The organism is Streptomyces rhizoryzae (assembly GCF_023155275.1).
Classification (GTDB): domain Bacteria; phylum Actinomycetota; class Actinomycetes; order Streptomycetales; family Streptomycetaceae; genus Streptomyces; species Streptomyces rhizoryzae.
Map to the genome: position 1 here is coordinate 1 of NZ_JALMUV010000040.1, position 83,329 is coordinate 83,329.

The 83,329-nt window shown below is 73.9% G+C and carries 70 protein-coding genes, 1 pseudogene and 2 riboswitches; of the genes and pseudogenes, 25 read left to right on the forward strand and 46 right to left on the reverse strand.

Annotated features, from left to right (window positions below; all coding sequences use genetic code 11):
• The first annotated feature begins 43 nt into the window (after nucleotides 1-43).
• Entirely contained in the window at nucleotides 44-1,222 is a 1,179-nt protein-coding gene (locus tag MUU72_RS26615; protein ID WP_248015950.1) for a PQQ-dependent sugar dehydrogenase, read from the forward strand.
• Between the two features lie 76 nt (nucleotides 1,223-1,298).
• Complete coding sequence (locus MUU72_RS26620) at nucleotides 1,299-1,496, forward strand: DUF6191 domain-containing protein (RefSeq protein ID WP_248015951.1); 198 nt, start codon at nucleotides 1,299-1,301, stop codon at nucleotides 1,494-1,496.
• Between the two features lie 9 nt (nucleotides 1,497-1,505).
• On the opposite strand, the gene MUU72_RS26625 is transcribed toward MUU72_RS26620, so the two are convergent.
• The 5 genes from MUU72_RS26625 to MUU72_RS26645 form a co-directional block, all read right to left on the reverse strand.
• Nucleotides 1,506-4,592 carry a helix-turn-helix transcriptional regulator gene (locus MUU72_RS26625; protein WP_248016015.1) on the reverse strand — a complete coding sequence of 1,029 codons (3,087 nt, stop codon included), beginning with the start codon at nucleotides 4,590-4,592 and terminating at the stop codon, nucleotides 1,506-1,508.
• 95 nt (nucleotides 4,593-4,687) lie between these two features.
• Nucleotides 4,688-4,876, reverse strand: coding sequence for a hypothetical protein (locus MUU72_RS26630; protein ID WP_248015952.1), 189 nt, complete (start codon nucleotides 4,874-4,876; stop codon nucleotides 4,688-4,690).
• Between the two features lie 264 nt (nucleotides 4,877-5,140).
• Entirely contained in the window at nucleotides 5,141-5,827 is a 687-nt protein-coding gene (locus tag MUU72_RS26635) for a hypothetical protein (RefSeq protein ID WP_248015953.1), read from the reverse strand.
• 54 nt (nucleotides 5,828-5,881) lie between these two features.
• The gene (locus MUU72_RS26640) at nucleotides 5,882-8,092 is read right to left on the reverse strand and encodes an MMPL family transporter (RefSeq protein ID WP_248015954.1); all 2,211 of its coding nucleotides are present in this window, start codon (nucleotides 8,090-8,092) and stop codon (nucleotides 5,882-5,884) included.
• 315 nt (nucleotides 8,093-8,407) lie between these two features.
• Entirely contained in the window at nucleotides 8,408-10,525 is a 2,118-nt protein-coding gene (locus MUU72_RS26645; protein ID WP_248015955.1) for a phosphocholine-specific phospholipase C, read from the reverse strand.
• A gap of 302 nt (nucleotides 10,526-10,827) precedes the next feature.
• Between MUU72_RS26645 and MUU72_RS26650 the strand changes: the two genes are divergently transcribed.
• From MUU72_RS26650 to MUU72_RS26660, 3 genes are read left to right on the forward strand one after another with little or no spacing between them, the layout of a single operon-like run.
• Nucleotides 10,828-11,055 carry a hypothetical protein gene (locus MUU72_RS26650; protein ID WP_248015956.1) on the forward strand — a complete coding sequence of 76 codons (228 nt, stop codon included), beginning with the start codon at nucleotides 10,828-10,830 and terminating at the stop codon, nucleotides 11,053-11,055.
• Nucleotides 11,052-11,294 (forward strand): DUF397 domain-containing protein, encoded by a 243-nt coding sequence (locus MUU72_RS26655; protein WP_248015957.1) that lies wholly within the window; start codon nucleotides 11,052-11,054, stop codon nucleotides 11,292-11,294. The genes MUU72_RS26650 and MUU72_RS26655 overlap by 4 nt, the downstream gene beginning before the upstream one ends.
• Complete coding sequence (locus tag MUU72_RS26660; protein ID WP_248015958.1) at nucleotides 11,291-12,295, forward strand: aldo/keto reductase; 1,005 nt, start codon at nucleotides 11,291-11,293, stop codon at nucleotides 12,293-12,295. The genes MUU72_RS26655 and MUU72_RS26660 overlap by 4 nt, the downstream gene beginning before the upstream one ends.
• A gap of 96 nt (nucleotides 12,296-12,391) precedes the next feature.
• Here MUU72_RS26660 and MUU72_RS26665 read toward each other — a convergent pair whose 3' ends face one another.
• From MUU72_RS26665 to mnmA, 15 genes are all read right to left on the reverse strand, one after another.
• Entirely contained in the window at nucleotides 12,392-13,318 is a 927-nt protein-coding gene (locus MUU72_RS26665; protein ID WP_248015959.1) for an LLM class F420-dependent oxidoreductase, read from the reverse strand.
• A gap of 283 nt (nucleotides 13,319-13,601) precedes the next feature.
• Nucleotides 13,602-15,110, reverse strand: a complete 1,509-nt coding sequence (gene gatB, locus MUU72_RS26670; RefSeq protein ID WP_248015960.1) for an Asp-tRNA(Asn)/Glu-tRNA(Gln) amidotransferase subunit GatB — start codon at nucleotides 15,108-15,110, stop codon at nucleotides 13,602-13,604.
• Between the two features lie 31 nt (nucleotides 15,111-15,141).
• Complete coding sequence (locus MUU72_RS26675) at nucleotides 15,142-15,384, reverse strand: hypothetical protein (RefSeq protein WP_066982835.1); 243 nt, start codon at nucleotides 15,382-15,384, stop codon at nucleotides 15,142-15,144.
• Nucleotides 15,385-15,421: 37 nt separating this feature from the next.
• Nucleotides 15,422-16,915: an Asp-tRNA(Asn)/Glu-tRNA(Gln) amidotransferase subunit GatA gene (gene gatA, locus MUU72_RS26680; RefSeq protein ID WP_282504689.1), complete on the reverse strand. Its 1,494-nt coding sequence runs from the start codon at nucleotides 16,913-16,915 to the stop codon at nucleotides 15,422-15,424.
• 5 nt (nucleotides 16,916-16,920) lie between these two features.
• Complete coding sequence (gene gatC, locus MUU72_RS26685) at nucleotides 16,921-17,217, reverse strand: Asp-tRNA(Asn)/Glu-tRNA(Gln) amidotransferase subunit GatC (RefSeq protein WP_016573597.1); 297 nt, start codon at nucleotides 17,215-17,217, stop codon at nucleotides 16,921-16,923.
• Between the two features lie 620 nt (nucleotides 17,218-17,837).
• A complete protein-coding gene (locus tag MUU72_RS26690) occupies nucleotides 17,838-19,946 on the reverse strand; it encodes a putative bifunctional diguanylate cyclase/phosphodiesterase (protein ID WP_248015962.1) in 2,109 nt (702 codons plus the stop codon).
• A gap of 156 nt (nucleotides 19,947-20,102) precedes the next feature.
• On the reverse strand, nucleotides 20,103-22,319 hold the full coding sequence (gene ligA, locus MUU72_RS26695; protein ID WP_248015963.1) for an NAD-dependent DNA ligase LigA: 2,217 nt from the start codon (nucleotides 22,317-22,319) through the stop codon (nucleotides 20,103-20,105).
• Between the two features lie 31 nt (nucleotides 22,320-22,350).
• Entirely contained in the window at nucleotides 22,351-23,364 is a 1,014-nt protein-coding gene (locus tag MUU72_RS26700; protein WP_248015964.1) for a methionine synthase, read from the reverse strand.
• A 79-nt stretch (nucleotides 23,365-23,443) separates the two neighbouring features.
• Entirely contained in the window at nucleotides 23,444-24,844 is a 1,401-nt protein-coding gene (locus MUU72_RS26705; protein WP_248015965.1) for an MFS transporter, read from the reverse strand.
• A 123-nt stretch (nucleotides 24,845-24,967) separates the two neighbouring features.
• A complete protein-coding gene (locus MUU72_RS26710) occupies nucleotides 24,968-25,426 on the reverse strand; it encodes a MarR family winged helix-turn-helix transcriptional regulator (protein WP_248015966.1) in 459 nt (152 codons plus the stop codon).
• A gap of 69 nt (nucleotides 25,427-25,495) precedes the next feature.
• Nucleotides 25,496-26,185: an SDR family oxidoreductase gene (locus MUU72_RS26715; protein WP_248015967.1), complete on the reverse strand. Its 690-nt coding sequence runs from the start codon at nucleotides 26,183-26,185 to the stop codon at nucleotides 25,496-25,498.
• Nucleotides 26,186-26,221: 36 nt separating this feature from the next.
• Nucleotides 26,222-26,764 (reverse strand): LOG family protein, encoded by a 543-nt coding sequence (locus MUU72_RS26720; protein ID WP_248015968.1) that lies wholly within the window; start codon nucleotides 26,762-26,764, stop codon nucleotides 26,222-26,224.
• Between the two features lie 58 nt (nucleotides 26,765-26,822).
• Nucleotides 26,823-28,199, reverse strand: a complete 1,377-nt coding sequence (gene gdhA / locus MUU72_RS26725; RefSeq protein WP_248015969.1) for an NADP-specific glutamate dehydrogenase — start codon at nucleotides 28,197-28,199, stop codon at nucleotides 26,823-26,825.
• A gap of 189 nt (nucleotides 28,200-28,388) precedes the next feature.
• Nucleotides 28,389-29,138: a VC0807 family protein gene (locus MUU72_RS26730; RefSeq protein WP_248015970.1), complete on the reverse strand. Its 750-nt coding sequence runs from the start codon at nucleotides 29,136-29,138 to the stop codon at nucleotides 28,389-28,391.
• Between the two features lie 150 nt (nucleotides 29,139-29,288).
• A complete protein-coding gene (gene mnmA, locus MUU72_RS26735) occupies nucleotides 29,289-30,440 on the reverse strand; it encodes a tRNA 2-thiouridine(34) synthase MnmA (RefSeq protein WP_248015971.1) in 1,152 nt (383 codons plus the stop codon).
• A gap of 54 nt (nucleotides 30,441-30,494) precedes the next feature.
• Here mnmA and MUU72_RS26740 point away from each other — a divergent pair, with 54 nt between their 5' ends.
• Nucleotides 30,495-31,325, forward strand: a complete 831-nt coding sequence (locus MUU72_RS26740; RefSeq protein ID WP_248015972.1) for an N-acetylmuramoyl-L-alanine amidase — start codon at nucleotides 30,495-30,497, stop codon at nucleotides 31,323-31,325.
• On the opposite strand, the gene MUU72_RS26745 is transcribed toward MUU72_RS26740, so the two are convergent.
• On the reverse strand, nucleotides 31,322-32,491 hold the full coding sequence (locus MUU72_RS26745; RefSeq protein WP_248015973.1) for a cysteine desulfurase family protein: 1,170 nt from the start codon (nucleotides 32,489-32,491) through the stop codon (nucleotides 31,322-31,324). The genes MUU72_RS26740 and MUU72_RS26745 overlap by 4 nt on opposite strands.
• Nucleotides 32,492-32,798: 307 nt before the next feature.
• On the reverse strand, nucleotides 32,799-33,662 hold the full coding sequence (locus MUU72_RS26750) for a thioesterase family protein (RefSeq protein WP_248015974.1): 864 nt from the start codon (nucleotides 33,660-33,662) through the stop codon (nucleotides 32,799-32,801).
• A gap of 127 nt (nucleotides 33,663-33,789) precedes the next feature.
• Between MUU72_RS26750 and MUU72_RS26755 the strand changes: the two genes are divergently transcribed.
• Nucleotides 33,790-34,425, forward strand: a complete 636-nt coding sequence (locus MUU72_RS26755; protein ID WP_248015975.1) for a trimeric intracellular cation channel family protein — start codon at nucleotides 33,790-33,792, stop codon at nucleotides 34,423-34,425.
• 20 nt (nucleotides 34,426-34,445) lie between these two features.
• Here MUU72_RS26755 and MUU72_RS26760 read toward each other — a convergent pair whose 3' ends face one another.
• The 9 genes from MUU72_RS26760 to MUU72_RS26800 all read right to left on the reverse strand — a co-directional run bounded on the left by MUU72_RS26760 (nucleotide 34,446) and on the right by MUU72_RS26800 (nucleotide 45,066).
• Nucleotides 34,446-35,855, reverse strand: coding sequence for a M1 family metallopeptidase (locus MUU72_RS26760; protein WP_248015976.1), 1,410 nt, complete (start codon nucleotides 35,853-35,855; stop codon nucleotides 34,446-34,448).
• A 98-nt stretch (nucleotides 35,856-35,953) separates the two neighbouring features.
• Nucleotides 35,954-37,030 (reverse strand): ABC transporter ATP-binding protein, encoded by a 1,077-nt coding sequence (locus MUU72_RS26765; RefSeq protein ID WP_248015977.1) that lies wholly within the window; start codon nucleotides 37,028-37,030, stop codon nucleotides 35,954-35,956.
• A 14-nt stretch (nucleotides 37,031-37,044) separates the two neighbouring features.
• Entirely contained in the window at nucleotides 37,045-38,154 is a 1,110-nt protein-coding gene (locus tag MUU72_RS26770) for an ABC transporter ATP-binding protein (protein ID WP_248015978.1), read from the reverse strand.
• Entirely contained in the window at nucleotides 38,151-39,161 is a 1,011-nt protein-coding gene (locus MUU72_RS26775) for an ABC transporter permease (protein WP_248015979.1), read from the reverse strand. Before MUU72_RS26775 ends, MUU72_RS26770 begins: the two co-directional genes overlap by 4 nt.
• A gap of 78 nt (nucleotides 39,162-39,239) precedes the next feature.
• Nucleotides 39,240-40,988: an ABC transporter substrate-binding protein gene (locus MUU72_RS26780; RefSeq protein WP_248015980.1), complete on the reverse strand. Its 1,749-nt coding sequence runs from the start codon at nucleotides 40,986-40,988 to the stop codon at nucleotides 39,240-39,242.
• An 88-nt stretch (nucleotides 40,989-41,076) separates the two neighbouring features.
• The gene (locus MUU72_RS26785) at nucleotides 41,077-42,075 is read right to left on the reverse strand and encodes an ABC transporter permease (protein ID WP_248015981.1); all 999 of its coding nucleotides are present in this window, start codon (nucleotides 42,073-42,075) and stop codon (nucleotides 41,077-41,079) included.
• 451 nt (nucleotides 42,076-42,526) lie between these two features.
• The gene (locus tag MUU72_RS26790; protein WP_248015982.1) at nucleotides 42,527-43,315 is read right to left on the reverse strand and encodes an enhanced serine sensitivity protein SseB C-terminal domain-containing protein; all 789 of its coding nucleotides are present in this window, start codon (nucleotides 43,313-43,315) and stop codon (nucleotides 42,527-42,529) included.
• A 52-nt stretch (nucleotides 43,316-43,367) separates the two neighbouring features.
• Complete coding sequence (locus MUU72_RS26795; protein ID WP_248015983.1) at nucleotides 43,368-44,210, reverse strand: enhanced serine sensitivity protein SseB; 843 nt, start codon at nucleotides 44,208-44,210, stop codon at nucleotides 43,368-43,370.
• A 145-nt stretch (nucleotides 44,211-44,355) separates the two neighbouring features.
• Nucleotides 44,356-45,066, reverse strand: a complete 711-nt coding sequence (locus MUU72_RS26800) for an AAA family ATPase (RefSeq protein ID WP_248015984.1) — start codon at nucleotides 45,064-45,066, stop codon at nucleotides 44,356-44,358.
• A gap of 259 nt (nucleotides 45,067-45,325) precedes the next feature.
• A riboswitch (glycine riboswitch) is annotated at nucleotides 45,326-45,421 on the forward strand.
• A riboswitch (glycine riboswitch) is annotated at nucleotides 45,422-45,537 on the forward strand.
• Between the two features lie 33 nt (nucleotides 45,538-45,570).
• Here MUU72_RS26800 and gcvT point away from each other — a divergent pair.
• The 4 genes from gcvT to MUU72_RS26820 all read left to right on the forward strand — a co-directional run bounded on the left by gcvT (nucleotide 45,571) and on the right by MUU72_RS26820 (nucleotide 50,205).
• Nucleotides 45,571-46,689: a glycine cleavage system aminomethyltransferase GcvT gene (gcvT, locus tag MUU72_RS26805; RefSeq protein WP_248015985.1), complete on the forward strand. Its 1,119-nt coding sequence runs from the start codon at nucleotides 45,571-45,573 to the stop codon at nucleotides 46,687-46,689.
• Nucleotides 46,690-46,810: 121 nt separating this feature from the next.
• Nucleotides 46,811-47,188 carry a glycine cleavage system protein GcvH gene (gene gcvH / locus MUU72_RS26810; RefSeq protein WP_248015986.1) on the forward strand — a complete coding sequence of 126 codons (378 nt, stop codon included), beginning with the start codon at nucleotides 46,811-46,813 and terminating at the stop codon, nucleotides 47,186-47,188.
• 97 nt (nucleotides 47,189-47,285) lie between these two features.
• The gene (gene glyA, locus MUU72_RS26815) at nucleotides 47,286-48,545 is read left to right on the forward strand and encodes a serine hydroxymethyltransferase (protein ID WP_248015987.1); all 1,260 of its coding nucleotides are present in this window, start codon (nucleotides 47,286-47,288) and stop codon (nucleotides 48,543-48,545) included.
• A 277-nt stretch (nucleotides 48,546-48,822) separates the two neighbouring features.
• Nucleotides 48,823-50,205 carry an L-serine ammonia-lyase gene (locus MUU72_RS26820; protein ID WP_248015988.1) on the forward strand — a complete coding sequence of 461 codons (1,383 nt, stop codon included), beginning with the start codon at nucleotides 48,823-48,825 and terminating at the stop codon, nucleotides 50,203-50,205.
• Between the two features lie 88 nt (nucleotides 50,206-50,293).
• Here MUU72_RS26820 and MUU72_RS26825 read toward each other — a convergent pair whose 3' ends face one another.
• From MUU72_RS26825 to MUU72_RS26840, 4 genes are all read right to left on the reverse strand, one after another.
• Nucleotides 50,294-50,593, reverse strand: coding sequence for a hypothetical protein (locus MUU72_RS26825; protein ID WP_248015989.1), 300 nt, complete (start codon nucleotides 50,591-50,593; stop codon nucleotides 50,294-50,296).
• A gap of 191 nt (nucleotides 50,594-50,784) precedes the next feature.
• A complete protein-coding gene (locus MUU72_RS26830; protein WP_248015990.1) occupies nucleotides 50,785-51,543 on the reverse strand; it encodes a phosphatase PAP2 family protein in 759 nt (252 codons plus the stop codon).
• Nucleotides 51,540-52,196 (reverse strand): phosphatase PAP2 family protein, encoded by a 657-nt coding sequence (locus MUU72_RS26835; RefSeq protein WP_248015991.1) that lies wholly within the window; start codon nucleotides 52,194-52,196, stop codon nucleotides 51,540-51,542. The genes MUU72_RS26830 and MUU72_RS26835 overlap by 4 nt, the downstream gene beginning before the upstream one ends.
• Before the next feature lie 106 nt (nucleotides 52,197-52,302).
• The gene (locus MUU72_RS26840; RefSeq protein WP_248015992.1) at nucleotides 52,303-53,028 is read right to left on the reverse strand and encodes a DedA family protein; all 726 of its coding nucleotides are present in this window, start codon (nucleotides 53,026-53,028) and stop codon (nucleotides 52,303-52,305) included.
• 113 nt (nucleotides 53,029-53,141) lie between these two features.
• On the opposite strand from MUU72_RS26840, the gene MUU72_RS26845 reads away from it, so the two are divergent.
• The 5 genes from MUU72_RS26845 to MUU72_RS26865 all read left to right on the forward strand — a co-directional run bounded on the left by MUU72_RS26845 (nucleotide 53,142) and on the right by MUU72_RS26865 (nucleotide 56,864).
• Nucleotides 53,142-53,549, forward strand: coding sequence for a BlaI/MecI/CopY family transcriptional regulator (locus tag MUU72_RS26845; protein ID WP_248015993.1), 408 nt, complete (start codon nucleotides 53,142-53,144; stop codon nucleotides 53,547-53,549).
• Nucleotides 53,546-54,505, forward strand: a complete 960-nt coding sequence (locus MUU72_RS26850; protein WP_248015994.1) for a M56 family metallopeptidase — start codon at nucleotides 53,546-53,548, stop codon at nucleotides 54,503-54,505. Before MUU72_RS26845 ends, MUU72_RS26850 begins: the two co-directional genes overlap by 4 nt.
• 314 nt (nucleotides 54,506-54,819) lie before the next feature.
• Nucleotides 54,820-55,374 carry a glycoside hydrolase family 25 protein gene (locus MUU72_RS26855; RefSeq protein WP_248015995.1) on the forward strand — a complete coding sequence of 185 codons (555 nt, stop codon included), beginning with the start codon at nucleotides 54,820-54,822 and terminating at the stop codon, nucleotides 55,372-55,374.
• A 96-nt stretch (nucleotides 55,375-55,470) separates the two neighbouring features.
• On the forward strand, nucleotides 55,471-56,301 hold the full coding sequence (gene nadE, locus MUU72_RS26860; RefSeq protein WP_248015996.1) for an NAD(+) synthase: 831 nt from the start codon (nucleotides 55,471-55,473) through the stop codon (nucleotides 56,299-56,301).
• A 200-nt stretch (nucleotides 56,302-56,501) separates the two neighbouring features.
• Nucleotides 56,502-56,864, forward strand: a complete 363-nt coding sequence (locus MUU72_RS26865; RefSeq protein WP_248015997.1) for a hypothetical protein — start codon at nucleotides 56,502-56,504, stop codon at nucleotides 56,862-56,864.
• A 24-nt stretch (nucleotides 56,865-56,888) separates the two neighbouring features.
• Here MUU72_RS26865 and MUU72_RS26870 read toward each other — a convergent pair whose 3' ends face one another.
• From MUU72_RS26870 to MUU72_RS26900, 7 genes are all read right to left on the reverse strand, one after another.
• On the reverse strand, nucleotides 56,889-57,794 hold the full coding sequence (locus MUU72_RS26870) for a cytochrome c biogenesis CcdA family protein (RefSeq protein WP_248015998.1): 906 nt from the start codon (nucleotides 57,792-57,794) through the stop codon (nucleotides 56,889-56,891).
• On the reverse strand, nucleotides 57,791-58,564 hold the full coding sequence (locus MUU72_RS26875) for a DsbA family protein (RefSeq protein ID WP_248015999.1): 774 nt from the start codon (nucleotides 58,562-58,564) through the stop codon (nucleotides 57,791-57,793). The genes MUU72_RS26870 and MUU72_RS26875 overlap by 4 nt, the downstream gene beginning before the upstream one ends.
• Nucleotides 58,565-58,623: 59 nt before the next feature.
• Nucleotides 58,624-59,052 carry a hypothetical protein gene (locus MUU72_RS26880; RefSeq protein ID WP_248016000.1) on the reverse strand — a complete coding sequence of 143 codons (429 nt, stop codon included), beginning with the start codon at nucleotides 59,050-59,052 and terminating at the stop codon, nucleotides 58,624-58,626.
• A gap of 344 nt (nucleotides 59,053-59,396) precedes the next feature.
• On the reverse strand, nucleotides 59,397-59,924 hold the full coding sequence (locus MUU72_RS26885) for an ATP-binding protein (protein ID WP_248016001.1): 528 nt from the start codon (nucleotides 59,922-59,924) through the stop codon (nucleotides 59,397-59,399).
• A gap of 273 nt (nucleotides 59,925-60,197) precedes the next feature.
• A complete protein-coding gene (locus tag MUU72_RS26890; protein WP_248016002.1) occupies nucleotides 60,198-60,965 on the reverse strand; it encodes an enoyl-CoA hydratase/isomerase family protein in 768 nt (255 codons plus the stop codon).
• A 68-nt stretch (nucleotides 60,966-61,033) separates the two neighbouring features.
• Entirely contained in the window at nucleotides 61,034-62,254 is a 1,221-nt protein-coding gene (locus tag MUU72_RS26895) for a L,D-transpeptidase (RefSeq protein ID WP_372503263.1), read from the reverse strand.
• A gap of 233 nt (nucleotides 62,255-62,487) precedes the next feature.
• Nucleotides 62,488-63,762 carry a L,D-transpeptidase gene (locus MUU72_RS26900; RefSeq protein ID WP_248016003.1) on the reverse strand — a complete coding sequence of 425 codons (1,275 nt, stop codon included), beginning with the start codon at nucleotides 63,760-63,762 and terminating at the stop codon, nucleotides 62,488-62,490.
• Between the two features lie 300 nt (nucleotides 63,763-64,062).
• Here MUU72_RS26900 and glgX point away from each other — a divergent pair, with 300 nt between their 5' ends.
• The 7 genes from glgX to glgB all read left to right on the forward strand — a co-directional run bounded on the left by glgX (nucleotide 64,063) and on the right by glgB (nucleotide 79,534).
• Complete coding sequence (gene glgX, locus MUU72_RS26905; RefSeq protein WP_248016004.1) at nucleotides 64,063-66,348, forward strand: glycogen debranching protein GlgX; 2,286 nt, start codon at nucleotides 64,063-64,065, stop codon at nucleotides 66,346-66,348.
• A 327-nt stretch (nucleotides 66,349-66,675) separates the two neighbouring features.
• Nucleotides 66,676-68,973: a M4 family metallopeptidase gene (locus tag MUU72_RS26910; protein ID WP_248016005.1), complete on the forward strand. Its 2,298-nt coding sequence runs from the start codon at nucleotides 66,676-66,678 to the stop codon at nucleotides 68,971-68,973.
• Nucleotides 68,974-69,269: 296 nt separating this feature from the next.
• Nucleotides 69,270-70,904, forward strand: a complete 1,635-nt coding sequence (locus MUU72_RS26915) for a M4 family metallopeptidase (RefSeq protein ID WP_248016006.1) — start codon at nucleotides 69,270-69,272, stop codon at nucleotides 70,902-70,904.
• A 679-nt stretch (nucleotides 70,905-71,583) separates the two neighbouring features.
• On the forward strand, nucleotides 71,584-73,587 hold the full coding sequence (locus MUU72_RS26920) for an alpha-1,4-glucan--maltose-1-phosphate maltosyltransferase (protein WP_248016007.1): 2,004 nt from the start codon (nucleotides 71,584-71,586) through the stop codon (nucleotides 73,585-73,587).
• Nucleotides 73,584-75,302, forward strand: coding sequence for a maltose alpha-D-glucosyltransferase (gene treS, locus MUU72_RS26925; protein ID WP_248016008.1), 1,719 nt, complete (start codon nucleotides 73,584-73,586; stop codon nucleotides 75,300-75,302). The genes MUU72_RS26920 and treS overlap by 4 nt, the downstream gene beginning before the upstream one ends.
• Nucleotides 75,303-75,612: 310 nt before the next feature.
• Nucleotides 75,613-77,070 carry a maltokinase N-terminal cap-like domain-containing protein gene (locus tag MUU72_RS26930; protein ID WP_248016009.1) on the forward strand — a complete coding sequence of 486 codons (1,458 nt, stop codon included), beginning with the start codon at nucleotides 75,613-75,615 and terminating at the stop codon, nucleotides 77,068-77,070.
• Nucleotides 77,071-77,341: 271 nt separating this feature from the next.
• Nucleotides 77,342-79,534, forward strand: coding sequence for a 1,4-alpha-glucan branching enzyme (glgB, locus tag MUU72_RS26935; RefSeq protein ID WP_248016017.1), 2,193 nt, complete (start codon nucleotides 77,342-77,344; stop codon nucleotides 79,532-79,534).
• A gap of 183 nt (nucleotides 79,535-79,717) precedes the next feature.
• On the opposite strand, the pseudogene MUU72_RS26940 reads toward glgB, so the two are convergent.
• From MUU72_RS26940 to MUU72_RS26955, 4 genes and pseudogenes are all read right to left on the reverse strand, one after another.
• Nucleotides 79,718-80,386 (reverse strand): annotated as a pseudogene (locus MUU72_RS26940) (MvdC/MvdD family ATP grasp protein); the annotation flags it as partial.
• On the reverse strand, nucleotides 80,383-80,694 hold the full coding sequence (gene tgmA, locus MUU72_RS26945) for a putative ATP-grasp-modified RiPP (protein WP_248016010.1): 312 nt from the start codon (nucleotides 80,692-80,694) through the stop codon (nucleotides 80,383-80,385). The pseudogene MUU72_RS26940 and the gene tgmA, both read right to left, overlap by 4 nt.
• 53 nt (nucleotides 80,695-80,747) lie before the next feature.
• Nucleotides 80,748-80,966 carry a hypothetical protein gene (locus MUU72_RS26950; protein ID WP_248016011.1) on the reverse strand — a complete coding sequence of 73 codons (219 nt, stop codon included), beginning with the start codon at nucleotides 80,964-80,966 and terminating at the stop codon, nucleotides 80,748-80,750.
• A complete protein-coding gene (locus MUU72_RS26955) occupies nucleotides 80,963-81,223 on the reverse strand; it encodes a hypothetical protein (RefSeq protein ID WP_248016012.1) in 261 nt (86 codons plus the stop codon). Before MUU72_RS26955 ends, MUU72_RS26950 begins: the two co-directional genes overlap by 4 nt.
• A gap of 247 nt (nucleotides 81,224-81,470) precedes the next feature.
• Between MUU72_RS26955 and MUU72_RS26960 the strand changes: the two genes are divergently transcribed.
• Nucleotides 81,471-82,727, forward strand: coding sequence for a helix-turn-helix domain-containing protein (locus MUU72_RS26960; RefSeq protein WP_248016013.1), 1,257 nt, complete (start codon nucleotides 81,471-81,473; stop codon nucleotides 82,725-82,727).
• Nucleotides 82,699-83,220 (forward strand): NUDIX domain-containing protein, encoded by a 522-nt coding sequence (locus tag MUU72_RS26965; protein ID WP_248016014.1) that lies wholly within the window; start codon nucleotides 82,699-82,701, stop codon nucleotides 83,218-83,220. The genes MUU72_RS26960 and MUU72_RS26965 overlap by 29 nt, the downstream gene beginning before the upstream one ends.
• The last annotated feature ends 109 nt before the right edge of the window (nucleotides 83,221-83,329 follow it).

Here is an 83,329-nt window from a genome sequence, read left to right on the forward strand (position 1 = left end):
GGTGTGGTGTGCTTGGGGGCTCGTCTAGGAGAGGACTGGGGCTGTGCAACGGCGTTTCCGGGGTGCTGTGTTGGCCGTCGCGTCGGTGGTCGTGGTGGCGGGGTGCTCGTCGGGGGGCGGGGTGGCGGCGGGGGATGCGGGGGCCGGGGGGCCGGGTCGGGGGGCCGGGGGGCGGTCGCCCGGCCCGGCCGCGTCGGTCGCGGTGCCGCCCGCCAAGGGGACCGTACGGGTCACCGGGACGCTGGCCACGGGGTTGCGGACGCCGTGGGGTGTGGCGGTGCTGCCGGGTGGGGACCTGCTGGTCGGGGAGCGGGACACCGGGCGGATCGTGCGGGTCGCCGCGCACGGGGGCAAGGTCACGCAGGCGGGATCGGTGCCGGGGGTGGCCGCCGGGGGCGAGGGCGGGCTGCTGGGGCTCGCGGTCTCCTCGTCGTTCGCCGCCGACCACCAGGTGTACGCGTACTTCACCACCGCGTCCGACAACCGCATCGCGCGGCTGATCTACGACGAGCGGCGCGACCCCGGCAACCAGCTGGGCGCGCCCGACACGATCTTCAAGGGGATCCCCAAGGGGCGGTTCCACAACGGTGGGCGGCTGGCGTTCGGGCCGGACAGGATGCTCTACGCCACCACCGGGGAGACCGGCGACAAGGCGCTCGCCCAGGACAAGGCGTCGCCGGCCGGCAAGATCCTGCGGATGACCCCGGACGGCGAGCCGGCGCACGGCAATCCGGAGCCGGACTCGGTGGTGTACGACTACGGGCACCGCAACGTCGAGGGGCTCGCCTGGGATTCCGGCAAGCGGCTGTGGGCGTCGGAGCTCGGGCAGGACACCTGGGACGAGCTCAATCTCGTCGAGCCGGGGCGGAACTACGGCTGGCCGCAGGTCGAGGGGAAGCGGCGGGGCGGCGCCCCGGTGCCGCCGGGGTACGCCGACCCGGTCCTGGTGTGGAAGCCCGCGGACGCCTCGCCGAGCGGACTGGCGTACGCCGGCGGCTCGTTGTGGATGGCCTCGCTGCGCGGCGAGCGGCTGTGGCGGATCCCGCTGGACGGGACGCGGCCGGCGGCCGCACCGCAGGCGTTCCTCCAGGGCCGCTACGGGCGGCTGCGGACCGTCGTACCGGCCGGGGACGGGGCGTTGTGGCTGGTCACCAGCAACACCGACGGCCGCGGCACCCCGCACGAGGGAGATGACCGGATTCTCCGCCTGGAGATCAGCTGATCCCCTTTCCTGGCGGTCTGCTTACACTCGGTGCGGGGGACGGGTGGATCCACCGGATCGCACCGAAGGGGGCACCGTGTTCAACGTCGTGGAAGAACTGTTCGCGCCCGGCCGCAAGCACACCGAGGAGGAGCGGCAGCGGATGTCGCTCGTGCTGGACGAGGTGGGCCGGGGCGGCCGGGGCGAGGGGCCGATAGACCTCGCCTCCGGCGTCGTGGTCGTCCGGGCCCGGCCGCAGCGGCCCGCACCGGAGGAGCCCGGCACGGGCGGCTGACGGGCCGCTTCAGGGGCGCGTGGCCGGTTCGGCGAAGAGGCGCAGGCGGTGGGCCACCGCGCCGGCCTCGCCGCGCCCGGAGACGCCCAGCTTGGCGAGGATGTTGGAGACGTGGACGCTGGCGGTCTTCGGGGAGATGAAGAGGGCGTCGGCGATCTGGCGGTTGCTGCGGCCGTCGGCCACCAGGCGCAGCACGTCCCGTTCCCGGGGCGTCAGGCCCAGCGACTCGGCCGGGGCGGCGGGCGGCGGGGCGGCGGCCGCGGTGCGGGCCGGGCCGGGCCCGGCGGCGCCGGGGAGGGGTATCCGGGCGCGCTGGGCTAGGAGTTCGAGCTCGCCGGTCAGCGGCCCGGCACCCATCCCGGTCGCGGCCGTGTGCGCCTGGCCGAGCAGCAGGACGGCGGCCTCCCGCGGGGTGCGGCCGGCCAGCCCGGCGGTGGCCCGCTCGGTGCCGTGCAGCAGCGACTCCGCCCAGCGGCAGCAGCACCAGGCCAGTTCGTGCGGCCGCTCCAGCGGCTCGAAGGCGGCGACCGCCGCGGCCCAGGCGTCCGGTGACTCCCGACCCTCGGCGCGGCGGAGTTCGGCCTCGACGGCGGTGCCGTAGGCGTCCCATACCGGGGAGAGCCGGGACAGCCGCTTGGCGGCCTCCCGGATGCGGGCGAGGATCGCCGGCCGGCCGGGCTCGGCGGCGGGCAGGCCGCGGGCGTCGGCCTCGACGGTGGTGGCCGCCCACAGCAGCGGCCAGGCGTAGCGGTGCAGGCCGGGTGCGAAGCCGGCGGGCGGGACGGCCTGGTCGAGGATGGCGCGGGCGTCCAGCACCCGGCCCTGGCGGGCGGCCAGCCGCAGGGCGTGCCGGGCCATGGGCAGGGCGTGCTGCGGCTGCGGGTCGTGGGTGCCGTAGTGCTCCTGGGCGACGGCCAGTTCGCGCTCGGCGGCGGCGAGGTCGCCGGCGTCCAGGGCGAGGGCGGTGAGGCGGCTGGCGGCCAGCGCGATGGCGCGGGGGTTCTGGGCCAGCCGGCGGGCGTCGGCGGCGGCCCGGCCGGCCTCCGCCCAGCGGCCCAGGGACTGGAGTGATTCGGCGCGGTTGCTCAGCACCCAGCTGGTGGTGTCCTTCAGGCCGTAGCGGGTGGTCAGCTCCACGCCCTGCTCGGTGACCGCCACCGCCTCGCGGGAGCGGCCGACGCCTTCGAGGGTGCCGGGGAAGTTGATGTGGCCGCGGCCGATGACGGCGAAGTAGCCGCGGGCCGCCGCGCGGTCCAGGACGGTACGGAACTCCGCGAGCCCCTCCTCGACCTCGCCGGCGTCCACCCGCAGGCCCGCCAGCGTCACCCGGGAATTGAGCTCCGCCTGCTCGTCGCCCACCAACCGGGCCAGTTCCACCGCCCGTTCGGCGGTGGCGAAGGCGCCGGGGCCCGGTTCGTGCAGCATCTGCCAGTTGGCGACCGCGGCGGTGACGGTGGCGTGCACGGACGACGGCGGCAGGCCGCGCATCAGCTCCTGGGCCGTGCCCAGGTCCTCCCAGCCGTTGCCGCGGCCGGTGCCCTGGCACAGCCGGGAGCGCTGCACCAGGAACCACGCGGTGCGCAGCGGGTCCCCCTCCTCGCGCAGGGAGCGCAGGGCGCGCTTGGTGATGGTGAAGGCCCGCTCGCTGTCGCCGGAGAGCCGGGCGGCGACCGCGATCTCGGCGAGCAGGTCGATGAAGCGCAGCGCGTCGCCGCGGCCGCCGCCGCAGGGCGGGTACGCCTCGGCGTAGTCGACCGGGCGGACGGCCTGGCGGACCTCGGGCGGCGCGTCGTCCCACAGCTCCAGGGCGCGGTCCAGCAGCCGGAGCTGCTCGGCGTAGGCGTGCCGGCGGCGGGCCTGGACGGAGGCGGCGAGGACGGCGGGCAGCGCCTTGGCGGCGTCGTGGGCCTTGTACCAGTAGCTGGCCAGCCGGGTGGCGCAGACCTCGGAGCGGACCAGGGAGCGGTCGGCCTCCAGGGCCTGGGCGTAGCGGCGGTTGAGGCGGGTGCGCTCACCGGGCAGCAGGTCGTCGACGACGGCCTCGCGGACCAGGGCGTGCCGGAAGCGGTAGCCGGTGCCGTCCTGGGTGGGCAGGAGGGTGTTGCTGCCGACGGCGGCGCGGAGCGCCTCGATGAGGTCGTCCTCGGGCATCTCGCAGACCGCGGCGAGGAGTTCGTACTCGACGGTGGAGCCGCCCTCGGCGGCGATCCGCACCACCCGCTGGGCGTCCTCGGGCAGCGCCTCGACGCGCACCAGCAGCAGGTCGCGCAGCGGGTCGCTGAGGCCGTAGGCGCAGCCGTCGGCCATCCCGCGGGCCAGCTCCTCGACGAAGAAGGCGTTGCCCTCGGAGCGCTTGAAGACGCGGTCGACGGTGTCCTCGCCGGGCTCGCTGCCCTGGATGCCGGCGATCTGGGAGCGGACCTCGTCGCGGTTGAAGCGGTCCAGCTCGACGCGGCGGACGGTGCGCATCCGGTCGATCTCGGCGAGGAACGGGCGCAGCGGGTGGCGGCGGTGGATGTCGTCGGAGCGGTAGGTGGCGACCAGCAGGATGGCGGCGTCGTGCAGGGCGCGCAGGAGGTAGGCGAGCAGCTCGCGGGTGGAGCGGTCGGCCCAGTGGAGGTCCTCGATGACGATGACGAGGGTGCGGTGGGCGGCGAGCCGCTCCAGGAGGCGGGCGGTCAGCTCGAAGAGCCGGGCCCGGCCGATCTCCGCGCCCTGGGCCTCGCCGGCGGTCTCCCCCAGCTCCGGGAGGATCCGGGCCAGTTCGCCCTCCTGGCCGGCGACGGCGGCGGCCAGCTCCTCGCGCAGGCGGGCGTTGAGGGTGTGCAGGATGGAGGAGAACGGGGCGAACGGCAGGCCCTCGGAGCCGATCTCGATGCAGCCGCCGAGGGCGACCAGCGCGCCCTGGGCGCGGGCGGTCTCGCCGAACTCCTCGATCAGGCGGGTCTTGCCGACCCCGGCCTCGCCGCCGATCAGCAGCGCCTGGGGCTCGCCGGACGCCGAGGCCCGCGCCAGCGCGTCGCCCAGCTCGGCGAGTTCGGCCGCGCGGCCGACGAAAACGGGACTGATGGGTCTGCTCTCCACGGTGCCGAGCATCGCACAGGGGTCCGACAGTCCGGCAGTGGTTTCCGGCACACCCGGAGGTCCCCCGGGCCGCACCGCCGGGCCGTCCGCCGCGTCCTGAGGGGCGGTCAGGCGGTGGCGCGCCGGATCCACCCGCGCCGTACCCGGCCGCCCCTCACCCGCCCTTCGGCATCGTGGCGTCCGGAACCGGCGGCGTCCCGGGCGCCTTCGGTGGCCTCGCGCACCAGGCGGCGGCGGTCGGCCTCGCGGCGCAGTTCCTCGTAGCGGACGCGGATTTCGAGTTCGGAGGCGTACACGGGGTCTCCTCGGGTCGGGGCGGAGGGGCGTCCGGCCGGTTCGCCGGGCGCCGATGGCCTCCACTCTCGTCGCCGAGGAGGGTCCGCCGCATCGGGAGAGTGCCTGATCTCGGGGACGCCTACGGGCCGTGGAAAGCGGTGTGGAGGACGGCCGGGGGCTTAGAAACCGGCCCCCGGCCGCCGCGGGGACTCAGAAACACCGCCCCGGGGCGGCCGGCCGCCCCGTACCGGGCCGCTTTCCCGGCCCCGCCGCCCTCAGGGGCCTCAGGCGCCGCCGCCGGGTGCCTTAGGGAGGCTGGGCAGGCTCGCGAACAGGTCGAGGTACATACCCGCCGACACCAGCAGGCCGAGCAGGCCGAGCACCAGGCCGCCCCAGGCGACGGCGCGCACCCAGGTGGGGCGGCGGCCGGTCAGCACGACCGCGGCGACGAGCAGGGCGAGCACCGCGAAGGCGCCGTTGACCAGGGCGGTGGTGTGCCAGGGGGCGCCGTAGACGGTGGCGATCTGGTCGGTCGCCCTGCCGGTCTGGAGCTTGATCTGGCCCAGCAGGGTCTGCCGCTCGGCCAGCAGGGTGCCGAGCCAGGTGCCGGTGAGCGAGGCCAGGCCGAGCCCGGCGGCGACGACCGCCCCGGCGCCCGCCCCCGCACCGGACCGGGACGCCGCGCCGTCGGCGGGGTGGTCGGTGTCGTCGGCCGGGTCGGTGTCGTCGGCGGGTGCGGTCGCGTCGGCGGGGGTTTCACCGCCGGGTGTTGCGTCGCCGGGGCTCCCGGGGGCGGCGGTGGTGCCGGCGGCCTCCGCGGACTTCCCGGCCGGCTCCTCGGCGGCCCGCCCGGCGGCCCTGTCCCCCGTCCCGGAGGTCACTTCGGCGGTCCCGCCCCCTACGGTCCCGCCCTCGGTCGTCGTCTCCTCGGTCGTCGCGTCATCGGTTCGCTTGTCGGTCGTCGTTCCCATGGGCGCGACCGTAGGGGCCGCGTCTGAGAGTCCGATGAGAGCCCCGGGCGCGCCCTACGCGGCCGGCCCCCGGACCCCGGCCGGCGGCCGGTCGCCGGTGTGCGGCGCGGGCGCGGCGGGTTCCGGCGGCGGTTCGATGCTCAGCTTGGGCAGCCGCCGGTCCAGCCAGGCCGGCAGCCACCAGTTGGCGCCGCCCAGCAGGTGCATCAGGGCCGGGACCAGCAGCGTGCGCAGGACGAACGCGTCCAGGGCGACGGCCGCGGCCAGGCCGATGCCGAACATGGCGATGATCCGGTCGCCGCTCAGCACGAAGGCCCCGAACACCGCGATCATGATCAGCGCGGCCGAGTTGATCACCCGGCTGGTCTCGGCGAGCCCGGTCCGCACCGCCCGCCGGTTGTCGCCGGTCAGCCGCCACTCCTCGTACATCCGGCTGACCAGGAAGACCTGGTAGTCCATGGAGAGGCCGAAGAGCACCGAGACCATGATCACCGGCAGGAACGGTTCGACGGGGCCGGCCCGGCCCAGTCCCAGCGCCTCGCTCCCCCACCCCCACTGGAAGACCGCCACGACGATCCCCAGGGACGCGGCGACCGCGGCGAGGTTCATCAGCGCGGCCTTCAGCGGGATGCCGATGCTGCGGAAGGCGAGCAGCAGCAGGACGGAGCCGAGGCCGATGACGGCGCCCAGGAAGAGCGGGAGTTTGCCGACGATCACGGCCGCGAAGTCGTCGTAGCCGGCGGTCACCCCGCCGACCCGGACCCGCAGCGTGGTGCCGTCCGCGGCGGCCGGCAGCACCTGGGCGCGCAGCCGGGTCACCAGGTCCGAGGTCTGCCGGGACTGCGGTGCGCCGTCCGGGACGACGGTGATCACGCCGGTGGTGCGGCCGCCGTCGAACTCCGGCCCGCTGACCCGGGCGACGCCGGGCGTCGCGCGCAGCGTGCCGGGCAGCTTGTCGAAGGCGATCCGGTCGCCGGCGCCGTCGAGCGAACCGACCAGCGTCAGCGGCCCGTTGGAGCCGGGCCCGAACCCGTCCGCCAGCAGGTCGTACGCCTTGCGGGTGGTGGCGGTGGCCGGGTCGTTGCCCTGGTCGGAGGTGCCCAGGCGCAGGCCGAGGGCGGGCAGGGCGAGGGCGAGCATCACGGCGGCCGCGAGGACGCCGAGGAGCCGGTGGTGGCGTTCGACGAAGCCGGCCCAGCGGGCGGCCGGCCCGTTCGCGGCGGTGGGCCGGGGCCCGTCGGCGGCCAGCCGGCGCCGCTCCCGGCGGCCCAGCGCCCGGGTGCCGATGAGCCCGAGCAGGGCGGGCAGCAGGGTGACGGACGCGGCGACGGTGAGGACGACGGTCAGCGAGGCGGCCAGCGCGACGCCGTTGAGGAAGCCCAGCCGCAGGGTGAGCATGCCCAGCAGCGCGATGCAGACGGTGACCCCGGCGAAGACCACCGCGCGCCCGGAGACCGCGACCGCGCGGGTGGCGGCCTCCTGGACGGACAGGCCGGCGCGCAACCCCTTGCGGTGCCGGGTGACGATGAAGAGCGCGTAGTCGATGCCCACCCCGAGGCCGATGAGCACGCCCAGCATCGGCGCGAAGTCGGCGAGCGTCATGACGTGGCCGAGCAGGGTGATCCCGGCGGCGGCGGTGCCGACGGCGGCCAGGGCGGTGACGATCGGCAGCAGGGTCGCGGCGAGCGAGCCGAAGGCGAGGAAGAGCACCACGGCCGCCGCGCACAGCCCGATGATCTCCGGGAGGCGGTCGTGCGGGGCCTGGGTCAGGGCGATCCCGGAGCCGCCCAGCTCGACCTGGAGTCCGTTCCCGGCCGCCGCCCGGGCGGTCCGCACGACCGCGCCGACCTGGGCCGCGGGCAGGTCGTCGGGCGAGCTGCGGAAGGCGAGCCGGGCGTAGGCGGTGCGGCCGTCGCGGCTGATCTGCTGCCCGCCGCCGGGCCCGTAGGGGCTCTGGACGGACGCGACGCCGGGGAGGCGGGCGACCTTTCCGAGGGTGTGCTCCATGGTGGCGCGGACGGCGGTGGCGCGCACCGAACCGGCCGCGGTGTGCCACACGAGGGTGTCGGTGTCGCCCGCCTGGTCCGGGAACGCCTTGGCCAGGAGGGCGCCGGCCTGTCCGGACTCGGTGCCGGGGACCGCGTAGTCGGTGGAGTACGCCGAACCGGCCAGTCCCGCGGCGACGGTGGTCCCGGCGAAGGCCGCGAGCCAGAGGAGGAGCACCACGAGGCGGCGCCTGAGGCACCAGCGAGCCAGAGCGGTCACGGGCTGCTTCCCGGGTTGTGCGCCGATAACTCCCGGGAGCGGGTGGTGCCGAACGCGGACGGACAGGGCGGGGCGGGGGACGGGCGGCGGGCCGCCGGTGCCGGAACCGGTGCGGCGGACCCGCTTCCGAGGGCAGCGTGTCAGCCCGTAAAGATCCTTTGTCCTGTTTGTGGACTTCCCCACAAAGAGAGCGGAAGAGGCAACCGCGGCCGCTTATCGGGCGGTTAGGCCCACCAAAAGCCACTTAACCGGACTTTCCACCCCATCGACCTCCCGGGGCGCCCCGCCCGCCAGGCGCCCCCGGGCCGCCCCGGGTCACCCGGTGACCGACTCCCTCCCGTCCTCCACGTGCCCCATCAGCCGGCGGTGGAAGGAGCCGTCCTCGGCGACGGTCAGCTCCAGGTCGTACCAGCCGTGCGCGCCCGCGGCGGCGTGCGCGACGGTGCGGGTGCCCCCGGCCTTGACCGTCAGCGTGCGCGGCGCGGTGTCCGCGTAGGCCAGCGGTGTCAGGGTCACGGTCAGGTCGGTGGCGCCCGGGTTGACGAGGGTGAGGTGCAGCTCCCGCCGGGCCGCGTCGATCCGGGTGCCGATCCGGACGGCCGCGGCGGCGCCCGCCGCGGTGCCGGCGAACTCGCGCCGGAAGCCGTTGGGCCCGGTCACCGTGAAGCGGTAGCCGCCGCCCTTGACCGGCACCGCCCACTCCGCCGCCCGGTGCACGTCCCGGTGCTGCGGGACGTCGTACTCCTTTGCGTACGGGTAGAGCGCCAGGTGCGCCGAGGCGGCCCCGGTGTTGCGGACCGCCAGCCGGAACAGCCCCGCCCGCGGGTCGAAGCCGCCGTCGGCGTCGGGCTGGTAGGGCAGCGGCCGGGCCGGGCGGTGGCCGTACTCCTGCCGGGGCATCTCCTGGTGGACCGGCGGCTGCGGCCGCCAGCGGCCGCTGAACGGCGGCACCGGGCCGGGCCGGTGCACCGCCGGCTGCTTCCGGCGCCGGGAGAAGTCGAAGGCGGCGGTCAGGTCGCCGCAGACGGTCCGCCGCCAGGCGCTGATGTTGGGCTCCCGGACCCCGGTCCAGCGCTCCAGGAAGCGGGTGATCGAGGTGTGGTCGAACACCTGCGAGCAGGCGTACCCGCCCACCGTCCAGGGCGAGATGACCAGCATCGGCACCCGTATGCCGAGCCCGACCGGCTTGCCGTCCCAGAACTCCGCCTCCGTCCCGGCCGGCGGCACCGGCGGCGGCACGTGATCGAAGAACCCGTCGTTCTCGTCGTAGGTCAGGAAGAGCGCGGTGTGCCGCCAGACCTCCGGGTGGCTGCCGAGCGCGTCGAGGATCTTGTAGACCAGGGTGGCGCTCTCGATGGGCGAGGACGAGCCCGGGTGCTCGGAGTCGGCCGCGGACGGCACGATGTAGGACACCTCGGGCAGCGTGCCGCTCGCCACGTCGGCGGCGAACGCGGCGGCCGTGGAGTGCGGGTCGCCGCGCCGCAGCGCCCGCTCGAACAGGCTCCGCTCGGCCCGGCCCAGCGCCGCGACCCCCTCCTCCAGGAGGCCGGCCAGCCGGGTGCGCTCGGCATCGGACGCACCGGCCAGCTTCCCGTAGTAGGCGGTCATGGTCCGCACCCCGGCCACCTTGGCCAGCGCCTTGCGCGCGACCGCCTTGAAGGTCGCGTAGAACTCCAGGTTGTTGTCGGTGAAGTTGTCCCACTCCTGGTAGACCCGCCAGCTGCGGCCGGCCTGCTCCAGGCGCTCGGCGTACGTCGTCCAGGTATAGCCGGGGTGGGTGTCCTCCTCGTAGGCGTCGTTGCCCACCGCCCGCCCGCCGCCGCCCGGCTCGAAGCCGGTCCAGCCGCTGACCAGGTGGTTGCGGTTCGGGCTGGTGGAGGAGTGGATCGAGGAGTGGTACGCGTCGCAGACGGTGAAGGTGTCGGCGAGTTCGTAGTGCAGCGGGACGTCCTGGCGGTCGTAGTGCGCCATCGTGGCGGAGGTCTTGGCGGCGACCCAGTTGTTCATCCAGCCGCCGTTCCAGGCTCGGTGGCCACCCGCCCAGCTGTGGTCGAGGTCGCCGATGTACTGGAGGTCCTTCTTCTGGGCGGCGGCCGCCTCGCGCACCGGGAACGGCAGGACGTGGCGGACGCCGAGCGGGCCCGGCTGCTCGAAGACGGTGCCGCCGCCGGGGAGTTCGACGGCGTTGCGGTCGCCGAAGCCGCGGACGCCGCGCAGCATCCCGAAGTAGTGGTCGAAGGAACGGTTCTCCTGCATCAGCACCACCACGTGCCGGATATCGCGGAGCCCGCCCCCGCCGGGCGGCGCGGGGCGGCCGGCGTCCTGCGCCAGCGCCTGCTGGAGCGAGGGCGGCAGCAGCGACCCGGCCACCGCCGCGCCGGCCGCCGCGGCGCCAACTCCCAGTACCCGTCTGCGAGATACCTCCGGTGCCACGCCCGACCTCCCTTTCGTCAACCAACGGGTCCCAATGGTCTGCGGTCAGCCCATTGAGACGGTGCGACGGGGACGGTAGTGGACGGCCGTGACAAGCGATAGGTCTCGGAGTGACATCTTTGAGAACACTCCGCGGCGCCGCCCGGGACCGCACCCCCCGGCGGCGGCGCACCGGATGGGCGCCGCCCCTCAGCACCACAGCCGGTGGTCGCGGCCCGGCGGGACCCCGGGCAGCAGCGCGTTGGTGGCCGGTTCGCCGACACGGAGCACGATGTCGTCCGCCGTTCGCCGGGGTGCAGAGCATGGCGACTCATCGAACCGAACATGCGGGGTCGGCCGGGCCGCTCGTGTTGCCGGAAACAGCTGATCACGGCCACCTCGCAGACATCGAAGGCCAACGCGTCAGCTACCTCGTGGACGACCCGGGTGAAGTCGGTCTGCTGCGACAGAAACATGGGATGCTGCGAGCGCAGACACGCACACCGAAGGACAGCAGCAGCCTGCTCGAACAACTGGCGGGAGCGGCATGAGCGATCCGGCCTGGTTCAGGTCCGGCTACAGCAGCGACGAGGGCGGCAACTGCCTCGACGTCGCCCACGACCGGCGCACGTCCCGTCACAGCGCCGGCGAAGGCGGCAACTGCCTGGAGAGGGCCGCCTCTCCCGCCGCCCTTCACATCCAGGACTCCGAGGATCCCCACGGGCCGGTGCTGACCCTGCCCGCCGTGACCTGGGGGGCGTTCCTCGCGGACGTCGTCGGGCGGCCGTGAGGCGGCGTCGGCTGGGGGCCGCCGGGCCGGTCGTCTCCGCGCTCGGCCTCGGCTGCATGGGGATGTCCACCTCGTACGGCGTGCCGGACGACACCGAGTCGGTCCGCGCCCTCGACCGGGCGGGCGAGCTCGGCATCACCCTGCTGGACACCGCGGACGCGTACGGGCGGGGCGCCAACGAGGAGTTCCTCGGGCGCTGGCTGGGCAACCGGCCGGGCTCCGTCCGGGACGGACTGGTCCTGGCGACGAAGTTCGGGCTGCGGCACGACGCGGCCACGGGGCGGGTGAACGCGGTCGACGGCTCCGCCGCCTGGGTGCGGACGGCGTGCCACGCCTCGCTGCGCCGCCTCGGCACGGACCGGATCGACCTCTACTACCTGCACCGGCGCGATCCGGCCGTCCCCATCGAGGAGACCGTCGGCGCCATGGCGGAACTGGTCGCCGAGGGGTCCGTACGCCACCTCGGCCTGAGCGAGGTGAGCGCGCGGACCCTGCGCCGGGCGCACGCCGTGCACCCCATCGCCGCCGTCCAGCTGGAGCACTCCCTCTTCACGCGCGAGGTGCTGGAGGGCGAGATGCTGGCCACCTGCCGGGAGCTGGGCATCGGCATCGTGGCCTACTCACCTCTCGGGCGCGGCATGCTGACCGGTGCACTGACCTCCCGGGCGGACCTCACCCCCGACGACGCCCGGCGCCGCTGGCCGCGCTTCGCGGACGAGAACCTCGCCCGCAATCTCGCGCTGGTCCGGGCCGTGCGCGCCGTCGCTGCCTCCCTCGGCTGCACCCCGGCGCAGGCCGTCCTCGCCTGGCTGCTGGCCCAGGGCGAGGACATCGTCCCGATCCCCGGCACCAAGCGCCGGGCGTACCTGGAGGAGAACGCGGCCGCGGCCGCCCTCGCGCTCGGCCCGGAGCAGGCGGACCGGCTGCGGGCCGCCGTCCCGGACGGCGCGGTCGCCGGGGAGCGCTACCCGGACGCCGCCCTGGCCCGCCTCGGCCTCTGACCGGGCGGGCGGCGCCGGGCCCGGTCGCCCGGCGGCCGAGCCCGGACGTCTGCCGGGCGGGCCCGGCGGCTCCGAGCCAACGCGCTTCCCGTCGTCTCAGTCCGCCAGCAACGCCGGGGCCAGCTCCCGCAGTTGGTCGAAGCCCAGACCGCGGTCGGCCGCGACCGGCTGGAGCGCCACATGGTCCGCGCCCGCGTCGTGGTGCTCCCGCACCCGGCGCCGGATCGCGTCCACATCGCCCCAGGCGACGATCGCGTCCACCAGCCGGTCACTGCCGCCGCCGGTGAAGTCCTCGTCATCGAAGCCCAGCCGCCGCAGGCTGTTCACGTAGTTGGGCAGGGCGAGGTAGAAGCCGAGGTGGTGCGCGCGGATCGCGGCGCGGGCGGTCGCCGGGTCGGTCTCCAGCAGGACGGCCTGCTCGGGGGCGAGCACCGGCGTGGCGCCCAGCGCGGCGCGGGCCCGGGCGGTGTGCTCGGGCGTGACGAAGTACGGGTGCGCGCCCGCCGCCCGCTCGGCGGCCAGCTCCAGCATCCTGGGGCCCAGCGCGGCCAGCACCCGGGCCGGCGGCGCGGCCACCGGGCCGTCGTACGCGGCCTCGTCCATCGCCGCCAGGTAGGAGCGCATCGCGGCGAGCGGCTTGGCGTAGGTGTGGCCGCGGCCCTCGACCTGCGGGGCGTGGCTGGCGCCCAGGCCCAGCAGGAAGCGGCCGCCGTACGCCTCGGCGAGGGTGTGCGCGCCGGCGTTCATCGCGGTGGCGTCGCGGACCCAGATGTTGGCGATGCCGGTGGCGACCGTCAGCCGCTCGGTGGCGGCCAGCAGCAGCCCGGCGTGCGCGAACGCCTCCTTGGTGCCCTGCGCCTCACCGAACCACAGCGCCCCGTACCCCAGCCGCTCGATGCCGGCCGCGAACTCCCGCACCGCCGCGGCCGGCGCCCGGCCCAGCCCGCCGTGCCAGACCCCGACCCGCCCGATCCGCCCGGCGACCTCCCGGCCTCCCGGCGCGGCCCCGTCCTGCTGCGTCATCGCCACTCCTCCGCTCCGGCGGGCCCCTGACCGGCGGCCACCGCTCCGATGATCCTTTACCGGTGACAGCAACGGTCCGGGCCGCGGCATTCCACCGCGGGGGCAGGAAACCGCGGGATCCACCCGGAGGGCGGAACGCCGGACGCCGTCCGGAGGCCGGAACGGCGGGCGCCGGCCGGGCGGTTGGGCAGGCCCTTGGGCAGGCGCCCGCCCGGGCCCGGGTACGGCGCAGCGGCCGCCCCTGGGGAGAGGGACGGCCGCTGCACGCGCCGGTGGCGGGGGCTCAGCCCTCGACGCCCAGCTTCTCCAGGATCAATTCCCGGACCCGGGCCGCGTCGGCCTGCCCGCGGGTGGCCTTCATGACCGCACCGACCAGGGCACCGGCCGCGGCGACCTTGCCGCCGCGGATCTTGTCGGCGATGGCGGCGTTGGCGGCGATCGCCTCGTCCACCGCGGTGCCGAGCGCGCCCTCGTCGGAGACGACCTTCAGGCCGCGCTTCTCCACGACCGTGTCCGGGTCGCCCTCGCCGGCCAGCACGCCCTCGATGACCTGGCGGGCCAGCTTGTCGTTGAGCGAGCCGTCGGCGACCAGCGCGGCGACCCTGGCGACCTGCTCCGGGGTGATCGGCAGGGCGCCGAGCTCCACGCCGTCCTCGTTGGCGCGGCGGGCCAGCTCGCCCATCCACCACTTGCGGGCCGAGGCGGCGTCCGCACCGGCGTCGGTGGTGGCCACGATCAGGTCCACCGCCCCGGCGTTGAGGATCGCCTGCATGTCCAGCTCGGAGACGCCCCACTCCTCGCGGAGGCGGTTGCGGCGGACCCGCGGCAGCTCCGGCAGACCGGCCCGCAGCTCCTCGACCCACTCGCGGGACGGGGCCACCGGCACCAGGTCCGGCTCGGGGAAGTAGCGGTAGTCCTCCGCCTCCTCCTTGATCCGGCCCGGGGTGGTGGAGCCGTCGTCCTCGTGGAAGTGCCGGGTCTCCTGGACGATCTTGCCGCCGGAGGACAGCACCGCGGCGTGCCGCTGGATCTCGAAGCGGGCGGCCCGCTCCACCGAACGCAGTGAGTTGACGTTCTTGGTCTCCGAGCGGGTGCCGAACTCCTCGGTGCCCTTGGGCATCAGCGAGAGGTTCACGTCGCAGCGCATCTGGCCCATCTCCATACGGGCCTCGGAGACGCCCAGCGCCTTGATCAGTTCGCGCAGCTCGGCGACGTACGCCTTGGCGACCTCGGGCGCGCGCTCGCCGGCGCCCACGATCGGCTTGGTGACGATCTCGATGAGCGGGATGCCGGCGCGGTTGTAGTCCAGCAGCGAGTGCCGGGCGCCGTGGATCCGGCCGGTGGCACCGCCGATGTGGGTGGACTTGCCGGTGTCCTCCTCCATGTGCGCGCGCTCGATGTGCACGCGGAAGACCTCGCCGTCCTCCAGCTGCACGTCGAGGTAGCCGTCGAAGGCGATCGGCTCGTCGTACTGGGAGGTCTGGAAGTTCTTCGGCATGTCCGGATAGAAGTAGTTCTTCCGGGCGAACCGGCACCAGTCGGCGATGGTGCAGTTCAGGGCCAGGCCGATCTTGATCGCCGACTCCACGCCGGTCGCGTTGACGACCGGGAGGGAGCCGGGCAGGCCCAGGCAGGTGGGGCAGGTCTGCGCGTTGGGCTCGGCGCCCAGGGTGGTGGCACACCCGCAGAACATCTTGGTCTTGGTGCCCAGTTCGACGTGGACCTCCAGACCCATCACGGGGTCGTAGGCGGCCAGCGCGTCCTCGTACGGCACCAGGTCGGTGACAGTCACGGTGAAACTAACCTCTCAAGTCCGGTGCCGGTCAGCCCGCGAGGACGTCGTCGTCGTTGAGACGGCGCAGTTCGCGGACGAGCAGGGCGACACCGGTGACGATGGCGGCGGCGGAGACGACGGCGTCGACCAGCTGGAGCGTGTCGTGCTCCCCCTTGGCCTGCTTCGCCTGCTTGATGACGCTCACCGCGCCGAACAGCGTGGTGCCGATGGACAGGTAGGTGCCGGGCTTGGACTTCTTGAAGTTCTTGGCCTTGGCCAGCTTGCCGCTCACAGCGTCTCCTTCGGCATGTCCTCGTGGTCTACGGCGTTCACAGGGCCGGCGCCTCGTCCAGCAGCGGGTGGCCCCACTTCTCGGTGAGCGCGGACTCGACCGCGGCACCGACCCGGTAGAGCCGATCGTCGGCCATGGCGGGCGCGATGATCTGGAGACCCACCGGCAGCCCGTCCTCGGGAGCCAGCCCGCAGGGCAGCGACATCGCGGCGTTGCCCGCGAGGTTGGCGGGGATGGTGCACACGTCGGCGAGGTACATCGCCATCGGGTCGTCGGTGCGCTCGCCGATCGGGAACGCGGTGGTCGGCGTCGTCGGCGAGATGATCACGTCGACCTGCTCGAACGCCTTCTCGAAGTCCCGGGTGATCAGCGTGCGGACCTTCTGCGCGCTGCCGTAGTACGCGTCGTAGTAGCCGGAGCTGAGCGCGTACGTGCCGAGCATGATGCGGCGCTTGACCTCGGGGCCGAAGCCGGCCTCGCGGGTCAGCGCGGTGACGTCCTCGGCGGACTTCGTGCCGTCGTCGCCGACCCGCAGGCCGTAGCGCATGGCGTCGAAGCGGGCGAGGTTGGAGGAGCACTCGGACGGCGCGATGAGGTAGTACGCGGCCAGCGCCAGGTCGAAGGACGGGCAGTCCAGCTCGACGATCTCGGCGCCCAGCTGCTGGAGCAGCTCCACCGACTCGTCGAAGCGCTGGAGCACCCCGGCCTGGTAGCCCTCGCCGCGGAACTGCTTGACGACGCCGACGCGCATCCCGTCCACCGAGCCGTTGCGGGCCGCCTCGACGACCGGCGGGACCGGGGCGTCGATGGAGGTGGAGTCGAGCGGGTCGTGGCCGGCGATGGCCTCGTGCAGCAGCGCCGCGTCCAGCACCGTGCGGGCGCAGGGCCCGCCCTGGTCGAGGGACGAGGAGAAGGCGACCATGCCGTAGCGGGAGACGCCGCCGTAGGTGGGCTTGACGCCGACCGTGCCGGTGACGGCGGCGGGCTGGCGGATCGAACCGCCGGTGTCCGTGCCGATGGCGAGCGGGGCCTCGAAGGAGGCGAGCGCGGCGCTGGAGCCGCCGCCCGAACCGCCGGGGATCCTGGTGAGGTCCCAGGGGTTGCCGGTCGGCCCGTAGGCGCTGTTCTCGGTGGAGGACCCCATGGCGAACTCGTCCATGTTGGTCTTGCCGAGGATGACGACGTCGGCGGCCTTGAGCTTCTTGGTGAGCGTCGCGTCGTAGGGCGGGAGCCAGCCCTCCAGGATCTTCGAGCCGACCGTGGTGGGCATGCCCTCGGTGGTGAAGATGTCCTTCAGCGCCACCGGGACGCCGGCCAGCGGGCCGAGCTTCTCGCCGCGGGCGCGCTTCTCGTCGACGGCGCGGGCCTGGGCGAGCGCGCCCTCGCGGTCCACGTGCAGGAAGGCGTGCACCTTCTCGTCGACGGCCTCGATGCGGGCCAGGTGGGCCTCGGTCACCTCGACGGCGGTGACCTCGCCGGACGCGATGCGCGCCGCGATCTCGGCGGCGGTGAGCTTGATCAGGTCTGCCATCTCGGTCACTCCTCCCCCAGGATCTGCGGCACCTTGAAACGCTGCTGCTCCTGGGCCGGGGCGCCGGAGAGCGCCTGCTCGGGGGTGAGCGACGGACGGACCTCGTCCGGCCGCATCACATTGGTCAGGGGCAGCGGGTGGGAGGTCGGCGGGACGTCTTGGCCGGCGACCTCGGAGACGCGGGCGACCGCGCCGATGATGTCGTCGAGCTGTCCGGCGAAGTGGTCGAGCTCTTCGTCCTTCAGCTCCAGACGTGCCAGCCGGGCGAGGTGGGCGACCTCCTCGCGCGTGATGCCAGGCATGCAGCGATCCTCTGGTGTTTTCGGCGGAGTGTTCTGGGCGGAGTGTTCCGGAAGGAGATTTCTGGGCGATTTCTCCGGTGGAGTATTCCGGCCCAATCCTATGGCGTCCCCCTTCGCCCCCGCGAAACGCTTTCCCCGAACGGCCACGGGGCGGCGCGAAACGGCTCCGCCGGGGGCCGGGCGCGGGGCCCGGCCGGGCGGTCCGGCCGGGCGGTCCGGCCGGGCGGTCCGGCCGGGCGGCGCGGGGGTGGCGGTGGCGAGCCGCCGAGGGCAGGACCGGGGTCAGACGCCGTCCGGGGCCTCGGGGCGGGGTGCGGCCGGCGGCTCGCCCCCGGCGACCGGGCCGGGGCCGGGCCCGGTCGGGGGGTCGCCCTCGGGCGGTCCCGCGGCCGGGCGGGCGCGCGGCGCGGCGGGCGCTGCACCGGACCGTTCCGGAAGGGTGGCCTCCGGGGCCGGGCCGGGCTCTGCCGGATCGTTTGCTCGCGGTCCGGACGGCCGGGGTTCCGCCGGTGCCGGGCCGGACGGTTCCGGTGCGGACGAATCCGTCGGTGCGGTCTCTGCGGTCTCTGCGGTCTGCGCGGTGGTGTCGGAGCGGGGAGTTGGGACGGCCGGTGGCCGGGTCAGTTGAGGACCTGTCCCGAAGGGCGCTCAGCTGCCTTCTCCGCCGTGAAGGCGGTCGTCTCCGACGCACGGCGCCAGCCGTGCTCACCGCGGGCCCGCAGCCAGGCCGTGGTCTCGTCCGGTGGCATCGCGGCGGCCACCAGCCAGCCCTGGACGGCGTCGCAGCCCAGGTCCCGCAGGCGCTCCCAGGTCTCGTCGTCCTCGACGCCCTCGGCGACGACCAGGAGGCCCAGCGAATGGGCGAGGTCGAGGGTGCAGCGGACGATCTCGGCGTCCTCGGTGTCCACGGCCAGCCGGGCCACGAAGGAGCGGTCGATCTTCAGCTCGCTGACCGGGAGGCGCCGTAGGTGGACCAGGGAGCTGTAGCCGGTGCCGAAGTCGTCCAGGGACATCTTCACGCCGTGCGCGGTGAGCCCGGCGAGGGTGTCGGCGGCCCGCTGCGGGTCCTCCAGGAGGACGTGCTCGGTTATCTCCAGCTGGAGCGCGCCGGGTGGGACGCGATGTCGGGCGAGCCGGGCGGCGACCGCGCCGGCGAAACCCGGGGAGTGCACATCGCGCGGGGAGACGTTCACCGCGACCGGGACCTCCAGGCCCATCGCGCGCCAGCGCGCCACCTGGGCGAGCGCGGTCTCCAGGACGTACTCGGTCAGCCGCGGCATCAGCCCGGAGGACTCGGCGATGGCGATGAACTCGTCGGGGGGCACCCGGCCGCGGTCCGGGTGGACCCAGCGGACCAGCGCCTCCAGGCCGGCGACATGGCCGTCGAAGCCGACCTTGGGCTGGTAGTGCAGTTCGACGTCGCCGGCGTCCAGGGCCCGCCGCAGATCGCCCAGCAGACCGAGCCGGTCGGGGGTGTTGCCGTCCCGTTTGGCCTCGTACAGCTCGACGCCGCTGCGGTCCCGCTTCGCCTGGTACATCGCCACGTCGGCCCGGCGCAGCAGCCCTTCGGCGTCCAGGGCGTGGTCGGGGAAGACCGCGACCCCCGCGCTGGCTTCGAGCACGAGGGTCAGACCGTCGAGGTCCAGGGGCGAACCGAGGGCCGCGACCAGATTGCGGGCCACCCGCTGGGAGCTGGTGAGCGAGTCCGTGGCCGGCAGCAGCACGGCGAACTCGTCGCCCCCGAGCCGGGCCGCCTCGGCGCCGCGCGGCAGTGCGTGCCGCAGCCGGTCGGCGATCTGGAGCAGCAGGCGGTCGCCGGCGAGGTGCCCGAGGGTGTCGTTGACGGACCGGAAGCGGTCCATGTCGATGAGGACCAGCGCGGCCCGGGTGCCGGCCCGCTCGGCCTCCTCCAGGGCCGTCCAGGTGCGCTCCAGCAGCCACAGGCGGTTGGGCAGGCCGGTGAGCGGGTCGCGCAGCTGCTCCTCGGCGCGCGCCCGGGCTATCCAGAGCGTGGAGTCCAGGGCGATCAGCGGGACCGCGAACAGCGGCAGCAGCAGCGGGGCGTTGACCGCGCAGACCGCGATCAGCGGGGAGATGCCGAGCAGCGCGATACCGACCAGCGCCTGCCGCACCACCGCCGGGCGGGCGATGGCGGGCAGGCCGCCGGCGAGCGGCAGCTTGCCGAGCCACAGCAGGCCGCGGCTGACGAGGAGGTAGCCGCCGGCCATGACCAGGACCTCGGGCACCACGGTGAGGTCCCAGGCGTCCGGCGCCCAGGGCCGGCGGACGCCGGGGTGCACCCCGCAGGCGGCCAGTCCGAGCGCGGCGGCGCCGATGCCCAGGACGTCAACTGCCCCGTGGACCAGCGCCTGTCGCCAGCGCTGCCGCCGGGCGGCGCCCACCAGGGCCACCACGGAGAGGCTGACCAGGACGGCCGGCACCCAGCCGTACAGGAGGAGTACGGCGAGCGCGAGGGCCGCGCCGGAGCCCGTGCCGCCCCACCAGCGGTCCCGGCCCAGGGCGACCAGATGGCCGACGAGGACGCCGGTGAGGACCGCCAGCGACCAGCCGACGGGCCCGGCGGGGAAGAGTGGTTCGGCGCCGCCGAGGGCGTGCAGCACACCCGCGGCGAGGGTGACCCCCGCCGTCATGACGATGGCCGCGGGCAACGCGGGCACCACAAGCCGGCGGAGCCGCGACGCCGGAGCGGCACTGTCGGTCGGTTTCATTCCGATCCCTCTCACAGCCGGCTGTGCCCGCGCCACGGCAGGCGCACACGTCAACAGTAGGCCGCGGAAGGCCGCCACGGGCAGCGATCCGCAGCGGTTGCCCGAATGCGACCCGGCCTCCCGGATCAATCTGGTATGCGCCGATGGGGTGACACCTCACTCCTCCTCAGGCGGAGTGACCGCTACCGCCCGTGCCGCCTCCGGACCCTGCTCCAGCAGCACAGCGAAGCCGTCATCGTCCAGCACGGGGACCTTCAACTGCATCGCCTTGTCGTACTTCGAACCGGGGTTGTCGCCCACCACTACGAATCCGGTCTTCTTGGAAACGGATCCGGTCACCTTCGCTCCGAGAGCCTGCAACGCTTCTTTCGCGCCATCTCTGGTGTGTGAGTGGAGTGTGCCCGTTACCACGACGGTGACGCCTTCCAGGGGGCGCGGGCCCTCGTCACCCGTCTGCGGGTCCTCCATCCGGACGCCCGCGGCCCGCCAGCGCTCGATGATCTCCTGGTGCCAGTCCTCGGCGAACCACTGCTTGAGCGAGGCGGCGATGGTGGCGCCGACGCCGTCCACGGCCGCCAGCTCCTCCTCGCCGGCCTCCCGGATCCGGTCGATGGAGCGGAACTCCCGGGCCAGCGCCTGCGCCGCCACCGGGCCCACGTGGCGGATCGACAGGCCGGTCAGGATCCGGGCCAGCGGGCGCTCCTTGGCGGCCTGGATGTTCTCCAGCATGGCGAGGGTGTTCTTCTTCGGCTCGCCCTTCTGGTTGGCGAAGAAGGTGACGACCTTGTCCTCGCCGGTCTTCGGGTCGCGCTTGGGCAGGCCGGTGTCCGGGTCGAGGACGTAGGACTTGATGGGCAGCAGCTGCTCGACGGAGAGGTCGAAGAGGCCGCCCTCGTCCTTCAGCGGCGGTTCGGCGGGCTCCAGCGGCCGGCTGAGCGCGGTGGCGGCGACGTAGCCGAAGTTCTCGATGTCCAGGCACTTGCGGCCGGCCAGGTAGAAGAGCCGCTCGCGGATCTGGGCGGGGCAGGACCGGGCGTTGGGGCACCGCAGGTCGATGTCGCCCTCCTTGGCGGGCTGTAGCGCCGCACCGCACTCGGGGCACTCGGCCGGCATCACGAACTCCCGCTCGCCGCCGTCGCGCAGGTCCACGACCGGGCCGAGGATCTCCGGGATGACGTCACCCGCCTTGCGGAGCACGACGGTGTCCCCGATGAGCACGCCCTTGGCCTTGACCACGTCCTGGTTGTGCAGGGTGGCGAACTCGACCTCGGAGCCGGCGACGGTGACCGGCTCGACGACCGCGTACGGGGTGACGCGGCCGGTGCGGCCGACGCCGACGCGGATGTCGAGGAGCTTGGTGTTGACCTCCTCCGGGGGGTACTTCCAGGCGATCGCCCAGCGGGGCGCCCGGGAGGTGGCGCCCAGCCGGCCCTGGAGGCGGATCTCGTCCAGCTTGACGACGACGCCGTCGATCTCGTGCGCGACGGCCGTGCGGCGGGTCTCGGGGTCGCCGTAGTGGGCGATGAACTCCCGTACGGCGGCGAGGGAGCCCACGACGCGGTTGTGCGTCGCGGTGGGCAGGCCCCACTCCTCCAGGAGCCCGTACGCCTCCGAGAGGCGGTCGATCTCCAGGCCGTCGCGGGCGCCGAGGCCGTGCACGACCATGTGCAGCGGGCGACTCGCGGTGATCTTGGGGTCCTTCTGGCGCAGCGAACCGGCCGCGGCGTTGCGGGGGTTGGCGAACGGGGGCTTGCCGTCGGCCACCAGGCGCTCGTTGAGCTCCAGGAACTTCTCCATGGGGAAGTACACCTCCCCGCGGACCTCGACGAGGTCGGGCACCCGGTCGCCGGTGAGGCGGTGCGGGATCTCGGCGATGGTGCGGACGTTGGGGGTGATGTCCTCGCCGGTGCGGCCGTCGCCGCGGGTGGCGGCGCGGGTGAGCCGGCCGTGCTCGTAGGTGAGGTTGACCGCGAGGCCGTCCACCTTCAGCTCGCACAGGAAGTGGTAGCCGGCGGCCTTCGGGTCGCCGCCCAGCTCCGTGGCGAGCCGCTCGGCCCAGGCCGACAGCTCCTCGTCGTCGAAGGCGTTGTCCAGCGAGAGCATCCGCTCGCGGTGGGCGACCTCGGTGAACTCCGTGGCGTACGCCCCGGCGACCTTCTGGGTCGGGGAGTCGGGGGTGCGCAGGCCGGGGTGCTCGTCCTCCAGCGCCTCCAGCGAGCGCAGCAGCCGGTCGAACTCCGCGTCGCTGATGACCGGGGCGTCCTTCACGTAATACCGGAAGCGGTGCTCCTCGATCTGCTCAGCGAGCTGCGCGTGCTTCTCCCGTGCCGCGGCGGGCACCTCGGATGCCGTCGCGTGCTGTTCGCCAGCCACCGTATTCGTCCTCCCGTGTCCGTGAGTGCGGTCACTCAGGGTTGTCTGCGAGCGACCTCGCCGCCCGGACGCAGTGGGCGAGCACCGCGCGGGCGTAGGCGGGCGAGGCGCCCGCCAGCCCGCACGCGGGGGTGACCACCACGGACTCGGCGAGAGTCCCCGGGGCCAGCCCCAGCCTGCGCCACAGCGACCTGATACCCATGACGCTACCGGCAGGGTCTGACAACGGGCCGTCCACGCCCGGCACCACGCCCGCGAACAGCGCGGTCCCGCCCTCGACCGCCTCGCCGAGCGCCTCGTCCTCACGCTCGGTGAGCAGTCCTGCGTCGAACGAGACACCGGCGGCGCCGGCCCGCCGCAGCAGTCCGAACGGCACCGCGGGCGCGCAGGAGTGGACCACGACGGGGGCGCCGTCCGCCGCGGCGACCAGGTCGCGCAGCGCGCCCTCGACGACGGCGCGGTCCACCGCCCGGTGGGTGCGGTAGCCGCTGGCGGTCGGCACCCGGCCCTGGAGGACCGAGGTCAGCGCCGGCTCGTCGAACTGGAGCACCACCTCGGCGCCCGGCACCCGCCGCCGCACGTCGGCGAGATGGGCGCGCAGCCCCTCGGCGAGGGAGGCCGCCAGGTCGCGGCAGGCTCCGGCGTCGCCGAGCGCGGCCTCGCCGTTGCGGAGTTCCAGGGTGGCCGCGAGGGTCCAGGGGCCGACCGCGGAGACCTTCAGCGGCCCCGCGTAGCCCTGGGTGAACTCCTCCAGGGCGTCGAGGTCCTCGCCGAGCCAGGAGCGGGCCCGCCGGGTGTCGCGGCCGGGCCGGTCGCTGATCCGCCAGCCGCTGGGCTCCACATGGGCGTAGAGGTCGACGAGCATGCCCAGGGTGCGCCCGGTCATGTCGGCGCCGGGCCCCCGGGCCGGCAGCTCCGGCAGATGGGGGAAGTCCTCCAGCGATCCCGTCACGGTCTTCGCCGCTTCGCGCGCGTCCCCGCCCGGCATCGACCCGATGCCGGTCGCCGCGCCCGCGGCCCACTTGTGCCTGCTGTTCTCACTCACCCGGGAAGGGTATGCGGCGGCGGGCCGCGCGGGCCGTCCCGGCCCCGCCCGTCCGCCGCCCGGCGGCCCCGGTCCGCCGTCAGCGGCCGGTCCGGGTGCCCCGCCAGGCCACCGCCGCCGCGGCCGCCAGGGCCACCGCGGTGAGCCCGAACGCGTACCCGGTGCCCTGGCCGGTGCTGCCGGCGGCGGTGAGCACCGCGCCCGTCCCGGCGATGCCGACGAGCGAGCCGACCTGGCGGTTGGCGTTGAGGGTGGCGCTGCCGAGGTCGGCGTGCTCGCGGCCGGCGGCCTCCATCAGGACGCCGGTCAGGGCCGGGGAGCTGATGCCGCTGCCGAGGTGGGCGACGGCCAGCACCGCCGCGAGGACGCCGTAGGGCAGGTGGGGCGTCAGCAGCGCGAAGAGCAGGAGGTAGCCGGCGGCGGAGAGCGCCAGGGAGGCGGTGAGCGCGGCCCGGTTGCCGGTGCGCGGGGCGATCTTCGTGTACAGGACGTTGCCGAACGGGATGACCAGGACGGCCGGGAGCATCTCCAGGCCCGCGGTCACCGGACCCGCCCCGCGCCCGCTCTGGAGGTAGAGCCCGAGGACGAACAGCACCCCGTAGAAGGCGAGGTTGAACAGGAAGCCGACGGCGTTGGCGGCGGCGAAGCGGCGGTCGGCGAAGAGCGCGGCCGGCAGGACGGGGGTGCGCGCGGTGCGTTCGCGGACGAGGAACGCGGCGGCGGCGAGCACCGCCAGCGCGGCCGCGGCCAGTACGCCGGGCGCGGACCAGCCGGCGGCCGGCCCCTCGATGAGGGCGTAGGCCAGCGCGCCGAGGGCCAGCACGCCCAGGACGTGGCCGGTGCCGCCGAGCGGGCCGCCGCGGCCCGGTACGGCCGCGACCACCCGGCGGGTGAGCAGCAGTCCGGCGAGGCCGACGGGGAGGTTGACCAGGAAGATGCTGCGCCAGCCGAGGGTGCCGACGAGCAGGCCGCCGAGGGTGGGGGCGAAGGCGACGGAGGTGGAGACGATCGCGGACCAGACGCCGAGCACCTTGGCCCGGCGGGCCGGCTCGGGGAAGGCGTGCATCAGCAGCGACAGCGAGCTGGGCATGAAGAGGGCGGCGCCCGCGCCCTGGGCGAGGCGGGCCGCCACCAGGGCGGCGCTGTTCGGCGCGGCGGCGCCCAGCAGGGACGCGGCGGTGAAGACGGCCAGGCCGGCGAGGTAGACCCGGCGGGCGCCGGACCGCTTGGCGAGCGAACCGGCGAGCAGCAGCAGGGCGGCGAAGGCCAGCACGTAGCCGTCCACGACCCAGGTCAGCCCGGACATGGTCAGGCCGAGCCGGGCCCGCAGGTCGTGCGCGGCGACGTTCATGATGCCGGTGTCCAGGCTCGCCATCACGAACCCGAGGGCCAGCACGAGGAGTTGGGCGCCGCCGCGGGGAGCGGCCGGGCGGGGCTGCGGGGTTGCCGTGGCGCGCCGCGGCGCCGTCTCAGTGATCATGCATTTAGTTATAACTGTATCTATCGGCGCGAGTAATGGTTACAGCTATAACTTTACTGAAGTCATACGGAAGCCCCCGGGGCGGTGGGCCCCGGGGGCTTCGTGGCGGGACGGCGGGCGGGGTCAGTCCCCGGCCCGGCCCAGCGCCGTGAGCAGTGCGTCGCGGAGCGCGGCGCGCTCGTCGTGCGCGAGGTGGTCCAGCGGCGAGCGCGTCCCCATCCGCCGCAGCAGGTCCAGCCGCAGCTCGCGGCCGGCGTCGGTGAGCACCAGCTGCTTGGCCCGCCCGTCGGCCGGGTGCGGCCGGCGGACCACCATCCCCTGCTTCTCCAGCTTGGAGATGACGTAGGTGACGTTCGGCGGCTCGCAGCACAGCACCGCGGCCAGCTCCCGCGCGGTCTTCGGCTCGCCCAGCTCCTCCAGCGCCTTGGCCTGGGTCGGCGTCAGGTCCAGCTCCGCGATCCGGCTGCGCTGGTGGGCGTCCAGGCGGCGGCTCAGCTCGGTGACGAGCCCCCGGATCTCCCGGAACCCGCACCCGGCCGCCGCGCTCGTCTTCGCTTCGGTGCTCGCCCTCGACGTGGTCACCCCTGAAGCGTACGTCGCCCCCGCGCGGTGCACGGGGGCGAGGGGCGGACCGGCCGGAGCGGCCCCCGGTCAGCGGCCGGGGCGGACCACCACGTCCTTCAGCTCCGCGTCGCGCGGCAGGTCGATCGCGGTGAGGATCGCGGTGGCCACCGACTCCGGGTCGATCCACCGGGCGGCGTCGTACGCCTTGCCCTCCTGCCGGTGGGTGCTCTCCTGCATGGGCGTGGCGGTGCGCCCCGGGTAGACCGAGGTGACCCGCACGCCGTTGTCGTGCTCCTCGGCGCGCAGCGAGTCGGCCAGCGCCTTCAGGCCGTGCTTGCTCGCGGCGTAGCCGCCCCACTGGGCGTTCGCGGTGAGCCCGGCGCCGGAGTTGACGAAGACCACGTCGCCCTGGGCGACCCGGACCAGCGGCAGCAGCAGCCGGGTCAGCTCGGCGGGCGCGACGAGGTTGACGGCGAGCTGCCGCTGCCACGCCTTGGCGGGCAGGTCGGCGACCGCGCCCAGCTCGATCACGCCGGCGATGTGCTGGAGGGAGTCCAGCCGCTCGGGCAGCCGCTGGTGCCCCAGCGCCCAGTCCAGCTTCTCGGGCGTGGCCAGGTCGCCCACCAGGGTGTGCGCCCCGGGGAAGCGCTCGGCCAGCTCCTTGGCCCGGCCCACGTCGCGGGCCAGCAGCCACAGCTCCTCCCCGCGCTCGGCCAGCCGCCGCGCGACCGCCGCCCCGATGCCCGACCCGGCGCCCGTGATCAAGTGCGTACCCATACCCGCGATCCTACGGCGTGGGGTCCGGGCCACCGGTCAGCCCCCGAGGCCCGCCTGCTCCTCCAGGTAGGCCAGCGCGCCCGCCCCGTCCTCGGCGAAGAACACCAGCTCGGACAGGGGGACGGGCAGGAAGCCCTCGGCGGCCATCCGCTCGAACTGGGTCTTCAGACCGTCGTAGAAACCGGCGGTGTTCAGCAGCACCACCGGCTTGCCGTGCAGCCCGTGCTTGCGCAGCTCCAGGATCTCGGTGGCCTCGTCCAGCGTGCCGGTACCGCCGACCATGATGACGATGGCGTCGGCCCGGGCCAGCATCTGCGCCTTCCGCTCGGCGAGGTCCCGGGTGACGATCATCTCGTCCGCACCGGCCCGCGCCTTGTGCGCCAGGAACTCCACGGACACGCCGAGGAGCTTGCCGCCCGCCTCCTGGACGCCGTCCGCCATGACCTTCATCAGCCCGATGTCCGAACCGCCCCACACCAGGGCGTGGCCGCCCTTGCCGATCAGTTCGGCGAACCGGCGGGCCGGGGTGACGTAGCGGTCGTCGAGGTCGGCGGCGGAACAGAAGACGCAGATGTTCATGCCGTTCACCCTACGGCCCGGGTGCAAAGGCGTTCCGCACCCGGGCCCGGGCGGGCCCTCAGATCAGGCCCTGGTCCAGCATCGCGTCGGCGACCCGCTCGAAGCCGGCGATGTTGGCGCCCGCCACGTAGTCACCGGGCGCGCCGAAGCGCTCGGCGGTCTCGAAGCAGGTGTCGTGGATGTTCCGCATGATCGCGGCCAGTTCACCCTCGGCCCGCTCGAACGACCACGCCTCGCGGGCGGAGTTCTGCTGCATCTCCAGCGCGCTGGTGGCCACCCCGCCGGCGTTGGCGGCCTTGCCCGGGCCGAAGGCGACCCCGGCCTCCTTCAGCAGCGCCACCGCCTCGGGGGTGGTGGGCATGTTGGCGCCCTCGGAGACCGCCTTGACGCCGTTGCGGATCAGGACCCGGGCGGCGTCCGCGGCCAGCTCGTTCTGGGTGGCCGAGGGCAGCGCCACATCGCAGGCGACGTCCCACACGCTGCCGCCGGCGACGTACTTCGCCGAACCGCCGCGCCGCTCCGCGTAGTCGCTGACCCGGCCCCGCTCGACCTCCTTGATCTGCTTCAGCAGCGCGAGGTCGATGCCCTTCTCGTCGACGACGTAGCCGCCGGAGTCCGAGACGGTGAGCACGTTGGCGCCCAGGGCCTGGGCCTTCTCGATGGTGTAGATGGCGACGTTGCCGGAGCCGGAGACCACCACCTGCTGGCCGTCCAGCTCCTCACCGCGCCGCTTGAGCATCTCCTCGGTGAACAGCACGTTGCCGTAACCGGTGGCCTCGGTACGGGCCTTGGAGCCGCCCCAGGCCAGGCCCTTGCCGGTCAGCACGCCGGCCTCCCAGCGGTTGGTGATCCGCCGGTACTGGCCGAAGAGGTAGCCGATCTCCCGGCCGCCGACGCCGATGTCGCCGGCCGGCACGTCGGTGTGCTCGCCGAGGTGGCGGTGCAGCTCGGTCATGAAGGACTGGCAGAAGCGCATGACCTCGGCGTCGGACCTGCCGTGGGGGTCGAAGTCGCTGCCGCCCTTGCCGCCGCCGATGTTCAGGCCGGTCAGCGCGTTCTTGAAGATCTGCTCGAAGCCGAGGAACTTCACGATGCCGAGGTTGACGGACTTGTGGAAGCGCAGACCGCCCTTGTACGGGCCGAGGGCGCTGTTGAACTCCACCCGGAAACCGCGGTTGACCTGGATCCGGCCGGCGTCGTCCTGCCAGGGCACCCGGAACATGATCTGGCGCTCCGGCTCGACGATCCGCTCCAGGATCTTGGCGTCCGCGAACTCGGGGCGGGCCGCCAGCACCGGTGCCAGCGTCTCCAGGACCTCCAGCGCCGCCTGGTGGAACTCCGCCTCACCCGGGTTCCGACGGATCAGCTCGGCGTGCAGGGAAGCCAGCTCGGCGGTCAGACCGCCGTGCTTGACCTCAGATTGAACAGTCGACATGACTTCCGTTCCCTTCGTGGCCGACGAAAGCCGCGTGCCGTCCGGATCGCCGTTGAACCGTCGACGCGGGGCCTTGGATGTCCCGTCGCATCGCGAACCTTATGCTCCGGGCCCCGGCCGATCGAGAGCGGGGGTGCCCGGCTCGCCGATCTGTACGCGATTTCCCCAACTCCCCCGGCGCGCTCCGCCTCAGCGGCCGGCGGCCGCGGTGGCCGCGGCCGGGTGCCGCTCCGCCCCGGCGCCGTTGCCGGCCTCGCTCCCCGCCCGCATCTCCGCCCGGATCTCCGCCTCGACCTCGTCCTTGACCATCCGCTCCATCGGCTCCGCGCAGCTGCCACCGGCGATCAGCATGGCCGCCAGGACCGCCACCAGCGTCAGCACCGTGCCCAGCCAGACCATGACGTGCACCGGCAGGACGTAGACCAGGACGACCCTGACCACGCACTCGGCCAGCAGCGCGCTCCCCCAGATCGCCGTGAACCGCCGCTCCAGGCGCCGGAACCGCCCGCCGCGCCCCCGCAGCCGCTCCCACGCGGCGTCCCCCGCCGCACCGCCCTTCGTCACCCACGGCTTCAGCCCCGCGGTCATCAGCGGGCGCCGCGACCGCAGCGAGACCAGCAGCGCGATACCGGTGACGCTGCTGACGGCGCTGTCCTTGGCCATCATCAGCCGCGCGTCACCGGTCACCGTGCTGGTGGCCAGGCCCACGACGTTGACGACCAGCATCAGCAGCGCGAGGCCGTTGACGGACCGGTCCCGGACCAGGCCCCAGACCGTGCGCACCGCCGGGACGACGCTGCTCCAGGCCAGCGCGGCCACGTCGCCGAGGCCGAAGCCGCTGCTGAGGACGTAGTACGCCGCCATCGGAATGCCGGCGTCGACGACCAGCGGCACCAAGGACTTCGCGAACTGGCCGGCATCGGACTGCTGCTGACTCACCGTGTGCTCCCCCGCGTCGGGCGGAACGGCACCGTGCCGTTCCGGGTGCTCCCAGCCTCGGGCACGGGGGCGGGGGCCCGGCAGCCTCAACTGTCCCGACTTGGCGGTGACATTTGTCAGGGGCGGCCGCCGGGGGCACCGGTGCCGGGGTCAGCCGGCCTGGCGCTCCGGTGCCGCAGCGGCCGTGCGCCGGGTGGTGCCGGCGATCGTCGCCGAGCCGACCACGCGGGTGCCGTCGTAGAGGACGATCGCCTGGCCGGGGGCGACGCCGCGCACCGGCTCGTCGAACGTGACGCGCAGCTCCGCGCCGCCGACCAGCTCGGCGGTGACCTCGGTCTCCCCGCCGTGCGCGCGGAGCTGGGCGGTGTAGCGGGCCGGGCCGGCCTGCGGCGGGCGGCCGCACCAGCGGGGGCGGATCGCGGTGAGCGCGGTGACGTCCAGGGAGGCGGCCGGGCCGACGGTGACGGTGTTGGTCACCGGGGAGATGTCGAGGACGTAGCGGGGCTTGCCGTCCGGGGCCGGGCGGCCGATCCGCAGTCCCTTGCGCTGCCCGATCGTGAAGCCGTAGGCACCGTCGTGGCTGCCCAGCACCTCGCCGGACTCGTCGACGATGTCGCCCTCGGCGGTGCCCAGCCGCTTGGCCAGGAAGCCCTGGGTGTCGCCGTCGGCGATGAAGCAGATGTCGTGGCTGTCGGGCTTCTTCGCGACGAACAGGCCGCGGCGGGCGGCCTCTTCGCGGATCTCGGCCTTGGTGGTGGCGGTGTCGCCGAGCGGGAACATGGCGTGCGCGAGCTGGCGGTCGTCCAGGACGCCGAGGACGTAGGACTGGTCCTTGGCCATGTCCGCGGCGCGGTGCAGTTCGCGGGAGCCGTCCGGGCGCACCAGGACCGTGGCGTAGTGGCCGGTGCACACCGCGTCGAAGCCCAGGGCCAGGGCCTTGTCCAGGAGGGCGGCGAACTTGATCTTCTCGTTGCAGCGCAGGCAGGGGTTCGGGGTGCGGCCGGCCTCGTACTCCGCGATGAAGTCCTCGACCACGTCCTCGCGGAAGCGCTCGGCCAGGTCCCAGACGTAGAACGGGATGCCGATCACGTCGGCGGCACGGCGGGCGTCGTGGGAGTCCTCGATCGTGCAGCAGCCGCGGGCGCCGGTCCGGAAAGATTTCGGGTTCTCGGAGAGGGCGAGGTGGACGCCGGTGACGTCGTGGCCCGCCTCGGCGGCGCGGGCCGCGGCGACGGCGGAGTCCACTCCGCCGGACATGGCGGCGAGGACGCGGAGGCGGCGGGGGGCGGCGGCATCAGTCATAGCCCCTCCAGAGTAGACGGAACCGGAGAGCGGCCGGAAAGCGTTGTGGAAGGCATGGCGGCGACGGAAGAGGCCCGGGACGGGCGACGGCACGGTGCGCGGCGGCCCGCGGACGCGGCGGGGCCCGGTGCGGTCCCCGCCGGGGAGCCCGGTGCGGAGCCGGGTGCCGGGCCCGGCGGGGCGTCCGGCGAGCGGCCCGGGAAGCGCTCCCGGCTCACCCGGCGGCGGGCACTGCTGCTCGGCGGCGGTGCGGTGGTGGCCGCGGGGACGGCGGCGGTCGCGGCCCGCGACGAGCTGGCGTCGTGGTGGTACCGCCTGCCGGGGAACGCCCGCCCGCGCAGGGAGGGCGAGGTGGACTTCGCCGGCGCGCAGTGGTCGGCGGCCTCCCCGGCGAACTACCGCCTGGCCGGCCGCCCGGACGACTACACCGTCGACCGGGTCGTCGTCCACGTCGTCCAGGGCAGCTTCGCCACCGCCCTGAAGGTCTTCCGGGACCCGTTCCACGAGGCGTCGGCGCACTACGTCGTCCGCGGCGACGGGCACATCGCGCAGACCGTACGCGAGCTGGACGTGGCCTTCCACGCCGGCAACCGCGGCTACAACGAGCGCAGCGTGGGCATCGAGCACGCCGGGTTCGTGGACCGCCCGGAGTCGTTCACCCCGGGCATGTACGCCGCCTCGGCCCGGCTGACGGCCGCGATCTGCCGCCGCTACGGCTTCCCCGCCGACCGCGAGCACATCGTCGGCCACGTGGAGGTCCCCGGCACCGACCACACCGACCCCGGCCCGCACTGGGACTGGCCGCACTACCTGGCCCTGGTCCGCGCCGAACTGTCCCGCCCGGCGGCCTCCGCGGCCCGCACGGCGGCTCCCGCGGCCGGTTAGCTCAGCCCCGCGCCCCGCGCCCGTTCGACGGCCGGGCCGATGGCCTCCGCCAGGGCCGCGACGTCCGCCGCGGTGGAGGTGTGGCCCAGCGAGAAGCGCAGCGTGCCGCGGGCCAGGTCCTGGGACATGCCGGTGGCCAGCAGGACGTGGCTGGGCTGGGCGACGCCGGCGGTGCAGGCCGAGCCGGTGGAGCAGGCGATGCCCTGGGCGTCCAGGAGGAGCAGCAGGGAGTCGCCCTCGCAGCCGGGGAAGGTGAAGTGGGCGTTGGCCGGCAGCCGGCCGGCCGGGTCGGGGTCGCCGCCGAGGAGGGCGTCGGGCGCGGCCGCCCGGACCGCCTCGACCAGGTCGTCGCGGAGCGCGCCGATCTCCCGGGCGAACCGCTCCCGGTGCTCGACCGCGTACCGGCCGGCCGCGGCGAACGCGGCGATGGCGGGGGTGTCGAGGGTGCCGGAGCGGACGTGGCGCTCCTGGCCGCCGCCGTGCAGCACCGGTACCGGCGCGTACTCCCGCCCCAGCAGCAGTGCCCCGATGCCGTACGGGCCGCCGATCTTGTGGCCGGAGACGGTCATCGCGGCCAGCCCGGAGGCGGCGAAGTCGACGTCCAGCTGGCCCACCGCCTGCACCGCGTCGGCGTGCAGCGGGATGCCGAACTCCGCTGCCACCGCGGCGAGTTCGCGGATCGGCTGGACGGTGCCGATCTCGTTGTTGGCCCACATGACGGTGGCCAGCGCGACGTCGGCGGGGTTGCGCGCGACGGCCTCGCGCAGCGCCTCGGCGTGCACCCGGCCGTAGCCGTCGACCGGCAGCCAGTCGACGGTGGCGCCCTCCTGCTCGGCGAGCCACTCCACGGCGTCCAGGACGGCGTGGTGCTCGACGCGGCTGACCAGGATCCGGGTACGGGCCGGATCGGCCGCCCGGCGGGACCAGTACAACCCCTTGACCGCGAGGTTGTCGGCCTCGGTGCCGCCCGCGGTGAAGACGACTTCGCTGGGCCGCGCGCCCAGGGAGGCGGCGAGCGATTCGCGCGCCTCCTCGACGGTGCGCCGGGCCCGTCGGCCGGCGGCGTGCAGGGAGGAGGCGTTCCCGGTGACGGTCAGCTGGGCGGTCATCGCCTGCACCGCCTCCGGAAGCATCGGGGTGGTGGCGGCGTGGTCGAGGTAAACCATGGTGCGCTGATTCTACGAGCCGCCACCGGGAGCACACCCCGTGCGGGGGCGCATCCGGGCGGGCGCACACCGCAGCGGCGGACCCCGGGGACGCGCGCGCTCGCCGCGCACCCGGCGCGACAGGCGTCCGTCACGCCCCGGGGCCCGCTCCACCGTCGACAAGCCTGTAAGGAGTCATTAGCTTGATGCTCATGACACAGTGGGTACTGGACCAGGTGTTCCGGAGCGCGTCGGGCGAGGTGCGGTGGACCGTGCTGGGGCACGGCAACGGGGACGGGGGCGACCACCGGGCCCCGGGGCCGGCCGGTCAGCTCCGGTCGGCCAGGATCGTCCGGGCCAGCTGGCGGGACTGGGCGACCAGGCGGTCGGCGGAGTCCCAGACCTCGGCGTCCTCCTCCAGGAAGCCGCCGGCGAGGTTGCGGGTGGTGATGGCGACCCGCAGCGGGCCGGGGGCCGGGCGGTGGCGGACGTGGACGGTCAGTTCGACGGTGGGGACCCAGCCGGTCAGGCCCAGCTCGAAGGCGGTGGGCGGCAGCGCGTCGACGGTGAGCAGGAGGGACAGCGGGTCGGGGTCGCGGCCGTCGGCGAGGCCGAACCAGCCGCGCATCTCGCCCCGCCCGGAGGGCGCGCCCACCGCCCAGCCCACCGTCGCCGGGTCCAGCCGCAGGTCCAGGCGGCCGGCGATCGCGGTGCTGCCGGGGATGGCCGGGCGGCCGCCGGGGGCGCTGTCCGCACCGAGGCAGTGCTCGTAGGGCGGCAGCTCCGGCGGTTTGGCGGTGGTGCGGACGTCGTCGGGCAGGGCGGACAGGTCGCCGTAGGTGGCCAGCACCCGCAGCCGCTCGACCTCGGTGCCGTCCCCGTCGCGCTGGACGAGCGAGGCGGTGCCGGTGGACAGGGTGCGGCCGGTGCGGACCGCCTCGGTGCGGATGACGGCGGGGCCGGGCACCGAGGCGGTCAGGTAGTGGGCGGTGACGGTGAGCGGGTCCGGGTGCGGGAGCGCGTCGCCCAGGGCGCGGCCCATGAGGGCGAGGAGGTAGCCGCCGTTGACGGCGTTGATGATCGTCCAGCCCGCGGAGAGGTGGGTGTCGTAGACGCCCGGGGCGCGCCGGGTGACCGCGGTGTCGCGGTCGAACTCGCTGGGGGCCGCGGTGTCCGTGCTCTCCTGTGCCATGGCGGCACGCTACACCGATGGGTTACCGACCGGTAGTGCCAATGTCGAGGAGCGGACCGGGCTCCCGGGCGGGCCGGGTCCGGAACGCGGCCGGAGGACCGGATTCCGGGGCTGTCATGATGACCGCATGCTTCATGTGCTCTACCTGGTCGGGGTCGCGGCCTTCGCCGCGAGCGGCGTGCTGGCGGCCTACCGCGCCAACATGGATCCGTTCGGCGGCCTGGTCCTGGCCTTCGCCGCGTCCATCTCCGGCGGCACCCTGCGCGATCTGATCCTGGACCGCCGGCCGCTGTACTGGACGCACGACTGGGTGCTGCTGACGGTGATCATCTGCGTCGGCGTGGGCACCATGCTCTACCTGCGGTTCTGGTCGCTGCCGCGCAAGTCGCTGCTGGTGGTGGACGCCCTCGGGCTCGCGGTGGTCACGGTGATCGGCGCCCGGGCGGCCCTCGCGGCCGGCGTCACCCCGCTCGCGGTGATCATCCTGGCGGTGCTGACCGGCGTGGCCGGCGAGGTGATCCGCGACGTGCTGTGCGGGGAGTTCCCCCCGCTGCTGCTGCGCGAGGACGTCTACGCCATCGCCGCGCTCGCCGGCGCCTGCTGCTACCTGCTGATGGACCGCCTCGGCGCCGGTGCCACCCCCGCCGCGGCGGTCTCGGCGGGGGTGGTGTTCGCGCTGCGGATGGGCGCGGTCTACCTCGGGCTCCAGCTCCCCCGGCCGCAGCAGCTGCGCGGCCGGGGGCCGGAGCGGGACGCCCCCTAGTTCCAGGGCCCCCTAGCCCCTCACTCCCCCGGCAGCGCGGGCCGGCCGGTGGTGTCCAGCCAGGCGTGGAAGAGGTCGCCCAGCCGCTGCCCGGAGATCTTCTCGGCCAGCGCGATGAAGTCCGCGGTGTCCGCGTTGCCGTAGCGGTGCCGGGCGGTCCAGGCCGGCAGCAGCCGGAAGAAGGCCCGGTCGCCGATGCGTTCGCGCAGCGCCTGGAGGGTCATCGCCCCGCGCTCGTAGACCGCGTCGGAGAACATGGTGTCCCGCTGCGGGTCGGAGACCTTGATCTTCCAGAACGCGTCATCGGCCGGTATGGCGCGGTACGCCTTGCGGAACGCGTCGTGGGCGGTGCTGGTGCCGCGGTGCTCGGCCCACAGCCACTGGGCGTAGCTGGCGAAGCCCTCGTTGAGCCAGATGTCCTTCCACTGCCGGACCGAGACCGAGTCGCCGAACCACTGGTGGGCCAGCTCGTGGACGATGGTGCCCTCGCTGCGGACCGCCGAGTACGCCGGCTTGGACTGCACCTCCAGGGAGAAGCCGGCCTGCGGCATGTCGTCCACGATCGCGCCGGTCTCCTCGAACGGGTACGGCCCGAAGAGCTTGGACCAGTAGTCGGTGGCCTCGGCGGTGATGCCGTAGACGTCGACCTTGCCGGCCGGCAGGGTCGGGTCGGTGGCCACGTAGATCGGGGTGCCACCGGGGGTGGTGCCGGTGCGCACGTCGAACTTCCCGATGGTGGCGGTGGCCAGGTACGGCGCCATCGGGCGGTCCTCCCGCCAGTGGAACCACGACCGGCCGCCGCGCTCCCCGGAGCCGACCAGCCGCCCGTTGGAGACCCCGGTCAGGCCCTTGGGGGCGTCGATCCGGATGTCGTAGGTGGCCTTCTCGTCCGGGTGGTCGCTGGAGGGGAACCACGTGGAGGCCGCGTTCGGCTCGCAGGCGACGAACACCCCGTCCTTGGTCTTCATCCAGCCGTACTGCGAGCCGAAGACGATCGGGCCGCTGAGCGGCTTGGGGACGCCGTGGTAGACGACGGTGACCGCGAAGCGCTCGCCGCGGGCGAGCGGGCGGCCGGGCCGGATGACGAGCTCGTCGCCGGTTCTGGAGAACGCCGCCGGGCGGCCGTTGACCTGCACCCGGTCGACGGTCAGCTGCTGGAGGTCCAGATCGAAGGCGGAGAGCTGCTGGGTGGCGCGGGCGGTCAGCGTGGTCCGGCCGTCCAGCCGTCCGGAGTCCGGCTGGTAGCTGACGCCGAGGTCGTAGTGGAGGGGGGTGTAGCCGCCGTTGCCCAGGCCGGGGAAGTACGGGTCGCCGATGCCGGGGGCGCCCGGGGTGGCCGCGGGGGCGGCGGCGATGGTCGCGGCCGAGGCCACCGCGGTGGCCAGCGCCAGCCAGCGGGAGGAGCGACGCGCAGAACGGGAGAGTGCCATGAGCCGTCCCTTTCCAGAACGCGGAGATGATGAACAACCGCGCCGACTCTGCACTCTCCCGTCCGCCACCACCAGCGACTTTGCCAAGTCGTCAGGAGTTACTGGCCACTTGATGCCTTACCGGGGGCGTCACCGGCCGAACGTCCCGCCCCCGCGCCCGTGTTGTCCGGCGCGTTCTCCGGGTGGTGGCAGGCCACCCGGTGCCCGGTCCGCAGCTCGACCAGCGGCGGCTCGGTGGTGGCGCACTCCTCGGTCGCCTTCCAGCAGCGGGTGCGGAACCGGCAGCCGGACGGCGGGTTGATCGGCGAGGGCACGTCGCCCTTGAGCAGGATCCGGTCGCGCTGGGTGCGCCGCTTGGGGTCGGGCACCGGGACGGCCGAGAGCAGCGCCTTGGTGTACGGGTGCAGGGGTGAGGCGTACAGCGCGGCGCGGTCGGCCAGTTCGACGATCTTGCCGAGGTACATCACCGCGATCCGGTCCGAGACGTGCCGGATCACCGACAGGTCGTGGGCGATGATGACGTAGGTCAGGCCCAGCTCCTCCTGGAGGTCGTCCATGAGGTTGACGACCTGCGCCTGGATGGAGACGTCGAGGGCGGAGACCGGCTCGTCGGCGACCACCAGCTTGGGCTTGAGGGCCAGCGCCCGGGCGATCCCGATGCGCTGCCGCTGGCCGCCGGAGAACTCGTGCGGATAGCGGTTGTAGTGCTCCGGGCTCAGGCCCACCAGCTCCAGCAGCCGCTGCACCTCCTTCTTCACCCCGCCCTCGGGCGTGACGCCCTGGAGGCGGAACGGGGTCGAGACGATCCCGCCGATGGTGTGCCGGGGGTTCAGCGACCCGTACGGGTCCTGGAAGATCATCTGGATGTCCCGGCGCAGCGGCCGCAGCCGACCCGGGGACAGGTGGGTGATGTCCTGGCCCTCGAACTCGATGGAGCCGCCGGTCGGTTCGTCGAGCCGGGTGATCAGCCGGCCCATCGTCGACTTGCCGCAGCCGGACTCGCCGACCACCCCGAGGGTCTCCCCGGGGTGGACCTCGAAGTCGATCCCGTCGACCGCCTGGACGGCGCCGACCTGGCGCTTGAGCAGGCCCTTGGTGATCGGGAAGTGCCGGACCAGGCCGCGGACCTTCAGCAGCGGCCCGCCCTGCGGGGTGTTCTCGGTGGTCTCGGTCACAGTTTCCGTCCCGGTCACAGCTTCGGCGCAATCTCTTCGGTCCAGATACGCTCCCGCTCCTCCGGCGCCATGTGGCAGGCCGAGAAGTGCCGGCCGGCGACCTGCCGCAGCTCGGGGCGCACCGTGCGGGTGACGTTGTCCTCGGGGACGTCCGCGTACGGGCAGCGGGGGTTGAAGGCGCAGCCGGACGGCACGTTGATCAGGCTGGGCGGCGAGCCCTTGACGGGGATCAGCCGGTCGGTCTGGTCGCGGTCGATGCGCGGCATGGAGCCCAGCAGCCCCCAGGTGTAGGGGTGCTGCGGCGTGGCGAACACGGTGTCCGACGGGCCGCGCTCGACGCACCGGCCGCCGTACATCACCAGCAGGTCGTCGGCGAGTTCGGCGACCACGCCCAGGTCGTGGGTGATGATGATGACCGCCGAGCCGAACTCCTTCTGGAGATCGCGGATCAGGTCCAGGATCTGCGCCTGGACGGTGACGTCCAGGGCGGTGGTGGGCTCGTCGGCGATCAGCAGCTCGGGGTTGTTGACCAGCGCCATGGCGATCATCGCGCGCTGGCGCATCCCGCCGGAGAACTGGTGCGGGTGGTCGTCCACCCGCTTGTCCGGCTGCGGGATGCCGACCCGGTCGAGCATCTCGATCGCCCGCTTGCGCGCGGTCTTCTTGTCGACGTCGTGGTGGACGCGGTACGCCTCCACGATCTGGTTGCCGACGGTGTAGAAGGGGTGCAGCGCGGACAGCGGGTCCTGGAAGATCATCGCCATCCGGCGGCCGCGCAGCCGGCGCACCTCGTCCGGCTCGGCGGAGACCAGGTCCTGGCCGTCCAGCCGGATCTCGCCGGACATCTGCACCTTGCTGCGCTGCTGGCGGGAGGCCCGGTGCAGGCCCATGATCGCCAGCGAGGTCACCGACTTGCCGGAGCCGGACTCGCCGACGATGCCGAGCGTCTTGCCCTTCTCCAGGCTGAAGGTCAGCCCGTCGACGGACTTCACCAGGCCGTCGTCGGTGGGGAAGTGCACCTTCAGGTCACGCACTTCGAGGAACGCGGCGGGCTTCTGCTCCGCCGGCTCCGGCGCGGTCGCGGGCCGGGCCGCCGTGGTCTTGTCCTCGGAAGAGTCGGTCACGAGAGCCTCACCCGCGGGTCGACGGCGGCGTACAGAACGTCCACCACCAGGTTGCACAGAACGATGAAGAACGCGGCGAGCAGGGTGACGCCGAGAATGTTCGGCAGGTCGTTGGCGTTGATGGAGTCGACCGCGAAGGCGCCGACCCCCTTGAGCGAGAAGACCTGTTCGGTGATGAGCGCACCGCCCAGCAGCAGGCCCAGGTCCATGCCGAAGACGGTGATGATCGGGGTGAGCGCGGCCCGCAGTCCGTGCCGGACCACCACCCGGCGCTCCCGCAGGCCCTTGGCGCGGGCGGTGCGGATGTAGTCCTCGCTGAGCGTCTCCAGCATGCCGGCCCGGGTCAGCCGCGCGTAGAGCGCCGAGTAGAGGAACGCCAGGGTGACCCACGGCAGGACGAGGGTGCGGGCCCAGCCCAGCGGGTCGGTCAGCAGCGGTATGTAGTCGCTGCGCTGGAACAGCGGCCACTGGTAGGTGAACAGGGCCAGCGCCAGGGCGCCGGTGAAGAACATGGGGAGCGAGACACCGGCCAGCGCCACGCCCATCGCCATCCGGTCGAAGACCGAACCGGGGCGCAGCGCGGAGAGCACACCGGTGGCGACACCGGAGAGCACCCACAGCACGGCGGCGCCGGCGGCCAGCGACAGGGTGACCGGGAGCCGGGACTGGATCTCCGGCCAGACCTCGATGTGGGTCTTGAACGAGTAGCCGAAGCACGGCACGTGGCACCGCGCCGCGTCCGGGCCGAACTTGTAGTCGACGCCGGTGAAGATGCCCTTGAGGAAATCCCAGTACTGCTCGTACACGGGCTTGTCCAGACCCAGGTTCTTCTTCACCGCGGCGATGTCCGCGGCCGTGGGGGCCTTTCCGATGTACTGCTGGGCAAGCTGGTCGGTGCTCTGCCCGGCCAGTTTCGGCAGCAGGAAGAAGATGCCGAAAGTGACCGCGCTGACGATCAGCAGCAGGATCACTGCGCTGATCAACCTGCGGATGATGTACGAGAACACGGGGATGCGGCGCCGGTGCCGCGGGCCGGGAGCGACCGGCCCGCGGACACCAATGCCTTCACCTGCCTTCCAGGGCTGCTACTTCTTGACGCCGATGTTGAGGTAGTCGTACTCACCGCTGTAGGCCGAGGTGGACACCAGGTTGGTGGCCTTGGGCGAGCGGTACATCAGGACCTTGAAGTAGGTCAGCGGGACGAGCGCCGCCTGCTCCATCGCCTTCCGGTCGATCTCGCCGTACGCCTTCTCGCGGGCGGCCTGGTCGGTGTTGGCGATGGCGCTCTCCAGGAGGTTGTTGATCTCCGGGTCGTCCAGCTGCGACAGGTTGGTGTTGCCGGACTGGCTGATCGCCTTGCCGTTGAGGATCTGCTGGAGGTAGCCGTAGCCGGTGGGAAAGTCCGAGCCCCACTGCATCATGATCAGGCCGACGTTGTTGGACTTGTTGAACTCCGGCACACCGGCGTAGTCCGAGAAGTACTTGCTGGTCGGGTACGACTGGATCTTGGCGTTGATGCCGATCTTCTTCAGCGAGCCGATCACCGAGGTGGCCGCGTCGACCTCGTCCTGGCGGTCGTTGCGGGCCAGGATGGTGGTGCTGATGTTGCCCGCGCCGCACTTCTGCCAGTGCTGCTTGGCCTCGGTCAGGTCCAGGTTGTCGCCGTTGTACTTCTGCGGGTACAGGTCGAACTTCTGGAAGCCGGCGATGTCGGTGGGCAGGACCGTGGAGGCGATGTCACCGCGGATCGGGCCGCCGAGCGCGGTCTGCACGGCCTTCTTGTCGATCGCGTACTCGACGGCCTTGCGGCACTCGATGTTGTCGAACGGCTTCTGCTTGGTGTTGATCGCCGTGTAGACCAGGCGCTGGCCGAGCGCGTTGTCCGTGTTGGACTTCTGCGCCGGGTCGGTCAGCAGCTGGGCCTGGGTCTGGCCGTCGACACCGCGGCCGGCCATGTCGACCTGGGTGTTGCCGGACTGGAGGTCCTTGTCGATGGTCGACTGGGCGACCTTGAGGTTGAGCACGATCTTGTCCGGCAGCTGCTTGCGCAGCGGGTCGGTCTTCGCCGACCACTGCGGGTTGCGGACCAGGGTGAGGCGCTTGCCCTCCTGGTAGCTCTCGAACTTGTACGAGCCGGTGGAGACCACCGCCTTGGTGTAGTCCGCGCCCTTGTCCTTGGCCTGCGGGACCGGCGCGGTCTGCGGGGCGCTGACGAGGTAGTCGAACTCCGCGAACGGCTTCTTCAGGTGGAAGATGACGGTCTGCTCGTCGGGCGTCTCGATGGACTTGAGCCCTTCCTTGCTCTTGTCCTTGTACGGGCCCTTGTAGCCGCCCTCGTTGTCCACGAGGAACTGCTGGAAGTAGTTCGGGCCCAGCGAGAGCGTGTCGCGGGCGAAGTTGCTGCGCTCCACCGCGTACTTGACGTCCTGCGAGGTGACCGGCGTGCCGTCGTCGTACTTGACGCCCTTGCGCAGCTTGTACGTCCAGGTCTTGCCGCCGTCGCTGGGCTTGCCCATCGACTCGGCGAGGTCCGGGACCAGTTGGTTGCCCTTGGTGCCGGCGCCCGGCTTGAAGGTGGTCAGCGGGCGCGCGTAGAGCCGGCTGAAGTTGTAGACGAAGGCGTAGTAGGTGTTGCCCGGGTCGAACGACTCGGGGGCGTCGCTCATCGCGTAGGTGAGGGTGCCCCCCTTCTCGTCCGAGGCGTTGACTATCCCCTTGGTGGCGGCGTTGGCCCCGGCCGAACTGTCGGTGGACCCCTTTCCGCCACAGCCGGCCAGCAGCAGGCCCGCACTCGTGATGGCCGCGACAGTCGCGACCGGAAGTGACCTTCGCATGATGCTCGGTATCCCCTTCGTTCGTCGAGAAACGTCAGAAAAGAAACGGCTGAAAGATGAGGCGTCCGGTCAGGAACCCGGCGGCCGGTCAGCGGCTGCGCGGGTCCAGCGCGTCCCTCAGGCCGTCACCGAGCAGGTTGAACGCGAGCACGGTGACGAAGATCGCGAGGCCGGGGACGATCATGTACTGGGGATCGACCTCGTAGTACTTGACCGCCTGGGTGAGCGTGCCGCCCCAGGACGACTGGGGCGGCTGGATGCCCACGCCCAGGAAGCTCAGCGCCGCCTCGAAGAGGATGTTGGAGGGGATCAGCAGCGTCGAGTAGACGATGACCGGCCCCACGAGGTTGGGCAGGAGTTCCCGGAAGAGGATGAACGGCCCGCGCGCGCCCAGGCCGCGGGCGGCGGAGATGAACTCCCGCTCGCGCAGCGACAGGGTCTGGGCCCGCACGATCCGGCCCATGTAGGGCCAGTTGAAGAAGCCGATCACGAAGATCAGCACCGAGATGTGCAGCGGCAGGCCCTCCAGGCCGAACGCGCCGCCCTGGAGCGACGCGGAGATGGCGATGGCGAACAGCAGCAGCGGGAAGGCCAGGAAGACGTCCATCATGCGGCTGATGAACGCGTCCACCCGGCCGCGGTAGAAGCCGGCCACCACGCCGAGGACGGTGCCGATGGCCACCGACAGCAGCGTGGCGCCGAACGCCACCAGCAGCGACACCCAGGACCCTTCCAGGATCCGGGCGAGCAGGTCGCGGCCGAACTTGGGGTCCACGCCCAGCGGGTGGTCGGCGCTCATCCCGCCGAAGTCGCCCTTGGGGAGCGTGGTGTTGACGTCGATCAGGTCCTGGTGCGGTGCGTTCGGGTCCAGGCCGAACAGCGCCTGGAGCGGGCGGGAGAGCGCGGCGATCAGGATGAGCAGGATGACAACGATGGCACCCGCCATCGCGACCTTGTCGCGGCGGAAGCGGAGCCACGCGATCTGGCCCAGTGAGCGGCCCTCGATCCGCTTGCTCTCCACGCCTTGCAGCACCGCTTCCGGCTGCGCCTCAGCAGCCGCCCCGGTGGTCTCGATCGGTGCGGTCACGGTGCCTCAGAACCCCTCCCGGCCGACGGTGGCCGGCCTGTGCCCGCCGCGGTAGCGGCCTGGTGTCTACCTCACGTGGTGTTCCCCTGCCGCCATCTCCCCGGGGTCGTGCGGGAGTTGGCACCGCGGACGGGTACAGCGGTCCGGGCGACGCCGGTGGGGGATGGCGCTCGTACAAAGGACCGAGGTCCTTGCTGCGGGAGTCTTCATCGCCGTTGCGATCACTCACCAGCCCTGACGGGGAAAGGATGCGTAACTGTGATGTGGTCCGCGGCTTTCCGTTATACGAACAGCGGTTCGGGCTGAGCGGTGCGGCGGGTGCCGCAGCTCGGCCTCAACTCCGGTGCGGACAGGGAGAATTCGGCCGCGGACCGGCAGCGGAAAGCGCCCGTTCCCGGGGGGCGGGAACGGGCGCCGAAGGGGCCGGAGGCAGCCGCAGGGGCCGGCGGCGTCAGTAGGGCCGCGGGTAGCCGTACCCGTAGGTGGGGCCCGGCGCGGGCGGCTGGACGTAGCCGTCGCGGTCGAAGAACGGACGGGCGCAGGCCCGCATCCACATCCCGACCGGGTCGTACTCGTCGTTCATGGCGACCGTGGAGACCGGCAGGCCGTCCGGGACGGCGCCCATCGACTGCTGGATCATCAGCCGCGCGGCGTCCACCGACGGCTGCCCGGTGTCGTAGAGGTCCAGGCCGATGGCCAGATACGGGACGCCCAGGGCCGGTTGCACCCAGGCCCGGCGCAACGACCGCACCGGGAGCGTGCGGTGGGCGTTCTGCGCGAGCAGCGCGTAGAACTGCGGGATGTCGATGACCGGTTCGGAGATCCGCAGCGGGCCGGCCGGCAGCCGGTCCAGACCGCCGGCGATCCGGCGCAGGTCGAGCCAGGGGACGCCGACACCGCCGCCGGGAGCGTGCGGATTCAGCCACAGGCCCCAGCGGTCGGGGAAGAGGGCGGCGGCGATCTCGGGGCCGGTGACCAGCTCGTGGTCGCGGGTCCAGCCGGAGGCGGCCAGCTCGGCGGCGGAGGTCACACAGGGCGCGTAACCCAGCCCGTCGACCTCCATGTTGCCGTACTGGGCGTCCGGCATGCCGGCCCGGCCCTGCCACAGGAGCATCCAGACCTGCCCGTGCGCGAGGGCGTGCAGCAGCGCCTCGTAGGCGTCATAGCGCCCCGGTGTGACCTGTCGCAGCGTCTGCTCGACCCGGTCGGCCGCGGCTCCCTGATGCGCACCCGCGCTCACGTGGTCCGTCCCTTCTCCCGGCAGGGCCTGCGCCCGCCCGTCGTCCCCCAGCTTACGAGGGGTCCCGGGTGTAGAAGGGCCGCACGCTCTCCAGCATCCAGTCGGCGACCGGATCGCCCTGGGCGATGTCGAGCAGCACCAGCTGGACCGGCCAGGGCACCGGCACCGTGCCCAGCGCCCGGCCCAGGGCGGTCAGCACCTCGTCGCGGGCGGTGCCGTCCTGGAGCCGCTCGGGGGCGGTGTCCAGCTGCACGCCGACGAAGAGGGCGGGCGTGTCGCCCTCGACGCTGGCCAGGGTGCGCCGGGCGGTGCGCACCGAAGCGGTGGCGGAGAACTCCAGGCCGGCGGCGGCCAGGAAGTCCACCGGCTCGTCCTGCCAGTCCGGTTCGAAGAGCCGCACCCGGGCGCCGGCGGCCTGCGGGCCGTCCAGTTCGGTGCGGCCGGCCCGGCACAGCTCGGCGACCGCCGGCGGCGGCAGCGGGACGCCGACGGTGCCCTCGGGGTTGACCGCGATACCCAGCAGCGGTGGCAGGCCGCGGGCGAACTCCTGGGCGGGCGCGACGGTGTACGACATCTGCGTGCCCATCACCTTCACCAGCTCCTGCTCGGAGCTGAACACCGGGACGTAGGCGGCGCCGCCGATCTCCACGGTGGGCAGGTCGAGTCCGGGCCCGCCGGGGCCGGCGCTGTCCGGGCCGCCGCCCTTGGGCAGCGGCACCCACACCCGGCTGCGGCCCAGCGTCTCGACGATCCGCCCGCCGGCGCCGGGGTGGCCGAGGGACGCGGCGAGCACCTCTTCGAGTTCGTTGGCCGGCCAGGCCAGTTGCGGTATCCCCTGGTCCGGGACGTCCGCCGGCACCGCACCGTACTGCGGGACACTGTCCGGATAGTTCATCTCACCCACCCACTACTGGCCGCGCTGCCCGGCCGCCTGACCCTGGGGGCGGGCCCTGGGGCCCGCCCGGTGGATCAGACCCTAACGGGCGGACGGCCGCGCGCCGAAGCCGGCGGCGGCCGGGGCTCCGCGCCGGCCGCCGGGGTCAGCCGAGGTCGAGCCGCTCCAGGGCGCCGGCGGCCGGCCGGTCCAGCAGCACCGCGGAGCCCAGGCCCGCCGGGAGGCGGCGCGCCTCGGCCCGGGCGACCAGCCGGCCGACCGCCCGCCGGTGCCGGGCGAAGGCGTACCGCGACACCCCGCGCCCGCGCGCCCGCTGGCCGGTCAGCGCGGTGTGCGGCGGGACGTCCAGCAGCACCAGGTGCAGGCCGCGGCCGCCGCGCCGGGCCGTCCGGGCGAGCCAGCGGCGCACCCAGGGCAGCGTCCCGCAGTCGTGCACCACCACGGTGGCGCCGGAGCGCAGGGCGCGGCGCAGCGCCAGGTAGTGCGCGGCCCGGACCAGCGGGCGGTAGAGGGCGTAGGGCAGGCGGCGCAGCCGGCCGCGCTCCCAGCGGTCCCGGGTGTCCTGGGAGTCGACGCGGTGCACCGGGGCGCCGCGGCCGTCGCGGGCCGGCACCACCCGCCGCATCAGGGTGCTCTTGCCGCTGCCGGGCAGGCCGGAGACCACGACGAGGTCGCCGGGCGGGAAGCGCAGGGCGGTGCGGTGCGGGCGGCCGGGGCGGGCGGTGCCCCGCAGGTCGGTGACCGGGGCGGTGCGGGCGGGCCGGGGGCGGTCCCCGCCGGCCGTCCGGGGCGCGGCCGGTGCCGCCTGAGGGGGCGCGGCCCCCGCCGTGGTCGCGTACGCCGCTTCGCCGTGCACCGTGATCGCCCCTCCCCGTCGCCGGCCGGGTTCGGGACCCGGCCTGCCCGCAGAGTGTCAAGAAAAGGTAATGAGCGGCAAGGAGAATCCGGGGGACGGACCGGTGTGTCCGGCGGACGGCGCAGCGGTGCGGCGCGGGTGACCGGCCGCGGAGCGGCGGCCGGGGCTCCTTTATCGGGCGTTCCCGTGTAATGATGTGGCCGCCACGGGCGCACCACCGGTCCCCCGTGCACTGCCCGTCAACTGCATACCGGCCGCTTGAATCCGCGCGGGAGAGTTCCCGGCCGTCACGGCGGGGCGCCGAAGGAGCAAGTCCTCCCTTGAATCTCTCAGGCCCCTATACCGCGCGGGCGAGGCAGATCTGAAAAGCGAGCCACGGCCCGGCTGCCGGCGGCTCCACCCAAGGTGCAAACCGGGCCCGTCCGCGGGCTCCCGGTGAACCTCTCAGGTTCCGATGACAGATGGGGAGACCGTCTTGTCACCCCTGCCTGGGAGCCCGGAACAATGACTGATGCCCCCCGCCGCACGGCGCTGGACGCCACGCACCGCGCGCTCGGCGCGACCATGACCGACTTCGCCGGCTGGGACATGCCGCTGCGCTACAGCAGCGAACGCGAGGAGCACGTCGCGGTCCGCACCCGCGCCGGCCTCTTCGACCTCTCCCACATGGGCGAGATCACCGTCACCGGCGCGCAGGCCGGCGCCCTCCTCGACCACGCGCTGGTCGGCAACCTCGGCGCCCTCAAGCCCGGCCGGGCCCGCTACACCATGATCTGCCGCGAGGACGGCGGCATCCTCGACGACCTGATCGTCTACCGGCTCGCCGAGCAGGAGTTCATGGTCGTCGCCAACGCCGCCAACGCCCAGGTGGTGCTGGACGCGCTGGCGGACCGGCAGCCCGGCTTCGACGCGGCGGTCCGCGACGACCGGGACGCCTACGCGCTGCTCGCGGTGCAGGGCCCGAAGTCCCCCGGCATCCTCAAGAAGCTGACCGACGCCGACCTCGACGGCCTGAAGTACTACGCCGGCCTGCCCGGCACGGTCGCCGGCGTCCAGGCGCTGATCGCCCGTACCGGCTACACCGGCGAGGACGGCTTCGAGCTGTTCGTCCGGCCGGCCGACGCGGTCGCCCTGTGGGAGGCCCTGACCGAGGCGGGCCGGGACGCCGGGCTCGTCCCGTGCGGCCTGTCCTGCCGCGACACGCTCCGCCTGGAGGCGGGCATGCCGCTGTACGGGCACGAGCTGAGCACCGCGCTGACCCCCTTCGACGCGGGGCTGGGGCGGGTCGTGAAGTTCGAGAAGGAGGGGGACTTCGTGGGGCGCGCGGCGCTGGCGGCGGCCGCCGAGCGCGCCGCGCAGGCCCCGCCCCGCACGCTGGTCGGCCTGGTCGCCGCGGGCCGCCGGGTGCCGCGCGCCGGCTACCCGGTCACCGACGCCGGCGGCACCGTGATCGGCGAGGTCACCTCGGGCGCCCCCTCCCCCACCCTGGGCAAGCCGATCGCCATGGCCTACGTCGACGCCGCGCACGCCGCGCCGGGCACGGAGGGCGTCCGGGTGGACATCCGCGGCACCCACGAGCCGTACGAGGTCGTCGCGCTGCCCTTCTACCAGCGGCAGAAGTAGCCCCGGCGCCGGTCCGTCCGCGGTATCCGCCGCGGACCCGCGCCGTCGCGCCGGACGCCACGCGTCTCACTGAGCAAGACCCCTTTCACGATCACACCCTCGCGTACAGGAGAATCGAGCCATGGACAACCCCCAGCAGCTGCGCTACAGCAAGGAGCACGAGTGGCTGTCGGCCGCCGAGGACGGCGTCTCGACGGTCGGCATCACCGAGCACGCGGCCAACGCCCTCGGCGACGTCGTCTTCGTGCAGCTCCCCGAGGTCGGGGCCACCGTCTCCGCGGGTGAGACCTGCGGTGAGCTGGAGTCGACCAAGTCGGTCAGCGACCTCTACTCGCCCGTCGACGGCGAGGTCACCGAGGTGAACGAGGACGTCGTCACCGACCCGTCGCTGGTGAACTCCGCCCCGTTCGAGGGCGGTTGGCTGTTCAAGGTGAAGCTCAGCGGTGAGCCGGAGGATCTGCTCACGGCCGAGGAGTACACCGCCTTCGCCGCCGGCTGACCCCCCAGCTACCGCTGGGAGGGGCCAGGCCGGCACCCGCCACCGCTCGGGCGGGGCCGCGGCGCCCCGCCCGCTCCCCCTCTCTCCAGGAAGTCCCATGTCGCTTCTGAACAGCTCCCTGCACGAGCTCGACCCCGACGTCGCCGCCGCCGTCGACGCCGAGCTGCACCGCCAGCAGTCCACCCTCGAAATGATCGCGTCGGAGAACTTCGCCCCGGTCGCCGTCATGGAGGCCCAGGGCTCGGTCCTGACCAACAAGTACGCCGAGGGCTACCCGGGCCGCCGCTACTACGGCGGCTGCGAGCACGTCGACGTGGTCGAGCAGATCGCCATCGACCGGATCAAGGCGCTGTTCGGCGCCGAGGCCGCCAACGTCCAGCCGCACTCCGGCGCGCAGGCCAACGCCGCCGCGATGTTCGCGCTGCTCAAGCCGGGTGACACCATCCTGGGCCTGAATCTCGCCCACGGCGGCCACCTCACCCACGGCATGAAGATCAACTTCTCCGGCAAGCTGTACAACGTGGTGCCCTACCACGTCGACGAGAAGACCAACCTGGTCGACATGGAGGAGGTCGAGCGCCTCGCCAAGGAGCACCGGCCGAAGCTGATCGTCGCCGGCTGGTCGGCCTACCCGCGCCAGCTGGACTTCGCCGCGTTCCGCCGGATCGCGGACGAGGTCGGCGCGTACCTCATGGTCGACATGGCGCACTTCGCCGGTCTGGTGGCCGCGGGCCTGCACCCGTCCCCGGTGCCGCACGCGCACGTGGTGACCACGACCACGCACAAGACCCTCGGCGGTCCGCGCGGCGGCGTGATCCTGTCCACCGCCGACCTGGCCAAGAAGATCAACTCCGCGGTCTTCCCCGGTCAGCAGGGCGGCCCGCTGGAGCACGTGATCGCCGCCAAGGCGGTGTCCTTCAAGGTCGCCGCGTCGGAGGAGTTCAAGGAGCGCCAGCAGCGCACTCTGGAGGGCGCGAAGATCCTCGCCGAGCGCCTGGTCCGGGACGACGTCAAGGAGCACGGCGTCTCGGTGCTCTCCGGCGGCACCGACGTCCACCTCGTCCTGGTCGACCTGCGGGACTCCGAGCTCGACGGCCAGCAGGCCGAGGACCGCCTCCACGAGGTCGGCATCACCGTCAACCGCAACGCCATCCCGAACGACCCGCGGCCCCCGATGGTCACCTCGGGCCTGCGGATCGGCACCCCGGCGCTGGCCACCCGCGGTTTCGGCGCCGAGGACTTCCGCGAGGTCGCCGACATCATCGCCGAGGCCCTCAAGCCGTCGTACGACCGCGAGGCCCTCAAGGCCCGGGTCACCGCCCTGGCCGGCAAGTACCCGCTGTACCCGTCGCTGTGACGGGCCGGTCACCGGGGCACCACGGACCCCGGTGACCTCCCGGCGCCCCGGGCCGGCTCTCCGGCCCGGGCCCGCCCGCACCGTCCGCCCCGCGCCGCACCCGGCGCCCTCCCCCCTTCGCGGCGGCCGGTTTCACCTCCCCTTCCCCTGGCCGCCGCCTCCCGTCCGGCGGCTTTCCCCCGCGAGCGGGTTACGCTCGACAGCTGGGCCGGAAACACCCCGTCCTGCCCCGATGTGCTCCTCCGTCCACCACGAGCAGACAAGGGAGTCAGCCCCCGTGGCCATCTCCGTCTTCGACCTCTTCTCCATCGGCATCGGCCCCTCCAGTTCGCACACCGTCGGCCCCATGCGCGCCGCCCGGATGTTCGCCGGCCGGCTCAAGAAGGACGGTCTGCTCGCCCAGACGGTCTCGGTGCGCGCCGAACTCTTCGGCTCGCTGGGCGCCACCGGCCACGGCCACGGCACGCCCAAGGCCGTCCTGCTCGGCCTGGAGGGCCACTCCCCGCGCACCGTCGACGTCGAGACCGCCGACGACGAGGTGCAGCGGATCCGCACCACCGGCCGGCTGCGCCTGCTGGGCGCCGAGATAGGCAGCGACCACGAGATCGACTTCGACGAGCCGACCCAGCTGATCCTGCACCGCCGCCGCTCGCTGCCCTACCACGCCAACGGCATGACGCTGTTCGCCTACGACGCGGCGGGCGCGCCCCTGCTGGAGAAGACCTACTACTCGGTCGGCGGCGGTTTCGTCGTCGACGAGGACGCGGTCGGCGAGGACCGGATCAAGCTCGACGACACGGTGCTGACGTACCCCTTCCGCACCGGTGACGAGCTGCTGCGGCTCTCCCGGCAGACCGGCCTGTCGATCTCCGCGCTGATGCTGGAGAACGAGAAGGCGTGGCGCACCGAGGACGAGATCCGCGCCGGGCTGCTGGAGATCTGGCAGGTCATGCAGGGCTGCGTGAGCCGCGGTATGGCGCGCGAGGGCATCCTGCCGGGCGGTCTGAAGGTCCGCCGCCGGGCCGCCAACGCCGCCCGCGCGCTGCGCTCCGAGGGCGACGCGGCCGCCCGCGCCATGGAGTGGGTCACCCTCTACGCGATGGCCGTCAACGAGGAGAACGCGGCCGGCGGCCGGGTCGTCACCGCGCCCACCAACGGCGCGGCCGGCATCATCCCCGCCGTCCTGCACTACTACGTCAACTTCGTCCCCGGCGCCGACGAGGACGGCGTGGTCCGCTTCCTCCTCGCGGCCGGCGCCATCGGGATGCTCTTCAAGGAGAACGCCTCGATCTCCGGTGCCGAGGTCGGCTGCCAGGGCGAGGTCGGCTCGGCCTGCTCGATGGCCGCCGGCGGTCTCGCCGAGGTCCTCGGCGGCTCCCCCGAGCAGGTGGAGAACGCCGCCGAGATCGGCATGGAGCACAACCTCGGCCTGACCTGCGACCCGGTCGGCGGCCTGGTCCAGATCCCGTGCATCGAGCGCAACGGCATGGCCGCGGTGAAGGCCGTCACGGCGGCCCGGATGTCGCTGCGCGGCGACGGCCGCCACCACGTCTCCCTCGACAAGGTCATCAAGACCATGAAGGAGACCGGCGCCGACATGTCGGTGAAGTACAAGGAGACCGCCCGGGGCGGTCTGGCGGTGAACATCATCGAGTGCTGAGGGCCGTACCCGGGCGGTGGCCCGGTCCCGGTGAGCCGCGGCTCACCGGGACCGGGCCACCGTCGTACCGCCCTCCCTTCCCGGACCGCTAGCGGCCGATCTCCCAGGCGAACGGCGGGAGCTCGCCGGCCCGCAGGTAGATCTCCAGGGCCTGCGCGGCGGGTACGAAGGGGTGCACGCGGGCGCCGTCGAGGCCGGGCAGCAGGCGGGCGCAGTGGTGGACGCAGCCGGCCGTCTCCCGGCCGTGGCGGTCGACGAGGGTGGCGGTGTCGGGCGGGCCGTCGCACGGGGTGGGGTCGGCGGCCGCGGCGGCGGGGCAGCGGTGCCGGGCGGCGGGCGGTGCGGTGCGGTGCCGGGTGCCGGGCGGAGCGCTCGTGGTCCGTTCCATGGAGGTCCCCCTTGAGGTGCGCTGGTACGGATGCCGGTGCGGGTACGCGTACGGGTACGCCTACGGGTCGTGCGGTGGGCGGGGGCGGCCGGGCGCGGCCACCGGTGCCCACGACAGTGGTGCTCGCCCGGGCGGGGGTCCATGCGGCCGGGCCAAGACCTTGGCGAAGACCTGGGGCGATCGTCAGCGATTCATGGGCGAGCGGCGGGGTCGCTGCCGGGGCCGGTGCGGCGGGGGACGGCCACCGGGTCGGCGAGGAGCAGGGCGAGCGCGAGCAGCGCGCCGGCCAGCAGCCAGCCGCCGAGCACGTCGCCGGCCCAGTGGACGCCCAGGTAGACCCGGGTCAGGCCGACGCCGGCGGCCCACAGGGCGAGCACCGCGCACCACGTCCGGCCGCGGCCGGGCCGGGTGCGGTGCAGGACGCCCCAGGCCAGGATGCCGGCGGCCAGCGCGGAGGTGGTGGCGTGGCCGGAGGGGAAGGAGTAGCCGGTGGCGGTGGTGGCCCAGTCGGCGACCGGCGGGCGGGGGCGGGCGAGCAGCGCCATCAGGCCGTAGCGGACCGCCTGGGCGGCGGCGAGGAAGGCGACCGCGCAGAGCACGGCGCGGAGCCGGCCCCGGGCGGTGCGGCCGGCCAGCAGACCGGCCAGGAGCGCCATCAGGTACGGGACGGCGCCGGTGCCGGTGGCGGTGAGGGCGCGGGCCAGGGAGCGCAGCGGCTCGCCGCGGTGCGCCGTGGCCCAGTGGAGGGCCGCGCGCTCGGGGCCGAGGGGGACGCCGTGGCGCAGGGCCACGGTGAGGGCGGCGGCGGTGAAGAGGGCGGCGCACAGGGCCGCGGCCACCAGGAGGCGGCCCGGGGGCGCACCGAGGCGCGGGCCGCGGCCCAGGGCCGGGCGCGCGCCGTCGCTCCGCGGGCCGCCGGCCCGGTGCGGTGACGCCCCCGGGGGTGTCACCGGGCGGCGACCAGCGGCCGCAGCGGGGTCTCCCGGACGCGTTCGACCAGCGGGGCGGCGCGCCGGGCGAGCGGCATGAGGAGGGCGGCGACCAGGACGCCGACGACCAGGCCGACCGCGACGTCGTGCGGGTAGTGCGCGCCGACCCAGACCCGCGAGGCGCCCATCAGCAGGGCGGCCGGGACGGCGAGGGCGCCGAGCCGGCGGTCCAGCAGGAGCAGCGCCACGGCGGCGGAGGCGGCGATGGCCGAGTGGTTGCTGGGGAAGGACCAGTCGCCGAGGCCGGGGCACGGTTCGACGGTGACCACGTGCAGGGTCTGGCAGGGGCGCTGCTCGTGGAAGAAGCTCTTGACCACGTCGTTGGCCACGTAGGCCAGGACCACGATGACCGGGACGGCGAGGGCCATCGCCATCGCCACGGGGGCCGGGTGCCGCAGTGCGCCGGGGTCCAGGCGGCGGCGGGAGCTGCCGCCGAGCCGCTGCCGGGCCCGCCACCAGCCGGCCAGCATCAGCAGCGCGAAGACTCCCAGTCCGAGGTCGGTCCAGTAGGAGACCAGGACGTTGAGGAAGTGCGGCATCTGCTGGGCGAAGCCGGTCACCGAGGTGTACAGGCCGCCGTCGATCGAGGCTCCGCCGAAGGCGAGGTCGGTCACTGGGCTTTTCTCCTTGGCGGGTCGTTGCGTGGTGCGTGGGACGGATGCCCGGGCGGCCTGCGCGGTGCGCGGCCGCCCGTGTGCTCCAGCAAGTGTGCCGGGTCCGTCAGGGTGCCGGTGGCGCGGTGGCGGATTCGGGCGCATCGGCGGCCCCGTTCGCCGGTCCGCCGGCGGGGCGCCGGCGGCGGGCGCGCCGCACCTCCAGGGCGATCGGGGTGAGCGAGGCCAGCACCACCAGGCCGACGGCGGGGAGGAGGTAGCGGTCGACGTTCGGCACCGAGGAGCCGAGGGCGTAGCCGGCCAGGGTGAGGCCGGCCGTCCAGAACAGGCCGCCGGTGACCTGCCAGAGGGCGAAGGTGCGGGCCGGCACGTCGAGCGCGCCGGCGAGCGGGTTGAGGACCGTGCGGACGACGGGGACGAAGCGGGCCAGCACGAGCGCCTTGGCGTGGCCGTAGCGGGCGAGGTACTCCTCGGCGCGGGCGGCGCCCTCCCGGAGCTTGCGGGACCGGCCGCGGGCGAGCAGGGCCCGGCCGCCGCGCCGGCCGATCCAGTAGCCGGTCTGCGAACCGGCCAGGGTGCCGGCGGCCGCGGCGGCCAGCACCTGCGGCAGGGCGAGGTGGACGGCGCCGCCGACCCCGGGGGCGCTGAGCAGTCCGGCGGTGAACAGGAGCGAGTCGCCGGGGAGCAGGAAGCCGACCAGGAGGCCGGTCTCGGCGAACAGCACGACGGCGACACCGAGGGCCCCGAAGGCGGCGAGCAGGGAGCCGGCGTCGAGGACGTCGACCGCCTGCGTGACGGTGCTGAGATGCAGATCCGCGGCCGCTACGGCCATGTCGGTGGCCCCTCCCATAATGGGTCCCGGGCCTGCCGGCGGCCGGCCCATCCGTCTACAGACCCGTAGACGGTCTACAGCACTGTAGACGACGGAAGGGTGGAGGGCGTTCCATGTCGGAGGCATCACCCGCGCAGCGCCGCCCGGCCGGCGAGCTGGAGGCGAGCGTGCTGGCGGCCCTCTGGGCGGCCGGCGGGCCGCTGACGCCCGCCGAGGTGCAGGGCGCGCTGGGCGGCCGGCTCGCCCGGACGACCGTCACCACCATCCTCAGCCGGCTGTACGACAAGGGCGCGGTCTCCCGCTCCCGGGCCGGCCGCGGCTTCGCCTACTCCCCCCTGCACGACTCCGCCGGCCTCACGGCCCGGCGGATGCGCAGCGAGCTGGACAAGGAGGACGACCGCGGCACCGCGCTCGCCCGCTTCGTCTCGGAGCTGACCACGGAGGACGAGCGGCTGCTGCGCTCCCTGCTGGACGGGAGCGACGGCACCGGCCGGCACCCGGGGCCCGGGACGACGCCGTGATCTTCGCCGTCTGGGTGCCGCTGCTGATGCCGCTGCTGGCGGTGCCGACCGCCCGCCGGCTCGCCGAGTCGCTGCCGCCGCGCGCCGCGGCCTGGCTGCTGACCGGCTGCGCGGCCGCGCTGGCCGCCTGCACGGCCGCGGCGCTGGGGCTGCTGGCGGCCGCCGGGGCGCTGCGGCTGCCGCCCGTCGCCGCGCTGGGCCACCTCTCCCGGTCCCCGGCCGGCGATCCGGCGGTGACGCTCCCGGCCGCCCCGGTCGCCGGCGCGCTGCTGCTCTGCTGCGCCGTCGCGGTGGCCCGCCGCGCCCTGCGCCACCGCGCCGAGCTGCGCGCCGCCCGGCGCGCCGCCGACGCCCACGCCCTCGCCGGGGACCTGTGCGTCCTCCCCGACGCGGCGCCGGACGCCTACGCCCTCCCCGGCCGCCCGGACCGCGTCGTGGTGACCGCCGGAATGCTGCGCGCGCTGCCGCCGGCCGAGCGGGAGGCGCTCTTCGCCCACGAGCGGGCCCACCTCGCCGGCCGCCACCACCTCTTCCTGCTGACCGGCGCGCTGGCCGCGGTCTGCCATCCGCTGCTGCGCGGCCTGCGGTCGCCGCTGGCGTACGCCCTGGAGCGCTGGGCGGACGAGTCGGCCGCCGTGCGGGTCGGCGACCGCCGGCTCACCGCGCGCGCCATCGGCCGGGCCGCACTGGCCGCGCGCCCCGATGCCACCACACGCCCCCGCCCGGGCACCGCACCGGCCGCCACGGCCGGCCCGGTCCCCCGCCGGGTCGCCGCCCTGCTGACCCCCGACCGCCCCGCCGGCCCCGCCCCCGGCCGCGCGGCCCCGTACGCCCGCCGCCTGATCGCCCCCACCCTGCTGGCCTGCGTCGCCTTCTCCGCGGCCGCCGCGGTGGACGCCGCCGCCGACCTCCACCAGACCGTGGAGACGGCCCAGGGCGAAGCGAGCCACGGCTAGCTCCCGGCGGCCGCCCGGCCGCCCGGCCGCCCGGCCGCCCGGCCGGTCCGGGCGGCCGCCGGACCGGCGACACGAACGAGGATGAAACGCCCGGTCGAATAGGCCGGTACCGGACCGCCGCCTCGTCCGCCCCCTCCGCACCCCGCGCCCCATCCGTTCCCCGCGTCACCAACTCCCTTGTGCGCCAAGGAACTTCCGCGCGGCAATCTGGCGTCCCCGGACGTGAACATGCTGAACTGCTAGGGGGGCGGCTGCCGCTTTTCTTGCGCAGATGACGCTTCGCATTCGCAGATCCGATGGGCTGGAGGCCGCTCATGCTGCACGGTGTCGATGTCAGCGCCTACAACACCGATTACTCCGCCAAGGGCCTGGACTTCGTCTTCATCAAGTCCACCGAAGGCCGCTCCTACGTCAATCCGCACCAGTCGGCACAGGCGGCGCGGGCCCGCGAAGCGGGTGCCCTGGTCGGTTTCTACCACTTCCTGTGGCCGGGGAATATCGCTGCCCAGGCGCGGTATTTCGTGGAGAAATGCGCCTCCCTCCAGGGCGATCTGCTGGCCGCGGACTGGGAGACCACCGGGTCCGGTACGCACGCCAGCACCGCGCAGAAGGACCAGTTCCTGCACGCGGTCAAGAAACTCCGCCCCAGCCACCGCGTGCTGCTCTACTGCAACCGCGATTTCTGGCTGCACAAGGACACCTCGTCCTATGCCGGGGACGGGCTGTGGATCGCCGACTACGTCTCCGCCGGGCACCCGCGGATCAAGGCGAAGTGGCGTATCCACCAGTACGCCGACTCCCCGCTGGACAAGAACGTCGCGGCTTTCGGCAGCAAGGCCGAGCTCAAGAAGTGGGCGCACCCCGCATAAGCTTCTCCGGAGAATCCGCACACGCCTGCCGACACTCCGCGTGACATCGCCGCGCGGTGCGGGAACAGCGCGTGACGAAAAACGTGAGGAGCACCGGTGACGGACCCGGCGGCCACGGCCCTGCAACAGGAAATAGCCCAGGAACTCCAGGTGACCGCGGAGTTCGACGCCGAGCGGGAGATCGAGCGCCGGGTGTCCTTCCTCACGGCGCAGCTGACCTCCACCGGTCTGCGCTCCCTGGTCCTGGGCATCAGCGGCGGGGTGGACTCCACCACCGCCGGCCGGCTGTGCCAGCTCGCGGTGGAGCGGGCCCGCGCCGGCGGCCACGACGCGGTGTTCTACGCGATGCGGCTGCCCTACGGCGAGCAGGCGGACGAGAAGGACGCCCAGCGGGCGCTGGAGTTCATCCGCGCGGACCGCCTGCTGACCGTGGACGTCCGCCCGGCCAGTGACGCGGCGCTGGACGCGGCGGTGGCCGGCGGAGTCGCCTTCCGCGACGCCCACCACCAGGACTTCGTGCACGGCAACATCAAGGCCCGGCAGCGCATGATCGCGCAGTACGCGGTCGCCGGCGCGCACGCCGGCCTGGTCGTGGGCACCGACCACGCGGCCGAGGCGGTCTCCGGCTTCTTCACCAAGTTCGGCGACGGGGCGGCCGACGTGGTGCCGCTGACCGGGCTGACCAAGCGCCGGGTGCGGGCCGTCGCCCAGGCCCTGGGCGCCCCCGCCGAGCTGGTCCACAAGGTCCCCACCGCCGACCTGGAGACCCTGGACCCGGGCAAGCCCGACGAGGACGCGCTCGGCGTCAGCTACGACCAGATCGACGACTTCCTGGAGGGCCGGCCGGTCGAGGAGACCGCCTTCCAGGCGATCGTCCGGCGCTACCGCCTCACCGCCCACAAGCGCGCCCTGCCCCTCGCGCCCTGAGGCCCCGGGGCGCGGCCGCCGCCGCGCCCCGCACCCGCCCGCACCCGCAGATCGCGCACCGGCCGGTCACGCACCGGCCAGGCTGCCGTCACCGGCCCGGTGCACAACCATGGGCCGAAGCGGGCATAGATCCGGTCATGGGAAGCCGCGAAGTCCGATCGGAAGATCAACTGTCAGTGGGGCCGCTTACTCTCCAGGACATGGGTGACGCACGCCTGCACGAACTCCAGACCGCGCTGACCACCGCCACCGACCTGGCCTCCGCGCTCCGGTCGGCGCCGACCCGGCGGGACGCCGACCAGCTCGTCGACGTCCTCCGCCAGGCGCTGACCGCCGCCCGCTCGCTGGGCGCCGCCACCGCCGGCCCGACCGGCTGCGCCCTGCACCCGCACGGCGCCGTGGACCCCCTCCACGGCGATCCGGAGGACCCCCTGCCGCCGGGCTACGGCAAGTGCCTGCTCTGCAACGACCGCCGGCGCCGGGCGGACGCGCAGCATCCGCACGTCCGCCCGCACGCCCGCCCCCGGCCGCGCCCGGACTGGCGCCGCCGGCTGTCGGCCTGACCGGCCCGGCCCGGCCGGAGGGTGTCAGTCCCGGCCCGCGGGCCGGTCGGCGCCGCCGGAGCCGGGGCGGTCCGCGCCGGGGCCACCGGGCTCCGGCGCGGTGTCCGGTGTGCGCTCCGGCCGCAGCGCGATCCGGCCCAGCACCGCGGCGACGGCCAGCGCCGCCAGGGCCAGCAGCACCGCGTCCGGGACGCCGTTGCCCAGCCGGGCCGCCCAGTCCTCCAGCCGGGCCTCGGCGTCCGCGTCCAGGAGCCCCGGCAGCGCGCTGGTCCCGTTGAAGACCAGGAACAGCACGCCGATGCCGATGAAGAACAGCCCGGAGACCAGCGAGGTGGTGTGCAGCCGCAGCCGGCCGGCGGTCAGCTCGCGGCCGCGCAGCCAGCGCCGGGTGCCGAGCCGGAAGCGGTCCCACAGCAGCGCCAGTACGAACAGCGGCAGCGCCATGCCCAGGGCGTAGACCGCCAGCATCGAGGCGCCGTGGACGGGCGAGCCGCTGACCGCCGTCACGGTGAGCACCGCGCCCAGGATCGGGCCCGCGCAGAAGCCGGCCAGACCGTAGACACAGCCGAGCAGGAAGGTGGACAGCGCGGTGCGCGGGGTGATCCGGGCGGCGGCGGCCTGGGCGCGCCGGGAGGCGAAGCCGAGGCCCAGGATCTGCGCCAGGCCCAGCGCGATGACCAGCCAGCCGCCGAGGGCGACCAGCAGGTCGCGGTGGCCGTTGAAGAGCCGGCTGGCCGCGGTGCTCGCCGCGCCCAGCGGCACCAGCGTCGTCGCCAGCCCCAGGTAGAACACCCCGGTACGGGCCAGCAGCCGGCCGGGGCTCGCCAGCGAGTAGGCGAAGAACGCCGGGAGCAGCAGGGCGCTGCACGGGCTGACCAGCGCGAGCGCGCCGCCCAGGAAGGCGGCGAGGTAGCCGATGTCGGCGGTCACTTCCCGGCCCCCGCGCCGCCGTGCTTCCCGGCCTCGGCGGCGGCCTGCTCGATGGCCTGCCCGAAGACCTCGGTCTCCTGCGCGCCGGCGATCGGCCGGCCGTTGACCAGGAAGGACGGCGTGGACTGGACGCCGAGCCGGTAGCCCTCGTCCTGGTCCTTCTTCAGGGCGGCCGCGGCGGCCGGGCTGTCGAGGTCGGCGCGGAACTTCGCCAGGTCCGGCACCCCGGCGGTGCGGGCCAGGTCGGCCAGCTTGTCCTCGGCGAGCGCGTCGCCCTTGCGGGTCGTGGCGTAGAGCAGGTCGTGCAGCTGCCAGAACTTCCCCTGCCGGCCGGCCGCCCAGGAGGCGCGGGCGGCCCGCTCGGAAGCGGCGCCGAAGACCGTGAAGTTGCGGAACTCGATGCGCAGGGTCCCGGCGTCCACGTACTTCTTGATCAGCGCGGGCTGGGTCTCGCGGGTGAAGCGGCCGCAGAACGAGCACTGGTAGTCGGCGTACTCGACCAGCACCACCGGGGCGTCCGGCTTCCCGGCGGCGAGCGGGTCGCCCGGGATCCGGCGGCTGGTGCGCCGGGCGAGGTCGTCGTACAGCTTGCGCTGGTCGGCGTCCTCCTGGGGCGCGGCGGAGGCGGGGGGCCCGGCGGCGGTGCCGGGGTCCCGGCCGTGCTCGACGGCCTTGCCGACCGCGACGGCGATGGCGATCACCGCCACCACGAGGGCGAGCACCGCGCCGATCGCGGCGGCCTTGCGGGCGGGTGAGGCGGAAGTGGGCATGCGAAAGCTCCTGTCGTACAAGGGAATTGCGGGAAGGGCGGCCTGGGGTGGCCGGCGTCCTATATCCGCAGTACGGGCAGGAGGGCGGCGGGGTCCGCGGCGGGCGCGCCGGTGGGCGGGCGGGCCAGGGCGCAGCGGGGCGGGAGCGCGGCGGCGAGCGGCCCGGCCGCGGTGGGGTCCGGGGCGAGCGGCTCACCGCGCGGCGGGGCGGGCAGCGGGGCGGCCTCACCGGGGTCCGGTGCGTGGCGGCCGGAGCACCGCTTGAGGGAGTCGGCGACGGCGACGGGCGCGGCGCCGGCCCGCTCGGCGGCGGGGTACGGGGCCCGTTCGGGGGCGGTGTGGCGCCCCTCGGCGGTGGCCGCCGCGGCCACCGCCGCGCGGGCCGCGGGCCGGTCCTGGGGGCCGCCGGTCCGGCAGAGCAGCGGCCCGAACGCGACGGCCAGGAGGAGCAGCAGGGTCAGCGTCGCCGAGCGGCGCAGCCGGTGCATGGTCCCTCCCCCTCGCTGTCGGTCCGTGGCGGTCGCGGTCGAACATCCCATCCTACGGACCGCCGGGCCCCGCGGGCGGCGGTGGCACAGCTCACCCCCGTACGCCCCCTCGTTTGATGGCATTTCGTCCGGGCTTTGGCGGTATGCCGCCTTTGGCGGGTGGCGGTCCGGCCTGCCATAGTCGTCCGCGGCGACCCCCGCCGACGCGGGCCAGGTCGCCTTCCGGCCGCGCGGGCCACCCCCTTCCGCCCGCCCCGGTCCGGGCGCTGGGGCTCACCCCGCGGCAACCCCGCGGGCGGGCCCCGGTCCCGTTCCCGGGCCCCGCAGCGGGCGCCGCGGCGCGGTCAGCGGTCGCCGACCCGGACCTCGAACCAGGTGGTCTTGCCGCGCGGCAGCAGGTCCACGCCCCAGCGGTCGGAGAGCTTGTCGACGAGGAACAGCCCGCGGCCGCTGACGTCCGTGGCCTGCACGGGCATCAGGCACGGCAGCCCGCGCGAGGGGTCGCGCACCTCCACCCGGATCCAGCCGCGGCGGCGCAGTATCCGCAGCCCGAACGCGCGCGCGCCGGTGTGCCGGACGGCGTTGCCGACCAGCTCGGAGACCAGCAGTACGGAGTGCTCGGTCAGCTGCGGGGAGAGCGACCACTGCTTGAGGAGGATGGCGGCGGTCAGCCGGCGCGCGGTCCGGGCGGACTGCGGGCGCGAGGGGAGCCGGACCTCGTCCACGGCCGGGTCCCCGACCACCTCGGGCCCGGTGGGGACCGGACCGGCGGGGGCCGGGACCGCCGCCCCGTCCGCCGGGGGGGTGGCCCGGTCCGCGGCGGCCGTACCGCTGTGCGGCCGCGGCTGCTCCATTCCTTCGAGGCCCGCCATGCCCCCATCATGGCCGCTCCTCGCCGCCGCGGGGGGCCGAACCCGCGGAATCCGTTGTCCGGAACCGCCGGCTCCGGCCTCTCCCACGACATATGCCAACGGCAGCCGGGACCGGTCCCACCCAGCTGACCTGGGAAGACACCCGGTGGGCGGCGGGCCGGCGGGGGATGCCGGGGCGGCTCCCTTACGGGGTGACGACGCTTTCCGCAATTCGCCCACACGAGGCATGGCGTACCGGCCACGGCCCCAGCCGCCCCGTCAACACCAGGCGTCTCAGCGGAACTTGGCCTTGCCCGGCCCCTCCTCGACGAAGCTGCGCATCCCGGTCTCCCGGTCCTCGGTGGCGAACAGCCCGGCGAACCAGTTGCGTTCGATCGTCAGCCCGGTGTCGATATCGGTCTCCAGACCGGCGTCGACGGATTCCTTGGCGGCCCGCAGCGCCAGCGCCGGTCCGGCCGCCAGCCGCGCCGCCCAGGCGTGCGCCTGCGCGTGGACCTCGGCGGCCGGCACCACCCGGTCCACCAGCCCCATGGCCAGCGCCTCGTCGGCCTTCACGTGGCGGCCGGTGAAGATCAGGTCCTTGGCCTTGGACGGGCCGACCAGCCGGGCCAGCCGCTGGGTGCCGCCGGCGCCCGGGATCAGGCCGAGCAGGATCTCCGGCTGGCCCAGCTTGGCGTTGTCGGCGGCGATCCGGAAGTCGGCGCAGAGCGCCAACTCGCAGCCGCCGCCGAGGGCGTAGCCGGTGACCGCGGCGACCACCGGCTTGGGGATCCGGGCCACCGCGGTGAAGGAGTCCTGGAGGGCCTTGGACCGCAGGACCATGGCGGTGTGGTCCATGGCCTGCATTTCCTTGATGTCCGCCCCGGCGGCGAACACCTTCTCGCCGCCCCAGAGCACCACGGCGCGGATGTCGTCGCGCCGGCCGGCCTCCTCGGCCAGTTCGCGGAGCCGGTCCTGGGTGGCGACGTCCAGGGCGTTCATCGGCGGGCGGTCCAGGCGGATGGTGCCGACGCCGTCGGCGGCTTCGAGATGCACAGTCATGCGGGCAGGTTAGTACGCGTTAACGCCGCGCGCCGCCCCGCCCCCGGCCGCCCGCCGGGGCCCCGGCCTTACCGCGCCCGCCACTGCGCCCAGGAGAGGTTCCAGTCGCTGAAGCCGTTGTCGGGCTGGATGGTGCGGTCGTGGGAGTTCTTGACGATGACCACGTCGCCGATGAGGGAGTTGCGGTAGAACCACGCCGCGGGGGTGTCCGGGTCGCCGCCGCCGCGCCGGTCGTACAGGCCGACGCAGCCGTGGCTGGCGTTGCGGGTGCCGAACGTGTCGCGGCCCGACCAGTAGTTGCCGTGGATGAACGTGCCGGACGCGCTCAGCCGCATGGCGTGCGGGACGTCCTTGATGTCGTACTCGCCGCCGAAGCCGACGGTGTCGCCGTTCATCCGCGTCACCGGATGCTTCTCGCTGATCACCATGGTGCCGTTGTAGGTCTCGGTGCCGGGGGCCCCGGCGGTGATCGGCACGGTCTTGAGCCGCTTCCCGTCCCGCACCACCGTCATCTGCTTGGCGCGGGCGTCGACGGTGCTGACCTGGCTGCGGCCGATGGTGAACGAGACCTGCTTGGACTGGGTGCCGTAGACGCCGGGGCGGCCCTCGACGCCGTCCAGGGCGAGCCGGAGGGTGACCTTGGTGCCGGGCGCCCAGTACTTCTCCGGGCGGAAGTCGAGGCGGTCGTTGCCGAACCAGTGGGCGGCGAGGGGGACGGCGGGCCGGGCGGTGACGGTGACGGCCTTCTCGACCGCCCGGGGGTCGGTGATGCCGCGGCTGAAGCGGATCGAGACCGGCATCCCGACGCCGACCTCCTGGCCGTTCTCGGGGCTGTAGGTGCCGATGAAGGTGTTCTTCGGCACGAGGGTGGTGAACGTGGCGTGCTCGGCGGCCTGCCGGCCCCGGGCGTCGACGGCCACCGCGTCGACGGTGTAGCGGGTCGAGGCGCCGAGGTGGGTGCTGGGCTGCCACCGGGCGCCGTCGCCGGATATCTGCCCGTCGACCGCATTGCCCTTGGCGTCGGTGACCGTGACCGAACGGAGCTTCCCCTTCCGGGCGGTGACGGCCAGGGCGCCGCTGGTGGCCACGTCACGGGCGCCGTCGCGGGGCGCTATCTCCACGGCGGCCTGCGAGGCGGTGTCCGCGGGGCGGTGCGCGGGCGGCCCGGCGTCGTCGCCGCCGCAGGCGGAGACCAGCAGCATCGGGGCGAGCAGCAGGGCGAGCGGTCCGCCCGCGCGGCGCGCCCGCCGCCGGCGCACCGGCCCCCTCGGCATCGGCTGGACGTTCACGACTGGCCCCTTTCCCCCTCGCACGGCCCGCGGCTGCGGTGCCCGGTCGCCCGGCTCACGGGTGCGGGCCAAGATAACCACACCGCACCGACACTCAACTCCCCGGCCGGGCAACGGTTCAGTCCCGGTCGCGGGAGTGGGCGCGCGGGCATCCGTACGAGCGCTGTGCGGACGGCGCGGCGGCGCGCGGGCGGCAGCGGGCGGGGGGACGGGGGAACGGCGGGCGGCGGCGGTCAGCGCCGGGCGCTGCCCGCGCGCCAGGCGGCCCAGGGCAGGTTCCAGCCGCCCAGGCCGTTGTCGGGGGCGACGGTGCGGTCCGGGGAGTTCCGGACCTCGACGGTGTCACCGACGATGGAGTTGCGGTACAGCCAGCCGGCCGGGGTGTCCGGCCCGCCGCCCCGGACGTCCTTCAGGCCCACGCAGCCGTGGCTGGTGTTGAGGCCGCCGAAGACCTGCGGCGGGGCCCAGTAGTTGCCGTGCAGGAAGGTCCCGGACCGGGTCAGCCGCATGGCGTGCGGGACGTCGGGGATGTCGTACTCGGTGCCGAAGCCGACGGTGTCCCCGTCCATCCGGGTCACCGCGTGCCGCTCCAGGATCACCATCGTCCCGTTGTAGGTGGGGTTCTCGGCGTTGCCGGCGGTGACCGGCAGGGTGGCCACCACCCGGCCGGACCGGCGGACGGTGAGCGTGTGCCGGGCCGCGTCGACGGTGCTGACCTGGTCGCGGGCCACCAGGTACTGGAGCGTCTTGTGCTGCACCCCGTAGGCGCCCGGTCCGGTCCGCACCTCGCGCAGCCGCAGCCGGACGGTGATCCGGGTGCCCGGCCGCCAGCGGTAGCGGGGCCGGAAGTCCAGCCGCCGGTGGCCGAACCAGTGCGGCGCGATCTCCACGGCGGGCCGGGCGCTGACGGTGACCGCGCGCTCGACGGCCGCGCGGTCGGCGACCGGCCGGTTGAAGACCAGCGAGAAGATCAGGCCGGTGCCGACCGTGGTGCCGCTCTCCGGCGAGTAGTAGCCGATCACCCGGTGCGGGGGCGCGAAGGTGCTGAAGGTGGTGTGCCGGGCGGTGCGGCGGCCGGCGCCGTCCAGGGCGACCGCGTCGACGGTGTACCGGGAGGCGAGTTCGAGGGAGTCGGTGACCGGCCGCCAGATCGTCCCGTCGCGGGAGATCCGGCCGGCGACCGGCTGCCGGCCCCCGCCGCCGGTGCGGGTGACCTCCACCCGCTCCAGCCGCCCGTCCGGGACCCGGACCTCCAGCCGCCCGTTGGCCCGTACGCCGCGCGCGCCGTCGCCCGGGACGATCCGGATCGCCTCCTCGGGGGCGGGCGGCGGGCCGCCGAGGAAGAGGTCCCGCTCACCGCAGCCGGCCAGCGCGGCCGCGCCGGTGAGGGCGGCCAGCAGCACGCCGGCGGTGCGGCTGCGGCGGGGCGGGCGGGGTGCCGCCGGTGCGCGGCCCGCGGCGCGGCCGCCGGTGTCGTCCCCTGCTCGGTGCTCCTGATGGCCGGTCATACGCCGGATTGTGACGGATGATGCCCGGGTTGGGCGGTATGCCGCGAACCGGGATGTCATGGACGCGTCGCGGGCCGGGCCCCGGTGCCGCGCGGCGGCGGGCGCGTGACGGCGGGGCCGAGGCCGCGGAAAGCGTGAGGCAACGCCCGGTTGCGGGCAGAACAACGGTGCACCCTCGTCCCCCGCACCGCGGGCGGCGGCCCGGCGCACGGCCGGGACGCGCCCCCAGCCGAGGCTGGGAGGCCGTCCCGGGGCCCGGGACGCCGCCCGACCGGGCCCCGAGCAGCAGGAGGCCGGCACGTGTCCAGCGCACCCGAGCAGGAGGCGGTGGCGGAGGAACCGCTCGCCCCGCCCGCGGACGTCCGTCCCGGCACCCCGACGCCCCTGGGGGCCCGCTACCGCACCGGGCCGGACGGTGTGGCGGGCACCAACTTCGCCCTGTGGGCGGGCGGCGCCGAGGCCGTCGAACTGTGCCTCTTCGACGACGCGGGGCACCAGACCCGCCACCCCCTCACCGAGCTGACCCACGAGATCTGGCACGGCTTCCTGCCCGGGGTGCGCCCCGGGCAGCGCTACGGCTACCGCGTGCACGGCCGCTGGGACCCCTGGACCGGCGCCCGCTGGAACCCCGCCAAGCTGCTCCTGGACCCGTACGCCCGGGCCGTGGACGGCGACTTCGGCACCCGCACGGAGACCGGGCCCGCCGGCCCCGCGCTGCCCGCCCAGCTCTACGGGCACGTCCGGGACTGGCCCGAGCAGCACATCGCCGACACCGTCCGCGACGACCGGGACTCGGCACCGTACGTCCCCAAGGGCGTGGTGGTCGGCGAGGCGGAGGACGGCGAGGACGACTGGCGGGACGACCGGCGGCCCAAGACGCCCTGGCCGGACTCGGTCCTCTACGAACTGCACGTGCGCGGCTTCACCATGCGCCACCCGGGCGTCCCGGAGGCCCTGCGCGGCACGTACGCCGGGCTGGCCCACCCGGCGGCGCTGGACCACCTGGTCCGGCTGGGGGTGACCGCGGTGGAGCTGCTGCCGGTGCACCAGTTCGCGCACGAGGACCACCTGGTGCGCCGGGGGCTGCGCAACTACTGGGGCTACAACTCCGTCGGCTACTTCGCGCCGCACGCCGGCTACGCCGCCACCGGGACCCGCGGCCAGCAGGTCGGCGAGTTCAAGCGGATGGTGCGGGCGCTGCACGACGCCGGCATCGAGGTGATCCTGGACGTCGTCTACAACCACACCGCGGAGGCCGGCGAGCTGGGCCCGACGCTCTCCCTGCGGGGCATCGACAACCGCGGCTACTACCGCCTCCAGGGCGACCCCCGGCGCTACGCCGACTACACCGGGTGCGGCAACACCCTCCACGTCGTCCAGCCGCACGTACTGCGGCTGATCACCGACTCGCTGCGCTACTGGGTCACCGAGATGGGGGTGGACGGCTTCCGCTTCGACCTGGCCGCCGCGCTGGCCCGGTCCTTCCACGACGTCGACATGCTCTCCCCGTTCCTCGCGGTGATCGCGCAGGACCCCGTGCTGCGCCGGGTCAAGCTGATCGCCGAGCCCTGGGACGTCGGCTCCGGCGGCTACCAGGTCGGCGCCTTCCCACCCCTGTGGACGGAGTGGAACGACCGCTACCGCGACACCGTGCGGGACTTCTGGCGCGGCGCCGCGCACGACGTCCGCGACCTCGGCTACCGGCTCTCGGGGTCCAGTGACCTCTACGCCTGGGGCGGCCGCCGCCCGTACGCCTCGGTCAACTTCATCACCGCGCACGACGGCTTCACCCTGCGCGACCTGGTCAGCTACGAGCACAAGCGGAACGAGGCCAACGGCGAGGACAACCGCGACGGCACCCACGACAACCGGTCCTGGAACTGCGGCGCCGAGGGCGAGACCGGCGACCCGGACGTCACCGCGCTGCGCCGCCGCCAGCTCCGCAACCTCCTGGCCACCCTGCTGCTGTCCACCGGGGTGCCGATGCTGGTGGCCGGCGACGAGATGGGCCGCACCCAGCACGGCAACAACAACGCCTACTGCCAGGACAACGCCACCGGTTGGCTGGACTGGTCGCTGCTGGCGGACCCGCACTGGCGGGCGCTGGCCGAGCACACCGCCCGCCTGATCGCGCTGCGCCGGGCCCACCCGGTGCTGCGCCGCCGGGCGTTCTTCTCCGGCCGCCCGCAGCACCGCGGCGGGCTGCGGGACCTGGCGTGGTTCGGCCCGGACGGCACCGAGATGACCGAGCGGGACTGGTACACCCCCGGCGCCACGCTGGCCATGTACCTCTCGGGGAACGACATCCCGCAGCGCGACGAGCGCGGGGTGCGGGTCACCGACGACAGCTTCCTGGCCGTGCTGCACGCCGGTGCCGGACCGCGCACCGTGGTCCTGCCCGGCCTGCCCTGGGCCGGCGGCTACGACCTGCTGGTGGACACCTCGGACGACACCGCGGCCGACGCCCCGGACGACGCCCCGGCAGCCGGTCCGGCGGACGCCCCGGGGCCGCGCCGGTTCGCCGCCGGTGCGGAACTCACCGTTCCGGCGCGGACGGTGCTGCTGTTCCGCGCGGTGCCGGAGTGACGCCGGTCCGCCGCCCCGGCCCGTTCCGCGGCCCGCTGTACCCGGCCCGTCGTCCGGTTTCCGGACGCAGATTTCGCCCAACGGACGTTTTCCGGCCAATTAGTTGAACGGCACCTGACAACCACTCGCCAGTGGTGGCACTCTTCCCGGCATCCGCCACCCGGACCCCCACAGCACCGCCCCGGACGGCCGTGACCCCAGCACCACCGGCACCACTTCCCCCCACACGCTCCAAGAGTTCTGCCTCGCTCTGCCCGGACGGCCACTTCGCCGCCCGGTCCCCCTCGGCCGCTCCCCTCGTACCGCGGCCCCGCAGAAGGAGTCAGTGTGAGACGCACCCCCCATAGACCTGCCGCGCAGCGGCGCGCCGTGGCGACCGGCGCGCTGGTGGCGGTCACCGCCATGCTGGCCGTCGGCGTCCAGGCCGGCACCGGCGCCGCAGCGGCGCCGCAGCGCCCCGCCACCCCGCACGCGGCGCCCGCTCCCGGCGCGCTGCCCGCCAAGCTCACCCCGTCCCAGCGGGCCGAGCTGATCCGCAAGGCGAGCTCCACCACCGCCGAGACCGCCCGCCGGCTGCACCTCGGCGCCCAGGAGAAGCTGGTCGTCAAGGACGTCGAGAAGGACGCCGACGGCACCACCCACACCCGCTTCGAGCGGACCTTCCAGGGGCTTCCGGTGCTCGGCGGCGACCTCGTCGTGCACTCCGCCGGGAACGGCACCGTCAAGAGCACCACCAAGGCCACCAAGGCCGCCATCGCGGTGGCCTCCACCACCGCGAAGGTCGCCCCGGCCACCGCCGAGGCCAAGGCGGTCTCCTCCGCCAAGTCCCTCGGCTCGACGAAGACCACGGCCGACCACGCCCCGCGCAAGGTCGTCTGGGCCGCCGACGGCACCCCGCGGCTGGCCTGGGAGACGGTGGTCGGCGGCCTCCAGGACGACGGCACGCCCAACCAGCTGCACGTCATCACCGACGCCACCACCGGCGCGAAGATATTCCAGTACCAGGGCATCGAGAACGGCATCGGCAACAGCGAGTACAGCGGCAAGGTCACCATCGGGACCTCCGGCTCGGCGCCGAACTTCTCGATGACCGACGCCACCCGCGGCAACCACAAGACCTACAACCTCAACCACGGTTCGTCCGGCACCGGTTCGCTGTTCACCGACGCCGACGACACCTGGGGCGACGGCACCCCCGCCAACGTCCAGACCGCCGCCGTGGACGCCGCCTACGGCGCCCAGGAGACCTGGGACTACTACAAGAACGTGCACGGCCGCAGCGGTATCCGCGGCGACGGCGTCGGCGCCTACTCCCGCGTCCACTACGGCAACAGCTACGTCAACGCCTTCTGGGACGACAGCTGCTTCTGCATGACCTACGGCGACGGCCAGAACAACCAGGCCCCGCTGACCGCGCTGGACGTGGCCGGCCACGAGATGTCGCACGGCGTCACCTCGGCCACCGCCAACCTCACCTACAGCGGCGAGTCCGGCGGCCTGAACGAGGCCACCTCGGACATCTTCGGCACCGCCGTGGAGTTCTACGCCAACAACCCCGCCGACCCCGGTGACTACCTCATCGGCGAGAAGATCGACATCAACGGCGACGGCACCCCGCTGCGCTACATGGACAAGCCCTCCAAGGACGGCGCCTCGGCCGACTACTGGTCCAGCTCGGTCGGCAACAAGGACGTCCACTACTCCTCCGGCGTCGCCAACCACTTCTTCTACCTGCTGTCCGAGGGCAGCGGCCCGAAGGACATCGGCGGCGTCCACTACGACAGCCCGACCTACGACAACCTGCCGGTGCCGGGCATCGGCCGGGCCAACGCCGAGAAGGTCTGGTTCAAGGCCCTCAGCCAGTACATGAGCGCCAACACCAACTACGCCGGCGCCCGCACCGCCACCCTCCAGGCGGCCGCGGACCTGTTCGGCCAGGGCAGCGCCTCGTACAACACGGTCGCCAACACCTGGGCGGCGGTCAACGTCGGCTCCCGCGTCCCGGACGGCGGCGGGGTCACCGTCACCAACCCGGGCAACCAGACGTCCACCGTCGGCCAGCCGGCCAGCCTCCAGATCAAGGCCAGCAGCGGCACCGCGGGTGCGCTGTCCTACGCGGCCAGCGGCCTGCCCGCCGGGCTGTCCGTCAACGCCACCACCGGCCTGATCTCCGGTACGCCCACCACCGCCGGGACCAGCTCGGTCACCGTCACGGTCACCGACGCGGCCAAGAAGACCGGCACCGCGTCGTTCACCTGGACGGTCAACCCGGCCGGCGGCGGCAACGTCTACGAGAACAACACCAAGGTGGCCATCCCGGACGCCGGCTCGGCGATCACCTCGCCGATCACCGTCAGCCGCAGCGGCAACGCGCCCAGCGGTCTGAAGGTGACCGTGGACATCACCCACTCCTACCGCGGCGACCTGGTCATCGACCTGGTGGCCCCGGACGGCACCGCCTACCGCCTGAAGAGCTCCAGCTCCTGGGACTCGGCGGCCGACGTGAAGGCGACGTACACCGTCAACGCCTCGGCGAAGGCGGCCAGCGGCACCTGGAAGCTGCGCGTCCAGGACGTCTACGCGGGCGACTCCGGCACCCTCAACGGCTGGAAGCTGACGTTCTGACGGGAACCGGCAACCCGCCCGTCACCTCGGTGTGACACTGGCACACCGAAGCCGGACAGTTGCCACAGAGCACCACAACAACCCCATTGCACGGCCGAGTTGGGCGTCGCTCCCGGATCCCCGGGGGCGGCGCCCCGCTCCGTTATCCGGACGTCGCGCACCTCTGTACGGACGATTTTCAGCCAACCTCCGAACAGGCTCCTGACATGCACGCGTTCGAATGGCAGTGTTCCCGACGCATGTCACACCCGCATCGCTTTGCACCCCCACCACTTGGCAAAGTTGAAGGAGCACGCGTGACCCCCCACATATCCCGCAAGACCCGTGTGACCGGAACCGCGGTCGCCGCAGCGGCCCTGCTCGTCGCCGGCATCACCGCCGCCGGCACCGCCGGCGCCTCCCCGGCCCCCGCCGCCCCCCACGGCGGCGCGCCGCTGGCGCTCAGCACCTCGCACCGCGCCGAGCTGCTCCACGACGCGAGCGCGGCCACCGCGCGGACCGCCAAGGAGCTGGGCCTGGGCGCCCAGGAGAAGCTGGTCGTCAAGGACGTCGTCAAGGACGCCGACGGCACCGTGCACACCCGCTACGACCGCACCTACGCCGGCCTGCCGGTGCTCGGCGGCGACCTGGTCGTGCACACCGCCAAGGGCGGCGCCGTCAAGGGCGTCACCAAGGCCGCCAAGGCGGACGTCAAGGTCGCCTCCACCACCGCGAAGATCGCCCCGAGAACCGCCGCGCTGGCCGCCGAGTCCACCGCGACCCGGTCCCTCGGCGCCAAGAAGGTCACCGCGCCCGCCCCCCGCAAGGTCATCTGGGCCGCCAAGGGCACCCCGGTGCTGGCCTACGAGACCGTGGTCGGCGGGGTGCAGAAGGACGGCACGCCCAACCAGCTGCACGTCATCACCGACGCCAACACCGGCAAGAAGCTCTTCCAGTACCAGGGCATCGAGACCGGCGTCGGCAACAGCGAGTACAGCGGCAAGGTGGACCTCACCACCAAGAAGGGCGGCAGCGGCTACGAGCTGACCGACGACTCCCGCGGCGGCCACTCGACGTTCGACCTCGGCGGCAGCGAGAGCGGCAACGGCAAGCTCTTCACCAACGCCGAGGACACCTGGGGCGACGGCAAGCCCGGCAACCCCCAGACCGCCGCCGTGGACGCCGCCTACGGCGCCCAGGAGACCTGGGACTACTACAAGAACGTGCACGGCCGCAGCGGCATCAAGGGCGACGGCAAGGGCGCCACCTCGCGCGTCCACTACGGCCAGAACTACGTCAACGCGTTCTGGGACGACAGCTGCTTCTGCATGACCTACGGCGACGGTGAGGGCAACAAGAAGCCGCTGACCGCCATCGACGTCGCGGGCCACGAGATGTCGCACGGCGTCACCTCGGCCACCGCCGGCCTGGAGTACAGCGGCGAGTCCGGCGGCCTGAACGAGGCCACCTCGGACATCTTCGGCACCGCCGTGGAGTTCTACGCCAAGAACGCCGCCGACCCGGGCGACTACCTCATCGGCGAGAAGATCGACATCGCCGGTGACGGCAAGCCGCTGCGCTACATGGACAAGCCCTCCAAGGACGGCCAGTCCCTGGACAGCTGGAGCGCGGACGCCGGGAACGTGGACGTCCACTACTCCTCCGGCATCGCCAACCACTTCTTCTACCTGCTGTCCGAGGGCAGCGGCGCCAAGGACATCAACGGCGTCCACTACGACAGCCCGACCGCGGACGGCTCCAAGGTCACCGGCATCGGCCGGGACAAGGCCGAGAAGATCTGGTTCAAGGCGCTGACCACGTACATGACCTCGACCACCGACTACAAGGCGGCCCGCGAGGCGACCGTCAAGGCGGCCACCGACCTCTACGGCGCGGGCAGCGCCGAGGTCAAGGGCGTCGAGTCGGCCTGGTCCGGCGTGAACGTCAAGTAACCCACCGCGGCGGCCACTTGGCCGCTCCGCACACCGGCGTGGCCGGGGAGGCGCTCCCCCCGGCCACGCCGCTCGCGTTTTCGGCCACGCCCGCCGCGCGCCTCACCCCGCGGCGCGCCGGAACCGCTCCGCCCCCCGCGCCCGCCGTCCGGCCGGCACGCCCCGGGCCACCGCGTTCCCCCGGCCCCCGGCCGCCCCGCCCCCGTACCGGCCGGTCCCCCGATATGGCCGATTCCACCCCCTCAGGCGCTCTTGTACTGATCCGGGCGCGGCGAGAGGCTGCGGTGGTGGCGCCGACGGGCCCCGGCGCGGCAACGGACTTCCGCACACCGCAACTCCGCTGTGATCACACCGAGTTGAGGAGGCGAACGCCGACCGTGTCAGCACCGAGCCGCGACCGCCCGCCGGCCCGGCGGCCCCTGCCCGCCGCGGCGCGCGCCGTGCGCGGTTACGTACCGGTAGTTCACACTCCCCGGGCTTTCCGCTCCGCCGCCCCCGGGAAGGCTCATCCGGTACGCCGTACCGCGCACCCGCCCGGCGGGGCCCGATCCGGTCCGCCGTGCCGTCCGCCAGCGGAGTGAAAGCGGACAGGAGCGCCCCTGCCCGCACCCGGTCCCCCTGCCGTGGAGCGGATACAAAGGACAAAACCCCGCAAAGCACCACAAACCCAGGTGAGCCCATGATCGGTCGCATCCCTGTTCTGGACATCCGCCCGCAGATCGATTGCGGCCGCCGCCCGGCGAAGGCCGTGGTGGGTGAGACCTTCGAGGTCTCCGCCACGGTCTTCCGCGAAGGCCATGACGCGGTCGCCGCGAACGTCGTGCTGCGCAATCCGGCCGGCCGCTGCGGCCCGTGGACCCCCATGCGGGAGCGGGCACCGGGCACCGACCGGTGGGCGTGCGAGGTCACCCCGGACGTCGAGGGGCGCTGGACGTTCACCGTCGAGGCGTGGTCCGACCCGGTCGCCACCTGGCGCCGGCACGCGGGGGTGAAGATCCCGGCCGGCATCGACACCGAGCTGGTCCTCGCCGAGGGCGCCGACCTGCACGAGCGGGCCGCCGCCGAGGTCCCCAAGAGCGACGGCCGGGAGGCGGTGCTGGCCGCCGTCGACGCGCTGCGCGACACCACCCTGCCGGCCGCCACCCGGCTGGCCACCGCGCTCGCCCCGCAGGTCACCGCCGCGCTGGACCGCCACCCGCTGCGCGAACTGCTGACCGTCTCACGCCCGATGCCGCTGGTCGTCGAGCGCCGCAGAGCCCTGTTCGGCTCCTGGTACGAGATGTTCCCGCGCTCCGAGGGCGCGGCGCCCGGCCCGGACGGGGCGCTGGTCAGCGGCACCCTGCGGACCGCCGCCGAGCGGCTGCCGGCCGTCGCCGCGATGGGTTTCGACGTGGTCTACCTGCCCCCCGTCCACCCCATCGGCACCACCCACCGCAAGGGCCGCAACAACGCGCTCTCGGCCGGCCCGGACGACGTCGGCTCCCCCTGGGCCATCGGCTCCCCGGCCGGCGGCCACGACGCGCTCCACCCGGACCTGGGCACCTTCGAGGACTTCGAGCACTTCGTGCGCACCGCCCGGGACCTGCGGATGGAGGTGGCGCTGGACTTCGCCCTCCAGTGCTCCCCGGACCACCCCTGGGTCACCCTGCACCCGCAGTGGTTCCACCACCGCGCCGACGGCTCCATCGCCTACGCCGAGAACCCGCCGAAGAAGTACCAGGACATCTACCCGCTCGCCTTCGACGCCGACTTCCGCGGCCTGGTCCGGGAGACCGAGCGGCTGCTGCGCTTCTGGATGGCCAAGGGCGTGCGGATCTTCCGGGTGGACAACCCGCACACCAAGCCGGTGGCGTTCTGGGAGAAGGTGCTCGGCGACATCAACCGCACCGACCCGGACGTGATCTTCCTGGCGGAGGCGTTCACCCGCCCGGCGATGCTGCACACCCTCGCGCAGATCGGCTTCCAGCAGTCGTACACGTACTTCACCTGGCGCAACACCAAGGAGGAGCTGACCGGCTACCTCACCGAGCTGACCGGCGACAGCGCGGGCTACCTGCGGCCGAACTTCTTCGTGAACACCCCCGACATCCTGCACGGCTACCTCCAGGAGGGCGGCCGCCCGGCCTTCGAGGTGCGCGCCGTCCTGGCCGCCACCCTCTCCCCCACCTGGGGCGTCTACGCGGGCTACGAACTGTGCGAGGCGACGGCGCTGCGGCCCGGCAGCGAGGAGTACCTGGACTCGGAGAAGTACCAGCTCAAGGCCCGCGACTGGGCGGCCGCGGCGCGCGAGGGGCGCACCATCGCCCCGCTGATCACCGCGCTGAACCGCATCCGGCGCCGCCACCCCGCCCTTCAGCAGCTGCGCGACCTGCACTTCCACCACGTCGACAACGACGCGGTGCTCGCCTACTCCAAGCGGGCGGGGACCGGCGACGGGGCCGACACGGTGCTCACAGTGGTCAACCTCGACCCGCACCACACCCACGAGGCGACGGTGTCGTTGGACATGCCGGAACTCGGCCTCGGCCGGCACGAGTCCTTCCCGGTGCGCGACGAGCTCACCGGCGACACCTACCACTGGGGCAGGGACAACTATGTGCGCCTGGAGCCGGGCAGCTCGCTCGCGCCGGCCCATGTGCTGTCGCTGCGACCGTCCTCACCGATCGGAGGGTCACCCAATTGATCGTCAATGAGCCCGTTCCCGACACGTTCGAAGACACCCCGGCGAAGGACCGCGACCCCGAATGGTTCAAACGGGCGGTCTTCTACGAGGTCCTGGTGCGCTCGTTCCAGGACAGCAACGGCGACGGCATCGGGGACCTCAAGGGCATCACGGCCAAGCTCGACTACCTCCAGTGGCTGGGGGTGGACTGCCTCTGGCTGCCGCCGTTCTTCAAATCCCCGCTGCGGGACGGCGGCTACGACGTCTCCGACTACACCGCGGTGCTGCCGGAGTTCGGTGACCTGGCCGACTTCGTGGAGTTCGTGGACGCCGCCCACCAGCGCGGCATGCGGGTCATCATCGACATGGTGATGAACCACACCAGCGACCAGCACCCGTGGTTCCAGGAGTCCCGCACCGACCCCGAGGGCCCGTACGGCGACTACTACGTCTGGGCGGACGACGACAAGCAGTACGGTGACGCCCGGATCATCTTCGTCGACACCGAGGTCTCCAACTGGACCTTCGACCCGGTCCGCAAGCAGTACTACTGGCACCGCTTCTTCTCCCACCAGCCGGACCTCAACTACGAGAACCCGGCGGTCCAGGAGGAGATGATCTCCGCCCTGCGGTTCTGGCTGGACCTGGGCATCGACGGCTTCCGGCTGGACGCGGTGCCCTACCTCTACGCCGAGGAGGGCACCAACTGCGAGAACCTCCCGGCCTCGCACGCCTTCCTCAAGCGGGTCCGCGCCGAGATCGACGCGCACTACCCCGACACCGTGCTGCTGGCCGAGGCCAACCAGTGGCCCGAGGACGTGGTCGACTACTTCGGCGACTACGCGGTCGGCGGCGACGAGTGCCACATGGCCTTTCACTTCCCCGTCATGCCGCGCATCTTCATGGCGGTGCGCCGGGAGTCCCGCTACCCGGTCTCCGAGATCCTCGCCAAGACCCCGGCCATCCCGTCCGGCTGCCAGTGGGGCATCTTCCTGCGCAACCACGACGAGCTGACCCTCGAAATGGTCACGGACGAAGAGCGCGACTACATGTACGCGGAGTACGCCAAGGACCCGCGGATGCGCGCCAACATCGGCATCCGCCGCCGGCTGGCCCCGCTGCTGGACAACGACCGCAACCAGATCGAGCTGTTCACCGCGCTGCTGCTGTCGCTGCCCGGCTCGCCGATCCTCTACTACGGCGACGAGATCGGGATGGGCGACAACATCTGGCTCGGCGACCGGGACGCGGTGCGCACCCCGATGCAGTGGACCCCGGACCGCAACGCCGGCTTCTCCTCCTGCGACCCCGGCCGGCTCTTCCTGCCGACCATCATGGACCCGGTCTACGGCTACCAGGTCACCAACGTCGAGGCCGCCATGAGCTCGCCCTCGTCGCTGCTGCACTGGACCCGGCGGATGATCGAGATCCGCAAGCAGAACCCGGCCTTCGGCCTGGGCAGCTACACCGAGCTGCCGTCGTCCAACCCGGCGGTGCTGGCCTACCTCCGGGAGTCCCCGGGCCGGAACGGGGCCGACGACGACCTGGTGCTGTGCGTGAACAACTTCTCGCGGTTCGCCCAGCCCACGGAGCTGGACCTCCAGGCGTTCAGCGGCCGCCATCCGGTGGAACTGATCGGCGGTGTCCGCTTCCCGCCGATCGGCACGCTGCCGTACCTGCTGACCCTGGCGGGCCACGGGTTCTACTGGTTCCGGCTCCGCAGGAACCCCGCCTAGGGGAAGCGTGCCCCACCGGGCACGGGCCCCGGCAGCCACCGCCCGTACGCGGCCGCCCGGCGCGTACGGGCGTTTTTCGACCTTCCGGCCGGGCAACCTCCCTACTACCGCACGGGCCGGGTGGGCCATGGACGGTCCCCCGGCTCGCAAGGGGTACCGCCGAGCAGTGAAGCGAACGCCGAGAAACGCCGAAAACGCGCGCGCGTAAGGACGATCTCGCCCGACACGTCCCCCACCGCCGCATCGTGAAGGCCGTATTCCGGGACACTTTGCCCTGTCTGTCGTGTGCCCGGGGAAAGGACGCGACGCCATGTCGGACACCGCCTCGACCCGTGCCACCCGAAACAGCCCTGACCGCTCGCTGGTCACCGCTCCCGACCTGCTCGCCTCGCTGGTGCCGCTGCTCGCCGAATGGGTGCCCCGGCAGCGCTGGTTCGCGGGCAAGGGACGGCTGCTGACCGGCTTCACGCTGGTCTCGGCGACCGAACTGCTGCCCTGCACCGGCCCGGGGACCGCCCCGGGCCTGCTCCAGCTGCTGGTCCGGGCCCAGCAGAGCGCCCCGCCCAGCCGCTCGCCGGCCGGCGGCGACTGCTACCAGCTGCTGCTGGGCACCCACCCCGCGCCGCCGCCGCACCTGGCGCCGGCGGTGATCGGCCGCCCGGCCGGCGGCCCGCTGCGCGGCCGCGCGGTCTACGACGCGCTGCTGGACAACCGGCTGTGCGGGCTGCTGCTGGAGCGGCTGCGGGTGCCCGGCCGGATCGGGGCGCTGCGGTTCTGCCGCGAACCGGACGCCGGGATCCCCTCCGGGTTGCCCGCCCGGCCGATCGCGGTGGAGCAGTCCAACTCCTCGATCGTCTATGGAGATACGTTCATCCTGAAGGTCTTCCGGCGGGTCGAGCCGGGCGTCAACCCGGATCTGGAGCTGCCGCGGGCGCTGGCCGGCGCCAACTGCGCCCGGGTCCCGGCGCCCGCCGCGTGGTTCGAGTCGGCGGTCCCCGAGGGCAGCGGGGAGGCCACCACCCTGGGCGTGCTCCAGCCGTTCCTGGCCGGCTCCACCGACGGCTGGCAGCTGGCCCTCAACGCGCTGGCGGTGCGCGCCGACTTCACCCGCTCGGCCCGCGCGCTCGGCCACGCCACCGCCGAGGTGCACACCGCGCTCGCGCAGGCCCTGCCCACCACCGAGCTGCGCCGCCCGGAGCTGGCGGCGATCGCCGGGCGGATGAGCGAGCGGCTGGAGGCCACCGCCCGCGCGGTGCCGGTGCTCCAGCCCTACCGGGGGCGGCTGCGGGCGGCGTTCGACGCGCTCGCCGGGATGGGGCACGACGGGCGCAGCTGGGCCGCCCAGCGGATCCACGGCGACCTGCACCTGGGGCAGACCCTGCGCACGGCGGACGGGGGCCGCTGGGCGCTGATCGACTTCGAGGGGGAGCCGGCCCGGCCGCTGGCCGAGCGGCGCCGCCCGCAGCCGGCCGTCCGGGACGTCGCCGCGATGCTCCGCTCGTTCGACTACGCCGCCCGCAGCGGCCCGGCCGGCAGCGATCCGTGGGCGCTGGACTGGGCCCGCCGCACCCGGGCCGCGTACTGCCTGGGCTACGCCGAGGCGGGCGGCCTGGACCCGCGCTCGGCCCCGGAGCTGATGCGGGCCTACGAGACCGACAAGGCCGTCTACGAGGTGCTGTACGAGGCCCGGCACCGGCCCGACTGGCTGTCGGTGCCGATGGCGGCGATCCGGCGGCTGGCGGCCTGCGGGGACGCGGGGGCCGGCTGAGCCCGGCCCGCCCGCGCCACCCGGCCGGCCCCGGCCCCGTACGCCGCCGCCCGCCACCCGTTGGCACCGACCGTCCGACCACCGCCCCGAGGAGGCCCCGCCCGTGACCGCCCGCCACCCCGCCCCGCCCCCGTCCCGGAAGCCCGCGTCCGGCACCGCACCCGGGCCCGCCCCCGGCTCCGCGTCCGGCCGCGCGCCGGGCCCCGCGGCCGCCGCCGGCCGCCCGCAGCCCCCGGCCCCCGAGGTCCGCCCCGCCCCCGGTGACCCCGGGGTGCGCCGCGCCGTGCCGCTGTCCGCGGAGGACCGCGGGCGGCTGCTCGCCGGGGCGCACCACGACCCGCACGCGCTGCTCGGCGCGCACCCGGTGGCCGGCGGGCTGATGATCCGCGCGCTGCGCCCGCACGCCCGGTCCGTCACCGTGGTGGCCGACGGACTGCGGGCGGCGCTGCACCCGGAGGGCGACGGCCTGTTCGCGGGGGTGCTGCCGCGCTCCGAGGCCCCCGACTACCGGCTGGTGGTCGACTACGGCGGGACCGTGCTGACCGTGCGGGACCCCTACCGCTTCCTGCCCGCGCTCGGCGAGCTGGACCTGCACCTGTTCAGCGAGGGCCGGCACGAGCAGCTGTGGCAGGCGCTGGGCGCGCGGGTGATGGAGCACCAGGGGGTGGGCGGGACGCGGTTCACCGTGTGGGCGCCCAACGCCCGGGGCGTGCGGGTGGTGGGGAACTTCAACTACTGGGACGGGACCGGCTCCCCGATGCGGTCGCTGGGCTCGTCCGGGGTGTGGGAGCTGTTCCTGCCCGGCCTCGGCGAGGGCGAGCTGTACAAGTTCGAGATCACCCGGCCGGACGGCTCGCGGACCGTCCGCGCCGACCCGATGGCGCGGCGCACCGAGTGCCCGCCGGCCACCGCCTCGGTGGTGCACGCCTCGCACCACCAGTGGCGGGACGGCGACTGGATGGCCCGGCGCGGCGAGCGGCCGGTGCACACCTCGCCGTTCTCCGTCTACGAGCTCCACCTGCCCTCCTGGCGACCCGGACTGACGTACCGTCAGCTGGCCGCGCAGCTGCCCGCCTACGTCAAGGACCTGGGCTTCACCCACGTCGAGTTCATGCCGGTGGCCGAGCACCCCTTCGGCGGCTCCTGGGGCTACCAGGTGACCGGCTTCTACGCGCCGACCGCCCGGATGGGCACCCCGGACGACTTCAAGTTCCTCGTCGACGCGCTGCACCGGGCAGGCATCGGCGTGCTGATGGACTGGGTGCCGGCGCACTTCCCGCGGGACGACTGGGCGCTGGCGGAGTTCGACGGGCGGCCGCTGTACGAGCCGGGGGACCCGGCGCGGGCCGCGCACCCGGACTGGGGGACCCTGGAGTTCGACTACGGCCGCACCGAGGTGCGCAACTTCCTGGTCGCCAACGCGGTGTACTGGTGCGAGGAGTTCCACATCGACGGGCTGCGGGTGGACGCGGTCGCCTCGATGCTCTACCTGGACTACTCCCGCGAGGACGGCAACTGGACGCCGAACGTCCACGGCGGCCGGGAGAACCTCGACGCGGTGGCCTTCCTCCAGGAGATGAACGCCACCGTCTACCGCCGCTGCCCGGGCGTGGTGACCATCGCCGAGGAGTCCACCGCCTGGGACGGCGTCACCCGCGCCACCCACCACGTCGGCCCCGGCGGCTTCGGCGGGCTGGGCTTCGGCCTGAAGTGGAACATGGGCTGGATGCACGATTCGCTCGGCTACGTCGAGAAGGACCCGGTGCACCGCAAGTACCACCACGGCGAGATGACCTTCTCGATGATCTACGCCTACTCCGAGAACTACGTCCTGCCGATCTCGCACGACGAGGTGGTGCACGGCAAGCGGGCGCTGGTGTCGAAGATGCCCGGCGACTGGTGGCAGCAGCGCGCCAACCACCGCGCGTACCTGGGCTTCATGTGGGCCCATCCCGGAAAGCAACTGCTCTTCATGGGCCAGGAGTTCGCGCAGGGCGCGGAGTGGGCCGAGCGGCACGGCCCGGACTGGTGGCTGCTGGACCCGTCCTACGAGGCGGAGCCGGACCACCGGGGCGTGCGCGACCTGGTCCGGGACCTCAACCGCCGGTACGCCGACACGCCCGCGCTGTGGCAGCGCGACACCGACCCGGCCGGTTTCGCATGGATCGACGCGGACGCGAGCGAGGACAACGTCTTCTCCTTCCTGCGCTTCGCGGCCGACGGCACCCCGCTCGTCTCGGTCACCAACTTCTCCCCCGTGGTCCGCCACGACTACCGCCTCGGTGTCCCCGGCGACGTCCCGGTCTGGCGCGCATTCCTCAACACCGACGACTCCCGCTACGGCGGCAGCGGCGTCACCCACCCCGACCCCCTCAAGACCGAACCGGTCCCCTGGAACGGCCGCCGCCACTCGATCAGCGCCACCCTCCCGCCGCTGGCCACGGTCTGGCTGGTACCGGGGTGAGGGCGGGGCCCCTGTACGGGTGGGGCGTGCGCCCGAGGGCCCCCGCCCCATCGGTGTGCCTGGAGGCCGTCACGGTGCTATTGCCGTGAGCCCCGGGGCCAGGTGACGGCCTGCCCCTCAGGGGTGACGGCCACCTCGAACCGTTCGAGCCCGGGGGCTCCGTCGGCGCGCACCGGCTGACGTCCGCTCGCCCATGACGGTCACGCGGATGTCGGTCGTCTTGTCCACACGCTGCTGGAAGAGATGGGCGGTACCGCTGACGGTGTCGTCGATCTCCCCGCCGGTGACCTCGGCGACGCGCACCGTGCACGAGACTCCGTTCGCATCCCGGTAGAGCGGTGCGGAGAGCGGCTTGTGGATCACCGGGCCGTACCGTCGGACGAAGCTTCTGGCGGCGCCGGGGTCGGAGGTGATCAGGGTCGGCGGGAGGAGGAACCCGGCCGCCGCGGCGGCGGCGAGACCGGCCGGTTTGAACTCCGCGTCACCGATGCGGTGCGGGTGGTTGACGTACCGGCAGCCGGGCAGGGAGGCGAGGACGCCACCGAGGCCGTAGCGAGCTTGGGCAACGGCGAACCGAGCACTCTGTTCGTCCAGGTGCGGGAAGGTGAAGCCGGATGGGCGGCGGTAGTAGAGCGACCGCACGTGCCCGAGGGCGGCGGTGCGCGAGGGTGTGGTCAAAGTGCCCGCGAGACCGTCGCCGGTGAGGGTGGCCGCGAACGACAAGGTGGCGGGGAAATCCCCGGAGTCGAACCGCACGACCGGGACGCCCCGGCCGTGCAGCTCGTCGATCACCAGGTCGGTCGTGGGGTCGTCCAGGTTGGTGACGACCAGAACCGGACCCGGGGGTGTCACTGGTCGCCGTCGTTCCCGGTGTCCTGGTCACCGCCGCCGGCGCCCCCGGGTCCGGCACCGTCGGACGGATTTCCGGTGTTGGTGGGCGGGTTGGTGCCGGTGCTCGTCCCGTGCCCCGGCATCGCCACCGGCTGCCCGGCGGCATCGAAGTACTGGCCGGTCTGCGTGGCGGGGTCGAGTTCGACACGGGCGTAACCGGGGGCGAACGCCGGGTACGGAGCCATCCGCCGCAGCCCCCAGGGAACGGGCGTGACGTGGCCGGACGGAAGCGGCGTCCCGGCAGGAAGCCGGTCGGAGTGGGCGAACATGCGATTCCCTTCGTCTGTTCCACTGGAATGTGCGGGGGCGGCGGGACGGCCGGTCACGACCGGCTCCACTCACCGCGTCGGGAAACAACCGAGTACGACGCGATGGCGTCCTGCTCGACGCGCACGGTCTCCCCGCCGGGCGCGCCGTACAGCGGGCGCAGCACCCACACCGGCCGACGGGTTTTCGCGCCGGCGATATCGGTGCACACCCACTTCGTGCCGGCCGCAACCGCCACGACGAGGTCCCCGACCCCGGGCCGTGTGCCGCTCACCGGGTGGCCGCCTCGGCGATCGCGGCCTCGATCTCCTCGTCGGCGGCCCTGCGCAGCGCGCCCGGCGCGGCCTGCCAGGCCGGGGCGGTCCCGGCCAGCGGTACCAGCAGGACGCAGTCACAGTGCGGGCGTCCGGGCGGGTACGCCGACCGGTCCGCCACCCGGCCGACGCGGCCGGTGACGGTGTCATGGACGAGGGCGCCCGGCGGGTGGCCGATGGCGTTCTGCGGGTCCTGAAGGGTGGTGCGTGGGGTCATCGCGGCCTCGGTTCGCTCGCGGTGGGCTGGGATGTCGGCCGCCCGCGCGCCTCGGCAACTCGCCGAGGTGCTTGCGGGGCGGCCGATGGCCAGTCAACGCTCCGGAAGGGCTGTGCGGGGACACCAGGTGGTGACCCCAACCCGGAGTCAGGAAAAGGGCGTTGGTGCGGCGTTGGCCGTACGATCGGTGCAGTCGCTACCCAGGGAGCTACAGATGGTCCGTGGCGCACCGGATCCCCGTGAGGTCATGTCCGGTCTGCTGGAGGACGACCGTCTTCTGCGTGCCTGCGCCGAACGGGACATGGGTGCCGTCTTCCGCATGCTCAACAGCCGGGGAGTCAGTACGCGGCGGCTCGCCGCGGCCGCCGGCATCACCCAAGGACGGCTCTACGACTACATGAACGGCAAGAGCCGCGTCGAGAAGCTCAGCCTGTTCGAGCAGATCGCGGATGCCTTTCGCATCCCCGGCCGGCTGCTGGGACTGGCACGCCGGTCGTGGGAGCCCGCGCCGGTGGACGTGGCACACCAGCGGGCCGACCGCCCGCCGCCCGATGGTGACGATCTGGCAGCGGTGGGCCACTTCCGCAGTGCGGACCGGCAGACCGGCGGCGGGCGCCTGTACGGGGCGGTCGTACGGCATCTCCGTGATCGGGTGGCTCCTCGGCTGGTTGACGCCGACGGTGGGCCGGAGGTGTTTGCGGCGGCAGCTGCGCTGACCGAGATGGCGGGGTGGATGGCCCATGACTCGGGTCATGACGACCGCGCGGGCCGCCACTTTGCCCGCGCGCTCCCGCTGGCCCGCGCCGCGGGAGACCTTCCGTTGGCCGCGAACATCGCCGCCAGCAGCAGCCACCTCGCCCTCCAGGCCGGGAATCCGGCAGCGGCAGCCGACTGGGCACGGACCGGGCTCCGCCTCGCCGCGCAGGGACCACGTGTTCCGGCGCTGACCGCACGCCTGCACACGATGCAGGCTCGCGCCCATGCCGCGGCCGTGCAGCGCGACCCGGCCGTCCGTGCCCTGGACGCGGCCCGACGCGACCTCGACCAGGCGCTCGGCGCCTCCCACCCGTGGCTGAGTCCGTTCGACGTCGCCGCGCTGGCGAGTGAATCGGCGCTGGTCCTCCGCGACCTGGGTCAGCACGATGAGGCGCTGGCGTGCGCCGAACAGGCCGTCGCGCTGCGGCAGACAGGCCGGGAACGGTCCCTGGCACTGAGCCGGATCATCCTGGTGGGCGTCCACGTCCGCCGGCACGACATCGACGCTGCCGTGAGCGTGGGCCACGACCTGCTCGGTACCAGCCCCACCCTGGGCTCCGTCCGGGTCGTGCGGCAGCTCGACGCACTTGGCAGGCTGCTGACGCCGCACCGGGGATACGGGCCGGTGCGGGAGTACCTGGTCCGCTTCGACGCCGCGCGCAGGGCCAGAATGCTGCTGCTGGCCGACATCATCCCGCCACCACCGGGAGGCACTCCGTATGAGGCCCACCGCACCCGACCCCGCTGACGCGGAAGCCTGGAACGCCTACCTGGCGGAGGGCAACGCCAAGCAAGCGCGCAAGCGCGTCGCCGCCGACGCACTGCTCCGGGATCCGTCCGGACGTGTGCTTCTGGTGAACCCCACCTACAAGCCCGGCTGGGACCTGCCCGGCGGTATGGCGGAAGCGAACGAGGCGCCGGAGGACGCGGTGGGGCGCGAGCTGTCCGAAGAACTGGGGCTCACGGTGGTGCTGCGGGGACTGCTGGTGGTGGACTGGGTCGCCCCGCACGGGCCGTGGGACGACCAGATCGCCTTCGTCTTCGACGGCGGAACGCTCCCGCAGGACCGGGCCGAGGGGCTACGGCCCACCGACGACGAGCTGTCCCAGGTCGCCTTCCTCACGGCCGGCGAAGCCGGCACCCGGCTCCGGGGTCGGATCCGGCGCCGGTTCGAGGCCGCGGTACGGGCGCTCGGCGCGGGCAGGCCGCTGTACCTCCGGGACGGCGTACCCGTCGCCTGACGGGCCCGGGCGCACCGCCGGATACCGGCGCGGCGGTGGACGCCGTGCGCGCGCACCCGGAAGCGGGGGGGGGGGGCGGGCGAGCGGCATGAGGAGGGCGGCGACCAGG

What these genes read in the sequence shown, in the direction of transcription:
- MUU72_RS26740 (WP_248015972.1), top strand. Translation starts at nt 30,495, where the DNA reads ATGGCGGCGACGGAAGAGGCCCGGGACGGGCGACGGCACGGTGCGCGG.
- MUU72_RS26665 (WP_248015959.1), bottom strand. Translation starts at nt 13,318, where the DNA reads ATGACGCAGCAGGACGGGGCCGCGCCGGGAGGCCGGGAGGTCGCCGGG.
- gcvH (WP_248015986.1), top strand. Translation starts at nt 46,811, where the DNA reads ATGGACAACCCCCAGCAGCTGCGCTACAGCAAGGAGCACGAGTGGCTG.
- MUU72_RS26750 (WP_248015974.1), bottom strand. Translation starts at nt 33,662, where the DNA reads ATGGCACAGGAGAGCACGGACACCGCGGCCCCCAGCGAGTTCGACCGC.
- MUU72_RS26965 (WP_248016014.1), top strand. Translation starts at nt 82,699, where the DNA reads ATGAGGCCCACCGCACCCGACCCCGCTGACGCGGAAGCCTGGAACGCC.
- gatC (WP_016573597.1), bottom strand. Translation starts at nt 17,217, where the DNA reads ATGCCTGGCATCACGCGCGAGGAGGTCGCCCACCTCGCCCGGCTGGCA.
- MUU72_RS26880 (WP_248016000.1), bottom strand. Translation starts at nt 59,052, where the DNA reads ATGCACCGGCTGCGCCGCTCGGCGACGCTGACCCTGCTGCTCCTCCTG.
- MUU72_RS26920 (WP_248016007.1), top strand. Translation starts at nt 71,584, where the DNA reads ATGATCGGTCGCATCCCTGTTCTGGACATCCGCCCGCAGATCGATTGC.
- MUU72_RS26635 (WP_248015953.1), bottom strand. Translation starts at nt 5,827, where the DNA reads ATGGGAACGACGACCGACAAGCGAACCGATGACGCGACGACCGAGGAG.
- MUU72_RS26855 (WP_248015995.1), top strand. Translation starts at nt 54,820, where the DNA reads ATGCTGCACGGTGTCGATGTCAGCGCCTACAACACCGATTACTCCGCC.
- MUU72_RS26955 (WP_248016012.1), bottom strand. Translation starts at nt 81,223, where the DNA reads ATGACCCCACGCACCACCCTTCAGGACCCGCAGAACGCCATCGGCCAC.
- MUU72_RS26720 (WP_248015968.1), bottom strand. Translation starts at nt 26,764, where the DNA reads ATGAACATCTGCGTCTTCTGTTCCGCCGCCGACCTCGACGACCGCTAC.
- MUU72_RS26745 (WP_248015973.1), bottom strand. Translation starts at nt 32,491, where the DNA reads ATGGTTTACCTCGACCACGCCGCCACCACCCCGATGCTTCCGGAGGCG.
- MUU72_RS26795 (WP_248015983.1), bottom strand. Translation starts at nt 44,210, where the DNA reads ATGAACTATCCGGACAGTGTCCCGCAGTACGGTGCGGTGCCGGCGGAC.
- MUU72_RS26875 (WP_248015999.1), bottom strand. Translation starts at nt 58,564, where the DNA reads ATGCCCACTTCCGCCTCACCCGCCCGCAAGGCCGCCGCGATCGGCGCG.
- MUU72_RS26845 (WP_248015993.1), top strand. Translation starts at nt 53,142, where the DNA reads ATGTCGGAGGCATCACCCGCGCAGCGCCGCCCGGCCGGCGAGCTGGAG.
- MUU72_RS26885 (WP_248016001.1), bottom strand. Translation starts at nt 59,924, where the DNA reads ATGGCGGGCCTCGAAGGAATGGAGCAGCCGCGGCCGCACAGCGGTACG.
- MUU72_RS26840 (WP_248015992.1), bottom strand. Translation starts at nt 53,028, where the DNA reads ATGGCCGTAGCGGCCGCGGATCTGCATCTCAGCACCGTCACGCAGGCG.
- gcvT (WP_248015985.1), top strand. Translation starts at nt 45,571, where the DNA reads ATGACTGATGCCCCCCGCCGCACGGCGCTGGACGCCACGCACCGCGCG.
- MUU72_RS26715 (WP_248015967.1), bottom strand. Translation starts at nt 26,185, where the DNA reads ATGGGTACGCACTTGATCACGGGCGCCGGGTCGGGCATCGGGGCGGCG.
- MUU72_RS26650 (WP_248015956.1), top strand. Translation starts at nt 10,828, where the DNA reads ATGGCGACTCATCGAACCGAACATGCGGGGTCGGCCGGGCCGCTCGTG.
- MUU72_RS26890 (WP_248016002.1), bottom strand. Translation starts at nt 60,965, where the DNA reads ATGACTGTGCATCTCGAAGCCGCCGACGGCGTCGGCACCATCCGCCTG.
- MUU72_RS26825 (WP_248015989.1), bottom strand. Translation starts at nt 50,593, where the DNA reads ATGGAACGGACCACGAGCGCTCCGCCCGGCACCCGGCACCGCACCGCA.
- MUU72_RS26760 (WP_248015976.1), bottom strand. Translation starts at nt 35,855, where the DNA reads ATGGCACTCTCCCGTTCTGCGCGTCGCTCCTCCCGCTGGCTGGCGCTG.
- glyA (WP_248015987.1), top strand. Translation starts at nt 47,286, where the DNA reads ATGTCGCTTCTGAACAGCTCCCTGCACGAGCTCGACCCCGACGTCGCC.
- gatA (WP_282504689.1), bottom strand. Translation starts at nt 16,915, where the DNA reads ATGGCAGACCTGATCAAGCTCACCGCCGCCGAGATCGCGGCGCGCATC.
- MUU72_RS26755 (WP_248015975.1), top strand. Translation starts at nt 33,790, where the DNA reads ATGCTTCATGTGCTCTACCTGGTCGGGGTCGCGGCCTTCGCCGCGAGC.
- MUU72_RS26960 (WP_248016013.1), top strand. Translation starts at nt 81,471, where the DNA reads ATGTCCGGTCTGCTGGAGGACGACCGTCTTCTGCGTGCCTGCGCCGAA.
- MUU72_RS26625 (WP_248016015.1), bottom strand. Translation starts at nt 4,592, where the DNA reads ATGCTCGGCACCGTGGAGAGCAGACCCATCAGTCCCGTTTTCGTCGGC.
- gdhA (WP_248015969.1), bottom strand. Translation starts at nt 28,199, where the DNA reads ATGTCGACTGTTCAATCTGAGGTCAAGCACGGCGGTCTGACCGCCGAG.
- MUU72_RS26780 (WP_248015980.1), bottom strand. Translation starts at nt 40,988, where the DNA reads ATGCGAAGGTCACTTCCGGTCGCGACTGTCGCGGCCATCACGAGTGCG.
- MUU72_RS26865 (WP_248015997.1), top strand. Translation starts at nt 56,502, where the DNA reads ATGGGTGACGCACGCCTGCACGAACTCCAGACCGCGCTGACCACCGCC.
- MUU72_RS26655 (WP_248015957.1), top strand. Translation starts at nt 11,052, where the DNA reads ATGAGCGATCCGGCCTGGTTCAGGTCCGGCTACAGCAGCGACGAGGGC.
- MUU72_RS26690 (WP_248015962.1), bottom strand. Translation starts at nt 19,946, where the DNA reads ATGAAACCGACCGACAGTGCCGCTCCGGCGTCGCGGCTCCGCCGGCTT.
- mnmA (WP_248015971.1), bottom strand. Translation starts at nt 30,440, where the DNA reads ATGACTGATGCCGCCGCCCCCCGCCGCCTCCGCGTCCTCGCCGCCATG.
- tgmA (WP_248016010.1), bottom strand. Translation starts at nt 80,694, where the DNA reads ATGTTCGCCCACTCCGACCGGCTTCCTGCCGGGACGCCGCTTCCGTCC.
- MUU72_RS26900 (WP_248016003.1), bottom strand. Translation starts at nt 63,762, where the DNA reads ATGACCGGCCATCAGGAGCACCGAGCAGGGGACGACACCGGCGGCCGC.
- MUU72_RS26705 (WP_248015965.1), bottom strand. Translation starts at nt 24,844, where the DNA reads ATGATCACTGAGACGGCGCCGCGGCGCGCCACGGCAACCCCGCAGCCC.
- MUU72_RS26930 (WP_248016009.1), top strand. Translation starts at nt 75,613, where the DNA reads ATGTCGGACACCGCCTCGACCCGTGCCACCCGAAACAGCCCTGACCGC.